Origin of the sequence: Actinoplanes sp. NPDC089786 (assembly GCF_040684855.1) — a bacterium.
Taxonomy (GTDB): domain Bacteria; phylum Actinomycetota; class Actinomycetes; order Mycobacteriales; family Micromonosporaceae; genus Actinoplanes.
In genome coordinates this window covers 56,657-167,366 of record NZ_JBFBGU010000002.1, presented here as the reverse complement: position 1 = coordinate 167,366, position 110,710 = coordinate 56,657, and the positions used below count along the sequence as shown (strand labels likewise).

Below are 110,710 nucleotides of genomic sequence, written 5' to 3'. Positions count from 1 at the left end.
GCACCTCCAGGACGACCTGGAGCACGCCAACCAGCAGCTCGAGACCGCGTACGAGGAACTGCAGTCGACCAACGAGGAGCTGGAGACCACCAACGAGGAACTGCAGTCGACCGTGGAGGAGCTGGAGACCACCAACGAGGAGCTCCAGTCGACCAACGAGGAGCTGGAGACCATGAACGAGGAGCTCCAGTCCACCAACGACGAGCTGCAGACCATCAATGACCAGCTCCGGTTCAGCACCGACCAGCTGGACGAGACCAACGCGTTCCTCGATGCCGTGCTGACCAGCCTGCGCGCGGGCGTCGCCGTGGTCGACCAGGACCTGCGGATCCGGACGTGGAACCGGCAGGCCGTGGAGCTCTGGGGCCTGCGTCCCAACGAGGTGATCGGCCAGCACTTCCTCAACCTGGACATCGGCCTGCCGTTCGAGCGGCTGCGGCCGATGCTGCGCGGGGCGCTGGCCGGGGAGCCGGGGGAGGCCCAGATCGAGGCCGTCAACCGGCGCGGCCGCGCGGTTCTCGTCCGCGTGTCGTGCGTTCCGCTGGGACCGGCCAACGCCTCGGAGGGCAAGGACGGTGCGATCATCGCGATGGAGTCCACCGAGGCGAGAAGCGTTTGACCGGGACAACCCGGGGAACGCGATCTCGGTAGGGAAGGCGGGCACATATGGCGGTCACCTGCGTGGTCACGGACCACGAGGCCGGTCTTCAGGTCGCGCTGAGCGGCTCGCTGACCATGTCCGACGTGGGCTCGTTGCGGCTGCGCCTGTTCAAGTGCCTGGCCGAGCAGCCGCACGCCCTGTTCGTGGAGTTGTCCGAGCTGACCGTGGCGGAACCGCTGGCGCTGACGGTGCTCGCCGCGGTGTCCCGGCAGGCCGCCCGCTGGCCCGGCATCCCGGTGCTGCTGTGTGCTCCGGCGGCGCTGGTCGGCGCGATGCTGGCCCGGCCGGCGTACCGCCGGCTCCCGGTGTTCCCGACCATCGAGAGGGCGGCGGCCCAGGTGGACGACTATCGGCACAGCCTGCCCTCGATCTCTGATCAGCTGCTGCCGATCGCGGGCGCGGTGCGGGAGGCGCGCGGCCTCGCCACCGAGGCCTGCCTCCGCTGGGAGCTGCCCGGCCTGGTCGGCCCGGCCAGCCTGATCGTGGACGAGATGGTCAGCAACGTCGCCGATCATGCGAACACGATGGCGACGTTGCGTCTGACCCTGCGTCCGAACTTCCTGATGATGGCCGTCGAGGACGGCTCGTCCGAGCCGCCGGTGCCGTCGGACGACCCGCGTGCCGTGCGCGGCCGGGGCCTGCTGCTGATTCAGGCCATGGCGCACAGCTGGGGCTGGCTGCCCACCGAGGGCGGCAAGGTGGTCTGGGCGACGCTCGCCGTCACGGCTTGAGCACGACCTTGACGCAGCCGTCCTGCTTGTTCTTGAAGATGTCGTACGCGTGCGGCGCCTCGTCCAGCGGCAGCCGGTGGGTGACCAGGTCGTCCACGCCCAGCGGGTCGTCGTCGCCGGTCAGCAGCGGCATGATGTCGTCGACCCAGCGCTTGACGTGGGCCTGGCCCATGCGCATGGTCACGCCCTTGTCGAACAGGTCCATCATCGGGAACGGGTCGGCCTCACCGCCGTAGACGCCGATGATCGAGATCGTGCCGGCCCGCCGTACGCTCGCGAAAGCGGTCCGCAGCGCGGCCATCCGGTCGACGCCGAACGTCTCGGTGGCCTTGCGCGCCAGCGGGTCCGGCAGCAGGCCGGCCGCCTTCATCGCGGCCGACTGGAACGGCGTGCCGTGCGCCTCCATGCCGACCGCCTCGATCACGCCGTCGGCGCCGCGCCCGTCGGTGAGGTCGAGCACGGCGACCGGGATGTCGTCGATCGAGTCGAAGTTCAGCACCTCGATGCCGTGCCTTTCGGCCATGGTGATCCGCTCGCGGACGTTGTCCACCGCGATGACCCGCCCGGCGCCCAGGTGGCGGGCGATGCGGGCGCACATCTGGCCGATCGGGCCGAGCCCGGTGACCAGCACGGTGTCGCCCGGCTGGACGTCGGCGAACTTGACCGCCTGCCACGAGGTGGTCAGCACGTCGGAGAGGAACAGGTAGCGCTCGTCCGGGTGCCCGTCCGGCACCTTGATCGGGCCGAACTGCGCCTGCGGAACCCGCAGGTACTCGGCCTGGCCGCCGGGCACCTGCCCGTACAGCTTGGTGTAGCCGAACAGCGAGGCGCCCTTGTGCTGGTCCTTGACCTGGGTGGTCTCGCACTGGGCGTAGAAGCCGCGGGAGCACATCCAGCAGTGCCCGCAGGAGATGTTGAACGGGATCACCACCCGGTCGCCGGGTTTGATGTGGGTGACCCCGGCGCCGACCTCCTCGACGATGCCCATCGGCTCGTGCCCGAGGACATCACCCTTGTCCAGGTACATCCCGAGCACGTCGTACAGGTGCAGGTCGGACCCGCAGATCGCCGTGGAGGTGATGCGTACGACCGCGTCGGTCGGCTCCTGGATCTTCGGGTCGGGGACGGTTTCGACGGCGACCTTGCCGGTGCCTTGCCAGGTGAGTGCTCGCATGTCTGGCGGATGCCCGGACGCCGACGCGTTAATCATGGCCCGCGCGGGGGATGCAGTCAGCATGACAACACCAGACACACGAGAGTTCGCCGTGATCACCGGCGCGTCCAGCGGCATCGGGTACGAGCTGGCCAAGCAGTTCGCCCAGCACGACTACGACCTGCTCGTCGTGGCCGAGGACGCGGGAATCCACGAGAAGGCGGCCGAGCTGGGCGCGACCGCCGTGCAGGCCGACCTGGCCACCTACGAGGGTTGTGAGGAGGTCTATCGCGCGGTGATCGGCACCGGGCGGCGGCTGGACGCCCTGGCGCTCAACGCCGGTCGCGGCCTCGGCGGCGACTTCGTCCGCGAGACCGACCTGATCGAGGAGATCAACATCATCGACGTGAACGTGACGTCGACCGTCCACCTGGCCAAGCGCCTGCTCCCGGAGATGCTGGAGCACGGCGGCCAGGTGCTGTTCACGTCGTCGATCGCGTCCATGATGCCGGGCACCTACCAGGCGGTCTACAACGCGTCCAAGTCGTTCGTGCAGTCGTTCGCCGAGGCGTTGCGGGACGAGCTGCGGGACACCGACGTCTCGGTGACCGCGCTGATGCCCGGGCCGACCGACACCAACTTCTTCCACCGCGCCGAGATGGACGACACCCCGGTCGGCGCCGGCTCGAAGGACGACCCGGCGCTGGTCGCCAAGCAGGGCTTCGAGGCGATGCGGAAGGGCAAGGAGAAGGTGGTCGCGGGCTCGGTGAAGACCAAGGTGCAGGGTACGGCGTCCAAGGTGATGCCGGACAGCGCCAAGGCGGCCATGCACCGGAAGATGGCCGAGCCGGGCGGCGCCACCGACGGAGAGCAATTGCAAGGATGAGTTATCGTCTTCGACCTGATGACGAAACGGTTGCGTATCATCGTGGTCGCGATGCTGGTGATGCTGGCGGGGGCGTGGGTCGGCGCCTTCGCCGGCAGCCGCCTGGCCTGGGAGTTCGCCCCTGACCTGCCCTCCGGGGCGGCGGCCGGGCGGCTCAAGGAGACGGCGTTCCCGGGGCTTCAGGTCTACGGGGGCGGGAACGCGAAGATCATCGAGCCGTACGGCGACGGTGAGGGCATCCGCTACGGCTCGGTCGGCTACTGGGTCAAGCACACCACCGCGACCCAGGACGTGGCGGCGTACAGCGCCGGCGTCCGGCAGCGGCTCACCGCGGCGGGCTGGACGGTGCACGACTACGACGTGGCCACCCCCGAGGCCCTGGTCGACGGCGGCAACGCGTACGACGCCACGTTCTGGGCCACCCGCCCCGGCCTGGTCCTGAGCTTCTCCGACCACTTCTGGACCGGGCGCCCGGCGTACGACTCGACCGGCGCCGCCGCCTTCGACCTGTGGCGCCAGGAACCGTCGTGGATGCCCGCGGCGGCCTGGGGCGGCGCGATCGGCGGCGCGGCGATCGTCCTGCTGCTGACCATGTGGGTCTACCGCCGGGCCCGACCCGCCGCCCGGGGCCCGCTCACCGTCGGCGCCCTGGTCTCGGTGGCCCTGATGCTGCCGAGCACCCTGACCCCCGGTCAGGAGACCCCGATGGACGGTCCCTGGTGGGGCGGCTTCTACTACTTCGGGCTCGGCCCGGCCGTCCTGGCCGCGATCATCTGCGGCGCGATCCTGCTGTACGCGCTGACCCGCGAACCGGCCGTCCGCGCGACCGTCCGATTCCTGGGCCGCCGGCCGCGCGTCGTCGGGGCGGTGGCCCTGGTCGCGCTGCTCGCCGCCGTGCTGCCGTGGGGGCTGCGGATGGCCGGTGTTCCGCCGTGCGAACCCAGCGGGCTGCCGGCCGAGGCCCGGGACAGCACCCACGTGAAGATCTTCGTGAGCAACACGTCCACCCCGCAGGAGCGGGCGCTGATCGACGCGGCGATCTTCCGCAGCCGCGCCGGCAGCCTGGGCGAGCTGGTCTGGGAGCCGAGCTCGTCCGGGTTCCGGGAGACCTACTGCGGCGGCGGGCCGGTGCCCGACGAAGCGGTCGCCACGCTGCCGTACTACTTCGATGTGGACCTGTCGAACACGGCCACCTTCCCGGCCCTGACCGACGAGGTGGCCGGCCTGGCCGGGGTGGTGGCCGTGCGGCGTACGGCCGACTAGCCGGCGCTCGGCTTGCCGAGGTCCTGCCAGCGCGTCTCGGTCATCTCGACGCCGTGCTTCTTGGCCGCCCGCTTGATCCGGCGGAACGCTTCCTCGCGCTCGGCGTCACTCACGTCGCGCACCTGATCGAACCGCGCGATGGCGTTCCGGACGTGCCGGGCGTCGTTGAGCGGCTCCTTGCGAACCCGCGGGAACGCGAAGGTGCTGTCCGGCATCGCGTTCCGTTCGGCCGCGTCCAGTTCGTTGCTCTTCGTCTTTCCAGCCATGTCGGTGACATACCCAGTCCCGAGCCGGGTACGCACGGACGATGGCTGTGCTGGAGAAGACCGTCATTGATTGCCCCGACCCTCGTGAGCTGGCCGCCTTCTACGCCGCGGTGCTCGGCATGCGGGTCAACGAGGACAGCCCCGACTGGGTGGTGATCGGCGTCGAGCCGGGCGCCCGGCAGCTGGCGTTCCAGCGCGCCGAGAAGTGGGTGCCGCCGAGCTGGCCCGACCCGGACCACCCGCAGCAGCTGCACCTCGACATCCGGGTCGACGACGTCGAGGCGGCTCAGGAGCGGGTGCTCGCCCTGGGCGCGACGCTGCTCGACGACACTCCCGACCGAGGATTCCGGGTGTACGCCGACCCGGCCGGTCACCCGTTCTGCCTGGTCTTCTGAACGGGCCGCGGTGGCCGTTCAGCGCAATGTGGACCTGAGGGCGTCGAGCACCGCTCGCACCGTCGGCTGCACGCCGGCGAGCCGCAGGTCCACCCCGGCCATCCCGGCGGCCCGGGCGGCGTCGGCCAGCACCGCCACGCCGGCCGCGTCCATCAGCGGCACCCCGGTCAGGTCGAGCACGACGGTGTCGCCCCGCCCGGCCGCGCCGACGACCCGGATCAGGCAGGTCCGGAGCGACCCGGCGGTGTCCCGGTCGACCTCGCCCCGCACCCGCACGGTGGGCACCCCGGCGGCCCGCCGGACCGTGAGGTCCCACGCCGTCCCCTCGACACCCGGCCAGGTCGGGGCCGCGTCGCTCAGCATCGACTCCCGTAGCCAGGTCAGGGCCCGGGCGAGCAGCCGCGACACGTGCATCTGGGAGACCCCGAACTCGGCGGCGATCTCCTGCTGGGTGCGGTTGCCGTGGAAGCGCAGGGCGAGCATGCGCTGCTCGCGGGCGGGCAGGCGGCGGAGCAGGACGTCCAGCGTCAGCCGATCGTCGGCCGAGGCGAGATCCGGGTCGGCGCCGCCGTACAGGTCGCCCAGCTCGTCCGCCTCGCCTTCCCGGATCGGGGCGTTGAGCGAGGCGGTGGTGTGCCCGGCGGACGAGAGGAGCGCCTCGTCGACCGCGGCCACGGTCGCACCGACCCGGTCGGCGATCTCGGCCGTCGTGGGCGGCCGGGACAGCTCGCCGGTCAGGTCGCGGGCGGCCCGGCCGACGGCCAGGCCGAGATCCTGGACCCGGCGGGTGACGTGCACGCCCCAGGTCCGGTCGCGGAAGTGCTTCTTGAGCTCGCCGTGCATGGTGAGGGCGGCGTACGCGGTGAACGACCCGCGGCCGGGCTCGTACCGGTCGATGGCCTTGACCAGCGCCATCCGCGACACCTGTTCGAGGTCGTCGAGCGGCTCGCCGCGCCCGGCGTAGCGGTGCGCGAGCCGGTCGGCGAAGGGCAGGCAGTAGTAGATGAAGTCGTCGCGAAGGGCGGCACGCTCGCCGGCGGCGTATTCTGCCGCGGCGAGATCGAGATCGTCATCCCGGGCCGCTGCGATGCGAAGATTTACCACGCACCACCGTGTGCCCGCGCGCGTGCCCCTTAAACACCGTTCTATCCTTCGATCCCGGTAGCGGTGTGCGGGGTGCCGACCGGCTTCGACTCGGGGGAGCCGCGCTGGCGCAGGTAGATCGCCAGGATGGCGAAGGAGGCGACCGCGAGCAGCTCGGACTGCCAGTTCTGCAGCGTGCGGTTCCAGAAGTCCGGTTCGGTCAGGTAGCGCGCCCACGAGACCGGGTCGTGCTGGTCACCGAGGCGCTCCTCGTTGAAGGCGGCCGCCCCGGCGATCGACTGGGCCAGCCACGAGCCCAGGAAGATCACACCCATCGCGAAGCCGAGCGAGTTGCTGTAGAGCCGGGTGCGCCAGCCGCCGGTGCGGGCCCAGCGGGGCGACTGCTCCTCGGCGTACGCGCCGATCTTCTGCTCCTTGTCCGACTCGAGGCCGGACTGGCCGGGCGCCTTGGACTCGGGCGACCCCTTCTGGATCAGGAACACGGTCAGCACCACGTAGAGGAAGAACTGGAGGTATTCGGACTGCCAGTTCTCGGCCACGTCGGCGCCGAAGCTGGCCGAGGTCACGTAACGGCCCAGGCTGATCGGTGGCAGGCCCTCGGTGAGCTGCCGCTGGTTGAAGTCGGCGTGCCCGGCCAGCGCCTGCAGACCGAGCACGAGCAGGAACAGGCCGCCGAAGACCAGCCCGAGCGAGTTGTCCCGCAGCCGCCGCCTCATCGGTGCAGCACCCCCAGCGCGGTGAAGTACACCAGTCCGACCACGACGACCACGAGAGTCAGCACGAACAACGCGCGCATCGCGTCACCCCTCCAACTCGCAGTCGTAGGGCCGGCCACCGCCGCGTGCGGTGCACCCGGCGGCGACGACCCGCCAGCCACCGGGGAAGGCGGCCAGGAACACGGTGTCGCCGGCGAGCTTGACCTGCGCCTGCTGGCCGTACACCGCGGTGCGGGTGACCCGGCCCGGCTGATCGGGGAGATCCTCGTCCAGGATCGCCTCGGCGCACGGCTGATCGTCCGCGACCGACGCCGCGGTGTCCGGGGCCAGCAGGTCACAGGCGGCGCGGCCGTCACTCGCGCCGAGCGCGGCGTACAGCCGCTCGGCGACCTCGTCCGCGGCCTGCTCCCGGCCACCGGCCGGGGAGCAGGCGGTCAGCAGGGCCAGCGCGGCGACGCCGGCCAGGACAGATCTGATCACGAGCCGACATTAGTCCCCGGCACGATTGGGGCGGCGCATCGGGGGAATGTGTGTGTCATGCAGATCCTCCGCCGCGTGGAAGAAGCCCGGTTCCTGGACGCTCCCGGTGACAAGCTGCAGAGCGCGGTCACGGCCGCGACGAAGCCGCAGCGTCTGAAGGACTTCCTGCACGGCGCCTGGCTGGGCCATCCGCTGCATCCGGTGCTCGTGCAGTTCCCGGTCGGCTCGTTCGCGTCGGCCGCCCTGCTCGACCTGCTCCCGGGCCGGGGGAGCGGGCGGGCGGCCACCACGCTGATCGCGGCCGGGCTGGCGGGCTCGGCGCCGGCGATCGCGGCCGGGCTGCAGGACTGGTCGCAGATGGGCCCGGAGCGCCGCCGCGTCGGCCTGGTGCACGCGGCGGTCAACAGCGTCGCGCTCGGGCTCTACGCCGGGTCGCTGGTCGCGCGCCTCCGGGGCCGTGCGGGGCTGGGCAAACTCCTCGGGTTCGCCGGGCTGTCCACCGCCGGCCTCGGCGCCTACCTCGGCGGCCACCTGGCGTACGCGCAGGCCGGCGGCACCAACCAGGCCGCGCCGGAGACCATCCGGGTGCCCGAGGAGTGGACCCTGATCGGCTCCCTGGCCGACCTGCCGGACGGCAAGCCGGTGGTCCGGACGGTGGCCGACGTGCCCCTGCTCGTCTACCGGCTGGGCGACCGGGTCACCGCGATGATCGAGCGGTGCAGCCACGAGACCGGCCCGCTGGGCGACGGCGAGGTGCGTGGCCAGGGCCGCGACGCCTGCGTGGTCTGCCCGTGGCACGGCAGCACGTTCCGGCTGATCGACGGCAAGGTGGTGCACGGGCCGGCCGCGAACGACCAGCCGCTGCTGCGGACCCGGGTCACCGGCGGCTCGGTCGAGGTCAGCTCGCGCTGACATGTGTTACAGACCTGTGTAGCCCATTGCCATTAAGTCCATCGGCAACATAGGAATTGGGGGTGACCACCACCCTCACGGCGCCCGCGCCGGCCGACACCGGCCCCCGACCCGGCGCCCTGGCCCCGCGCGGTGGCCGGCGACGCCGCGTCCTGTTGCGGCTGCTGTCGCTGGCCGTCCTCTATACCCTGTGGGAGATCACCGCGCGGGTCATGCGGAACCCGACGTTCATCCCGGCGCCCGCGGCCGTCTGGCACCAGCTGATCGAGACCTCGACCGTCCATGACGGCGTCCGCGGCTACAGCGGTCACCTGCTGATCGAGCACCTCGGGGTCAGCCTGCGCCGGATCCTGATCGGCTCGGTCGTCGGCGTCGGGGCCGGCCTGGTCGCCGGGGTGGTGATGGGCACGGTCAGCTGGATCCGGGTGGTCGCCGAGCCGGTGGTCACCTTCGTCCGGGCGCTGCCGCCGCTGGCGTACTTCAGCCTCTTCATCATCTGGTTCGGCATCGACGAGACGCCCAAGCTGTGGCTGCTGGCGATCGCCGCCATGCCGCCGGTGGCGGTGGCGACCGCCTCGGCGGTCTACTCGGCGCCGACCGGCCTGGTCGAGGCGGCCCGCGCGCTGGGCGCCGGCCGGGGGCAGGTGATCCGGGACGTGGTGCTGCCCAGCGCCCTGCCCGAGATCTTCACCGGCATCCGGCTGGCGGTCGGCATCGCGTACTCGTCGGTGGTCGCGGCCGAGACCATCAACGGCATCCCCGGCATCGGCGGCATGGTCCGCGACGCCCAGCGTTACTCACAGACCGACGTGGTCGTCCTCGGCCTCTTCGCCATCGGCCTCTCCGGCCTGCTGATCGACGCCCTGCTGCGGACGGCCGAGAACCGGCTGATCCCGTGGCGGGGCCGTGCATAGAAACGGAACCTCCCGTGCGTAAAGCCCTCGCTCTTCTGACGGTCCTGTTCCTGGCCGCCTGCGGCAACGGCGCCGCCAGTGGCGGCCCGGCCGCCGACGCGAAGACCATCCGGATCGCCTACCAGGCCTTCCCCAGCGGTGACCTGGTCGTGAAGAACCAGGGGCTGCTCGAGAAGGCACTGCCCGACTACAAGATCACCTGGACCAAGTTCGACTCCGGGGCCAGCATCAACACGGCGTTCGTGGCCGGCAGCGTGGACATCGCCGCGATCGGGTCCAGCCCGGTCGCCCGCGGGCTGTCCGCCCCGTTGAACATCCCGTACCAGGTGGCCTTCGTCCTCGACGTTGCGGGCGACAACGAGGCGCTGGTCGCCCGCAACGGCAGCGGCGTCACCGACGTCGCCGGGCTGCGCGGCAAGAAGGTGGCCACGCCGTTCGCCTCGACCTCGCACTACAGCCTGCTCGCCGCGCTCGACCAGGCCGGGGTCAAGGAGTCCGAGCTCACGATCGTCGACCTGGAGCCGCAGGACATCCTGGCCGCCTGGACCCGGGGCGACATCGACGCGGCGTACTCGTGGCTGCCGTCCCTGGACGAGCTCAAGAAGACCGGCAAGGTGCTGATCAGCAGCCGCCAGCTCGCCACCGCGGGCAAGCCGACGCTCGACCTGGGCGTGGTGTCGACCGCGTTCATCCAGGCCCACCCGGAGGCGGTGGACGCGTGGCGCAAGGCCGAGGCCCAGGCGCTGAACCTGATCGGGAGCGACCCGGCGGCCGCGTCGAAGTCGATCGGGGCCGAGCTCAACCTCAGCCCCGAGGAGGCGCAGAAGCAGCTCAGCCAGGGCGTCTACCTCAAGCCGGCCGACCTGGCGAGCGCCGAGTGGCTGGGCACCGACGCCAAGGTCGGCAAGCTGGCCGACAACCTGGTCAGCGCGGCCCAGTTCCTCAAGGACCAGCAGAAGATCGACGCGGTGCCGACGCTCGAAACCGTCCAGAAGGCCGTGTACGTGAAGGGGCTGCCCGATGTCCTCGGCTGACCCGGCCGTCGCGATCACCGGCGTCGAGCACTCCTACGGCGACGTCACCGCGGTCGGCCCGGTCGACCTGACCGTGCCCGAGGGCGAGTTCCTGGTCCTGGTCGGGGCGTCGGGCTGCGGCAAGAGCACGCTGCTGCGGCTGATCGCCGGCTTCGAGCAGCCGACCCGGGGAACCGTGGTGACCGCCGGGAAGCCGCCGGTGCCCGGGCGCGGGGCCGGGATCGTGTTCCAGCAGCCGCGGCTGTTCCCCTGGAAGACCGTGGGCGGCAACGTGGCCCTGGCGTTGCGCTACGCCGGCCTCTCCTCCGGGAGTTCCCAGGTCGACGAGCTGTTGACCAGGGTCGGCCTGCACGACGTGGCCCACCGGCGGGTCTGGGAGATCTCCGGCGGGCAGCAGCAGCGGGTGGCGATCGCCCGGGCCATCGCGGTGGAGAACCCGCTGCTGCTGCTTGACGAGCCGTTCGCGGCGCTGGACGCGCTCACCCGCGAGCGTCTCCAGGAAGATCTGCGCAACGTCAGCGGGGCCACCGGCCGGACGTCCGTCTTCGTCACCCACAGCGTGGACGAGGCGGTGTTCCTGGGCAGCCGGGTCGTGGTGCTCAGCGCCCGGCCCGGCCGGGTCGTCCTCGACCTGCCGATCGAGCTGCCCCGCAGCGGGGTCGCCCCGGACGAACTGCGCGGCCTGCCGGCCTATGCCGCCCTGCGATCCGAGATCGGCCACGCCGTGCGTGCCGCCGCCCGTCTGGAAGGAACCTCGGTATGAGCGACCTCGAACCGCTGAGCCCGCACTTCGGTGCGATCGTCCACGGGCTCGACCTGCTGACCGCGTCCGACGACGACGTCAAGGCGCTGCGGGCCGCCCTGGTCGACCGCAAGGTGCTGTTCCTGCGCGACCAGAAGCTGGACGACGACGCCCAGGTCGACCTGGGCCGTCGGATCGGCGAGCTGACCGCCTCGCACCCGGTGGTCGGCGGCGTCGACGCGGCCCACCCCGAGGTGTACGCCCTGGACAGCACCGACAACGGCTTCGCCGACGTGTGGCACACCGACGTCACGTTCATGAAGCGTCCGCCGCTCGGCTCGATCCTGCGCTCGGTGATCCTCCCGCCGACCGGCGGCGACACCAACTGGGCCGACGCCCAGCTGGCCTACGACTCGCTGGCCGCGCCCGTGCGGCGGCTGGCCGATCAGCTCACCGCCGTGCACGACGGCACCCGCGAGTTCGGCTACTACCTGGCCCAGCGCCGCGGCGGCCAGGGCAACGAGTGGGACGGCGAGATCGTCACCAAGCTCGACCCGGTCGAACATCCGGTGGTGCGGGTGCATCCCGAGACCGGCCGCAAGGGCATCTTCGTCAACCCGGGCTTCACGTCGCACATCGTCGGTGTGTCCGAGTTCGAGAGCCGCGCCATCCTCGACCTGCTCTACGCCCACCTGACCAAGCCCGAGCACATCGTCCGGCACCGCTGGCGCCTCGGCGACGTGGCCCTGTGGGACAACCGCAGCACGTCCCACTACGCCAACCGCGACTACGGCACCGAGCGCCGGGTCATGCACCGGATCACCCTCCGCGGCGACATCCCGAAGGGTCCCACCGGCTAACCTGGCGGCGTGAATCGCCGTACCCCACGCCCGGGGCCGCCGAAACGGCCCCAGGCGCCCGCCGATCTCCGGCTCGCCGAGGGCGTCCAGCTCGATCTCGCCGACGAGCAGACGGTCAAGCAGGTCGCCTACGACGAGAGCGACCTCTCCGGCGTGCGGGCCGAGGGGGTCGAGTTCCTCCAGTGCCGGTTCCGCAAGGCGCGCCTCGCCGGGTCGGAGCTCGACCGGTTGCGGATGGCCGACTGCTTGGTCGAGACGTCCGACCTGTCGAACCTGCGGGCGAAACGCAGCGCGATGGAGCGGGTGCGGGTGACCGGCGCCCGACTGACCGGGCTGGCCTGGAACGACGGCGTGGTCATCGACGCGACCTTCACCGACTGCAAGATCGACCTGGCCAACTGGCGGTTCACCCGCTTCGCCGCGGTGACCTTCGAGACGTGCAACCTGTCCAGGGCCGACTTCGGCCAGGCCGACCTGCGCGGCGCGACCTTCGTCGACTGTGACCTGTCGGGGGCCCAGTTCGACCAGGCGCGGATGGCGGGTTGCCGGTTCCGGCACTGTGAGCTGGACGGGGTCGGCGGCATCACGAGCTGGGCCGGCGCGATCGTGCACCCGGACGACCTGCCGGCGTTGTCCCGCGCTCTGGCCGGCGCGCTGGGCATCGCCATCTCAGCCGAGTGAGGCCAGGCAGCTGATCAGGCGGTCCACGCTCCTCGACCCGGTGCAGCCCGGCCAGCGCCGACCGGAACAGGCTGACCAGGGCGTTCTCGCCGCTGCGGTCGGCGCCGGCGAGGGCCCGGCAGGCGGCGGCCAGGGCGGCCGCGCCGATTCCGTAGGGTCAGCATGGACTAACCCTATCGAGTAGATAGGGATTGTGGGTAGGGTGAGGTATGGACTTCCACTGGTTTCTCCCGACCAACGGCGACAGCCGGGACATCGTCGGCGGCGGCCACGGCACGCCGGTCGGTTCGGCCGGCGGCGTCCGGCCGCTGACCGTCGGTTACCTCGGCCAGATCGCCCGCAGCGCCGAGCAGCTCGGCTTCACCGGGGCGCTCACGCCGACCGGGGCCTGGTGCGAGGACGCGTGGCTGGCCACGGCCATGCTGACCGAGGTCACCGAGCGCCTGAAGTTCCTGGTCGCCTTCCGCCCCGGACTGATCTCGCCGACCCTGGCCGCCCAGATGGCGTCCACCTTCCAGCGGCTGTCCGGCGGGCGGCTCCTGCTCAACGTGGTCACCGGGGGCGAGGCGGCCGAGCAGCGCTCGTACGGCGACTTCCTCAGCAAGGACGAGCGGTACGCCCGCACCGACGAGTTCCTCAGCATCATCCGGGCCCTGTGGCAGGGCCAGACCGTCACCCACGAGGGCAAACACCTGCACGTCGAGGGCGCCCGGCTCAGCCGCCTACCCGACCCGATCCCTTCCATCTACTTCGGCGGTTCCTCGGCGGCCGCCGGCCCGGTGGCCGTGAATCATGCGGGCGTTTATCTGACGTGGGGAGAACCACCGGCCCAGGTGGCCGAGAAGCTGGCCTGGATCCGCGGCCTCGGCGGCGACCACCTGCGCTTCGGCATCCGCCTGCACGTGATCACCCGGGACACCGCCGAGCAGGCCTGGGCCGAGGCCGACCGCCTGCTCCAGGGCATCTCGCCGGACGCGATCGCGGCGGTGCAGGCCGGGCTGCGCCGCAGCGAGTCGGTCGGGCAACAGCGCATGCTCGCCCTGCACGGCGGCTCCCGCGACGGCCTGCTGGTCTCGCCGAACCTGTGGGCCGGCGTCGGCCTGGTCCGCGGCGGCGCGGGAACCGCCCTGGTCGGCAGCCACACCGAGGTCGCCGACCGGATCGAGGAGTACGCGGCGCTCGGCATCGACGAGTTCATCCTCTCCGGCTACCCGCATCTCGAGGAGGCGTACTGGTTCGGCGAGGGTGTGCTCCCCGAACTGACCCGCCGCGGTCTCTGGCGCCATCCGGACAGAACCGAGACCCTGACGTCCGTGCCGTTCGCGGGCATCGCGCAGCCCGAACCCACGGCGGCCTCATGAACGTGACCGTGGTGGAGACCTCGTCCCTGGGCGACCGGACGTACCTGCTGCATCACGGTGACGTCGCGGTCGTGATCGACCCCCAGCGCGACATCGACCGGGTGCTCGCGGCCGCGGGCCGGCTGGGCGTACGCATCACCCACGTCGCCGAGACCCACCTGCACAACGACTACGTGTCCGGCGGTCTGGCCCTGGCCCGGGTCACCGGCGCGGCCTACCTGGTCGGCGCGGGCGCCAGCCTGCTGCTGCGCGCCGGCCACCACGTGGTCCACGTCGACGACCAGTGGGACAACGCCGTGGCGGCCGGCCTCACGTCATGAGCGAGTGGGGCGAGTCCGACTACCGAGGCTGCGGCCAGCTCTTCCTGGCCGCGGCCCTGATGCTCGTCAGTTGCTTCGGCGGTCTTCTGTGGCTGCTGATCCGCTGACTACGAGCCGGCCCGCGACCTGCTCGACCTTCCCGGACCGGTGCTCCACCACCTCGGCAACCACGACATGAGCGGCCCCGGCTCGCCGCCCTGGTCGCGGCCGCTCCTGGCGGAGTCAGCAGTCATCAGGCGGGGGCCAGATCGTCATGATCGACCGCGCGGTCGCCTCGAGCTCGTTCCGGTCGGCGCCGTCGCGGGACCGCATGGACATGCCCAGCACGGTGGTCCAGATCACCGCGGCCAGCGCATCCGGGTCCATGTCTCGTGGCAGTTCACCGGCGTCGGCCGCCGCGCGCATCTCGCGTCGCAGGCGTTCCTGCACCGATGACCGCAACTCGGCGAGCCGTGCGAGCAGCGTAGGTTCCCCGGTCGGCACCGCCATGGTGTTCACCATGCAGCCCTTCGGCAGTCCCGGCGTCGAGTAGAACCGCGCGATGCCCAGCAGCATCGCGGCGATCGCGTCCCGCCTGGCACCCGGCGCCTCGAGCGTCAGGTCGAGGAACCGGACGAAGCGGTCGTAGTAGAGGTCCAGAACCTCGAGAAACAGGGCGCGTTTGTCCCCGAATGCCGCGTACAGGCTCGGCGGTCTGATGCCCAGGCGGCGGGTCAGATCGGCGATCGAGGTCGACTCGAACCCCTGCTCCCAGAACGCCTGCAGCGCATCCTCGAGTGCGACGGTGCGGTCGAATCCACGTGGTCGCCCCAACGCTGCCATGCGCCGATTCTATAACACCGAATACAGATCTCTGGTAGCGTCCTTCTGTAGTCACCGCTACAGATCGGAGCACCTCCATGAAGCAGGCGCACATCGCGTCCAACGGCATCACGCTGAACGTCGTCGAGGAAGGCGAAGGCCCCGCAGTGCTGTTCGTGCACGGCTTCCCCGACGGTTGGCGGGGCTGGCGCCGGCAGATGTCAGCGGTCGCGGCCGCGGGTTACCGCGCGATATCGCTTGATACGCGAGGCTACGGCGGCACATCCAAGCCCGAGGATCCCGCGCTCTACACGGTCTTCTACCACGTCGGGGACCTCGTCGGCGTTCTCGCGGAACTCGGGATCGAGCGCGCCACCCTGGTCGGGCACGACTTCGGGGCGACGGTGAGCTGGAGCGCGGCGATGATGCGGCCGGATCTGTTCGACGCGGTCTTCTGTCTCAGCGTCCCGCCGGTGCTACCGGGTGGTCCCAGCATGCTCGAGCGGCTGAGGTCCGCTGGCAAGGAGGACGACTTCTACATGTTCAGGCAGATGCGGCCGGAGGCCGACAGGGAGTGGGCGGACGCCGCCACGACCCTGCCCGGCATGCTCTACTGGACATCGGGCCTGCCCGATGCTTCCGAGGCATGGGATCCGATGGACCCGAAGAAGAGCCTCAACCGGCCGTCGCCGATCGGCATTCCGCCCTTCGCCAACCGGGAGGACGTCGAGGCGGCGATCGCCGGCTTCGAACGCGACGGCTTCCACGGCCCGCTCAACATCTACCGCGCCATGCAGCCCTACTTCGACGAGGCAAAAGCCTTCGCCGGGGCGACAATCCAACAGCCCGCCTTCTTCGCGTTCGGCACAGCGGACGGCACAGTAAAGATGCGAGCGTTCAAGGAGGAGGATGTCGCCAGGACCGTGCCGAACCTCAAGGGGTTCCTGCCGATAGCGGGTGTGGGTCACTGGCCACAGCTCGAGGCGTCGGAGATCGTGAACGAGGCGCTGGTCGGCTTTCTCGGCAGCAGGAAAGCCTGAGGAGCATCGTTGAGGTGAGCCGGGGGCCTTGCGGGTAACCGGGTAAAGGTTCTTTGACGTCGACCGCACCTGAGCCGAGGAGGAGCAATGGCCGACAACACCATGCGGGCCGTCACCCAGCGCGAGTTCGGTGGACCCGAGGTGCTGACCGTGGAACGGGCGCCGCGGCCGGAGCCGTTGCCCACCGAGGTGCTGGTGCGCGTGACCGCGGCGGGGATCAACCCGGTCGACTGGAAGACGCGCGCCGGCACGAGTGGCTCGCGAGCCTCGGCGCCGACGAGATGATCGACTACCACGCCACCCGGTTCGAAGACGTGGCCGAGGATGTCGACGTCGTGCTCGATCTGGTGGGCGGGGAGACCGGCGTACGGTCGCTGCGAACTCTGCGGCCCGGGGGGCTCGTCATCGCCGTACCCCAGCGGGGTCTCGGCCGAGCTGGCGACGGCCGCGCAGCAGGCCGGTAAGCGCGCCACCGGCATCCTGGTCGAGCCCGACGGCGCGGCCCTGACCACCATCGCGCGCCTGATCGACGCGGGCGCGGTGGCCGCCGAGGTCGACGAGGTGTTCCCGCTGGCCGACGCGGCCGAGGCACACCGGCGCGGCGAGACCGGGCGCACCCGGGGCAAGCTGGTCCTCAGGGTCGCGGAGGACTGAGCGCGTTGATGTTCCGCTCGACCCGCCGGGTGCGCTGGAGATCGCCGAACCGCCGGGCGCCGACCACTTGTCGGCCGGCCGGTCGAGGACCGCGCGGCACCGGCGTCGGGAGCGCGGCCGAGGGGATGAGGAACCGCCGCAGGTCAGGCGCGGTCGGAGGCCTGCCGCGTGTCCGCGGCCGGGGCGGCCCAGTTGGCCAGCAGGTTCAGCGCGTCGCGGTCGGCCGATCCCGGTTCGGCGCTGTATGTCCAGCCGGCCGTTGCGTACGTAGGCCGGGGCCGCCGTCATCGAGTCGAGCAGGTGCTGCACGCCGGGCCGGATCCGCTGGGCCGGTCGGCGCCGGGCCTCCCGTGCCGTGCGGCCGGGACCGGCGTTGGCCAGCCGGGCCAGGTCGTACAGGTGCTCGCGTTCGGCCTCGTCCAGGCGCAGGGCCCGGGCCAGCGAGTCCAGCACGCTCTCGGAGACGCCGGCGAGGTTGCCGCGTTCGAGACGCGTGTAGTAGTCGACGCTGACCCCGGCGAGCATGGCGACTTCCTCGCGGCGCAGCCCGGCGACGCGACGGTTCCCGCCGTAGAACGGCAGCCCGGCCTGCTCCGGGGTGATCCGGGCGCGGCGGGTGGTGAGGAAGTCGCGGGTCTCGCTGCGGTGGTCCATGCGTTCGACGGTACGTCCGCGGACCTTGATGCTGGGAGGTTCTGTCCGTACCCCGCTCGGGCTCGCCGAGACCTACTCGCGTCCGGTGCCGAACCGCAGGCTCTACAACGGATTCCCGTCGGGGCTCGGGCCTGCGGCCGGCCCGGAAGGGAGCGGGCCCGCTGAGGCTGGTTCCCGCGGGGCCGGGCGCAGGCGGACACCCAGGTTGGTGGGCAACAGTGCGAACGTCTCGCGTTCACCCACCGGTCCGGCGGACGAGTCGGGCTCGATGGTGTACGCGTGGCAGGTCATCGCCACGATCAAGGTCGCCTCCAGGAGCCCGAGCTGGCGGCCCGGGCAGAAGCGGGGACCGCTGCCGAACGGCACATACGGCTGGGCGTTCGACTCTGCGTCGGGATTCGGGGCGAGCCACCGCTGCGGACGGAAGGCGCCGGGTTCAGGGTACCGGGCGGCGTCGGTGGCCGAGCCGTACGTCTGCAGCACGAAGATCGGGGTGCCGCGCTCGAGATGCAACCGGGTGTCGCCGTCGCCGACCGTGGTGTCGGCCAGCGGTTGCATGATGACGAACGGCGACGGCGGCCGCAGCCGAATCGCCTCATGCACCACCGCCTCGGCGAAGGGCAGGCGGGCCAGCATCGAGAAGTCGCCGGGGGCGCCGTCGGGTCCGAACACCGCGGCGGTTTCGGCGCGTACCCGCTGCTGCGCCTCGGGATGGGTAGCAAGGTAGTGAAGCGCCCACGCGGCGGCGGCCGCGGTGGGTTCCTCACCGGCCACGATCATGGTGAGCACGCTGCCCACCACGTCGTCCTCGCCGAGCGGGTCCTCGCCGTCGCCGTCGGCCTTGGCGAGGGCGGTGAGGTAGTCGTGGGGTTCACCGCCGGCCGCCATCAGGTCCCTGGCCTCGGCGTAGCGGTCCAGGATCAGGGCGCGGGCCTGGGCGATGGCCGCGTCGGCCCGGCGGTCGGCCGGCAGCCGTACGTACCGCCAGTACGGCACCGGGCTGTTCAACCGGCGCCGCAGTGTCTCGAACACCAGCGGCAGGCGCAGGTCGCCATCGGCTCCGCCGGAGGCGCCGAGGTCGTGATTCATGGTGACACCGACGGCCACCTCGAGCGTGTAGCGGGTCAGGTCCTCGAGGGCATCGATCCGTTCGCCGCGAGCGGCAGCGGCGCCCCACCGGTCCGTCAGCCGCCCGGCCGACCGCAGGATCGTCCCGAACGACTGCCGCAGGTAGCGGGTGGACAGGCCACGGGTGGCTACCCGGCGCAACCGTCGCCAGTCCTCGCCCTCGGCGCTGAACAGGCCGTAGCCGCCGAGCTCGTCGATCAGGTCGGACACGAACTGACCCCGGCGGAACATTTCCGGCCGGTCCCGCAGCACCGTCCGGATGATCGCCGGCGCGGACGTGACGACGGCCGTCACCCCGGGCAGGCGCATCCGGTACGTCGGGCCGTACCGCTCGTGCCATCGGTACAGCGCCCGGTGCGGCGTGCCGCCCCGGGCGAAACCGAGCAGGTTGCCCAGTCCAGGCAGGCCGCGCGGCCCGTCCAGGTCGACGACGGTCGATGGATCGGTGTGCATGCCGACAGTCAACAGTGGTCAGCCGGCCGTTGCCCGGACCGCCTGGACGATCGGGTATGAAGGTTCAACCGAAGTGTCCGGCTGTACACCCTCGCCGCTGAGCAGGGCCGGCGACACGGCGTTCCTGCTCACCGGCCGGCAAGGCGATGAGGGTCGTCCACATCGTGTCGCGGACGGTTAGCTCAGCCGCCCCGAGGGTGGGGCCGGGCACCGGGTGGCTGCCGTAGAGCCAGGCGGCCGTCACGGCGCGGGCGCGCACCACGTCGAGGTAGGTGCTGTTCTCGTTCCGGACGCACAGCGTCTAGGTCGTCGCGAGGGCTTGGGTGGGGGTGAGACGGGCCGCGTGGACTGCCGGGTAGACCCCGGCGACCGCGCCGACCACGAGCGCCCCGCCGAGGCCCGCCGCCATGGTGGGAAGCGGAACGACGATCGGCCACCCCTGGTAGAGGGCGTAGCCGGCCGTCGCCGCGGCACCCAGTAGCGTCCCGGCCACCCCGCCGAGCCCGGACAGGGCGACGGACTCGGTGAGGAACTGACCACGGATCTGTCCCCGGTTGGCGCCGAGGGCGCGGCGCAGGCCGATGTCACGGCGCCGCTCCAGGACCGAGACGATCATGGTGTTCGCGACTCCGACGCCGCCGACCAGCAGGGCGATCGCGGCCAGACCCAGCAGCAGCGAGGAGAACACCTGGTGGGTGGCGCGTTTGGCGGCCAGCGCGTCCGAGGGGCGGCTGACCTGGGCTCGGCCGGGCAACTGGGGGTTCAGCGTGGCGGGCAGCACGTCGCGTACGGCGTCGATCTCCGACTCTTGCGCGCGGACGTAGACGACGGTGGACCGGCCGTCGAAGGCGAGCTTCGCCCGCGCGGCGTCCCAGCCGACGAACGCGGCCCGATCCAGTTCGGGGGTCAGCGGCGTCGGGTTGAGGACGCCGATGACGGCGAACCAGTGACGTCCTATATAGACCAGCGGGGACGGCGCGCCGCGGTCGATGCGGGTGATGCCGAGCCGGGTCGCGGCGACCGAGCCGAGGACCACGGTGGGCTGCTTGTCCATGGCGGGGTCGAGGAACCGGCCGGAGCTCAGTCCGGCGTTGACGGCGTCGAGGAGATTGTCGGTGCTCGCGAGCACGGCGACGCCGGAATAGTCGGCGTCGCCGTTGCGGTCGTTGCGCGAGACGGTGCTGTGGGTGTTGGCGACGCCTGCGGCGGCTTCCACCGGCCTGATCCGGGCCGCCATGCTGACCGCTTCCGGGGGGAATGAGGCGTCCTCGGCATCGGCGGCGGTCGCACTCACCTCCAGCAGGTTCGGGCCCAGCCTTTCCAGCTCAGCATCGAGCGCGCGCTGGCTCGCGGCCGGAATTCCCGTGACGACGACCAGCGTGGCGATGCCGAGCGCGATGCCGAGCGCGGACAACACCGCGCGCATCGGGCGGGTACGGATGCCGAGCAGCCCGAGGCTCACCAGCTCCAGCGGGTGCAGCCGCACCGGCCGCACATCGACCGTCCGGTATGTCGTAGCGCTCATCTCGGCATCCTGACCGTTTCGTCGAGACTCGCGGCGCCGCCCCCGGTGAGCCGGCTGTCGGAGACGACCCGACCGTCGCGCAGTTCGATCCGGCGGGGCAGGCTCGCGGCGATGTCACGGTCGTGAGTGATGACGGCGATGGTGGTGCCCTCCTCGTTCAGCCGGCGCAGCAATGCCAGCACCGCCTGCCCGGTGACGGTGTCCAGGGCGCCCGTCGGTTCGTCGGCCAGGACGAGAGCGGGGCCGTTGGCGAGAGCCCGGGCGATCGCGACGCGCTGCCGTTCCCCGCCGGACAGTTCGTGGGGCCGATGTTCGACCCGGTGTCCGAGCCCGACCCGCTCCAGCGCCGCCACGGCGAGCCGGCGCCGCTCCCGCCGGGTGACGCCGGCGTAGATCAGGCCGGTGGCCACGTTCTCCGCGGCGGTGAGCCCGTCGGCGAGGTGGAACTGCTGGAAGATGAAGCCGAGCCACCGGCTGCGTACGGCGGAGAGCTGCCGGTCGGACAGGGCGGTGACGTCGCGACCACCGAGCTCCACCCGGCCGCTGGTCGGCCGGTCGAGGGTGCCCATGACGTTGAGCAGGGTCGACTTCCCGGAGCCGGACGGGCCGACGATCGCGATGAGTTCGCCGGGCCGGATCGTGACCGAGACCCCGTCGAGCGCGCGGACGCCACCGGAGTACGCCATGATCGCGTCGGAGACGACGAGGACCGGATCGGCCAGGCCGGTCGTCATGATGCGGTCACCACGGTCATGCCTTCGCGCACGCCGGCCCCGCTGACCTCGACGTCGCCGCCGGCGAACAGGCCCGTCCGGACGGCGATGAGCCGGCCGTCCGGCAGTTGCAGGCAGTAGCCGCCCTCGTGGAGCGCCAGTAGCGCGCCGACGGGGACGGTGAGCACGCCCTTGCGAACCTCGGCCGTGAATCCGACCTGGATGCTGCTGCCGTCGGCGGCTTTCACCGCGTTCGGGTCGTCCGCGGTGACGGTCACGGTCACCTTCGCGTCGGAGCCCTGATCGGCGCCGTCCTCCGGGGGCGGTGGCTGGGTCACCGTGCGTACCGTGCCGCGAGCCGACCTACTGTCCGAGGTGGTCAGATTGACCTTCTGGCCGGCCTTGACGCCGGCGGCGGCGGCCGGGTCCATCGACACGTTGATCACGCGCTCGGTGGAGGCGAGGGTGAGCAGGCTGCCGCTGGCCGGGTCGCCGACGCGGGCCGTCACGGCGGCGACGCGGACCTTGCGGGGCTCGACGACCACGTCGGCCGGCCCCACCGTTCCGGTCGCGGGCAGGCCCACATCCAGCTGCCACCGCTTCACGGCCTGCACCAGGGCCAACGTCAACTCGGCGGCGCCTTTCCGGAGGACCACGGCTGCCCCGGGGCCGCCCCGAGATCCGGACGCGTCACTCGACTTCGCCGGCGGCCCACCCTGGCCGCTGCCCTTGGACCCGGCGGCGTCCTTGCTGCCCTGGTCGATAGCATCGGCGGAGCCGTCCGCCGAGGTCGCAGGGTCACCGGCCGGCGGGTGCAGCGTGGTGCCGACCTCCGGCTGGTGGCCCGTACGGTAGCCGAGGGCCGACAGATTGTCCCGGAGAACCTTGACGTCCGCGCCCACCAGGCCGACCTGGTCCAGGGAGCGGAACAGCGGGGTCGAGCCGTACAGGAGGATGACCGGCCGGTCACCGACCCGGAGCAGCTGCTGGCCTCGGCCGATGGTGGCGCCCACCGGGGGCAGCCCGGTGACCCGGCCGTCGCTCAGGTCTTTCACCACGTGCGGCGCCGCATAGCCGACCGTGCCGTGCTGTCCGACGCTCGTCGACAGGTCGGCCTTGGTCACCTTGGTGGTGGCGGCCGCGACGACGGCCACCGGCCCGGACGATGAGTGGTGTCGTCCCCGCCACCCCACGACCACCGCGGCCGATGCCACCAGCACTGTCGCGGTGGCCGCCGCCACGATCAGGCGGCGGCCGCGTCGATGGCTCATTTGGCGAAGGCCTTCATTTCGCACTGCTTGTAGGTGTTGTCGAAGGCCTGGTCCGTGGTCTTTCCGTCGGCGGGGCTGACCGTCAGATTGATCTCACCACCGTCCAGATTCTCCACCGTCACCTTCATCCCGGCATCGCGCAGGCAGTCGGCCCAGGCCTTCATGCCGTCCGCGTAGTGCGGATTCCGCTTCGGGTCTTCCTCCGGCGGCCCGAGCGGCTCCTTGTCGGCGCATTTCTTCTTCGGCTCGGCGAAACGTGGGTCCGGTTTGTGATCCCGGGTGGAAGAGTCCGGAAGGATGTCGCCGGGCTGCCAGCCCGGCTCGTCCTTGGCCTTCGTCGCCTCGTACATCGGCGCTCCGGCATCTTTCAAGCAGTGATACCAGACCTGGTTTATCCGCCACCGCTCGGCGTCGCTCGTGTCAAGCCGTAGCTGCGGGCGACCACCGGCCGCATCCGCCGCGGCCGACGTCTGGACCGTCGGACTTCCGCTGGCGAGAGTGGCCACCGACGTGTCGGCGGTCTTGTCCTTGCCGCAGCCGCCCACGGCCAACGCAACGGCGACCGAGAACGCGGCGCCCAGGAGCAGGTGTTTTCGCATGCCGGGCACTGTGCTCGACCGATGTCAAGATCGGGTTAACGCCCGCCCTCGACGTCGCGGGCGGCGGCCGGCGGGTAGGGCAGAGACAGAACGAAGCGGCTGCCCTGGCCCGGTGTGCTCGTCACGCTGACCTGTCCGCCGTGCAGCCGGGCGATCTGCTGCACGATCGCCAGGCCCAGCCCGCTGCCGCCGGTGTCCCGGCTGCGCGAGGAGTCCGCCCGCCAGAACCGGTCGAAGACATGAGGCAGGTCGTCCGCGGCGATGCCGGTTCCGGTGTCGGCCACCTCCAGCGACAACCAGTCACCAGTCACGGCGCCCCGAAGGGTGACAATTCCCCCGGCTGGGGTGTGCCGCAGCGCGTTGGACAGCAGATTGCCCAGTGCCTGCCGCAGCCGCACCGGGTCGACGGGAAGCAGCGGGCTCCCCACCACCCGCACGCGCAGCGTGACGCCGGCCGCCCCGGCGATTCCCTCGTGAGCCGTCACCACCTGGTCGAGAAGTGCGGCGACCGGCACCGGCTCGGGCCGCAACATCAGCTCACCCGCATCCCCGGCGGCCAGGTCGCGAAGGTCCTCGATGATGTGCTGGAGTTGTCGGGTCTCGTTCAGCAGGGCGGAGGCGAGCGCCGGATCGGACAGCGGATTGGCGAGCCCGTCCTCGATCGCCTCCAGCCAGCCGCGAATGTTGGTCACCGGGGTGCGCAGTTCGTGGGCGACATCTCGAACCACGGCCTGCCGCTGCTCGTCGGCTCGACGCCGCCGCTGCGACAGCTCGTTGAACGCCCCGGCGAGGATGCCGATCTCGTCCTTCCTTCGAACCGCGACGGCGGGAGCGTCGCCGTTCGGGCTGCTCGCCGCGGCGGTCAGTGCGCGCAGCGGCCGCACCAGCCGTGCGGCGAGGAGCATCGTCACGGCGATGGAAACGGCCAGCACGGCCGCGGTCACCTCGGCGATCCGTTCCACATTGCCTCGTGACAGCCGAAATGAGCTGGTGCTGTGGCCGTCGGGATCGGTCACGAACAAGAGAGCCGGGGGAGCGACGTACGGTCGCAGCTGTTCACGCCGGGCCAACGCGACACAGGTCTGGGCAGCGCCGTCGACAGAGCTGCGGCGGTCGCCGGCCTCCCAGGTGAAGTCGAGATAAACCCTGACCGTCTCGGTCACCCCGTGCTCGCCGAGGCACCGGTTGACCATGGTCTGCAGCGCTTCCAGGGCCTTGGTCTCCGTCGGCGTCACGGGGATCGAGTTGTCGTCGGCCCGACATCGGCTGGCGAGATCGGCTTGGAACGGCGACGGATCGGCCCAGGCCGCGACCACGCGGCCGTTCGGCTCGTTGTTCAGCGGCGGAGGGTCGGATCCTCGGGCACCGATACAGGCCTGCACGTCCAGCGCGCGTTTGCGGGTCACCTCCTTCTCCGCGTCGGTCAAGGCGAAGGGGCCGACGGCGCGGGAGTCGATACCGGAGCGGCCGGGATCCAGGGTGGGATCCGTCTGCAGCGGGTCGAGCCGGACCGAAGGCTCGGCGGGCAGGATGCTCTCGCCCGTACCGGAGCGAAGGAGGACCTTGCGGCGCAGGTCGGTCACCGTCAGTTGCCGACCGGAACGCCCGGCCAGCTCCGCGACCAGATTCTCGGCCCCGTTCCAGGTGTGATTCGTCGCCGCGTAGTACATCAGCGAGTCGTAGATCGTGGCGCCGTCCCCCAGCGCCCGGCCCTGCGCCTGCTGGATGGCTGTCGTGGTCCGGCCGACCGCCAACCAGGTGGCCGCCACGATCGACCCGATGGAGATCAACACCGAGATGGCCACCAGACGGACGAACAGGCTGTGCCGCCACGACATCCGCGCCGGCGCCGTCCTAGCCGGCACTGTCCCGCTCTCGCAACTTGTATCCCACTCCGATCACCGTCAGGAGATGCACCGGGCGATCGGACCTCGGCTCGATCTTCTTGCGCAGATTCCGTACATGTACGTCGATGGTGCGGGTGGTGCTCTCCCGTTCCGCGCCGCTCGTCCGATTCAGAAGCTCCTGCCGGGTGAACACGCGCCCCGGCCGGCCGGCCAGCGCCGCCAGAATCTCGAATTCCGCCCCGGTGCAGGTGACGGGTTGCCCGTCCATCCACACCTCCCGGCGGCCCAGGTCCAGCCGGAGCGGGCCGGCCGTCAGCACCGCGTCCGGCTCGCTCGCGGGTCGTGCCCGGCGTAGCAGCGTGCGGACCCGGGCGGTCAGTTCCCGAGCGCTGTACGGCTTGGTCATGTAGTCGTCGGCACCCATGTCGAGCCCGCGCAGCAGGTCGGCCTCCGCCGACCGGGCCGTCAGCATCAGCACCAGGACCGCGGACTCCCGGCGCAGCATCTGACACGCCGACATGCCGTCCAGGCCGGGCATCATCACATCCAGCACGATCAGATCGGGATGGTGCTGGCGGGCGGCGTCGACCGCCGCCCAGCCGTCCCGGGCCAGCATCGTGGTGTGACCGTCGTGCTCCAGGTAACGGCGCACCAGCTCGGCCTGCATCGGATGGTCTTCGGCGATGAGGACGTGAGCGCACACGGCGACAGGGTAGCTCGGGCCCGCACTCGGTCTCGCCGATGTCCGGCCGGTCGCCGATTTCCGAAAATTGGCCCTGAACGATCAGGTCATGGCCGTTGACACTCGACCCCAGCGTCCTCGCCAGTCAGCCCGCCTGCCGCGTCTTGAGGGTGCAGCACGATGCGCCCGTGGAGTTTGCGGTCGGCCAAGGCACGGTAGGCGTCTTGAACGGCGGTGAGCGGGTAGGCGGCGGCGATGGGGATGTGCAGGTCGCCGGCGGCGGCGAGGGCGGCCAGGTCGGCCAGGGCCGGGTTGCCGCCGGCATCGGTCGTGCCGAGGGCTTTGACGCCTTTCTCCTTCGCTCCCCGATAGTCGACGACGGTGTCGATGCGATCCTTCGGAACGCCGAGGTCGAGGGCGAGGTCGAGGTAGCCGCCACCGACGGCGTCGATGAACGCATCCACTCGGTCGGCGGCGGTGCGGATCCGCTCGTGTTCGCCGTCGCCGTACCGGACGGGTTCGATGCCATGGCGCCGGAGCAGGTCGAAATGCGCGGCGCTGGTCAGGCCGATGACCGTCGCCCCGGCACGAACCGCGAGCTGGGCGGCGGTGAATCCGACTCCACCTGACGCACCCGAGATCACCACGGTCTCGCCCGGCCGGGGTTCCACCGCCCGGATGGCGCCGAGGCCGGCCATGGGTGTGGTGGCGAGCGAACCGGCCACGTCCCAGGGCAGAGCGGCCGGCTTGCTGATGAGCTGGGTCACGGGGATGGCGACGAGCTGAGCGTGGGCGTCCCAGCTCTGAAGCCTCCCGAGGACGGCGTCACCGGCGGCGAAGCCGTGCACGTCGGCGCCGGCCGCGACGATCACTCCGGCGAGATCGCGGCCCGGTGTGTACGAGCTGCCGTGCAGCGCCGGCAGCGCCCCGGGGTTGAGCGCGCCGGCCTCGACCCGCACGACCACCTCGCCCGGGCCGGGCACGGGTTCGGGTAGGCCGGCGAGGTAGATGCCGTCGATGCCCGCAAAACGGTCATAGCGTACTACCTTCATACTTCTCCTCTGGTGTGAGTGGTTCCTCGCCTCGGGCTCAGGTATTGCGCATCAGCGGGAGGAGGATGTCGTCGACCAGATGCGCGACGAAGGCAGCGTCGCAGGGCTTGCCCGCTACGACGATGCGGTGCAGGATCACCGCCGGGGCGACCTCGGCGAACAGCGCTGCCGCCCCGGGCGCCAGTGGTTCGGCCGCTTGCCGAAGAAGCCCGTCAGTCATCGCGGTCTCGTCCCGCCGCAGGATCTGCCGCATCTCCTGGGCGAGCCGCGCGTCGTTGCGCATGCCGGCGAACAAGGCCCCGAGCAGACCGACCTCCTGTTCGGCGATGCTCCGCGCGAGCCACTTCACCAGGGAAAGAAGGTCCTCCCGCAGACTCTTGCCTGCGGGCTGGGCCGGTGTGGCGGGCGAGCGGTGCCGCACCGCGGCGGCGACCAGTGCCGCCTTGTCGCGGTACCGGCGGTAGATCGTCGTCTTGGCCACCTCGGAGCGCCCGGCCACCGCCTCCATCGATAGCTGCTCGTACCCCGCCTCCGTCAGAAGGGACAGCGTCGCGTCGAGGATGGCCTGGTCACGTCGGGAATCCCGAGGCCGGCCCATCGCCGGGTACCGAATCATGTCGCTGCTTTCCGGGGCTTGCGCCGCGTCCGCCATGCCGACCCACTTCCGCTACGCTACCGTTGCGTATCGAAAGTAGCTCAGATTCGGACCACCTTCAACCCGAACCTGTAAGGACGGGCCCCTGCGACCGCCGACGCCGGCCCAGTCGCTTTTTCGAGGCCTTCACACAGTCGGCCGAGTCGAGGCGTCGAGCGGATGGGTCGCACGCGCAACGTCGGACGTCTCCCGCAGACTGACGGGCATGACCGTGTCACTGCACCACATCGTCATCGACGCGATTGATCTGCCGGCTCAGGCTCGGTTCTGGTCGCGTGTGCTCGACTGGCCGATCCTCTCCGAGCGCGAGCGCGAAGTTGTCATCGGGCCCGAGGAGAACGCGCCGGTCGGAATCTGCTTCATGCCGACGGACGGCCCCAAGGTGGTGAAGAACCGCCTCCACCTCGACCTTGCGCCCGGCCCGGACGGCCGGGACGCCGAGGTTGACCGGATCGTCGGGCTGGGCGCGCGCCGGGTCGAGATCGGGCAGACCGGTGACGAGTCCTGGGTGGTGCTCGCCGACCCCGAAGGCAACGAGTTCTGCGTTCTCCGGCCTAAGAAGACCCTGATCACCTGAGAGGTCGGCGGGGACCGGGCTGCCCGACCCGCCGGGTGATCATCTGGTCTGGTACCTCAACGCCACCGCGCCCGAGCGGAATTCGTGGCGGCCCACCAGCGTCAGGTCGACGTACTTGGACAGGCCCGCGAATGGCGTCGGTCCGTGGCCCGCCAGCCTGGGCTGGACCAGGAACTCGTACTCGTCGATCAGGCCCAGCTCGGCCAGCGCCAGCGGGAGCGTCACGCCTCCGACGTAGATCCCCTTGCCCGGCTCCTGCTTGAGCCGCTGAACGGCCGTCGCCAGGTCGCCGCGCACCAGTTCGGCGTTCCAGTCGACCTGGTCCAGGGTGCTCGACACGACGTACTTCCTGGTGGCGTTGATCGTCCGGGCGAACGGCTCCATCCAGTCGGGCCGGGTTCCGGGCTCCGCCGGTTGCCGCCAGCCCGCCTCCATCATCTCGTAGGTCACCCGGCCGAACAGGAGAGCATCGGCCCGGCCCAGGATCTCGGCGGTGTAGCGATGCAGTTCCTCGTCCGGCGTGCCGGCCCGGTGATCGCAGCACCCGTCGAGGGTGACGTTGATGGAATAGCGGAGCGGTCGCATGGCGGGAGAATACCGCTGGGTCCAGCCGTCGCACAGCGTTCTGCTGGTCGGCCGGGATCAGGCCCTGAGGTACGGGCCGGTGACGCTGGCCGGGTCGGCGGCCACCTCGGACGGCGTGCCCTGGGCGACGATGCGACCGCCGGCCGGGCCGCCGCCCGGGCCCATGTCGATCACCAGGTCGGCCGCCGCCAGCACGTCCAGGTCGTGGTCGATCACGACGATCGTGGCGCCGTCGGCCAGCAGCCGATCGAAGACCTCGACCAGGGTACGGATGTCCACCGGATGCAGGCCGGTCGACGGCTCGTCGAGCACGTAGAGCACGTCCCGCTGGCTGGACCGGAGGCGGGCGGCGATCCGCAGGCGCTGCGACTCCCCGCCGGACAGGGCGGGCGTGGGCTCGCCGAGGCGCAGGTAGCCGAGCCCGACGTCGAGGATGGGGCGCAGCGGGCGGGCGATCGCGGCCACGTCGGCGAACCGGTCGAGCGCCTCCCGCACGGTCAGGCCGAGCACGTCGGCGATGGTCGCGCCGTCCACCCGTACGCCGAGAATCTCGTCCTTGAACCTGGCTCCTTGGCAGGTGGGGCAGGTGACGTTGATGTCGGGCAGGTATTGCACGTCGAGGTCGACGGAGCCGAGGCCGCGGCAGGTCGGGCACTGGCCCTGCCTGGTGTTGAAGGAGAAGTGGCCGGCCGTCATCCCGGAGGCGACGGCGAAGTGGGCGCGGATCGCGTCGAAGGCGCCCGAGTAGGTGCTGGGCGTGGACCGGGCGTTGAGACCGATCGGGGTCGCGTCGATCTCGACCACCTGGCGGATCGAGCCCAGTTCGAGCGTCCGGACGTGGCCGGGCAGGGGCCGGCCGGCGAGGCGGGCGCGGGCGGCCGGGACCAGGCTGTCGAGCACGAGCGCGGTCTTGCCGGCGCCGGACGGGCCGGCCAGCGCGGTGAGCCGGTTGATCGGGATGCTCGCCGTCACGTCGCGCACGTTGTAGAGGCTGGTCACCTCAATCGTCGCGTGCTGGTTCGGGCTTCCGGTCGAAGCCCTTTCCACCGCGGGCCGGCCGGCCAGGTAGGGCCCGATGATCGATTTCTTGTTCTTGGCGATCTGGGCCGGCGTGCCCTGGGCGATGACCGTGCCGCCGAGCCGCCCGGCGCCGGGGCCCATCTCGATGATCCAGTCGGCGGTGCGGATCACGTCCAGGTCGTGCTCGACGATCACCACCGAGTTGCCGTTGGCGGCCAGCGCGTCGATCGTCCGGCGCAGTCCCTCGACATTGCTGGGATGCAGGCCGACCGACGGCTCGTCGAGCACGTAGAGCATGCCGGTGGTGTTCGCGCGTACGGTCGAGGTCAGCTCGATCCGCTGCCGCTCGCCGGTCGACAGGGTGGCGCCCGCCCGGTCCAGGCCCAGGTAGCCGAGCCCGAGGTCGAGCAGCGGGGCGATCGCCCCGGTCAGCTCGCCGATCAGGCCCTTGGTCATCCGGTCCAGCTCGGCCGGCATCAGCGGCGGCAGGCCGTCGGCGAACGCGGCCAGGCGATCGAGGTCGAGCGCGCTGATCTCGGCCAGGTTCCGCCCGTCCAGCCGGGAGGCGAGCGCCTCCGGGCGCAGCCGGGCCCCGTGGCAGACCGAGCAGGTGTGCGCGTTCAGGTACTTGGCGCTCTCGGACTTCTCGGCGGCGGTGATCGCGTTGTCGTAGGTGACGTTCAGCTCGACCGCCCGCCCGTTGCGCCCCGACACGGTGACCGGCTGCTTCACCGGCCTGCCGTGCATGACCAGCTTCTTCTCCTTGGCCGACAGCTTCCGGTACGGCACGTCGAGGCGGACACCGAGCTCACCGGCGGCGTACATGCTGAGTCGCCGGCCGCCGACGTTCCACGGCAGCACCGCGCCGTCGGCGATCGACTTGTCCGGGTCGGGGACGAGCGTGTCCGGGTCGACCTCGAACCGGGTGCCGATGCCGTTGCAGGCCGGGCAGGCGCCCGTCGAGTTGAACGCGAACGACTCGGCGCCGGGCATCTCGAACCGTACGCCGCAGACCGGGCAAGCGATCTCCATGGCCTGCGTGGTGATCGACGGGGGGACGTCGTGGCCGTTGGGGCAGCGATGCGTCCCGAGCCTCGACATGATCAGCCGGAGCACGTTCAGGACCTCGCTCATCGTGCCGACCGTGCTGCGCGGCCCCGGGACCGGCGGGCGCTGCCGCAGCGCGAGCGCCGGCGGCAGGTGGTCGATGCGGTCGGCGTCGGGGCGTTCGGCCTGGGTGAGCCTGCGGCGGCTGTACGTGCTGAGGCCGGCCAGGAACCGGTGCAGACCCTCGGCGTACAGCGTGCCCATCGCCAGTGACGTCTTGCCCGACCCGGACACCCCCGCCACCACGACAACCTGCCAGAGCGGCACGTCAACATCGAGATCACGAAGCGTGTTGTGCCGTACGCCGCGAGCCTCGATGGCCCGCGGAAGATCCTTCAGCGCCATCCCCTCAGTCAAGCGGACCCGCAGGTCATCGTCTCGTCGATTCCGTCACACGGGCGCCCGTGTGACGGCGCGGCGGAAGCGGGGGTTGGTCAGGCCGCGCTGATCTGGACCGGGTGGCGGACGACGGCGTCGAAGAGGTAGCCGAGGGTGTTGTGGACCGTGGTCTCGGGCTGGGTGTTGCCGCGGGCGTCGGTGGCGCGGGCGCGTAGCTCGGCGGGACCGGCGGTGGCCGGGCGCCAGTCGAACTCCCAGCGCTGCCAGGCCGTGGACGGGCCGACTTTGCGGACGTGGCGCCAGGACACGCCGCCGTCGGTGCTGACCTCGACGCGGCGGATGGGGGCGTGCGCCGACCACGAGCGGCCTCGCAGGCGGGTGGTGCGGCCGGCCGGCAGGGTGGCGTTCTCGTCGAGTTCGAAGGCGCTCTTGATGGTCTGCTCGTCGAACGGGCGGCCCTCGGCGGGGTAGGCGTCGCCGAACAGGCGGTAGAACTGGGTGTTCCACGGGGTGAGGACGGGCGTGTCGGAGACCTCGATGCGGCCCAGCCACTTGATCGACGCGATGCCGATCCAGCCGGGGACGATCACCCGCACGGGATGGCCGTGGTCGGGTGGCAGGGGCTCGCCGTTCATCTCGTAGGCCAGGATGACGTCGCGCAGCGCCTTGCCGACGGGCAGCGGGCGCCGCACCGGGCCCAGGTCGACGCCGCCGGTCACGAAGTTGGGGTCGAGGCCGATCGGCAGCACGTCGACCGCCCGGTTGCTCAGGCCGGCCAGCCGCAGGACGGTGGACAGCCGCACCCCGCGCCACCGGGCCACGCCGACGGCGCCCAGGTGCCACGCCGTGCCGGAGACCGCCTGGCCCTGCTGGCCGGTGAAGTAGCCGCGGCCGTTGCCGGCGCACTCGACCGCCGCGGTGATCGTCTCGGACGGCAGTTTCCGCAGCTGGTCGTACGTGAAGGAGACCGGACCACCGCGCAGGCCGGAACCGGTCACGTCGAGCCGCCAGGTCGCGGCGTCGATGATCGGCGTGCTGGTGTGGTTGCGGACGAAGAACCGGTCGATCGGCACCAGGTGGCCCTGGCCCCGCATGGCCGGCCAGCGCATCTCCGCGTTGGTGCCGAGCACGGTGAAGAACTCGGGCGGCAGCGGCTTGATGATCGGCCCGGCGGCCGCGGCGGGGGAGGCGGTGGCGGCCACGCCGCCGAAGGCGCCCACGGCGGCGGCCAGCTTGATCAGGTCTCGCCGGGGGAGGCGCGGGAAGTCGAGCGACATGCGTCGAAATCTATCGCACCCATAGGAGATGACGGAACGAAAACATTCTCTTATCAATGCCTTGTTAGCGTCCGGACATGGAGCAGACGCTGGACATCGTGGCCCTGAGGAGCCTGGTCGGCGTGGCCGACTACGGCGGCTTCCATCGCGCCGCCGACGTGTTGCGGGTCAGCCAGTCGGCGATCAGCCCGCACGTCCGCCGGCTGGAGAAGGTCGTCGGCCGGCCGCTGGTCGAGCGCCGGGCGCGGCACGCCGCGTTCACCACCGACGGGCAGGCGCGCCGGGGCGCTGATCCGGCCCTGGGCGCCGCCGTCGCCAAGGCGCTGCGCGGCACCCTGGCCACCCCGTTGCGCGCCGCGTCCTGAGCCGGCCGACGCATGATCAGACCGATCAGCAATTAGCATCGATCAAATCCCCATCTCTCCCATAGGAGATCGGGGTAGAAGCACTGAGGAGGGCCATCGTGACCATCGCTCCGATCCGTCAGGACCCCGCTGTGGACGCTGATCTGTTCCGCGCGCTGCTGCGCCGCCACGCCGCCGCTGTCGTCGTCGTGACCGCCCCGGGGACGCCGCCGGCCGGGTTCACCGCCACCTCGTTCACGTCCGTCTCGCTCGACCCGCCGCTGGTGTCGTTCTGCCTGGCGCACTACGCGTCCTCCTGGCCGGCCGTCGCGTCCGCCGGCACCGTCGCCGTGCACGTGCTCGGCCAGGATCAGGAGAAGGTCGCCCGGACCTTCGCGACCAGCGGCATCGACCGGTTCGCCACGCACGGCGACTGGCAGGCCGGGCCGGACGGCGTGCCGCTGCTCAACGGCGTGCTGGCCCGCATGGTCTGCCGCGTGGTCCAGCGGGTCGAGGCCGGCGACCACTCGATCGTGCTGGCCACCCCGGAGACCGGTCACCACGTGGTCGACGAGGACGCGACCCCGCTGGTCTACCACGCCGGCCGCTACGCCCAGCTCGACCCGAAAGCCGCCTGATGCTGCGCAAAGGCATCGCGACAACGGCCTCGGTCCTGATGCTGGCGGCCTGCTCAGCCGGCCAAAATGTCCGGACGGACGCGGGATCCACCTGGGAGGCGCACGAGTTCGCCGCCCGGGCCGCCGACATCGTGCTCGTGACACCGACGCCGGGCACGTTCGACCTTCCCGGTCACGTCGACCTGGTCTACTCGCCCGGCAACCCGGTGGAATCCGACGCGTACGTGCACACCGGGTCGGTGACCGAGCTGGCCGACCTGCTCGCCGACTGGCACGCCCTCGGCGTCCCGGGCTTCCGGCTGCGCGGCGAGCTCGACCCGGTCACCCGCGAGCTGGTGCCGCTGCTGCGCCGGCGAGGACTGTTCGAGCTGAAGGCCGGGACGCTCCGGGAACGCCTCGGTCTCGCACCCGCGATCAACCGCTACGAACAGGGGCCCACGTTGCCTAAACAGGTGATCCTCGCCGCGCACTTCCCGGGCGTGAACAACACGACCGTGTGGAGCGACCCCGACGCCGGCAGCCAGATCGAGTTCCCCAGCTTCGAACACCTGGCCCGCACCGCCGAGCGCGGGAAGTTCGACTTCTTCTTCCTGGCCGAGGGGCTGGCGCTGCGGGAACAGCGCGGCCGGATCCACGATCTGGACGTGGTCGGACGGCCGGACACGCTGACCGTGCTGGCCGCGCTGGCCGGCGTCACCACCCGTCTCGGGCTGGCCGGCACGCTCAACGCCACCTTCCACGAGCCGTACGAGCTGGCCCGTCAGCTGGCCACCCTCGACCACCTCTGCGGCGGCCGGGCGGCCTGGAACGTGGTCACCTCGTCGGGCCCGTTCTTCGGCGCCAACTTCCGCCGCGGCGGCTTCCTGCCCTACGAGCAGCGGTACGAGCGGGCCGGCGAGTTCATCCGGACCGCCAAGGAGCTGTGGGACACCGGCGGCGGCGAGTTCCGCCACCGCGGCGACCAGTTCGACATCATCGAGGTGACCGGCCGGCAGAACTTCATCGGCACCCCCGCCCGGGTCGCCGAGCTGCTCAACGAGTACGTGCAGACCGACGCCTGCGACGGCTTCATCCTGGTGCCGCACCTGACGCCGACCGGCCTGGACGAATTCGTCGACACCGTGGTGCCGCTGCTCCAGGAGCGCGGCGTCTTCCGCACCGAGTACACCTCGTCGACCCTGCGCGGACACCTGGGGCTGTCATGAAGTTCCTGCTGCTCACGCTGATCACGCACACCGACCCGGCGCAGTCGCCGGAACAGCGGTTCCGCGAGGTGGTCGACAACGCGGTCCTGGGCGAAGAGCTGGGATTCGACGGGTACGCCGTGGGCGAGCGTCACGAGCGCCCGTTCATCTCGTCCTCGCGGCCGGTCGTGCTCAGCCACATCGCCGCCCGGACCTCGCGCATCGAACTGTGGACCGGGGTCACCACGCTCAGCCTGCTCGACCCGGTGCGCGCCTTCGAGGACTACTCCACCCTGGACAACCTCTCGGGCGGGCGCCTGACGTACCGGCCGATCTACCAGAAGCGGCTGGCCATGTTCCGGCGGCTCGGCCTGGAACCGGTCTTCCCGACGCTGGAGGACGCCATCGACCGCAGGTCCATCCTGGTCGGCAGCCCGCATGCCCGTACCCCTGTCGATCCTCGATCTGGCCCCGCTGGTGTCCGGCGGGACCGCCGGGGACGCGCTGCGCCGGACCATCGACCTCGCGCAACGGGCCGAGGCCTTCGGGTACGCCCGCTACTGGGTGGCCGAGCACCACTTCACGCCCGGGGTGGCCTCGTCCCAGCCGGCCCTGCTGCTCGGCCAGATCGCGGCGCACACCTCGCGGATCCGGCTCGGGCCCGGGGCGGTGCAGGCCGGGCATCAGACGCCGCTGACCATCGTCGAACAGTTCGGGCTGCTCGACGCCCTTCATCCCGGCCGGTTCGACCTGGGTCTGGGGCGGTCCGGTCAGCGGCGAACGTCGTCGTCGTCGCCGGCTTCGTCGCCGCCGGCCTCGGCGGCCGAGCCGGAGCCGGCGCGGACCGTCGACGGCCTGCTGATCCCCGCCCCGTTCTCGTTCGCGCCGCTGCTGGCCTCGGCGCGGTTCGCGCTCTTCGCCCGCCTGCTGCAGCAGCCCGGCGCCGAGTCGCCCGACCTGCCCGAGGTCCTGGCCGACATCCAGGCGCTGCTGGCCGGCCCGATCACCGACGACGAGGGCAACCAGGCACGGGCCGTTCCCGGCCTCGGCGCCGACGTCGAGATCTGGATCCTCGGCTCCAGCGGTGGCCTCAGCGCCCAGTGGCGGGGGAGCGCGGCCTGCCGTTCGCGGCCAACTACCACGTGGCCCCGGCCGCCGTGCTGGAGGCGGTCGAGGCCTACCGGGCCGCGTTCAAGCCGTCCGGCGTGCTGGCCGAGCCGAAGGTGATGGTCTCGGCCGACGTGGTGGTGGCCGACGACGACGAGACCGCCCGCCGCCTGGCTTCGCCGTATCGCCACTGGGTCCGCAGCATCCGCACCGGCCAGGGCGCGATCCCGTTCCCGTCGGAGTCGGATGCCGCCGCGCTGGACTGGACCGACGACGTCGCGCTGACGATCAGTCGTCGTCGTCGTCCTTCTTCTTCTCCTCCTCCTTCTTCTCCTGGCGTTCCAGGGCCAGGTCGAGGGCGAGCACGCTGCCGATGATCAGCAGCGGGTCCTCGCCCGGGGTGACCTGGACGGCGTAGGTGTCACGGATGGTCAGCCACCGCTTGGAGACCGCGGCCACCTCGGCCCCGCCGCGCTCGATGACGTACTCGTGGTCGAGCAGGTCGCCCTTCATCTCCAGGTCGTCCGGCCCGGGCACGTCGATGGTGAACCTGTCCCGGAACGGGGTGAACAGTTTCTTGCGGACCTCGGCCGCCTTCTCGCCGCCGATCCGGATCTCGTAGGTCGGCCGCATCGCGACCAGGTGGCGGTGCACCGTGGCCAGTTCGTTGCCGGCCGGATCCTCGATCACCACCTTGTTGCGTACGCTTAGTACCTTTCCATCGACCCGGTAGACCTTCTGGCCGTTCTCGTCGAGAACGTCGAAGTCGTCACCGATCGAGAAAAACTTCTCCCTGATCACCAACATGATTCGATTCTCCGCCGGCCGCGGCGGCTGGGCACACACAGACCCGACCCTGTACGCTCCGCGGCTGAGTTGTTGACCATGTCGCCGATTCACTGGGGTCGCATCGATGGCTAAAAAGCCACGCAAGTCGCCGGTCTGGGCGGTTGTCACCATCGTGTTCGGTGGGTTGCTGACCGTGGTCGGCGGGGGCGGTGCCATCGCGAGCCAGACGCTGGCCGCGCGGTACGCCGGCGCGGTGCAGACCGAGGACCTGTTCGGTGACGCCGGCGGGGTCAGCGAGGAAGAGGCCAAGAGCGACATCAAGGGCCCGCTGAACATGCTGCTGGTCGGCATCGACCCGCGGAAGCCGGAGACCCCGCCGCTGGCCGACTCGATCATGGTCGTGCATGTCCCGGCGACGCTCGACAAGGCGTACATCTTCTCGGTCCCACGAGACACCTACGTCACGATCCCGGCCTTCGCCAAGTCCGGCACCGGCGAGCAGCGCGGCAAGATCAACGGCGCCATGTCGATCGGCAGCCACGTGCCCGGCAAGCCGCTGCCCAGCGCGACCCAGGGCTTCGAGCTGCTCAGCAAGACGGTGTCGAAGCTCACCGGCATCAAGAAGTTCGACGCCGGCGCGATCATCAACTTCGACGGCTTCAAGAAGGTCGTCGACGCGATGGGCGGCATCGACATCTACGTCGACGAGCGCACCGAGTCCGAACACCTCCAGCCCAACGGCAAGGGCCGCCCGTTCCGGCCGTCGTCCCGGGGCGACGAGCACCCGTACGTCGGTCCGAAGAAGGTCTACGAGGTCGGCAACCAGCACCTCGTCGGCTGGCAGGCGCTCGACTTCGCCCGGCAGCGCTACGGCCTCAAGGGCACCGACTACGCCCGCCAGCGGCACCAGCAGCAGGTCCTCAAGGCGATCGCCAAGAAGGCGGCCAGCGGCGACGTGGTGACGAACCCGGTCAAGCTGGACAAGGTGCTCACCGCGGCCGGAAAGTCCCTGACCTTCAACGGCCGCGGCAAGTCGGTGCTCGACTACGCCCTCGCCCTCAAGGGCATGCGCCCCGACAACATCACCACGATCAAGCTGATCGGCGGCACCTACTCCGGTGGCGGCAGTCAGTACCTGGGCGAGCAACTGGTGCCGGCCACCGACGACCTGTTCGCGGCGATCCGCGCCGAGAAGATCGACGAGTTCCTGCTGAGCCACCCCGAGTTCGTGAACACCACCACGGCCGTCAAGTAGCGGCCGGGCTCAGGGCCGGCCCTGGTCGGCACCACCGCCTACGTGACCGGCGCCGCCCTGCGGTCGACGCCGTCCGCGGTGGGCAGCGCGATGGGCTCGGTGGTCCAGCGCGCCGACGAGCTCGCCCCGGGCCAGGGCGCGCTGGTCCAAGATGCGGGTACCCCGATCAGCTCCTGGCCGACCCGCGGGAGGTCTGACGGCCGAAGGAGTGGGCCAGGATCCTAGGATGGCCTAGGCGTGGTGCGGGGCAGCACAGAAGATCATCAGCACCTAGGGTAGGTCGCCGTGACCAACCCCGCTCAGCCCGTCCGCAAACGCCGGACCTGGCTCATCGTCGTCATCGCGGTGCCCCTGGTGCTCGCCGCGGTGTGTGTGTTCGGCATGATCCGGCTCTACCTCGGCGTCAAGGGCGTGACCGACAAGGAGAGCGCGGCGAAGCAGGCCACCACCGACTACATCGAGGCGGCCAAGAACGGGATCGACCAGGCCGAGTACGACACCTTCTGCGCCGAGGCGAAGGAGGAGTACCGGCTCCAGGACGTCGCGGCGCCGCAGCCGGTGGCCGGCTACCGGATCCTCGACGCCGCCATGGAGTACGAGCGGGGGCAGGCCACGGTCAGCGTCGAGATCAAGCACCCGGACGGCGCGACCAGCGTCGAGTCGTACATCGTGAACGAGGACAAGCAGGAACAGTGGCGGATCTGCGGGTTTCCCAACCTGGCTAAGTGATCGCGATGGCGTTGGGCGGGGAGCCGACGCCGCCCGGAATGTTCAGCGGCTTGCAGGTCAGGAAGAAGTCGTAGCGGCCGGTGGCGGCGCAGTGGGCGGCCAGCTCGTCGAGCTTCCACAGTTCCCCCATGGCCATGCCCAGCAGGGCGATCAGCGGGCGGTGGAGCATGCCGCTGTGGTCGACGCCGCGGTCGGGCGGGCGTTCGCCGGGCGTCCGGAAGTCGGAGTCGATGACCGGGTCGGCCTCGACCGCGGGAGTGTCGCCGGCGACCAGGGCGATCTCGTGGTCCCAGAGCCAGCGGAGCGTGGCCGTGCGCTGGGCCAGGCCCGGCGATCGGTTGCGCCGGTTGAACTCGGCCCGGGAGGCGGGGCTCTTGGCCACATAGTTCTCGGCCCATCCGGTACGGAGCAGAAGGATGTCGCCGCCATGGAAGCCGACGCCCTGGGCCGCGGCGATCTCGTCGAGCAGGGGAGCGTCGAGCACGACCGTGGTCTCGACGTCGTACTCGAGGTGGGAACGAACGTCCAGCAGCACCCCGCGGCCCGCGATCCCGTCCGCGGCCCAGTGGTGGATGCCGAGGTCGGTGGAGTCGGGGGACTGTCGGTTGTAGAAGCCGTGCGTGGGGTGGCCGATGTGCCGCAGCGAGTCGAGCTGTGAGGTGGACTGGAGGTAGAACGAGTCGAGCCAGTCGTCGCGGTGGAACTCGTTGTTGGCGAACACGTGGTGCCGCGTCGGCGGGCGGGTGCCGGTGGGGTAGGGCTCGAACGCGTTGACCGGATAGTCCAGCCCGAACCGCGTGCCGGTGCGGATGAGGGCCGCGGCCGCCGCCACCCGCGACGGGGTCAGGAAGTTGATCGTGCCGCGCCGGTCGTCGGGGCCGAAGAACGACCAGCTGGAGTACGGCGGGGACGCCGATGCGAGGGAATCAAACAACGCTGCCTCCCAGTTCGGTGCTCAGGGCGCCGGTGGTGGCGAGCAGGTGCTCGACGGCCGGGGTCAGGTCGGGCACGTCGCCGGCGCCCAGGATGCCGACGGTCGCGGCCAGGCCGCCCTCGTCGAAGACCGGCGCGCCGACCACGAACGGGCCGCCGTGCGGGCGGACGAAGCTGAAGCCCCGCTGCCGCGCGGTCACGATGTCGGACTCGAGCTGGGCGCGGTCGGCCGGTGACAGCTCGGCGGTCATCTCGGCCATCATCGAGCTGTCGTCGGCGTACGCCAGGAAGAACCGGGTCTGCGCCGCGGTGACGTCGAGTTTCGTGCCGGGGTGCACGGTGACGACGACCATCCGGCTGGTGTCCTCCTCGGTCAGGGCGACGATCGGGCCGTGGGTGCCCATCACGCTGAGGACCGCCGTCATGCGGACGGCGGCGCTCAGCTTGCGAAGGTACGGTCCGGCGATCTCGACGACCCGCTGCCGGCCCAGGGCGAGCGTGCCGAGTTCGAGCATGAGCGGGCCGAGGGCGAACGCGCCGCGGCGGGCGCCGCGCCGGAGGATGCCCGCGGCGACCATCGACGCGCAGTACCGGTAGGCGGTGGTGCGGTTCAGGCCGGTGCGCTCGGCGATGTCGGCCGCGCTCAGCTCCAGGACGCGCGGGCCGAACAGCTCGCAGATCTGGCCGACGCGCGCGACCGCCCGGATGTCGCTGGTGAGGGCGTCGCTGGGCTCATTGTTCGCCATGACGGAATCCTAGTTCACCTGGTGGAGCACCAACCGAAGTGGAGCCACTACCTACCAACTAGTCGGTAAGTGGCGGGCGCTAAGTGACCAACTAGTTGGTAAGTGGCGGGGCGCTTAGTGACCAACTAGTCGGTAAGCGGCGGGGCGCTTACCGACCAACTAGTTGGTAAGTGGGGGCGTCATCCGACCAGCCAGTTGGTGAGCTTGGTGCTGGCGGCGTCGAAGTTCTCGGCGTACCAGTTGATGTCCTGCATCAGCACCTCGCCGGTGTTGACCGGTCCGAACGCCTCGACCTTCTTGGCGTTGGCCGAGAGCGCCGGCTTGGCCGCCTTGTTCACCGGCTGGGTGCCCAGCGCCTCGGAGATGCCGGCCACCTGCTCGGGCCCGCACAAAGTCTTGGCGAAGGCGAGGGCGGCGGCCTTGTGCGGCGAGCCCTTGGGGATGGCGAAGCCGTTCATGGCGGCCACGGTGACGTCCCAGACGACGGTGATGTCGGTGCCGTCGTTCATCAGGGGCACCAGCCGCGAGTCGGGCAGGATGAACATGTCCACCTGCTTGGCCCCGACGGCCTGCTGGAGGGCGCCGACGTTGGGCGCGAAGGTGGTCTTGTCGCGGATGGTGTCGAGCTTCTTCAGCGACCGGTCGACGTCCAGCGGGTACATGTCCTTGGGCGCGACGCCGTCGGCGAGCAGCGGGAACTCGAGGATGCCGTTCTGGATGTTGCTGAGGATGCCGCGCCGGCCGGGGAACTTCTTCAGGTCGAAGAAGTCGTCGACGCTCTTGGGCGCCTTGGCCGGGTCGGGGAAGGCCTCGGTGCGGTAGGCGATCGGGTTGGCGTTGATGAAGTTGCCGATGTAGCACTTGCCGATGGTGCCCTCGACCAGGGTCGACGTGTCGATGCCGGTGGCGTCGACCGGTTCGAAGAGTTTGTCGCACTGCTGGGTGGCGACGCCGGGGGCGACCGACACCAGGTCCCACTTCACCGAGCGGCTCATCACCTGGGCCTTGACCTGGGAGACGTCCGGCGGCGAGGTGTTCACGAAGGTGACGTTGGGGTGGGCCGCGGTGTAGGGCTTCTGGTACGAGTCGATCATGGCCTGCTGGCCGGCGCCGCCGTACGCGGTGAAGGTCAGGGTGACCTTGGCGTTCGGGTCGTCGGCGGCGGCCTCGCCACCGCCACAGCCGGCGAGCAGGGATAAGGCGAGGACGGCGGGGAGGACAAGCTTCCTGATCATGTGAGTTCCTTACGACGACGTGAGGACGAGGCGTTGCTGGGCGACCGGCCACCACGCGGTGACCGGCTGCCCGGGGGCGAGGGAGCTTGCGGTGGCGTCGAGCCGGGCGCGGCCCAGCACGCCGGTGTGGCCGAGGGAGAGCAGGGCGGTGCGGTAGGCGCCCATGTACTCGACCGCGCGGACGGTCGCGTTCACCGAGTTGGCGCCGGCGGGTGGTTCGCCGAGGTGGACGTCCTCGGGCCGGACGACCATGGCGACGCCCTCGGACGCGGGCGGGGGCGCGGCGATCGGCCAGATGCGGTCGTCCCAGATCACCTTGCCGTCGTCGACCGCGATCGGGGCGAAGACGTTGGAGTCGCCCAGGAATCGGGCGGTGAACAGGGTCGACGGGTTCTGGTAGAGATCCTCCGGGGTGCCGATCTGCTCGATCCGGCCGTTGTTGAACAGCGCGATCCGGTCGGAGAGGTTCATCGCCTCCTCCTGGTCGTGCGTCACGAAGACGAACGTGGTGCCGACCTCGGAGTGGATGCGGTGGATCTCGGCCTGGAGGGTGCCGCGCAGGTTGCGGTCGAGCGCGCCCAGCGGCTCGTCGAGCAGCAGCGCGGTCGGGCCGAAGACGATGGCCCGGGCCAGCGCGACCCGCTGTTGCTGGCCGCCGGAGAGCTGGGCCGGATAGTGGTCGTCGCGGCCGGTGAGCTGCACCAGTTCGAGTACCGAGGCGACCTTGCGGGTGATCTCGGCCTTGGCCAGCCTGCGTTCCCGCAGCGGGTAGGCGACGTTCTGGGCCACGGTCATGTGCGGGAAGAGCGCGTAGTTCTGGAACAGCATGCCCAGGTTGCGCTTGTGCGGTGGCAGGGCGCCGACGTCCCGGCCGTCGAACGCGATGGTGCCGGCGGTCAGCGTCTCGAACCCGGCGATCAGGTTGAGCGTGGTCGTCTTGCCGGAGCCGCTCGGGCCCAGCAGGGTCATGAACTCGCCCGGCTCGATGGTCAGCGACACGTCGTCGACGGCCGGGGCGGCCAGCCCGTAGTCCTTGGTGACCTCGGCGAGCCGGATCTGGGTGCCGGTGGCTGCCATGCGTACCCCTAACGGCCTTTGCGGACGAACTGCAGAACGAGGCAGATGGTGGTGACCGCGGTGACCACCACGCTGGACGACGCGGCGATGGTCGGGTCGATCTCGACGGTGACGCTGTTGTACATCTGCACCGGCAGCGTCTGGAGGGTCGGCGAGCGCAGGAACAGCGCGATGACGACCTCGTCGAACGAGGTGACGAAGGCGAACACGGCGCCGGTCACGATGCCGCGGGCGATCAGCGGCACGGTGACGTTGACGAAGGTGCGCAGCGGCGGCGCGCCCAGCGAGGCCGAGGCGCGCAGCAGTTTGGGGTCGAAGCCGCCGAGGGCGCTGGTCACCGACACGAGCACGAACGGCACGCCGATCGCCGCGTGCGCCAGCACGAACCCGCCGAACGTGCCGACCAGCCGCCACTGGAGGAAGGAGATGTAGATCGCGACCGCGATGACGATCGCCGGGGTGACGATCGAGATCATCAGCAGGGTACGGGCGAAGCGCGCCGGCCTCCCGCGCAGACTGTGCAGGCCCAGCGCCGCGGCGGTGCCGGCGACCGTGGCCAGCACCGACGCCAGCAGCGCGACCAGCACCGAGTTCTTCAGCGCGTCCAGCCACACCGGGTTGGTGAAGAAGTTCTGGTACAGCCGCAGCGAGAAGCCGCGGGGCGGGAACTGGAAGGTGGTCGCCTCGCTGAAGCTCATCGGGATGACGAACAGCGTCGGCAGGATGAAGTAGACGGCGACGACGGCGCCGATCAGCTTGAGCCACCACGGGATCGGGTCGACCTTGGCCGTGGCCTTGGCGGGTCGTTCCAGGACAGCGGTCATGGCCGCTCCTCCGGGGTCGCCGCCACCGCGCCGATCGCCGAGATGGTGCCGCCGACCCGGTTGGCCCAGGCCACCAGCACCAGCGTGATGACGAGCACGAGCAGCCCGAGGGCGCCGGCGCTCTCGAAGTCGAGCAGCTGGGTGGTGCGCTGGCCGAGCAGCTGGGCGACCAGGCTCTGCTGGGGCGAGCCGAGCAGCGCCGGCGTGACGTAGAAGCCGAGGCTGAGCGTGAAGACCAGGATCAGCCCGGAGACCACGCCGCCACGCGACAGCGGCCAGTAGATCTTCCAGAAGGCCGCCACCGGGTGTGAGCCGAGCCCGCGGGCGGCCAGCAGCAGCCGTCGGTCGATGCCGCCGAGCGCGCTGTACAGCGGCAGCACCATGAACGGCAGCAGGACCTGGCTCATGGCCACGGTCACGCCGGCCGTCGACTGGTAGAGCACCACGTCGAGGCCGAAGAGCTTGAAGAACGAGTTCACCGGCCCCTCGCGCTGCAGGATGATGATCCACGCGAAGTTGCGGGCCATCACCGAGGTCCAGAACGGGACCAGCACGACGACCAGCAGGATCCCGCGCATCCGCGGTCCGGTCCGGGTCATCAGGTACGCGTACGGGTAGCCGAGCAGGAACGCGATCACGGTCACCGCGAGCGCGGTCACCGCCGTGCGCCCGAGCACCCGCAGCGTCACGCCGTCGGTGAACAGCTCGCGGAAGTGGTCGAGGGTCAGGTCCGGCGAGCCGAGGCTCATGGCGATGCTCCGGCCCAGCGGCACCAGCAGGACGGCGACCAGCAGCGCCAGTGCCGGGAGCACCAGCAGCCAGTGCTTTCGAGGGGCCATGGTGCAGAAGTAGAGCAGCCGAAAGTTCATATTGCAACCGCGCCGGTCACATCGCGAACATATGACGGCAACAAACGGGCCTTCGAGTCTGGACAGGTGCGATCCTGCGTCCATATGGTGAACGACACGTGCGACATGCGAACAAGTGGAGGCGCTGGATGACCACCCCCGAGCTCCTGAAGGTCCTGGACGGCACGGTGGACCTCCACTGCCACTCCGGCCCGAGCCCGTTCCCGCGGCGGATCGACCACGTGGAGGCGTCCTACGACGGCGCCCGGATCAACATGCGCGCGATCCTGGTCAAGTCGCATCACCACAACACCGTGATGGACCTGCTGGCCATGAAGACCCCGCTGAAGGACGCGCCCACCCCGATGTACGGGGGCGTCGCGCTGAACTCCGAGGTCGGCGGGATCAACCCGTCGGCCGTCGCGGTCGCCATCACCATGGGCGGGCGATGTGTGTGGGGACCGACGGTCTCGGCCGGTCAGCACATCCGCGCGCACACCCACGACGACGGCTTCCCGAGCGCCACCGGCAACCTGTACGAGAAGGAGGAGTCGATCTTCGACGAGCACGGCGACGTCTCGGCCGACACCGACACCGTGACCCGCCTGGTCGCCGAGGCCGGCATCCTGCTCACCGGTGGCCACCTGCACGGCGAGGCGATGAAGGCGCTGTTCAAGAACGCAAGCGGCAACGGGGTCAAGCGGCTGCTGCTGCACCACCCGGACTACATCGTGAACGCCGCCGAGACCGACATCGAGGAGATGCTCTCCTACGGCGCCTTCGTCGAGCACGAGCTGGCCATGTACCACCCGGACGTCAAGGCGACCGGCTGGAAGATCGAGCGGCTGGTCGATTGGATCACCCGGATCGGGCCCGAGCGCACGGTGATCAACTCCGACCTCGGCCAGCAGGGCAACCCGCTGCCGGTCGACGGCTACCTGCTGATCGTCGAGCAGCTGCTCGGCCACGGGATCAAGGCGGCCGACATCCGGCAGATGATCTGCCGCAACACCGCCTACCTGCTCGGGCTGGAAGAGACCAACTGATGCGCCGCGCCGAGAAGGTCATCATCACGACCGCGGTCACCGGCTCGGTCAACGTACCCTCGCAGAGCCCTTATCTGCCGTTGACCGTCGACGAGGTGGCCACGGCGGCGATCGAGGCGGTGGCGGCCGGGTCGGCGATCGTCCACCTGCACGCGCGACATCCGGACGGTCGGCCGGCCTTCGAACCGGACCTGTTCGAGGAGATCGTCGAGAAGGTCACCGCGGGCACCGACGACGTGGTCGTCAACATCACCACCGGCGGCTCCTCGGCCATGACCATGGACGAACGGCTGGCCGGCGCGCTGCGGATCCGGCCCGAGATCGCCTCGCTGAACATGGGCTCGATGAACTTCGTGTACGCCGGGATCGCCGACCGGGTCACCGAGTGGAAGCACGACTGGGAGAAGCAGTACGTGCTCAACACGTACGCGCATCCCTTCGTCAACTCGTTCGACCAGATCGAGCACACCCTGCGGGCGCTGGGCGAGCACGGCACGCGGTTCGAGTACGAGTGCTACGACATCGGGCACCTCTACTCGCTGGCCCATTTCGTGGACCGCGGCCTCGCCCCGGCGCCGCTGCTGATCCAGGGCGTCTTCGGGATCCTCGGCGGGATCGGGGCCGACCACGAGAACCTCGAACACATGGTGCGGATCGCCGACAAGCTGTTCGGGGACGACTACCGGTTCTCCGCGTTCGCCGCCGGGCGCGACCAGATGCAGTTCGGCACGCACAGCGCCTGGCTCGGCGGCCACGTGCGGGTCGGGCTGGAGGACAGCCTGTGGCTCGGCAAGGGCCGCCTGGCCACCACCAACGCCGAGCAGGTCACCAAGATCCGCGAGGTGATCGAGGACCTGGGCAAGGAGATCGCCACCCCGGCCGACGCCCGCGCGATGCTCGCCCTGCGCGGCGCCTCTTCTGATCGGAGCACACCGGCATGACCACGTACGCGGCCGACGACATCCGCTCGCGCCTGGCCCCCGCGACCAGACCCGACCCGGGCACCCCGATCCGGAAGTCGCAGTGGATCGAGTTCCTCGCTCACGAGCCGACCCAGACGGGTACGCACGGCAGCCGCACGTGGATCGCCCGCGCGGCCAACCTGGTGCTCGCCTACACCGAGGCCAAGGCCGGCGACCTGTTCGAGCGGACCGGCCAGCCCGACGAGTACGCGATCCTCCAGTACTCCGGCAGCGCCCCGATCACGGTCACCGCCTCCGGGACGACCGAGACGGTGGCGGAGGAAGCCTTCGTGGTCGTGCCGCCGGGCGACAGCTCGGTGAAAGTGGACGCTGACGGCGTACTCATCCGGCTCTTCTCGGCCGTGGCCGGCGACCTCACCGCCGTGGCGCTCAACGCGGAGTCGTACGCGGAGCCCGACGAACGAGCCGCGCCCCTGATTCCCTGGCCCGACCCGGTCGGCGGGTTCCGCCTGCGCGTCTACCGCCTGGCCGACACCCCGATCACCGAGGGCCGCTTCGGCCGCATCTTCCGCACGACCAACCTGATGGTGAACTTCCTGGCCGAGGAGACGCGACCACGCGACCCGCTGAAGCTGTCGCCGCACCACCACGACGACTTCGAGCAGATCTCGCTGGCCGTGAAGGGCCGCTTCCAGCACCACATCCGCTACCCGTGGGGGCCCGACTCGACGCGCTGGCGCGAGGACGAGCACGCCGAGATCGCCACGCCGTCGATCTGCGTGATCCCGCCGCCGACCGTGCACACCACCCAGGGCGTCGGCGACCACCAGCAGCTGATCGACATCTTCGGCCCGCCCCGGGCGGACTTCAGCGCCCAGGGCTGGGTCCTCAACGCCGCCGACTATCCGGCCCCTTCGTCATCCGAGGAAACTGATGCTGACTGACAAGGTGGTGCTCGTCGTCGGGGCGAGCACCGGGATCGGGGCCGACGCCGCGCGGGTGTTCGCCGCCCACGGCGCCCGGCTCATGCTCGTCGCCCGCAGCGAGGAGCCGCTGGCCAAGCTGGCCGCCGAGCTGGACGCCGCCTACTGCGCCGGCGACATCGCCTCGGCCGCGGACGTCGCCCGGTTCGTGGACGCCTGCCTGGCGAGGTTCGGCCGGCTCGACGGCGCCTTCAACAACGCCGCGATGACCCAGGGCGGGCGCGTCGACCAGGTGCCCGAGGCCGACTTCGACCGGATCCTCCAGGTCAACATCAAGGGCACCTGGCTCTGCCTGCGCGAGGAGATCCGCGCCATGGAGCCGGCCGGCCGGGGCTCGATCGTCAACGTGAGCAGCATCGGCGGGTTGCGGGGCAGCTCCGGGATGGGCGCCTACCAGGCCACCAAGCACGCGGTCATCGGGCTCACCCGCACCGCGGCGCACGACGTCGGCCCGCTCGGCATCCGGGTCAACGTGATCGCCCCCGGCCCGACCGAGTCGCCGATGCTCGACCAGACCCGGATCAACATCCCCGGCGGCGTGGAGGCGCGGATCGCGGCGACCCCGCTGCGGAAGGCGGGCACTGGGGCCGAGGTCGGCGAGGTGGTGTCGTTCCTGCTCAGCGACCTCTCGAGCCACCTCAGCGGCGTGATCCTGCCGGTCGACGGTGGTTTCGTTGCGTGACGCCGGCACGCTCCGGGTCGCCCCGAGGGTGCACTTCGGATTCGGCGCCCGGTCGCAGCTGCCGGTGCTGCTGAGCGGCCGCGTCCTCGCCGTGGTGGACCCGTTCCTGCTGGGTCACCCGGTCCTCGACCTGCTGGGCGACGCCCGGATCCACTCCGACGTGACACCGGAGCTGCCGGTCGGGACGCTCGACGAGGCCGGGTCGCTCGCGCGGACCTTCGCTCCGGACGTCATCGTGGCCATCGGCGGGGGCAGCGCCCTCGACGCGGCCAAGCTCATCGCGCTGCTCGCCACCCACGACGGGCCGCTCAGCCGCTACTACGGCGAGAACCTGGTGCCCGGCCCGGTCGTGCCGGTCATCGCCCTGCCGACCACGGCCGGAACCGGCTCGGAGGTGACGCCGGTCGCGGTCGTCTCCGACCCGGACCGTGAGCTCAAGGTCGGCATCTCCAGCCCGTTCCTGGTGCCGGCCGTCGCCATCGTCGACCCGGAACTCACCATGGGCGCGCCCACGACCGTCACCGCGTACTCCGGGATCGACGCCCTGGTCCACGCGGCCGAATCCTTCACCGCCCGCCGTCTCGACCTGGACTGGTCGGCCGAGCTGCCGGTCTTCACCGGGCGCAACGCGCTCGCCGAGCCGCTCGCGCTGCGGGCGGCCGCGCACCTCGGGCCGTGGCTGCCGGTGGCCGTGCGCGCGCCGGGGGACCGCCGGGCCCGGGAGGAGGTGGCGAAGGGGTCCCTGCTGGCCGGCCTGGCCTTCGGCTCCACCGGCACGCACCTCTGCCACGCCCTGCAATATCCGATCGGCGCCCTGACCAAGACCCCGCACGGCCTGGGTACGGGTCTGCTGCTGCCGTACGTCCTGCCGTTGCTGGACCCGGACCGGGTGAGCGAGTTCGGCGTGGCGCTCGGCACCGACGACGCCGTCGGCCGGATCGCCGAGATCAACCGGGCCATCGGCGTGCCCGCGTCGCTGTCCGACATCGGTGTACGGCGTGACCAGCTGCCACGCATCGCCGACCTGGCCCTCGGCTCGGCCCGGCTGCTCGCCATCGCCCCGATCGACCCGACCCGCGAGGTGCTGCTCGACATCCTCGAGCGCGCCCTCCGCGGATGACTGCTTAGACCTCGATCGACTGATTTGCGCGCATCGATTAGAACTGGGCGATGCGTAGAGTTTTGACGGCCGCCGCCGCCGCGGTGGCCCTGCTGATCGGGACCGGCGGTGCGGCGTGGGCCGACCCGCCGACGTCACCGGTTCCGGACCGCCTGCCCTCGGGCTGGTCCCTCGACGACGACAAGCTGGTCTGGACCGCGCCCCGGCCCGTTCCCATGGGGGACGCCGCGGTCGAGTTCTGGTCCGGCGACCGCCTGCTGGGCCGGGCCCGGGGGGCCGCCGACCAGCGCACGTTCCGGATGCCGGTGCCGGACGACACCGACGATCTCTCGGTACGCGCCGCGGGGAAGCGCCTCGACGCCGCCGCCCCGCCGCAGCGCCGGAAGGGGGCCGCACCCGCCGCCCGGCCCGCGCCCTCGCCGGCCGGTGAGCTCGACCCGGGCGCCCCCGGGCCGTACGCGACCACCACCGGCGAGTACGACCTGCCCTCGGCGAAGCTGCCCGACTTCCCGGCCGACGTCGAGATGCGGGGCGTCGTCGTCGCGCCCACCAACGCGCCCGGCCCCCGGCCGCTGGCGTTGTTCCTGCACGGCCGGCACTACACCTGCTACCAGGGCGACGACCCGGACAAGATCACCGGCGACTGGCCCTGCCCCGAAGGCCTGGCCGAGGTGCCCAGCTACCGCGGCTATCTCCAGTCGCAGCAACTGCTCGCCTCGCAGGGCTACGTCACCGTGTCGATCTCGGCCAATGGCATCAACGGGCAGGACTTCGCGGCCGACGACGGCGGCGCCCAGGCCCGGTCGTCGCTGGTCCGGCTGCACCTCGCGCAGTGGGCCGCGCGCAACCCGGCCATCGCCCGGGTCGCGCCCCAGGCCGACCTGTCCAAGGTCTTCCTCGTCGGCCACTCGCGTGGTGGCGAGGGCGTCAACCGGGCCGCCATGGACACGCTGAACCCGCCGCCCGCCGCGGTGGACGGTTACCACGGCAAGGTCGGCTGGACGATCCGCGGCACGCTGCTGATCGGGCCGACGATCTTCGGGCACGACCCGGTGCCGGACGTCCCGTCGGCGACCATCCTGCCCGGCTGCGACGGCGACGTGTCCGACCTCCAGGGCCAGATCTTCGTCGACGGCACCCGTGGCGTCGGCAACGGCAAGGCCCTGCACAGCGCGCTGCTGTTTGTCGGGGCCAACCACAACTACTTCAACACCGAGTGGACACCCGGCCAGTCGGCGGCGCCGTCCTTCGACGACTTCTTCACCGATCCCGGCGCGCCCGACCCGCTCTGTTCGCCCGGCACGCCGACCCGGCTCACCGAGCGTCAGCAGCAGACCGCCGGGGCGACCTACATCGCCACCGCCGCGCGGCTGTTCGTGGCCGGGGACGACCGGGCCCGGCCGCTGCTCGACGGCACCGGGGTCCGGGCGCCGTCGGCCGACCCGGCGCGCGTGCTGAGCCACGCCGTCGGCGCCGGGCGTACCCCCGCGATCCTGCCCGACGCCCGTCCCGCGGTGACCGGCGGCAAGCTCTGCCTCCAGGTCGCGGCCGATCCGGCCGACGCGTGCCTGGTCAACGAGGACTTCTCCGGCGGGTCACCGCACTTCACGCCGTTCTTCGTGGTCTCCCCCGAGGAGGGGCGGTACGCCGTACGCGTGGACGGGCCGGCCACCATCCGCCCGGCCAAGCCCGCGTCCCTGGCCGGGGCGTCCGACCTGGCCGTGCGCCTGATCGTGCCGCCGAACACCACCGGCCGGTTCGGGCTCTCGGCGTCGTCGCCCGGCGGCAAGACCTTCGACCTCGGCGACGTGACCGTGGAGGGGGCCCCGGGCAGCGAGTCCACCTCGTCGTACTGGGCCCGCGAGGTGCGGGTCGAGCGGCCGAAGGGCCTGACGTCGCTGGCCTCGCTGTCGGTGACCCCGCGCCAGGCCGGGCCGTCCTGGCTGATCGACGCCTGGGGCTTCCGGCCCGGCACCCCGGCGCCGTCCGCGACCGCCCTGTCCCGCATCGACGTCGGCGAGATCGAGGCCACCGAGGGTGACTCGGGCACGGCGACCTACCAGGTGCCGGTCGCGGTCAAGGGCAAGGCCGGCGGCAAGGTCCGGCTGTTCCTGGTCGACCCCGACACCTTCTCGGCCCGGTCGTGGGTCGCCGACGTGCGGCCCGGATCGTCGCGCATCGACGTCCCGGTGGAGGTCACCGGCAACGACACGTACGGCGGTTCGGAACGCTGGTATGTGCTGGCCAAGGCCGTCCGCAACACGATGGTGGGTGACTACGAGGGCGGGGTCGACGTACGCGAGGACGACCCGCGCCCCGACATCACCGTGACGCCGGCGTCGGTCACGGCGGCCGAGGGCGGCTCGCTGACCTGGACGATCAACCTGTCGGCGGCCGCCGAGGTGCCGATCTACCTGATCTTCCTCCCGCAGCCCACCGAGGCCGAACTGTCCAGCACCGACGTCGACCCGGAATGGTTCACCGGCAACAGCGGCGAGAGCTATGAGCCGTCGCGGGCCCTCTCGTCGACCGGCCTCCAGCCGTTCGTCGAGGTCGAGGCGGGCACGACCACGGCCCAGCTGATCATGCCCACGGTGACCGACGACGCGGCCGAGGGCGCCGAGAACGTCCGCTGGCAGGCCACGGTCTACAACTTCGACACCGGGGAGCTGGAACCCCTGAGCGTGGTCAACGGAACCCTGACCGACTGACGATCCCCAGCTCGACGGCGGCGCCCCGGTTCGTCCGGGGCGCCGCCTTGCTACATCGCGGCGAGCTCGGCCTCCAGCGCACGCATGATCTTCGTCCGCCAGCCGCCGCCCATGATCTGCATCGCCTGCTGCTGGAAGGGGTCGTCCGGGTCGAAGCCGTCGTGTCGCAGGAACAGCCGGGTGCCGTGCCCCTCGCCGGTCAGCGTCCAGGTCACGGTGCTGTCCAGGGCACCGTTCTGCCATGACCACCGCAGCAGGCGCTCCGGCTCCAGGTCGAGCACCCGGCAGTGCACGAGGCCGTCGAAACCGGGCCGCGGCTCGGTGCGGAAGGTGAAGCCGTGCCCGACGACCGGGGCGAAGTCGCTGGGCATCAGCCACCGGGCCAGCCGTTCCGGATCGGTCAGCGCCCGCCACACCTTGGCCGGCGGATGGGGCAGGTACTGGTCGACCTCGATCGAGGTACGTTCAGTCGTCATCGTCGGCCTCGTTCTCGTCGTCGGTGTCCAGGAAGTCGTCGGTGTCCAGGAAGGTGGCCAGGTCGCGCAGGCGGTCCTGCCAGAAGCGCTCGTACGGCGCCAGCCACCCGGCGAGCTCGTGCAACGGCTCGGCCCGCAGGGAGTAGAGCCGCTGGCGGCCGGCCCGGCGCTCGGTGACCAGGCCGGCGTCCTTGAGCAGGCGCAGATGTTCCGACAGGCTCGGCCGGCTCATCTCGAACCGCTCGGCCAGCCGCGCCACCGGGTGGGGGCCACCCTCGCGCAGCACCCGGAGCACCTCGCGGCGGGCCGGGTTGGCGATCGCGGTGAAGACGTCGACCTCAGGCACGCGGCGCGCCCTGCAGCACCAGGCGGTTGCCGTTCGGATCGGCGAACACCGCGTACCGCCCCCACGGCGCGTCCTGCACACCCTCCGGAATCGCCACACCCTTGCCGGTCAGCGCCGCGACCTCGGCGTCGATGTCGTCGGCCCGCAGCACCAGACCCTGGAGCGACCCGGCCGGCATCGTGTCGAACCAGGTGACCAGCGTGATCGAGGTGTGACCGCCCGGGGGCGCGACCTGGATCCACTGCTGGGCCGGCCCCATCGGGGTCTGGCGCACCAGCTCGAAGCCGAGCGTGCCGACGTAGAAGTCGCGGGCCCGCTCCGGGTCGCCGACCGGCAGGGACACCACGTCGATGTGAGTGATCGTCATGCCGCCCACAATAGGTAGGAGATTTCCTACCGGTCAAGCCCCGGACATCTCCCACGGGGCCTGCGGCAGCTCGGCGCCGGTCTCGAGCAGGGACTTCAGGTTGGAGAGCACGGCCGGCCAGCCGCCCGAGATGTCGCGGTAGTCGTCCATGGTGGCCAGCCGTTCGTGGGTCACGGTCAGGCGCACGATGTCCTGGTAGGGCTCGATCAGGAAGGTGACGACCGACGGTTCCCGGTCCGCCGGCGCGCTGTCCCCGAAGGTGATGACCAGCCGGGTCGGCGGCTGGGCGGTGATCACGGTGCCGGCCGCGTCGGCGATGCCGGAGCCGTCGACGCGGCGGTGTTCCCATGAGGAGCCGGGCTGCCAGTCGGAGACGTTGGCGTGGCCCCAGAACCGCGCCGTCAGGTCGGCGTCGGTGAGGGCCCGCCAGACCTGCTCGGCGCCGGCCTGGATGTAGGTGACGTAGACGTACGTGGGCACGGAGGTCATGGCTTCCCTTTCTGCCTGGCGCTTGATCGCGCTGAGCGCCCCGAGGCGGGGCCGGTCGAAGGCGGAGATCCAGCGCTCCTCGATCTCGTGGATGGGCGCCGGATTCAGGTAGTGCAGCCGCTCGCGTCCGCGCCGGACGACGGTCACCAGGTTGACCCGCACGAGGATGTCGAGGTGCTGCGTGGCCGACTGCCGCGCCATGGCCAGGTGCTCGCAGAGCTCGCGCAGCGTCTGGCCGTTGCGTTCACGCAGGCGGTCGAGCAGGAGCAGTCTCGTCGGATCGGCGAGAGCCTTGAACAGCTGCTCCATCTCGTTCACCGCGCCATTATGCAGGCAAACACCTGCCTAATGTCAACGCGCCGCGCTCAGGCGGTACTCCCACAGGCGGTTGAGGGTGACGTCCACGGTGTCCAGCAGGGTGTTGGTGATCGTCAGGTTGGCCAGCTGAAGGTCGGTGCTCTGCGCCCAGACGACCGTGGCGCACAGGCCGGCGGTGGTGCTGGTCCGGGTCGCGCAGGACTGGAACATCGGCCACGCCGGGTCGCCGGGGGCGTAGCGGCGGCCGTCCGGATTGACCAGCGCGGCCCACGCCGCCGGGGTGAGCGTGGCGTCGACCGTGAACTCCAGCCGGGCGTCGCCGACGCCGACGATGGTCAGCGGAGGAGAGCCGGCCGGGATGAAAACCGTGCCCGTGTACGTGCCGGCGCGGACCGCGATCCACCGCCGGTCGGCGCCGCCGGATCGGAACGCCGCGTCGACCACCTCCTGCACGGTGGCGAAACCGCCCCGCCCGACCACGAAGTCGGCCTGGCGCATCCGGATCGGCGCCGGCCGCCACGGGTCGGCCACCGGCGCGTCATAGGGGCCGGACCAGGCCAGGTACGCCGCCGGCGTGAACCGGGCGGCCTCGTCGGACGACAACACCGGCCGCGGTGGGAGTGCCCGGCGCCGTCACGAACAGAACGGCCGCCACCAACCAGGAGAACATGACCGGGAATCGTAGGATTCGAAGGACATCAATGGCCAGACAAGTCGGTCATTGCAAATTTCCTGCACATTCCCAGCCATTGACGTACGTCGAAAATCGGGCGCATCTTCGTACCCATGTCGTCCTTTGTCGTGGCCCTCCTGACCGCAACCGCCCTCGCCGTGCCGGCACCGCAGACGGCCCGGGCGACGGCCGCGCCGGACGACGGCTGGGGCGGCGGGACCACCGGTGGGGCCACCGCCGACGCCACGCATGTGACCACCGTGCGGAACCGCGCCGAGCTCCTCGCGGCCGTCGCCGGCGACACCCCGAAGATCGTTGTCGTCGCCGGTCGGATCGACCTGAATGAGGGCCGGAACTGCGCGTCCTACGCCGATCCGGAATACGACCTGGACGCCTTTCTCGCCGCCTATGACCCGGCGGTCTGGGGCCGGGCGACCAAGCCGGCCGGCCCGCTCGAGGACGCCCGCGTGCGGTCCGCCCGGACCCAGGGCGAGCAGATCCGGGTCAACGTCGGCTCCAACACCACGATCGTCGGCGGCCGCGGCGCCCGCATCGACCACGGCAGCCTGGCGCTCACCAACGTCAGCAACGTGATCGTGCGGGGCATCGAGTTCACCGACGCCGCCGACTGCTTCCCGGCCTGGGACCCGACCGACGGCGCCGGCGGCAACTGGAACTCGCTCTACGACCTGATCTCGCTCAGCGGCGCCACGCGCGTCTGGATCGACCACAACACCTTCGGCGACGGCGACAACCCGGACGCGGACCAGCCCGAGCGCTTCGGGCGGCCGTACCAGGTGCACGACGGCGCCACCGACATCATCCGCGGATCCGACCTGGTCACGGTCTCCTACAACGACTACGGCAACCACGACAAGACGATGCTGATCGGCTCGACCGACTCGCCGGGCGTGGACGTGGGCCGGCTGCGCGTGACCGTGCACCACAACCGCTTCGGCAACGTGCTGCAGCGGGCGCCGCGCGTCCGGTTCGGACAGGTGGACGTGTTCAACAACCTGTTCGTCGCCACCGACGACGACTACCAGTACTCGCTGGGGGTGGGCGTCGAGTCGGCCATCTATGCCGAGAACAACTTCTTCGTGCTCGGCCTGGAGACTCCCGCCGCCGACGTCATCCACTACTGGAAGGGCACGCGGATCACCGCGATCGGATCGCTGGTCGCGACGCCCGGCCGGCTGCCGCGGCGGGTGGATCTGGTCGCGGCCTACAACGCGGCGTACGACCCGGACCTGGCGCCCGACGCCGGTTGGCGGCCCACGCTGCGGACCCGGCTGGACCCGGCCGTGGCGGTGCCGCTGATCGTGGCGGCCACGGCCGGGTCGCGCCGGCTCAGCCCATCGGCGGCTTCCAGTCGGTAGGTTGCGAGCACGGGTAGAACTCGGCGTCCTCGGCCATCCGGATGATCTCCGCCTCGGTCATGCCCGGGCTGGTGAGGAACTCGATGTCGCACGTGGGCGTGCGGACGACGAGGGAATCACGGCGCACCGACGGGTGCCCGAAATAGCCGGGGAACCCGTTGATGTCGGCGGTCTCGCGGAACATCTTCGTGCCCGCCCGCTTCGTGACGTTCACGTCGACCTGGCGCTTGTCGTGGGCGGCGCTGGTCGGGAACGTGAGGGTCATGTTGATGTAGCTGCCGGACGTGAACTTGCCCGGCTCGCCCCGGCTGGTGATGCCGGTGAACGTGAGACCCGGCGGCAGCCAGCCGAACCGGATCGGCGCCGGCACCGGGCGGGGCTTACCGATCTGGATCGCCTCGGCCACGCTGAGCAACAAGGCTCGGTCGTTCTCGGCCAACGGGTTGAGCGGCAGCCTGGCCATTGACTCGGCGGACGGACTCTTGCGCGCCGTGAAGCGGACGGCGATCAGGGTTCCGTCGGTGAAGCGCCAGTTCAGGGTCTGGAAGAACCCGTCGTCCTGGAGGGACGCCTCGCGTCCCCGCACGCTCATCGCCTGCTTCGGGGAACCAACGATGCTGCCGTACCGGTCGGGGCTGCCCGGTGGATAGGCGTAGACGTCGAAGAAGTACTCCGCGCCCGCCGCCTTGACCGACAAGGACTGGAACTGGCCGCTGGCGCTCGTCCCGAAGTCGCCCAGGACCAGGCCCTCGACCGGGCCCACCTCCAGCGTCATGTCCTGGGCGGTGCGGGCCCGGTCGGGCACGGCGGGAATCACCCGGGCGGCCTGCATCCGCAAGCCGGTCGGCACGCCCACGGCGACCACGGCGACGACCGCCGCCGCCGCGGCCAGCCGGATGACCCGGCGGCGCTTGCGGATGCGGGTCGCCCCACGCTGGGCCGCCTCGATCAGGCCGAGGCCGTCCGGCGCCTGGGCGGCGCGATCGTCCAGGGTACGCAGCAAGTCGGCGAGCTTCGTCATGACCTCACCCCTTCGGCGGCTCGGTGGTCGGTGATCTCGATGCGGAGGGTGGCAAGCGCCCGGCTGGCGTACCCGCGGACCGTGCCCGGCCGGCAACGCAGCGTCTCGGCGATCTCGTCGTCGGTCAGGCCCTCGTAGTAGCGGAGCACGAGCACCGCCCGCTGCTGACGGGGCAGGTCGCCGAGCAGGTGCCAGAGCCGGTCACCGTGCTCGGGGTCGGGGTCCGGCGGCGGGGCCGGCTCGTGGCCCGGTCCGAGCGGGACGGTCTGGAACTTCCGGCGGCGCCGCCAGCTGAGGAACTGGTTCGTCAGGATCTTGCGGACGTACGCGTACGGCTCTTCGACCTTGACGATCCGGTCCCACTTGACGAGGGCCCGCGTGAGCGACTCCTGGACCAGGTCCTGGGCCTCCTCCCGGTCGGTGCACAGCAGCGTGGCACACCGCATCAGCGCGGGCAATCGAGCAGCGGCGAACTCCTCGAACCGCATCGAATAGGACCCCTTCCCCGTATGTCCCGACCCTATTCAAACGCGGTGCCGCGCCGATCTGTTGTGCCGCCGGGCAACAAAAAACGCGACCGCGGGCCGGGGCCCGCGGTCGCGTCGAGGAGCGTCGGTCACGCCTGGCCGGCAGGCGGGGCCTGAGCGGCGGGAACGGCCTCGGCGGCCGCCGCCTCACGCTGGGCCTTGCGCGCCCGGAAGACCTGGACGATCGCGAGGATCGGCACGATGAAGGCGTAGTACGAGATGATCACGGTGCCGCCGTCGAACACGAACAGCAGGTAACCGGCGTAGACCACGAACGCGGCCGCGAACACGCCGTCGAGGATGCGGGCGCCCTTCGACTGGCCGAAGCCGCCGAGGCCGAGCACGGCGAGGATCGCGCCGCTGACGAAGAGAAGGGCGATATAGGCGAAGAAGGTGCCGTCGGACACGAGAACTCCAAGGTGGATACGCGGTGGATAGGCGGCAGACCTTAGGGCCGGGGGTACGGGCTCCGCTGCCCCGTTTCAGCTTCTAGTGAGCTGGCTCACAGGAAATCTTCAGCTTCGCGGCCGCTCACCAATGGCTGAACGCCTCGCGGTGGCGTCGCGGCGCCTTCGCGGCCGGCCACCGCCCGGCCGCGGAACCGTGCCGCGGGATCAGCGCAGCCACAGCAGCAGGATGATCAGGCCGGACAGGGCGGCCGCGCCGCCCAGGAAGGCGAGCACCTCGATCAGGGTGTGCCGGCCCAGGGCGGCCACCTCGGCGGTGGCGGTGCCGGTCACCCAGCGGCCCGGTTCGAGCCGGTCGCGGCCGGGGCCGACCCGGCCCGCGGCCGTGATCGGGAGGTCCGCCTCGGTGATGTACTCGCGGTCGTAGTATTCGTCGCCGCCGTAGCGCTGGGCGGATTCCTGGTTGACGTGGTTGAGGGTCACCGTGAAACGCATCATCGGGTCGCGCGTGTCGAAGAGCTTCCGTCGCCCGTTCAGCCGGGTGTCCCGCCGGTCAGCAGAGCCGACCCGAGTGGGTCATCGTGTGCAGAACCGCCTTGCCGGCCCGGCTGGTGTGGATCAGCCGGGCCTCGCGCAGCACCGCGGTGTGCTGACTGACGGAGGCCGCGCTCACCCCGATCCGCCGGGCCAGTTCCGTCGTGGTCCGCCCGTCACCGATGCATTCCAGCACCGCCGTCCGGGTGCGGCCGATGAGCGCCTCCGTCGGGCCGCCCGGGCCGGACCACGGGCTCTGGCTCAGGTCGTGCTCGATCGGATAGACGAGCACCGGCGGCAGCGTCGTGTCGTGCAGCACATCGGGCGTGCCCCAGGACAGGTAGGACGGGATCAGCCGCAGCCCACGGCCGTCGAGCCACACCGACTGATCGAAGGGGATGTCCACCTCGAGCACCGGCCGGTTCCATCGCATCATCGGCCGGAAACTGTCCAGCAGCGCTTCGGTGCCCCGGTCCAGCAGAATGCGGGCGCGCCGGGCCCGTTCGGCATCGATCTGCGCCTGCGCCTTCGGCCAGAACGGCGCGACCACCGCCTCGTACTGCGAACGGACCGCCGCCGCGACCCGGCCCAGGGTCTCCGGGTCGCCGTCGGCGAGGCCTCGCATCCAGGACGGGGTCGGCTTCCCGAGCCCGGCGAGTTCGGTCATCTCGGCCCGCAGGCGGGTCACCGGCGTGGTCATCAGCGCCTCGAGGGCCTGCGACAGGCCCTGGCCGGCCTCGGCCGGTGTGAGGAAGTCGGGGTAGTACCTCGGCTGCACGAGCGGCAGCAACAGGTCGAGATCGGGTCGCCGGACCGCCCGGAGCGCGTGCTCCCGCCACTGCCCGAAGATCAGTCCCGGTCCCGGCTGACGCAGCCGGAACACGCTGAACACGGTCTCCCACATCGGATCGGGCGCACCGGCCATCCGTACCCGGCCCATGTCGTCCGGTGTGAAATGAATCCGCAACACGCCGACCCCCGTTGACGTCCCAATGATGACCGTCACTCTAGGGGCCGTCGTTTCAGGTGTGCCTGAAAGGTCTTGTTGGTCCATTCGGTACGCCGTTAGACAGAGATCCATGACCATTCGACGTACCACTCTCCGAGCGACGGCCTCGCGGGCCCTCGCGGCTGCCGCCTTCGTCGCCGTGGCGCTCACCGCACCGGGCGCGGCGCTGGCCCAGGACAAGCCGGCCCCCACCGTGGCGTCCCGCGACACCGATGCCGAACGAGCCATCGCCCAGCGGGCCGCGGCCGAGCGCCGGAAGTCGGGTGACGCGCCGGCCGAGCAGGTTGCCCGCGGCATCGCGCTGTTCCACCGCAACCATCCCGGCTACGTCGCGCCCCGGCCCGGCCCGGACGGCGTGGCGCCGATCGATGCGGTGATCAAGGCGGCGGACCGGTCCCGCGCCCCCGCCTCGGCCCGGGCGGCGGGCACCGAGTGCACCCCGAGCTGGGGCACGATCCAGTGGGGCGACACCGGCCGCATGATGGTGCCGCGCCACTACCCGGAAACCAACTCGTATCCGGTCTGGACCAACGGCAACCCGCAGACCGAGCCCTGGAACACGTGGGTGTTGTTGTGCCGGGACAACGCCTGGAGCGCGGGCGACTACGCCATCTACTTCAACGCCACCGGTCACTACCTGCGGGTCGGCTGGGGCGATGTGCTGTACGGCGACGCCACGTCGATCAGCGGGACCGGAAATCTGCTGCGCATCCGCCAGTACGACGGCAACTGGCAGACCCTGTGGTCGCCGTTGGTCTACGGCTGGGTGACCGGCCAGACCGACAGCTGGATCGGCGCCGGCGCGGTCGGGCTCAACGGCAACACCCTGTTCAAGGTCCGGCCCATGCCGTCCGGCCTGCCGTGTGACCCGTACGGCATCTGCTGACCGAACCGATGACAGGGGCCCCTCCGAGGCGGAGGGGCCCCTGCTTTCCTGGATACCGGGCCTCAGCGATAGCGGACCTCAGCGCCGCCGGACCCCTTCCGGGCCGGCCACCACGCCGGCGGTCGGCCTGCGCCGCCCGGTCCGGGTGGGCCGGCTGGTGTCGAGGCGGGCCGCCACCCGGGCCAGCGTCGCGTCGTGGGCCGGCACGGCCAGGTGGAAGTGCGACGCCTTGACCGGCTGGAGATCTCCGCCCCAGGACACGGTGCCCTCGCAGTTGAGCAGGATGTCCCGGACGACCGTCTCGTGGTGCGGTGCGAGGGGCTCGATGCCGCCCAGCGGATAGGCCCGCGGGTACAGCGCGATGGCCGTGCCGGACAGGTGGTTGGACTCGAATGCGGCGGCCGACGCGCGGTCGGTCCGGTGCCCGGTGATGCCGCCCTCGCCGGTGTCGAGCGGGGCGATCTCGTAGTGCCAGCGGCGGGCGATGTGCAGCAGGACCGCGGCGGCCGCCCCGGTGCGCAGCACGACGGAGGCGGCCGAGCCGGCCACGCGGAACGTGGCCACGGCGTCCGGGTCGATCGGCCAGCGGTTGGCCGAGGTGCGGGTCGCCGCTTCCGCACCGGTGAAGGGCACGAGGCTGACCGCACCGGCGCCGGCCACGGCGCCGAGCAGAGTACGTCGGGTAACCATGGTGATCTCCTCAGCTGACCAGGAACGAGACGCCGGGGTCGCCACCGTCGCGCCACACGTTGTGGTCGAGGCCCCATCCCGGCTGGAAGTCGAACTCGCGGATCTGATTGAGCGACCAGTTCTCCGGCAGCGGGAACCCGAGGTTGCCGGAGAAGCCCCAGGACATGCCCGAGACCAGCGACCAGCGGGCGCCGACCTCCCGGCTCACCCGCGTGCACACGTTGCGCGAGCCGTAGACGCCGTACGCGTACCGGTTGCCCGATGACGCCAGGCCGTCGGCCACGCCCCGGAAGTAGGGCTTGACGCTGCTGTCGATGTCGACGTCCAGCGCGTCGTAGTCGACCGCGAAGTAGATGCAGGTGTTGGGCGGGATGCCGTGCTCGACGGACTTCTCGTGGGCCTTCAGCGCCTGCTGGTAGCCCTTGTCGTAGGTGAAGTTGGCGAGCTGGGTGCCGTTCCACTGGAAGATCGGCAGGAGCCGGAGCCCGGCGTTCAGGATCGTCCGCGGTTCCCCGGGCTTCAGCGCCTTGCCGAGGTAGGAGGGGTCGCCCGGCGCGATGTGCTCGTCGAGGTAGCGCCCCACGATCCGGTAACCGGCCGCGTACAGCGCCTGACCGCGAGCCGCCGTGATCTCGGTGATGCCGTCGCAGCCGGCGGCCGGCCTGGCCGTGTCGCCGCACGAGACCAGCAGCTGCGCCCAGGTGGTGAAGTCGTTGGTCACGGTCGGCGGGATCTGCGAGAAGCCCTGGAACGCGCGCAGCCAGGCGGTGTGGGAGGGGGTCGGCGCGTCGGTGTCGATGTCACCGGCCGCGTACGAGATCGAGACCGGGCTGGGGCTGCCCGCCATCAGCGTCGGCGAGTTGAAATAGCAGGCCGACCGGAACAGGTACCGCAACTCGCCGCTGAGCGCCTGCGAGCCACGGCCCCTGAGCGCCGCTTGGGTGCCCGGGCCGAAGTTGCCGTTGATGACGCCCGGGTCCAGGCCGAGCTCGTACTGCAGGGCCATCATGAAGCCCTGCTGGACGTCGCGCGAGTAGTAGCCGTCGCACGGCACCAGGCTCATGGCGGGCACGCCGACCTCGCCCACCCAGCGCTGGTTGAGGTGCTGCTGCACCCGCCGGATGGTGGTGTCGCCGCCCGGCACCATCTTGAACTGGTCCATCCGCATCAGGCCGCGGCAGATGTGCGGCCACATCCGCCGGGCGACGACCCCGTAGTCGAAGCCGGCGTCACTGTAGAGCCGTACGAGTGCGGTCCGCGAGTCGATGTTCCACTCGGACAGGTCGGTCGCCGTCCAGTAGCCCTTGCACCACAGAGCCGCGTTGTAGAGTCGGATCAGATTGGTGTTGGTCTCGTCCTCGGGCAGCTTGCCGCGGTTCTTCACCGCGGTGAACGTGGCCGGCCCGAAACTCTGCACAGTGGGCGAGATGCCGTGCTCGTACTGCAGGCCCTGGGTCAGGGCGTACACGGTGGACCAGCCGGTGCGGCCGTTCTCGGGGCAGCTGAGATAGCCCGGTGCGTAGCCGGCGTAGGTGGCGTTGACCCACTTCTGCGCGGCGTAGACGTAGATGTCGGCCGGGCCGCTCCACGGCACGGCCGGATCGATGGTCGAGCCGGGCTGGGCGTACATGTGCAGGTGGCCCGGGCAGTCGGTGGCGTAGCCGTGCGAGTGCGGAAAGATCAGACCACCGGTCCGCCTCGGCGCCTCGTCCCGCAGATGGGCGATGAGCGACCGGTACGACCGCAGCATCGCCTCGGTGGGGAGGTTGCCCGCCCGGAGCAGGCCGCAGATCGAGTAGAAGGCGGCGTTGCGGCCGTAACCGCTGCCCGGGATGTAGCCGGGCGCGTTGGCCTCGCCCCGCTCGTAGCCGCGGCCCTGGTAGATGTTGCCGTGCGGGCAGATCAGGAAGTTGTAGCCGATGTCCCAGTTGTAGTCGTCGTTGCGGGTGTGCCGGTCGTAGACCTCGGCGATGTCGCGCTTGCAGTCGGTCTCATCGAAATACTCGTTGGATCCGGGCAGGGGGAAGTCCGCGCCACGGTAGTGGATGAACACCCCACCGACCGGATCCCAGGCCGGGTTGTCGCTCGGCGCCGGCGGCGCCGCCGCGTGGGCCCGCTTGCCCTCCACGACGAACTCCGCCCAGACGGAGCGGGGAATGATGGTGAATTCCATCCGCCGGACGATCCCTGCTCCGTTCCCGGCGCCACAAGACTGTTCAGTCCCGCCTTAAAAGCTTTGAGGAGCGGGCCGGAGGCTCACTCGCAGCGCCACACCACCGCCTGGATGACCTCGTCCTTGTTGTCGGACTGGCCGGCGATGAACCGCCCGTCGTCACTGATCGTGGTGGCGATGGTGGTCACCCCGTCGCCGGGGTTCTTGCCGAGGTCGGGCAGCCGGACCGCCGTGCCGCCGGCGACCAGCGTGGCGTACCCCTTGGCGTCGGTGCCGACCATCCAGCCCAGCGCGTTGACCTCGTCGGCGGGATCCTTGAGCTGCTTGACGACCTGGGCCTGACCGGTGCGCAGGTTCCACCGCACGGCGAAGATCGGGGCGCTCGCGCTCTTGGCGCCACCACCGGAGCCGGGCGCGATCTTCTCCGTGCTCGCCATGCCGGTCGCCCAGCCGTCACTGACGTCGAACGCCTGCGCGACCGCGGCCGGCCGGCCGTCGATCTCGGGCATCGGCAGTTCGCGCATCTCGCCGTCCGCCGTCCACATCACCGGCGTCTCGAAGTTCAGGCCACCGACGATCGTCCCGTCCTCGGCGATGTCCATCGGCCGGGTCGACGTCGTGCCCGCCGGCACCGGCAGCGGCACCGGCTCGGCGGTCGGCGACGGCCACCTCAGCCCGGCGCCGGCCGACAGGTTCGCGCCGTTCGCGACGCCGACGACCACGCCGGCGTTGTTGATCGCGCGCGGTTCCGCGTACTTCGGGCCGCGCATCTTGATCACCTTGCCACCCGCGTACGCGTACGGGACCGGCCCGACGGCCTCGCCCTGGTAGCTCCAGCCGACCGCGTCGCCGGCCGAGTTGACGTCCTGGAGCGACTCCTCCGAGTCGCCGGGCAGCATGACCTTCTTGCCCTTGCCGTCGTTCCAGATCACCGCCTGGTAGCCGCCGGCCTTCGGGTAGGAGCGCCCGACGACGTACTTCCCGGTCGGGTCGGCCCCGCTGACCAGGGCCATCGGCGCGTTGTCGGGCGGCTTGAGCCGGTGGATCACGCAGCCGGCGGGTGCCTTCGCGGTCGGCGCCACGGCGGGCGCCGACGCGGACGGCTTGGGCTTTCCGCCGGCCGCGGCCTCGGGCGCCGGGGGTGCCGCCTGGTCGCCGGCGGCCAGGTTGATCGCGACCGAGGTGCCGGTCACCGCGATCGCGGTCAGCGCGGCGGCGCCCGCGTACCCGGCGCTCCGGCGTACCCGGCGCCGGCGACCGACGTCCATCGCCTTGCGGATGTTCACGGTCGAGGGGGTGTCCGGCTCGTCGCTCAGTGACCGCAGCAGGTCCACTTCGGAAGGCATCTGTCTGCTCCTAGATGATCGGGGTACGGCCGGCGAGCTCGCGGAGTCCGAGCTGGCCCCGCAGCGTGGTCAGCCCGCGGGAGGTGTGGCTCTTGACGGTTCCGGCGGCTGCCACTTCACGTACAGCGTGGTGATGGTCTGCTGGACCAGGTCGTCGGCGCGGTGTCCGTCGCCGGTCAGGACGTACGCCAGCCGCCGCAGCGCGGGCACCCGCGCCGTGACGTATTCGACATACTCGTCGTCCGAACCATCCCGCATCGCCCATCCCTCCGACCGCCGTCGCGACATGGACGAGATCGGGAACCCATCCGGTTGGCATCGAATTCTGACCGAACGGGGCAGCACGACCTCCGCTGTCTCGTATATAACCATTCGGCAGGCTTGCACCTGCGTCGATGATCCATTTCGTAGTGTCCTATGTAGATCGGGTGGTGGCGGCGTGGCCGTCGGTTCATGGACCGGTAAGAGAGTTCGGCGATGGGTGGTGGGCGCGTTCGCGGGCCTGCTCGTCCTGGGCGGGGGCGGCTATCTGACCGTCGTGTCCCAGGACGCCGACGCGATCCCGGTGATCCCGGGCGACGCGGCGCCGAGACCGGTGTTCAAGCCGAAGGAGTACCAGGAGCCCCAGGACCCGGCCTGGCCGAACGCGCCCGGCGCCGACCTCGGCCCGTCCGACAGCGACCCGCTGCTCAAGGCGCCGCAGATCCCGACCGAGGAACAGCGCCCGGGCACGGCCGACGAGATGAACCTGCTCCGTACGGTCAAGGAGCCGTTCAACCTGACCACCCTGCCGTGGAACCGGCGGTACGTGTCGGCCAGCGTGATCACCTCGTTCCCGAACGAGACCAGCGGCGGCGTGTGCATGGACAAGCGCACCAACCCGCCCCGGCCCCACCCGGTCGCCGCCGCGCACTGCGGCCAGATGATGTGGAACAACTACCGGCTGACCAATGATCCGGCCTGGCTGACCAAGGCGAAGCTGCAGGCCCGGTGGCTGATCAACTTCAAGCAGGTGTATTCCGGGGCCTGGTTCTACCCCTACCTGTGGGACCACACGCTGCCCGCCTCGTCGACCAAGCCGACCGTCGTGCTGAAGAAGCCGTGGTACTCGGCGATGGCGCAGGGTGAGTCGCTGAGCCTGTTCGTCCGGCTGTACGAGACCACCAAGCAGGCGGAGTTCAAGCAGGCCGCCGACATGACGCTGAACTCGCTGATCATCGCGCCCAAGGCGGGCAAGCCGTGGGCCACCTGGACCTGGTACGACTACATGTGGTTCGAGGAGACGACGTTCACCTCGGCCACCGGCGACCGGATCCTCAACGGGCACATGTTCGCGGCCTTCGGCGTCTACGACTACTGGGTCCTCACCCAGGACCGGCGGGCGCGTGAGCTGCTCAAGGCCTCGCTGGCGACGGCCCTGACCTACGGCGGCCGGCTGCGGAACGTGAACTGGCGGTCGTACTACGACGACTACCGGCGCGGCGACTCGCGGGGTTACCACTTCACCCACACGTCGCAGCTGCGCTACCTGGCCGAGATGACCGGTGACCAGCGCTTCAACCGGGCCGCCCTGATGCTGTGGCTCGACTACCCGGAAGAGATCACCAACAACGCGATGTACATCGCCAAGGGCACCGTGGCGACGTACAAGCTGGTCAACGGCAAGCCGGTGTTCCACAAGAACGTCGCCGTGCCGAGCAACCAGCTGACCGTGATGAGCTGGCGTGGCCGGGTCAAGGGCTACAGCGGCTTCTACCAGCTGGCCGGCGCGGGCGTCCTCAAGGGCCTGTACGTGCAGCAGAAGGCCTTCACCGCGTACGTCAACAAGCCGTCCGACCTGTTCGTGTTCCGCATCCCGTTCAAGCCGACCACGAAGGCGGCGTCGGTCAAGTACCGCACCTTCGACAAGGATGGCAACGCGGGCGCCACCATCACCGCCGAGCCGGGCACGGGCGAACCGGTGCAGATCGGCATGTACGGCGTGATCAAGGGCACGCAGTACTACCAGGTCTTCGGCGGCGAGTACGACGGCATGTGGGTGGCCGGCAGCGAACTCAACATCTGAGCCGGACCGGGCCCGGCCGCCTCACCGGCGGCCGGGCCCCGGGCCAGTTCTACTGGTTCGTGATCGCCACGTTGTCGAAGGCGGCGGCCGCGTTGAACACCCGGACCCCGGACGCCCCGGCGGCGAAGGTGGCGTCGGTGACGGTGATCCTGGGCGTGGTCAGGTTGTCCACGTACACCTTGATCGTCGAACCGGTGGCCGTCACGCGCAGGTGGTAGCGCTGCCCGGCGACGACCGGCAGCGCCGCCGCGCCGAGCTGGGTCCAGTTGTTGTCGGCCCGGCCCAGCACGACCCGGCCGGCCGGGGTGATGCCGGCGTAGTAGCCGCGGTAGGCGTCGGTGCCGGTCCCCAGGCCGGTCGCCCGGAACACCAGCCCGGCGTCGCCCACGCCCGAGGTGACCGTGACGTCGAGGTCGTAGGTCGCGTTCACGTGGTTGTCGTCGAGCAGGGACTTCCCGCCGTACGAGGCGGTGGTGCGGTACTGCCCGCCGCTGACCGACCAGGCGCCGCCGAAGGTTCGCCAGCCGACCGCGTTGCCGTCCGCGAAGTTGTCCTTGACCAGCATCGTCACCCGCTGGATGGTGCCGTCCGGGTTGAAGTTCATCCGGTCGTAGGCGAGCTGCCGCGCGTTGCCGTCGGTCTCCGACAGCGGCCGCCGGTGGTAGAAGATGTACCAGGTGTCGGTGCCCGGGATGTTCAGCACCGAGTTGTGCCCGGCGCCGCGTGCCACCGCGGAGTCCTGCGCGAGGACCCGGTCCAGGCGGGTGAAGGGCCCGGTCGGTGAGTCGGCGATCGCGTACGCCACCGAGTAGTTCGGGCCGGTCCAGCCGCCCTCCGACCACATCAGGTAGTACTTGCCGTTCTTCTTGAACATCTGCGGGCCCTCGACGTACCCGCTCGGCGTGATCTCCTTGAACGTGGAGCCGTCGGCGAACGTACCGAGGCTGGTCATGTCCGCGTTCAGCTTGGCCACGTTGGCGTGCCCCCAGCCGCCGTAGTAGATGTACGCCTGCCCGTCGTCGTCGATGAACACGTCCTGGTCGATCGGCTGGGCGCCGTTCACGAACTGCGCGATCAGCGGCCGCCCGATCGCGTCGGTGTAGGGGCCCTCGGGCCGGTCGGCCACGGCCACCCCGATGCCGCCGAGCTCGCTGTTGCTCTGGATGTCGTTGGCCCCGAAGTACAGGTAGTACTTGCCGTTGCGGGTGATCGGGGCGGGCGCCCAGACCGCGCGGCGGGCCCAGCTCACGTTCGCGGTGGTCAGGACGTTCGGGTGCTTGGTCCAGGTGATCAGGTCGGTCGAGGAGAAGGCGTCGAGATAGGTCTGTTCCGCGTACGGGCGGGAAGACGTCGGGAACACGTAGTAGCGGTTGTTGTAGATGGCCACGTCCGGGTCGGCGTACCACCCGGCGACGAACGGGTTGCCCGCCTCGGCGGTGGTGTAGTCGGGCAGCGCCGCGGACGCCGGGGCGCTCGCCATGGTGGCGGCGAGCACTCCCGCGACGGCGGCGACCTTCCGCGCGGTTCCTCCAAGTATCGACATTCAACGATGTTTGCTGTTGTTGGTTCGTGTCGTCAAGCGTTCACTCGCCGCCGCCGCGGCGGGCCGGAGGCGGGAGAACATCCAAAGTGGAAGCGACGATCTGCCGCCGAGACCGCCCGCTCACACTAATGTCGGATACATGCCGATCAGCCGACGGAACCTTCTGGCCGGTGTGGCCGCCACGACCGCCGCCGGGGTGGTGGTCGCCGATCCGGCCGCGGCCGTCTCCGCCGGACGGCGGATCGAAGCGGGCACCGGGACCGACTTCAGCGCGCGACTCTCGCCGGACCGGCGGTTGATCGCGATCGACCTGGTCGGGGTGCTCTGGGTGCTGCCGTCGTCGGGCGGCCCGGCCCGCCGGCTCACCGGTGACCTCTTCGACATCGCACAGCCCGACTGGTCGCCGGACAGCCGCACGATCGCCTTCCAGTCGTACCGCGAGGGGTCCTTCGGCATCTGGATCATCCGGCCGGACGGCGGTGGGCTGCGCCGGCTCACCGAGGGGCCGTACGACTACCGCGAGCCCCGCTGGGCCCCGGACGGGCGCCGGCTGGTCGTCTCCAGCGACCGCGGCGGCAGCTACGGGCTGCACCTGCTCGACCCGGGCGACGGCACGCTCACGCCACTGGTCGAGGGGCCGGGGCAGGAGTACGAGCCGGCCTGGTCGCCGGACGGCTCGAAGGTCGCGTTCGTGGTGGACAACACCCGCATCGACGTGGTGACCCTCGCTTCCGGCGTACGCGAAACCGCCGTGACCGTGCCGACCGGCCGCATCATCCACGCCCCGGAATGGACCCCGGACGGCCGCGACCTGACCCACAACGTCAGCGGCCTCGGCGTCAGCGAGCTGTGGCGCGGCACCACGCCCGTGGTGACCGGGCGGGACGTCTTCCCGTTCCGGGTGTCCTGGAGATCCGCGACCGAGTTCCTCTACACGGCCGACGGCGAGATCCGGCGTTCCGCGGGTGGCCGCATCGGCTTCGTGGCGCCGCTGAGCGTCACCCGGCCCAGCTACCGCCGCCGGCAGCGCGACTTCGACTCGCCCCGGCCCCGGCCCGTCCGCGGCATCGGCAGCCCCGCGCTCTCGGCCGACGGGACCACGCTGGCGTTCCGCGCGCTGAACGACATCTACCTGATGCCGATCGGCCGGCCGCCCCGGCCGCTGACCCGCGACCAGTGGTGGAAGAGCGACCCGGCGTTCTCGCCGGACGGGAGATACCTGTCGTACTCCACCGACCGCGGCGGCAAGCTCGACATCTGGCTGCGTGACCTGGCCACGGGGGAGGACCGGCAGCTCACCCGCCGGCCGAACGCGGCCGCGGTCTCCGGCACCTGGTCACGGGACAGCCGGTGGCTCGCGTTCCTCGACCAGACCGGCGCGCTGTGGACGGTCGAGGTGGCCACCGGCACGACGCGGCCGCTGTTCACCGCGACCTTCGAGCCGGGCAAGCCGACCTGGTCGGCCGACGGCCGGACCATCGCGCTGGCCGCGATCGTGCCGTACTCGGCCCGGTACCGCGAGGGGCTGAGCAAGATCCTGCTGGTCGACGTGGCCACCGGCGCCGGGCGGTACGTCGACCCGCTGCCCGCCCGGTCGATCCAGACCCGCGGCGACGACGGGCCGGTGTGGTCGCCGGACGGAACCCATCTGGCGTTCGTGGTGGCCAGCGTCCTCTGGGTGGTACCGGTGCGGCCGGACGGCACCTTCGCCGGGCCGGCGCGGCAAATCACCAGCGAGGTCACCGACGCGCCGGTGTGGACGGCCGACTCACGCGGGCTGATCTACCTGCACAACGGCACGTTCCGGCGGGTGTCCGCGTCGGGCGGCCGCCCCGCTCCCGTGCCGATGCCGCTGACCTGGACCAATTCACAATCCCGGGGCCGTACGGTGATCCGCGCCGGCCGCCTCTGGGACGGTACGTCACGCCGGCTGGACCAGGACGTGGCCGTGGTCGTCGAGGGGCACCGCGTCGTCGAGGTGACGCCCTGGCGGGAGGGGCTCGACGGCCGGCTGATCGACGGCCGTGACGCGGTGGTCATCCCCGGGCTGATCGACATGCACCACCACCGGGAGATGCAGGGCTACTCGTACGGCGCCCGGCAGGGCCGGCTCTGGCTGTCGCTGGGCGTCACCACCACGCGGTCGCCGGGCAGCCCGGCCTACCACATGGTCGAGGAGCGGGAATCGATCCAGTCCGGCGCGCGGCTCGGGCCACGGTACTTCGGCACCGGCGAGGCGGTCGACGGGCCCCGCATCTACTACAACTTCATGCGGCCGACGTTCGACCCGGCGCAGCTCGCGCTCGAGCTGGAACGCGCCGGCGCCCTGGACTACGACCTGATGAAGGCGTACGTACGGCTCCCACCGGTCTGGCAGAAGCGGGTGATCGACTGGGCCCACCGGCACGGCGTCCCCGCCACCTCGCACTACCACTACCCGGCGCTGAACTTCGGCGGCGACCAGATGGAGCACGTGGGCGCGACGAGCCGCTTCGGCTACTCGCGGACCGTCACCACGCTGGGCGCGGCCTACCCCGAGGTGCGGCAGCTGTTCGTGGCGGCCGGCGCCCGGCTCACCCCGACCCTGTTCAACGCGGCCGTCCTGCTGATCGAGGACGACGCGCTGGCCACCGACCCGCGGGTGCGGGCGCTCTACCCGCCGTGGGAGTACACCGCCCTGCAGGCCCAGATCGCGGCCGGCCGGGTCACCGACCAGACGCCGGCCCGGCAGAACCTGGCCCGCCAGGTCGCCCACCTGACCGAGCTGATCCGGGCGGGAGGTCACGTGGTCAACGGGACCGACTCGCCGATCGCGTCCAACGGGATCAGCACCCACCTCAACCTCCGCGCGATGGTCCGCTACGGGATGACCACGCACGAGGCGCTGACCACCGCGACCCGGGCCGCGGGGGAGTTCCTGGCCGAGCCGCTCGGCCGGATCGCGCCCGGCTACTACGCCGACCTGACGATTCTCAACGGTGATCCGCTCACCGACATCGAGGCGGCCGCCGACGTCCGCGCGGTGGTGGCGAACGGCGTGCTGCACGACGTGCCGTCGCTCATCGAGCCCTTCGCTTCCGCCCCTCTGACCGAAAAGTCCGTTCCGGCGCCCGTGCGGCGCGTCGACGACCCGCACTGGTGGCATGACCCGCACTGGGTTGTCTCGGGGCGGGACGCCTGTTGCGCCCAAAGTTCTTAGGTCTACCGCGCGGGGGGCGAACAGCATTTCATGAGACGCGTGCCCGCCCCGCTCGTACCGGCTTTCGCCGCGCTGTGCGGGCTGCCGTCGGCGAGATGTACGCGGAGAAGACCTCGAACCGGGACCGCCGTTCCGGGGACGGCCGCCACCGCACCCCGGTCGCCGCGCCCTAGGTTCGGACCATGCCGTGCGGGTCGAGCACGTACTTCTTCGCGGCGCCCTGATCGAAGTCCTGGTAGCCCTGCGGGGCCTGGTCCAGGGGGATGGCCGTCGCGTTGACGTTCTTCGCGATCTGCACCCGGTCGTGCAGGATCGCCATCATCAGGTTCCGGTTGTAGCGCATCACCGGGCACTGGCCGGTGACGAACGACAGCGACTTGGCCCAGCCCAGGCCCAGCCGCAGCGACAGCGAGCCGACCTTGGCCGCGTCGTCCACCCCGCCCGGGTCGCCGGTGACGTACAGCCCCGGAATGCCGACCGCGCCGCCGGCCCGGGTGACCTCCATCAGCGAGTTCAGCACCGTCGCGGGCTGCTCGGTCGCCGCGTCCTCGCCGTGCCCGCGCGCCTCGAAGCCGACCGCGTCGACCGCGGAGTCGACCAGCGGCTCGCCGATCGCCGGCGCCGCCTTGCCGAGGATCTGGCGCACCTGATCGACCGGGTCGCCCTTGGACACGTCGACCGTCTCGCACCCGAAGCTCCGGGCCTGCGCCAGCCGCTCCTCGTTGAGGTCGCCGACGATCACCACCGCCGCGCCGAGCAGCCAGGCCGAGCTCGCCGCGGCCAGGCCCACCGGGCCCGCGCCGGCCACGTACACCGTGGAGCCGGTGGTCACGCCGGCGCTCACACAACCGTGGTAGCCGGTCGGGAAGATGTCGGTCAGCATGGCCAGGTCGAGGATCTTCTCCAGGGCCTGGTCGCGGTCGGGGAACCGGAGCAGGTTCCAGTCCGCGTACGGGACCAGCACGTACTCGGCCTGGCCGCCGACCCAGCCGCCCATGTCGACGTAGCCGTACGCCGAGCCCGGCCGGTCCGGGTTCACGTTCAGGCAGATCCCGGTCTTGCCCTCCTTGCAGTTGCGGCACCGTCCACACGCGATGTTGAACGGCACCGAGCAGATGTCGCCGACCTTCGCGAACTCGACGTCCGGCCCGACGTCGACGATCTCCCCGGTGATCTCATGCCCGAGCACAAGACCTTCCGGCGCGGTTGTGCGCCCGCGCACCATGTGCTGGTCGCTGCCGCAGATGTTGCTGGCCACGGTCTTCAGGATCGCCCCGTGCGGCACCCGGCGGCCGATGTTCTCCTTGTTGACGCCGGGACCGTCCCTCATCTCGTACGTCGGGTAGTCGATGTCCCGGACCTCGACCTGTCCCGGCCCCTGATAGACCACCGCTCGATTGGCTGGCATCGTCGCCTCCATTGGCGTTGTCGTATGAACGCCATGTTTCCCGCGAGGCGGCGGCCAACCCCAGGCTGGTTTCAGACTGCGCTACGCATGCTCATCGCGCAGGGTGCGGGCGACGGGAGCCGGCCGGCCGCGTACCGGCCCGGTGAGACGCCCATCAGCGAGCGGAAGTCCGAGATCAGATGAGCCTGGTCGAAGAAGCCGGCCTCGTCCGCCACCGTGGCCCAGTCCCGGCCCCGGTGACCGAGCACCCGCCGCAGCCGGACCACTCGGGCCACCTGCTTCGGTGACAGCCCGACCTCCTGGGCGAAGACGTTGCGGAGCTGACGCTCGCCGACGCCGAGCCGGTCGGCCGCCGCCCCGACCGGACGGCCCGCCGCCAGCTCGCCGAGGGCGGCGTCGAGCGCCGTGGGCCGGGTGGGCGGCCCGGGTCGCCGCGTGCCGGCCAGGGCGGCGACATCGTCGATGAGGCGCCCGGCGGCCCGGCCCCACAGGTCGGTGGCCAGCACCGGGCGGTCGGCGAGCTCGGTCAGCGGGACGCCGAGCAGCCGGCGTGCGTGCCCGGGGCGGATCCGCAGGCGCAGGCAGGCGCCCGGGGCGGAGGCCGGGTGGTAGCGGGCGCGGCTGCGCGGGCCGGTCACCACGAGCACGTTCTCGCAGCCGTCGCCCAGGCCGTAGATGAGCGTGGCGGCCACGTCGGGCGGGTGCACACCGTCGCCGGACAGCAGCTCGGACGACTCCACCATCCGGGTCAGATCGCTCACGCCACCACCGTAGCGGGGCGGGCCGGCGGCGGCCGCTTCCGGTTTCTCCAATCCTCCGGGCCGGTGGCGGCGCGACAGTGGCGGTCATGATTCTTGTTACCGGTGCCACGGGCACCATCGGGCGGCGGCTCGTCGCGGAGCTGCGTGAGCGGGGCGTGCGGGTGCGGGCGATGACCCGGGACCCGGCCGCCGCCCGGATCGAGGCGGACGAGGTGGTGTCCGGTGACCTGGACCGGCCCGATCCGGCGCTGTTCGCGGGGGTGGACGCGCTGTTCCTGCTGTCGCCGCCCGGGCCGGAGACGGCGGCGCGGGAGCCGGCCGTGCTGCGGGCGGCGGCCGGAGTGCGCCGGGTGGTGAAGCTGTCGGCGATCGCGGCCGACGACCCGGCCACCCTCACCAGCGCCTGGCACCGGCCGGGCGAGCAGGCGCTGCGGGACGGCTTCGCGGACTGGACGATCCTGCGCCCGTCCACCTTCGCGTCCAACACGCTGGCCTGGGCGCCGGCGATCCGGGCCGGCGAGGCGATTCCCAACCCGTTCGGCGACGGCGCGCAGGGTGTCGTCGACCCCGCCGACGTGGCCGAGGTGGCGGCGGTCGTTCTCACCGAGGACGGGCACGCCGGGCGGACGTACACGCTGACCGGCCCGGAGCTGATCACGGTGCCGTCGCAGGTCGCGGTGATCGGCAAGGTGCTGGACCGGGCGATCGCGACGGTCGACCTCGACCCGGCGGCCCTGCCGGAACCGGTGGCGGCGGGCGTCCGCTTCGTCCGCGACGGGGGCAACGCCGTGGTCACCGACGATGTCGCGGCTGTTCTCGGCCGTCCGGCCCGGAGCTTCGAGCAGTGGGCGTTGACCGCGTGGTGATCGGGACGGCCGTGTAGGCGCGGAGGACGAAGGTCGGGCGCTGGATCGGCTCGGCGGCCAGGGCGAGCTCGGGGGCGTGGTCGAGCAGAGCGGACAGGCCGGCCTGGAGTTCGATGCGGGCCAGCGGAGCGCCCAGGCAGAAGTGCAGCCCGGCGCCGAAACCCAGATGCGGGTTGGGGGTACGGCCGGCGTCGAACCTGTCGGGGTCGGCGAACACCGCGGGGTCGCGGTTGGCCGCGCCCAGCAGCGCCGCGACCTCGCCGCCCGCGGGGATCGTCACGTCGCCGAGCCGGACCTCGGCCGCCGCCGTGCGGATGAACATGTGCAGCGGCGGGTCGTAGCGGATCATCTCCTCGGCCGCCGCCGGCAGCAGCGTGCGGTCGGCGCGCAAGCGGGCCAGCTGGTCCGGGTGCCGCAGCAGGGCCACCACGCCGCCGCCGAAGGCGTTGACCGACGCCTCGTGGCCGGCGTTGAGCAGCAGGATGGCCGAGGCCACCAGCTCGTCGCCGGTGAGGTCGGGCACGGCGACCAGATGGGAGATCAGGTCGTCGTGCGGCGCGGTTTCGCGCTTCGCGGCCAGGCGACGCAGGTAGTCGGCGAACTCCTGGCAGGCGGTGAGCGCCGCGGACTCCACCTCGGGGTTGCGCTCGACCTCGTACATGCGCACGATCGCCGCCGACCACGGCCGCAGGCGGTGCCGGTCGGCCTCGGGCACCCCGAGCAGCTCGGCGATGACCGTGACGGCCAGCGGCTCGGCCACGTCGGCCAGCAGGTCGAACTCGTCGCCGGCCGCGTTCAGCAGCTCGGCCGCCGTGGTCGCGACCGCGGGCCGGAGCCGGGCCACGTGACCCCGCCCGAACGCCGACGCCACGAGGGAGCGCAGCCGGGTGTGCACGGGCGGCTCGTTCTCCATCATCTGGTTGCGGTGCAGCAGGTTGAACGGCTCGTAGACGTCGGCCGGCTCCCGATCGCGCCACAGCCGCCCGAGCTTCCGGTCGCGCAGCACCGCGTCGGCCGTCGCGTGCCGGGCCGCCAGCCACCGGCCGGTGCCCTCATGCCAGCTCAGCGCGGGTAGCTGCCGCAGGGCCGGATACGGGTCCCGGATGAACTCCGGATCCGAGAAGTCAATCTCCACAACCGGACGCTACCGGGATTCTGGCTCGTCTCCGGCGAGGAGCTCTGACCGCCGCGCCGGCTAGCCGGCCCAGACGTAGGTTCGCGCGGGAACCGTGGCGAGGGTGCGGAAGTTGGCGTTGACCTGGGCCGTCTCCTGGGTGTTGGGGTTCGGGTTGGTGCACGAGACGGGGGCGCTGCTGCCCGACATCAGGTCGGCGCACAGGCCGGTACGCCGGTCGGGCAGGCCGAGGATGTGGCCGAACTCGTGGGCGGCGATGCGCGGCACGTAGTAGCCGTCGTCGACCGCCTCGCGGCCCATGTACCAGCGGCCGTTGCCGAGCGACGTGGTGTAGGTGCGCGGCCAGCCGTTGTCGGCGTACACCCGGATGTTGGGGGTCCGCCCGGCGGGGACGGGCTCCAGCCGGACGTTGGTGGCCCGGCTGTTCCAGATCTGGGCGCCCTGGTTGACGGCGGCGACGAACTCCTGGGCCTGGGACGCGTCGTAGTACAGGACGCGGGGCGCGGCCGATGCGGGGGATCCGCCGGCGACCTGTAGGCCGGCGGTGACGAACACGGCGGCGAGGAGTGTTGCCGCGAGTCTGCGTAGCAGCATGGTTCCTCCAGAGGGTCGGGGGAGCCCGACCGTATCAATCCAACGAAGATCATCGATACCGGGCGGCCATACCGGCTGGATCGCAAGACCGTGGGATGGAAACCGTCAGACCGCGCGGGCGCCTGCCGATCGAGTCTTCGTGAGGTCCACGCGCTCGCCGCTGCGCGATCCGGTCGTGCGGGGCCTGCTGGTGTTCTGGTGCGCCGGCGGTCTGTTGCTGCTGGGGCTGGACGGTGACCAGGTGCGCCTGGGCCAGGTGTTCTGGATGTTCCAGGTGCCGCTGGACGCCGCGTTCGGCCTGCTGGCCTGGCGGGCCGGCCAGGCGTCCGCGGCCCGGTTCCGCCGGTTCTGGCGGGTGCTGGCGTTCAGCGGGCTGGCGTACACCATCGGTGACACGTACCAGAGCGTCTGCGCCTGGATCGTGCCCGGCTCGGCCTCGCTGACCGGCAACGCGGTGCAGACCGGCTGCTTCGCGGTCGGCATGAGCGCGACGGTGATCGCCTGCCTGCTCTTCCCGCAGGGCCGGCGGACCCGGCGTGAGCAACTCGTCTACTGGCTCGACGCGACCACGGTGCTGATCTGCAGCGCCGTGCTGGCCTGGTGTTTCGGCGTGGCCGGGGCCGATGACGTGGTCAACACCAGCGTCTCGGTCTCGCTGGTGCTGCTGGCCGCGTTCGCGTCGACCCGGGTGGCGCTCGCCGCGCATCCGCCGATGACCCGGGCCGCGGCCTGGACGATGATCGGCGCGGCGCTCATCCAGGGGGCCGGGTCGTTCCTGCCGGTCGGGGCGGATGGGGTGGCCGACGGGTACGTGTGGGCCGTACGCCTGCTGCCGTCCCTGCTCGTCGCGCTCGGCCCACGCGTGCAGGAGCTGCAGATCCCGATCCACGCCGCCCGGGCCCAGCGCAAGCGCAAGCCGTACAGCATCCTCCCGTACTTCGTGGTGGTCCTGATCCTGGCCGCGTTCTTCCGGCTGCTGGCTACCGACCAGTCGGTAAGACTGTGGGTGGCGGCGATCGGGCTGGCCGCGATCACCGTGCTGGTGGCCGCGCGGCAGCTGGTCGCCTTCCACGAGAACGCCTCGCTGATCCGGCGGCTGGACGGCGCCCTGGCCGAGCTGCGCGTGCAGGAGGCGCGGCTGTGGGAGCAGGCCAGCTACGACGGGCTGACCCGGCTGGCCAACCGGTCCCACTTCGGCGAGCTGCTGGACGACGCGCTGGCCGCGCCGGGCCCGCCGCCGATGCTGATGCTGATCGACCTGGACGACTTCAAGACCGTCAACGACACCCTGGGTCATGCCGCCGGCGACGTGCTGCTGACCACGGTGGCGGAGCGGCTGCGCGAGATGACCCGGGGGAGCGACGTGGTGGCCCGGCTGGGCGGCGACGAGTTCGCGGTGCTGCTGCCGGGCACCACCCCGGCCGAGGCCGACGCGCTGGCCCGGCGGGTGATCGACCGGCTGGCCGACCCGGTCGAGATCGAGCAGCACCCGATCGCCACGAAGGCCAGCATCGGGCTGGCCGTGTCCGAGCCCGGCGCCCCGGCCGCGCTGCTGCTGCGCAACGCGGACATCGCGATGTACGAGGCGAAGGACCGCGGCAAGGGCACCGTGGTGCTGTACAGCGCCGACATGGGCACCCGGATCGGCCGGGACGCCGAGCTGGCCCAAGACCTCCGGCGGGCCGTGCGGGCCGGCGAGTTCGTGGTCGAGTACCAGCCGGTGGTGCTGATCGACACCGGCCGGGTGACCGGTGTCGAGGCGCTGGTCCGGTGGCAGCACCCCGTGCGCGGCCGGGTGTCGCCGGGCGAGTTCATCCCGATGGCCGAGCGCACCGGGCTGATCGTGCCGATCGGCCTCTGGGTGCTCCGCGAGGCGTGCCGCCAGGCGGCCTCCTGGCAGCGCCAGTACCCCGCGGCGGCCGAGCTGACCGTCAACGTGAACGTGGCGGCCGAGCAGCTGCGGACCCCGTCGTTCCCGGCGGACGTGGCCGGCGCGCTGGCCGACGCCGGCCTGGCCCCGCGTTCGCTGACCGTCGAGGTCACCGAGACGGTGGTCGTCGACGACGACGAGTCGATCGCGGCGCTGCACCGGCTGCGGGCGATGGGCGTCAGCATCGCGCTGGACGACTTCGGCACCGCGGCGTCCTCGCTCAGCCTGTTGCTGACCTGCCCGGTGTCCACGCTGAAGCTGGACCGGTCGTTCGTCGAGCAGGTCACCACGGCCACCCGGCAGGCCGCGGTGGCCACCGCGGTCAGCCAGATCGCCGAGGTGCTCCAGCTCGGGTTGGTGGCCGAGGGCGTGGAGACGCCGGAGCAGGCGGAGCTGCTGTGGAGCCTGGGCTACCGGCACGCGCAGGGTTTCCTCTACTCGCGCCCGGTGCCGGCCGAGGCCGCGGCGGCCTGGTGGCTACCGGATCGCGTTGAGGAGCGGCCAGGTCTTCGGGCCGGCCACGCCTAGACCCTTGAGCCCGCGCCGGATCTGGAACTCCTTGAGCACCTTCTCGGTGAGCGGACCGAACTCGCCGTCCACGGTCAGCCGCGGCTTGCCGGCCCACATGTTGAGCCGGGCCTGGATCCAGCGCACCGGCCCGCGCTCGCGGCTGCCACGGCCGATCGAGTGGCCGGGGTAGCGCAGGTCGGCCGACCCGGGCGCGGGCTTCCTGGTGGCCGCGACGGTGCCGTAGCGGGGCCGGCCGATCGCCACGATGCGGCCGGAGCGCACCTTGCGCAGCACGCCACCGCCGGAGCGCGACCCCTTGCCGTTGGTGTTGCCCTCGATGGTCTGCAGCCGCCCGCCGCCGAGGTTCTTCTCCACGATGCCGACGTGCGAGACCGGCTTGAGTTTGCCGCTGAAGTCGAACCACACCACGTCGCCGGGCTTCGCGTCGCGCACCCGGACCAGACCGCGGTGCCGCCGGTACCAGGGGTACGCCACGCGCGTCACGGCCGTCTTGGGCATCTCGCCACCGGCCCCGGCCTGGCGGAACACCCACCAGACGAACTGCTGACACCAGAAGACATGATTCATGCCGTACGCCCGGCCGTACTTGTTGTCGTTGTTGTGCCCCTCCTGGTAGCCGATCTGCGATCGCGCGATCCGGAGGACGTCCACCGCGGTCCGGGCCATCTCAGCCCACCCCCTTGTCGGTTCCGGTCTCGGCGCGTTCCTCGTCGCCGACCTCGGGATCGCCGTCGTCGTCCGGGAACTCGTCGGGCTCCTCGGGCCGCAGCGGGAAGGCCTCGACCTCGAGCTCCTCGTCGTCGGCCTTGAGCTCGTCGACCAGCCCGTCCACCTCGTGCGCGGGCAGGAACTGATCATCGGCCTCGACCGGGGCCGCCTCCGGCGCGGGCTCGGGCGCGGCCGGCACTTCCGGGGGCGTGGTCTGCACCGGCGGCATCACGACCGGTGGCTCGGCCGACTTCGCCTCCGGGTCCTTGCTGGGGATGTTGTCCATCAGCTGCTGCGCCCGGTTGTCGGCGACCCGGGTGACCAGGTGCTGGGCGATGCCGAAGAGCAGCGCGTAGGCCAGGATCTGCCGCTGGCTGTCCAGGTTGGTCAGACCGGGCACGAAGCCGCCGGCCAGCAGGACCATGCCGATGATGGCGCTGAGCGCGCCGGACGGGACCTTGAGGACGGCCAGGGCGGTGGAGACCGAGTACGGGGTGGAGGTGCCGCGCAGCCGCCGGATGGCGAGCAGCGCGCCGAGCGCCCCGCCGAGCGCGCCCAGCCCGGCGATGATCAGGATGTCGTCGCCGCTCGGAGCGCGCGGGGCGCCGCGCGGGCACACGTTCGGGGCGACGGCCGCCGCGGTCGACCCGGGGTCGGGCGGCCCGGTGACGGCCGGGTCGAAGCACATCGGGATGGCGTCCGGGGTCCGCGCCACGAAGAAGATCAGCAGGCCGGTCAGCAGGGTGATCGCGGCGGCGGCGAGCACGATGATGTTCCGGAAGTCGCGCAGCCGGGTGTATTCCTCGTCGGACGCGTCGTACGCGATCTCCATGGCCTGTTTCACCGCGGCCCGGCGCGCGGGCCCGGTCGTGGTCTGCAGCGCCCGCTCACCCTCGACCCGGCGCGGGTCGTTGCGGTCGAGCGCCTGGCCCAGCCGGGTCGACACCTCGGGGATGAGCGCGGTGAACTCGGGCTCCGGCAGCACCTCGACCAGGAAGATCTTCGCCGTGTGCAGGTGCAGGTAGGCGCGTTCGACCGAGGTGCCGCGCCACTGGTTGAGCAGGCCACGGTTGCCGAACCGGCCGCGCGAACGGCAGGCCGTGCGCGCCTCGGTCACATGGTGTTCGACGGCGGCCTGGGCCTCGGTCTCGGCCGGCGTGAGCTCGCGGGCGGTCGCGACGTTGAGCCGGTGCTGGACCCGATCGGCCTCGAGGTCGGCCTGCACCGCCCAGTGCTCGGGCCACAGCCGCACTCCGGGTGGCACGGACATCGTCGGCCTCCTGTCTCCGTCGGTTCAGGATGCGGCCGCGCCGGGCTCCTGTCTGTCCGTCCCCCGGTCAGCCCGGTCTTACGATCAGCCCACTCCACTCAGTACGAACAACGGACCACCTACGTAGGGAAGGGGATCCCGAACAAGCACAGGACGGCGACGATCATCATGACGAGGCAGATCGCGAGGAACAGGATTCCTTGGCGTAGCCCCCATTGAAACTTCCGCGGCTCCCAGCGGTCAGGCATGCACCCACAGTAGGAGCGAGAATCCACTGAGGATGTCAGGCAACCGTCCGGCGATCCGGCGCATTACCCATACGGCGAGCGAAAGGGGAGCCGATGCGCGCCGAGTGGGAACGCGAGTACGTCGACTATGCGATGGCCGGCATGGAGCGGCTGAAACGCCTGGCCTACACGTTGTGCGGGGACGTGCATCACGCCTCCGACCTGGTGCAGGGCACCCTGGTCCGGCTCTACGAGCGGTGGCCCAGGGTGCGGGGCGTCGAGCACGTCGACGCGTACGTGCACAAGATGTTGCTCCGGCAGTTCCTGGCCGAGCGACGGCGGCCGTGGTCGCGGATCCGGCTGGGCGCGACGGTGCCCGAGACGCCGGCGCCCGAGCGGGCCGACGACGACCGCCCGATCCTGGTCGCCGCGCTGCGCCGGCTGCCACCCCGGCAGCGCGCCGTGCTGGTGCTGCGCTTCCTCTACGACCTGCCGGTCGGTGAGGTGGCCGCGATGCTGGGCTGCGGCGAGGGCACGGTCAAGAGTCAGACCTCGCGCGGGCTCGCCACGATGCGCCGGCTGATGGATGCCGACCAGCCGATTCTGAGGAGCTGACATGAACACTGACGAGATCTTCGCCCCGCTGCGCGAGCGGCCGGTTCCCCCGCTCGACGTCGACCTCGGCCGGGCCATGGCCACCGGCCGGCGCCGTGTGCGGGTCCGCCGGACCGTGGCCGTCGCGGGCACCGCCGCGTTCACCACGCTCGCGGTGGCCGTCGGCGTCATGGCCGGCACCCGCGAGAAGCCCGCTCCACCGTCGCTCGGCGCGCCCCCGGGGTTGTCGTGTCGGGTGTCCGCGCTTCCGCTCCCGCCGGGCGAGACCCAGGGCGGCGCGCTCGCGGTCGACCCGTCCGGGCGGTACGCCGTGGGCGCGGTGGCCGGCTCGGAGGAGACCGGGGAACAGGGCAAGGCGCTGCTCTGGGACAACGGCAGGCTGCGGGTGCTGGACGTGCCCGGGTTCGCGCCGACCCCGCTCGCGGTCAGCTCGACCGGCGTGGTGGTCGGCGGCGTGACCCGTGATCATCGGCTGCACGCCTGGGCCTACGTCGGCGGGAAGGTGGTGAACCTGGCCGACGATGGCGAGGGCGCGACGGCGAACGGGGTGAACGGCCGCGGCGACATGGTCGGCGTGGTGAACCGGCCCGGTGACATCTCCCACGCGGTGATGTGGCCGGCCGGGCGGCCGGAAGCGGTGCACTCGCTGAGCGCGCCGGGCGTGGCCGGGGCGACGGCAATCTCCGAGGCCGGCGTCGTGGTCGGGTTCGCCGACTCCCGTCCGTACGTGTGGGACAGCGCCTTCAAGGCCGGCCGGCCGTTGCCCGCTCTGAGCGGGGGGTCCGAGGGCGGCGTTCTCGGCCTGGCCGGCGGCTGGGTGGTCGGCACCAGCGGGCCCGGTGACCGCCCGGTCGTCTGGAACCTGGCCCGCGACCGGGTCGAGCCGGTGACCGCGATCAAGCCGGCCGCCGTCACCACGACCGGGACGCTGGTCGGCACCTCGGCCGCGGCCGGGTCCGCGCCGCCGTACCGTGACGCGTCGATCCTGGTCGGTGGCAAGGCGCGCGAGCTGCCCCATCTGACCGAGCGCCGGGACACCGACGAGGCGGCCGGGGTGAGCGCCGACGGCCGGGTCATCGTCGGCCGCCAAGCCACCGGAGCGGGCGCGGAGACCCCGTTGCTGTGGCGTTGCTGACGAGGCCGCAGGTGGCCGCGCTGGTCTGCACGGTGGCGCTGGTCAACGCGGCCAACCGCCTGGCCGTGATCACACACCAGAAGGGCGGCTCGTACCAGCCCGGCATGGTCGCCGCCGCCCTGGCCGGCTAGCTCTCTGTCCGCCGCCGCCCTCGGAGGTCAGAAGGGCGGCGGCGCCGGGGCCATCGGCTGCGGGCCGACGGACCGCAGGTAGTGCTGGAACTCCGCCTTGGCCGCGACGATCTGCCGGAGGAAGTCAGGGTCGGGGTTGCGGAACTCGACCGTCATCCCGTTCTCGGCGACGTACCCGTTGGCGACCCGGCTCGGGGTGGCCAGCGTGATGCCCTGGACCGCGAAGATGAGCAGCAGCACGCTGAACACGAACCCGGCGACGAAGGCACCCGGCCGCTCGTCGCGGGTGCTGACCCAGCCGATCACGCTGAGGGCCGCACACAGCAGCAGGGTCACGAAGACGGCCACGATCACGATCCGCCGGACGGTCAGCGACCGGACGCAGCGGGGGCAGAACGGCCAGGCCGGCGTAGGCACCTTGCGCTGGATCAGCACCGCGATGATCAGCGCCGGCAGCCCGATGAACAGGGTCAGCAGGAGCAGCCAGAACGGCACCCGCGAGCGGAACGTGAGGTCGTGATGTTCGGTGGCGGGCTCGCCGTGCCGGCAGCAGACGCGCGGAACCCCGTGGCCGCTCGCCACGATCGGGGCCGGGACGACAACGACGCGCATGGGCATACATGTTGACGTACGCCGCTGGATCGCGGTGCCCCATGATCACAAATCGGGCGTAGGGTGGGTCTCCGGTCGACCACGGGGGTGCATCGATGTCCGTTACCCGCCGCAATCTCCTTCGCGCCGGCGCCGCCGGGGCCCTGATCACCACGCTGCCCACGACCCGGCCCGCCGTCCCGCGGGCGGTCGGCGAGCTCGACGACAAGATCCGGGCCGCGATGGAGCGGTACGACATCCCCGGCGTCTCCTACGCGCTGCGCTATCGCGGGCGCGACTACCACCGCGGCTTCGGCGTGACGAATCTGTCCGATCCGCGCCCGGTCGACGCCGATACGGTCTTCCGGGTCGCGTCGACGACCAAGACCTTCACCGGTACGGCGATCATGCGCCTGGTCGAGGCCGGAAAGCTCGATCTCGACCGTACGGTGAAGAGCTATCTCCCGGCCTTCCGCACCGCCGACCCGGCGCAGTCCGCCCGGGTGACCCTCCGCCAGCTGCTCAACCACAGCCCCGGCTGGCTGGGCGACTACTTCAAGGACACCGGCCCCGGTGACGACGCGCTGGCCCGGTTCGTCGCGTCGATGACGGTGACGCCCCAGCTCAACCCGCCGGGCCGGACGTTCGCCTACAACAACGCCGCGATCTCGGTGGCCGGGCGGATCCTCGAGGTCAAGACCGGCCGCACGTACGAGGACGTGGTGCGCGACCTGCTCCTGCGCCCGCTGCGGCTGCGCCACAGCGCCTTCTTCCTCGACGAGATCCCGCGGGCCGAGGTCGCCATGTCGCACGTGCCCGACCCGGCGACCGGCGAGCTGGTCGCGTCGCCCGAGGCGTTCGCCATGCCGCGGTCGGTGCACGCCGCCGGCGGCCTGATCTCCAGCGCCCACGACCAGCTGGCCTGGGCCAAGTTTCACCTGGGCGACGGCGGCCGGCTGCTCAGCCGGCGAGGGCTGCGCGAGATGCAGACCCGGCCCGGCCCCGGCGGCACGCTGCTGGTCGAACTCGACGGCATGGGCGTGACCTGGCAGATCCGGCCGACCGCCGAGGGCCCGAAGGTGATCGAGCACGGCGGCGACTGGGCCGGCCAGCACTCCGGCTTCCTCATGGTTCCGGCCCGCGACATGGCGCTGACCGTGCTGACCAACTCCGAGGGCGGTCCCGGCCTGATCGCCGAGCTGTACGGCGACGACTGGGCACTGTCGCGCTTCGCCGGCCTGCACAACCTGCCGGCCCGGCCCCGGGTGCTGACGCCGGCCCAGCTCGCGCCGTACGCGGGCCCGTACACGATCACCCAGACCGACCTCGACGGCAACTTCCTGAGCACGGTCGTCGATCTGGTGCCCGACGCCGGCCGGCTCAGCATGCGGGTCGAGGGCCAGGTGCTGGCGATCCTCGAGTTCTACCGCCGCGATTACGTGCGGATCCTGGAGCCGTCCGGCGCCGACACGTTCTTCCGGGCCGACTTCGACCGCGGCCCCGACGGCCGGGTCACCTGGTTCCGCTACAGCGGCCGCATCCTCAAGGCGGGCGCGACGCCGGCCGCGGCCCGACCGTTCAAGATCAACAAGCTGTCGTGGCTTCTGTCCTGACCAGGTGTCGATCGGGCCCGGGGTCACTCGTCATCACGGTGTAGGCGAACACCGAGGTGAGAGGATCACGACCATGCGTTACACGCTGCTTCTGCACTACGCCGAGATGTCCCCGTCCGAGCTGGGCGAGGAGATGCTGGCCGAGGGCCGGCGCGCGTTCGCCAGCTACGCGTCCACCCTCCACCAGGCCGGCGTGCTGATCTCCGGCGAGGTGCTCCAGCCGTCGGCCAACTCGACCACGGTCACCACGGTCGATGGTCAGGTCAAGATCCAGGACGGCCCGTACGCCGACACGAAGGAACAGCTCGGCGGCACCTTCGTGATCGACGTGCCCGACCTGGACGCCGCGATCGGCTACGCCAAGCAGGCGCCTCCGGTTGCCTGGGGCACGGTCGAGATCCGCCCCGGCGCGGTCCACGTCGTCGACGGCACGTGGCATCCCAACAAGTGACACCCGACGCGGTGCGGCCGGCGGCCATGGACAAGGCCGCCGCCGCCGCGGCGGACCAGGCGAACCGGGCGGCTGAGCGGGTGGCCCGCGGCGCGTACGGCCGGCTCGTGGCTCTCCTGGCCGCACCCGCCGGCGATCTCGCCCTGGCCGAGGATGCCCTGGCCGCGGCCTTCGAGCGTGCCCTCACGACCTGGCCCGAGGCGGGTGTGCCCGACAACCCCGAAGGGTGGCTGCTCACCGTGGCCCGCAACCGCCTGCGCGACATCTGGAAGTCCGCCGCCCACCGCACCAGCGCCCCGCTGGAGGCGGCCGCGGACACCGGCGCCGACGCGTACGCCCCGTTCGACGCCCTCGACCCCGACGCGATCCCGGACCAGCGGCTCGGCCTGCTCTTCGTCTGCGCCCACCCCGGCATCGACGCCGCGATCCGCACCCCGCTGATGCTCCAGACCGTGCTGGGCTTCGAGGCGGCGCGGATCGCCACGGCGCTGGCCGTCCCGCCGAAGGCCATGGCGCAACGCCTGGTCCGGGCCAAACGCAAGATCAAGGACGCGCGCATCCCGTTCGTGGTGCCCGACCGGCAGGCGATGCCGGAGCGCCTGCCGCCGGTGCTGGAGGCGGTCTACGGCGCCTATGCGATCGACCGGTGTGACGAGGCGCAATACCTGGCGGTCACGCTCGCGGCGCTGCTGGGCGAGGAGCCGGAGGCCTGGGGGCTGGCCGCCCTGGTCACGCTGTCGCTGTCGAGAAAGAACGAACGTTCTTTCTCTCCACCCGGCGGCGAAGGCGCCGTTTTTGTGCCGCTGGACGAGCAGGATCCGGCGAGCTGGAACGCCGAGATGATCGCCGAGGGCGAGTCCTACCTGGCCCGCGCCCAGAAGGCCGCCACACCGGGCCGGTTCCAGCTGGAGGCGGCCATCCAGGCGGTGCACTGCGACCGCGCCCGCACCGGCCGCACCGACTGGCCGGCCCTGCGCATCCTCTACACGGCGTTGAACCTGATCGAGCCCAGTCTCGGCAGCCGGGTGGCGCTGGCCGCGGTCACCGGCCGGATCGACGGCCCGGACGCCGGTCTGGCCCTGCTCGACGAGGTCGCCGCCGAGGACTTCCAGCCGTACCACGCGACCCGCGCCGACCTGCTCGCCCGCGCCGGGAGGAAGGCCGAGGCCAGGCCGGCGTACGGCCGGGCCGCCGCGTTGAGCGACGACCCGGCCGTTGCCCGCTACCTGCGGACGAGGGAACGTGCGGTCAGCTGACCCGGAACGTGGTGACGGTCCAGGTCGACCTGTTGTCGACCATGAGTTGCCAGGCCGGCTCCCGCGTCTGGAACTTCGGGAAGTGCCAGCCGTACGGGCCGCGTGTGTCGTTGCTGCCGCGCAGTGCGCTGACGATGGTGCCGGTGGTGGTGATGGTCAGCATCCGCCCGGTCGGCGGGTGCCGGAAGACCATCGTGCCGCCGCCGACCGAACCGGATGACTTCACCCAGTCCGGGTCGAGGTGCCAGTGCTGCCGCCACTTGGACGCGCCGGTGAACTGGTCGGAGACGACCAGCCGGGGCGAGTCCGAGTTGGCGGTGACCCCGCGGCTGTGCCGGAGGCCGTACACCGTGTCGCTGACCGTGAAGACGTGGCTGGTGGCCGCGTACTTCGCGGTCAGGGTGGAGGTACCCCCCTTGACCGTGCCGCCGTTCGGGACCGCGACGTTCTGTCCGTCCGGGCGGGTCTGGTAGCGCGAGTACATGTTGTCCTTGTCGTAGCTGTAGCGGCCCGGGCCGACCAGCACCCGTACCCCCTTGATCGACCAGGTCACGCCGCCCGCCCGGTCCTCGTGCCCGTGCGCGCGACGCGCCGGGCCGAAGCGGATGGTGTAGTGCGGCGAGTTCTTGTCGGTCCAGCTCCACCGGCCGATCGCCCAGCCGGTCTGCGGGTCGACCAGCCCGCGGTTCGACTTCAGGTCGAGCGGACGCCCGTTGATCTCGTCCGAATCGCCGACCTGGGAGATCTTCCCGTCGGGCTCGGTCATGAAGCTGTAGTTACGCCAGGCCATGTCGACCGTGGCGCGGATCTTCCGCGCGTTGGCCGCCTGGCCCGAGGTGTTCTCCAGCGCGACGGCGGCCTGCTCCCACAGGCTCGCGTTGCCGCCCTGGTAGGCCGACGACTGCTCGTAGGAGATCCCCTCCCTGGAGAACGCCTGCGGAGCATCGTTGACGATCCGGGTGATCGCCACGCTTCGCCAGCCCGTGCGGCCACCGAGGATCTCGGCGGCCCGGAGCAACTGCAGGTTGGCCATCAGGCCGTGGTTGTGCACCGGGTAGTTCGGCGGGCCGTAGTAACGCTTTCCGAGCAGCACGGCGGCATTCATGTCCATGCTGATCCGGAGGTTGTCGTTACGGGTGAGGGCGTAGAGACAGTTGAGCGTCTCCAGCCTGCGCAGCGCGGTGCCCTCGTCCCAGCCGTACGCGTTGGTGCCCGGGTCGGGGTTGTAGCGGTGGAAGGCGATCGCCTGCAGCACGAGTGCGTTCAGCGACTTGAGCTGCCCGTCCTGGGCGGCCCGCCGTGCGAGCGGCTTCATCCACATCAGACCCTCGTAGTTCATCCGCCAGGTCGGGTCGCTGACCGGCGGATTGCGCCACGTCGAGTTGTTGATCTTTCCGACGGTGAACGCGGGGGCAGGCGGCATCTGGACCACGATCGGCTGGCCGTCCGGCACCGCGGCCGGTGCGGGGTTCCCGCACCGGGCGTCGGCGGTCGGATCGGCCGCACGGGCGGACCGGGCCGGTGGGGCGTAGACGGCCTGGATGGCTGCCGGGTCGTCGTAGGACAGTGGATCGATGCCGATCACGTGCGGCGTGGCCGGTTCAGCCTGCTTGGCCACCGCAGCGGTCGGCATAGCCACGGCGAGCGCGGAAAATCCCGCGATGGCCGCGACTGCGGTTTTTCTGAACTTTTCCCCCATGCCGTACAGGAAAGCGAAGCACCCGCATGGTCACCAGAGCCGATCGGACAGAAATTGCGATCGCAGGAGCGGTTCGGCGGCCGCCGCGGTGCCGAGCGCGTCGACCGCGAGCAGCGCCGCGCCGACCACCGGCGGGGACTCCAGCACGCTGATCTCCACCCGGGGCGCCTGGGCCCGGGCGCCCGCCACGACCTGGTCGTGCAGTTGCGGGTGCCGGGCCTGGAGCACGCCGCCACCCAGCACCAGGGCGTGCGGGGCGTCGAGCAGCCCGAGCCGCCCGGCCGCCACCCGGTGCTGGGCCAGGATCTCCCCGGCCTGGCGGCGGACGAGGCCACCGGCCACCTCGTCGCCGGTGGCGGCCACCTCGAACAGCAGCGGGGACAGCTCGTGGATCGCGGTCATCGGCAGCTCGCCCAGGTGCAGAGCGATGCTCACCGCCTCGACGGTGGGCCGGTCGAAGTGGGCCGCCACGGCCGCGGACAGGTCCGTCGGGTCGCCCCGGCCGTCCTCGCCGCGGACGGCCAGCCGCAGCGTGTGTTCGGCCAGGTCGTGGCCGCCGCCCCAGTCGCCGGAGATCGGGCCGAGGGCCGGGAACCGGGCGGTCCGGCCGTCCGCCGCCCGGCCCACACAGTTGGTGCCGGCGCCGCAGACCACGGCCACCGCGTCGGGCAACGATGTCCCCGCCCGCATCAGCGCGAAGCAGTCGTTGTCCACGATCGACCGGGTGGCCCAGTTCCGGGCGGCGACCGCCTCCTCGAGGAGAAGAACCTCGGCGGGCAGGTCGGCGCCGGCCAGGTAGGCGGCGATCACGTCGACCGGGGTTCCGCCGGTCAGCGAGACGATCAGGTCACCGAGGGTGTCCATGGCCCGGGGCAGGCCCACCACATGCGGGGAGATGCTCGGCCCGCGGACCCGGCCGAGGATCTGTCCGTCCGCCGTACCCAGCACGACGTCGGTCTTGGAATTGCCCCCGTCGGCCGCGAGGAAGGTCTCACTCATCGAGCCCAGGCCAGGTGCCGGCGCCCGGCCGCGATGAGCTTGTCGGTGAGCGCGTCGGCGATCTCGTGCTGGGCGACCAGCGGGTGCGCCAGCAGCGACCGATAGACCCGGTGCTGGCCGCCGCGCAGGGCCGCCTGGAGCGCGAGGTCCTCGTACCCGGAGACGTGGCTGATGAGCCCGGCCATCCCGGGCGGGACCGCGCCGGTCGGCAGCGGTGTGAAGCCGTCCGGCCCGACCCGCGCCGACACCTCGATGACCGCCCGGTCGGGCAGGAACGGGAAGAACCCGTCGTTGCGTACGTTCACCGAGTGCACCCCGTCGGGGTCGTGCCCGTGCAGGGCGGCGAGCAGGCCGACCGCCGCCTCCGAGTAGTACGCGCCGCCGCGCTCGCCGAGCAGCGCCGGCTTCTCCACCAGCGCCGGGTCCCGGTACATCGCCAGCAGCGTCGCCTCGATCTCGGCCACCCGCTCGCCCCGGGTCGGCGCGTCCCGCGACGCCCGCACCACCCGGTCGTGGTGGTAGTAGTAGCTCAGGTAGTACGACGGCACGTTGTTCAGCGTCCGCAGCACCTCCTCGTCGATCTCCACCTCGGCCGCCAGCTCGGGCAGGCGCTGGGCGAGCAGCTGCGGCAGCCGGTCGACGCCGTCCACGTGGGCGGCTCGTTCCCAGGTCAGATGGTTGAGGCCGACGTGATCGAGCAGAACCTTCTCCGGGGGTACGCCGAGCAGCCCGGCGAAGCGCCGCTGGAACCCGATGGCCACGTTGCACAGGCCGACCGCCCGGTGGCCGGCGTCGAGCAGGGCCCGGGTGACGATGCCGACCGGGTTGGTGAAGTCGACGATCCAGGCCCCCGGCCGGGCCCGCCGCCGGATGCGCTCGGCCACGTCGAGCACCACGGGCACCGTACGCAACGCCTTGGCCAGCCCGCCCGCGCCGGTGGTCTCCTGGCCGACACACCCGCAGGACAGCGGGAACGTCTCGTCGCTGATCCGGGCCGCCTGCCCGCCGACCCGCAGCTGGATCACCGCGGCGTCGGCGTCGGTCACGCCCGCGTCCAGGTCGCTGGTCCAGACCACCCGGCCGGGGTGCCCGTGCTGCCGGAAGATCCGCCGCGCGAACTTTCCGACCACCTCCAGGCGGTCGGCGGCCGGGTCGATCAGCACCAGCTCGGACACCATCGACCCGAGCCGGGCGAAGCCGTCGACCAGCTCCGGCGTGTACGTCGACCCGCCACCCACGACGGCGATCCTCACTGAGTTGGTCCCTTCACTGCGGTCAGCCCTTCACTCCGGTCAAGGTCACTCCTTGGACGAACGCCCGCTGCGCGAAGAAGAACACGATGATGATGGGCGCCATGGTCAACACTGTGGCCGCGGTCACCAGGTTCCAGTCCACGTGGTGCACGCTGTGGAACGACGCCAGCCCCAGCGACAGCGTCCAGGCGTTCTCGTTCTCGCTGGTGTAGAGCAGCGGGCCGTAGTAGTCGTTCCAGGCGTAGAAGAACTGGAACAGGCCGGCCGCCGCGATCCCCGGCCGGGCCATCGGCAGCACCACGCGCAGCAGCACCCGCCACTCGCCACAACCGTCCACCCGGGCCGCGTCCAGGTACTCCGCCGGGATGGTGAGAAGGAACTGGCGCAGCAGGAAGATGCTGAACGCGTCGCCGAACAGCATCGGGACGATCAGCGGCCAGAGCGTGCCGGTCAGGCCGTACCGCGCCCACATCAGGTAGAGCGGGACGGTCACCACCTGCGGCGGCAGCATCATCACGCAGATGACCGTCAGGAACAGCGCGTTGCGGCCGCGGAACCTCAGCTTGGCCAGCGCGTACGCCGCCGGGATGCTCGAGATCAGCATGAAGGCGGTGGCCGCGACCGCGTAGATGACCGTGTTCAGCAGATAGTGCGGCAGCGGGGTCACCTGGAACACCCGCAGGTAGTTCTCCGGGTGCCACGTGTTCGGCCAGTAGTCGCTGGTCAGCGCCTGGCTGCTGGTCATCAGCGAGAGCAGGATCAGGTAGACCACCGGCGCCAGGAACATGATCGACAGGGCGATCGCGATGCTGTGCCGGGCGACCCACGCCAGCCGGTTCTGCCTGCGTACCCGTCGATGCTCCTTGGTTGTCGGCAGCACCGGCGGCCGTTCCGCGACGACGGTCACGCCATCTCCTCTCCCGCGAAGGCTTTCGATCGGCGCAGCAGGAAGACCGTTACGCCGAGCGCCACCACAAACAGGGCGATGGCCATCGCGTTCGCGTAGCCCAGGGCGCCGTACTGGAAGCCCACCGTGTAGAGCCACAGCGGATAGGTGAACGTGGAGCCCTCCGGATAGCCGAGCGTCGACGAGAGGCCGCCGCCGGTGGTGGCGCTGCCGCTGGCGATCGCGCCGGCCACCGCCGCCTGGTCGAAGTACTGCAGCGTGTAGATGACGCCGGTGACCGCCGCGAACAAGAACACCGGCCGGATCGTCGGCAGCGTGACGTAGCGGAACCGGTGCCACGCGTTGGCCCCGTCCAGCGCCGCCGCCTCGTACAGGCTCTCCGGCACGCCGAGCACCGCGGCCAGGAAGATGACCATGATGTCGCCGATGCCCCACAGGCCCAGCAGCACCAGCGACGGCTTGGCCCAGGCGGGGGAGTTGAACCACAGCGGGCCGTCGATCCCGATGTGTTCCAGGAACGTGTTCACCGGCCCGGTGCCGGGCTTGAGCAGGTAGACGAACGCGATGGTGGCGGCCACCGGCGGGGCCAGGGCGGGCAGGTAGAACACCGTACGGAAGAAGCCCGCACCCCGCTTGAGCCGCGCCAGCAACATGGACAGCCCGATCGCGCTGATGATCCGCAGCGGCACGAAGATCAACACCATCCAGAGCGTGTTGCGTACGGACTGGAGCAGGAACGGGTCGTCGGCCATCTTCTGGTAGTTGTCCAGCCCGACCCACTCGGGCACCGACAGCAGGTCGAACTTCGTGAACGAGAAGTAGACCGCGGACACCAGCGGGTAGAGGAAGAACACGGCGATGCCGATCAGCATCGGGGCCAGGAACGACAGCGTGGTCAGGTTCCTCCGGAGCCGCATCGGTCTAGCCGCCGAGCTGCATGACGCCGTTGACCTTCTGGTCGGCGCCGGCCAGGCCGGCGTCCAGGTCGGCCACCTTGCCCGACTGCCACTCGGTCATGAACTGCGCGAAGGTCTCCTGGTACGCCGGACCGGACGACGACGGCGGCGTGGTCGACGAGTTCGGGTTGGCGAAGATGTCCAGGAACACCTTGAAGTTCGGGTCGGCGGTCAGCTTCGGGTCGGCCAGCGTGGCCGTGGTCGTCGGCACGTTCTTGATCAGCTCGGCAAGCTTGGCGATGGCCGCGTCGTCGGTGGTCAGGTACTTGATCAGCTCCCAGGCGGCCTCGGGGTTCTTGGCGTTCTTGGAGATGCCGAGGATATTGCCGGTGACGTAGCCGCCGCCGTACCGGGCCGGGTCGCTGACCGGCAGGGGAGCGACCCCGAAATTCAGGTTCTTGGCCTGGTCGGCGAGGAACGCGAGGCGGAACTCGGCGTCGATGTTGATCGCCACCTGGCCCTTCTGGAACGCGTTGTCGGCGCTGAACTCGTCACCCAGGCTGGCCTTGAACTTGACCAGGTTGGCGTACCCGTAGAAGTCGACCAGCTGCTTCTGCCAGGTCAGCAGCGTCTTCCAGGTCGGGTCGGCGCCGATCGCCGACTTGCCGTCCGCGGTCAGCCACTTGGCGCCGACCATCGGCGCCAGGTGCGCGGCCGAGTTCTCGTAGAAGTCGGACAGCGGCAGGAAACCGACCGTCTTGAGCGAGCCGTCGGCGTTCCGGACGGTCAGCTTCTTGGCGTCCTCGGTCAGCTCGTCCAGGGTCTTCGGCGGCCCGGCGATGCCGGCCTTGGCGAACAGGTCCTTGTTGTAGAAGATGCCGTACGCGTCGGCCAGGAACGGCATCGCGCAGCGCTTGCCGGCGTACTCGGTGTACTGCCGGGTGGTCGCGTTGAGCTTGGTCAGGTCGATCTTGTCCCGCCGGAGGTACTGGTTCAGGTCGACCCAGGCGCCGGACGAGCAGAACTTCCCGACGATGTCGGTGGAGTACGAGAGGCCGACGTCCGGGCCGCTGCCGGCGCCGACCGCCTGGGTGACCTTGCCGTCGTCCTGCCCCGACTTGACGTTCACGGTGATCTTCGGGTGCGACGCGGTGAAGTCCTTGATCACGGTGTCGATCGCGGCGGCCTCCCGGTCGGTGAAGAAGTGCCACAGCTCGACCGAGCCGCTCACCTCCGTACCCGGATCGGCGATCTTGTTCTCCTTGGGGGCCGGGGTGCAGGCGGCCGCGAGCATCACTGCGGCGGCGCCCAGGGCCAGGGCTGCTCTACGCATGTCGGGGGTCCAATCAGCTGTCGCGGATGTCGGAGATGAGGGCTTCGCGTACGGTGCCGAGCCCGGCGTCCAGCGCGCCGAGCAGCACCGCGTCGTCGTCGATGGAGGTGACCTCGATGGCGCTCTCGAGCGGGGCGGCCCGCAGCATCGCCTGGTCGACCGCGTCGCGGAGTGGGCGTCCGCCCGCCTGGGCCACCTGTCCCGCCAGCACGACCAGGGAGGGGTCGAGCACGGCGATCACCGCGGCCAGCCCGACCGCGACCCGGTCGGCCAGCTCGGTGAAGAAGGCGCCGCCGGCGTTCGAGACCACTTCACCGGGAGTACGCCCGGAGATGCCGTGCTCGTGGCCCAGCGCGAGGACCGCCGGGCCGCCGACCAGATCCTGCAGGTCCCGCCGGCCGTCGGCGGCGAACAGCGGCATGTAGCCGATCTCGCCGGCCCCGCCCCGGGCGCCGCGCAGCAGGGTGCCGCCGATGTCGATGGCGAGGCCGAGCCCCTCGTCGCCGAGCCACAGCAGCGCGAAACCGTCGGAGTTCCTGGCCACGCCGTGCCGTCGCTCGGCGATGGCGGCCAGGTTGACGTCGTTGTCCACCCCGATCGGCACGCCGAGCTCCTTGATCAGCTCAGGGAGGAGCCCCGGCTTCTGGAAGCCCGGCACCTCGGTGTGGCCGATGGTCTCGGTGCGGCGGTCGTACGAGCCGGAGATGCCGAGCTGGACGTACCTCAGTCGTTCCTGGTCTCCCTGGAGCCGTTTCAGCACCCCGGCCAGAGCGGTTCCCGGATCGGTGTTCCGGAAGTCCACGTCGCACTCGAAGCGGGCCCGGGTCTCGCCGGCGAGATCGCAGAGGGCCGCCGACACGGACGGGCCATCGCCCGAGCCGACGTCCCGGATCGACACCGCCGCGGCGTAGGCGGCGTCCGGGTTGGCCGCGTAGATCTCGGCGTTGGGTCCCGGCCGGCGCCGGGGCTGATGGGCGACCACCCCGACGAGCCCCGCGTCGGTGAGCCGGCGGAGCACCTCGGAGATGGTCGGCGTGCTCAGGGCGGTGAGCCGGCGAAGATCGGCGCGGGTCAGCCTGCCCGGGTCGATGAGGTGCGCCAGCGCGGCGCTCTCGTTCATCGCCCGCAGCAGCTTCGACGAGCCGGCCGGCCGAGCCACCCACCGCTCCCTAATTATTTGACAGACTGACTAACAATTAGCGAGCAACGTAGGCCCGCCCCTCGTCGCCTGTCAAGGACGCTCGTCAGGAAGCGCGGGCCTGCTGCGCCGGCTCTGCGCCTTGGCCGGCTCCAGGCCGGCCGCCGTCCGGAGCTCCGCGTACGGCTACAGGAGGTCGGCCAGGAGCTTCGACGGGTTGAGGGCGTCGTAGGTGTGGCCGGCGGTCGTGCCGAAGGTGATGGTCGCCTGGGCCGGGTCGGTGACCAGCGCCGCGCCCCGGACCCGGACGTGGCGGCGGGCCAGGGCGGCCACGCTGAGCTTGGTGTTGCGGCGGGCGGCGACCGCGGACACCAGCGTGGCGATGTCGTGGCCCTCGCGCTCGACGTGGGCCCGCGGGGCGCCGTTGAGGTGGACGTCGACGTAGAGGATCTCGTGCGTGTCCAGGTCGAGCAGCATCGGCACCACGTAGCGCTTGCGGCCGGTGAGCGCGAACGCGTTGACCACCGTGGCCGGGTCGAACGCGGCGTGCTTGCTGGTGGCGTCGTCGCGCAGCATCCAGCCGGTGTACGCCTCGGCCAGCGCGTCGAACTCCGGCCCGGCGTACCGCAGGCCACGACCGAGCAGGCCGGGCGATTCGGCCGCGGCCAGCCGGACGGCGGCCGGGTAGTCGGTGGCGAGCAGCCGCTCGAAGCGGGACGGGAACGACGACCGGTCGTGCCGGGTCTCGCGCAGCCGGGCGAAGGTCTCACGCACCCGGGGCGCGCGGAACTCGCCGACGTGCAGCCCGCGGTCGATCGCCAGCCACAGCCCGCGCCGCCGGAAGACGTCGCCGAGCCGCTCGCTCGCCTCGAGCGTGTTCACCACGACGCGGCGGTCGGACCGGGACAGCCGCGGGTAGCGGATCGGCTCGAACAGGCTGGCGTCGCCACCGGTCAGCGCGGCGAACAGGCGCAGCAGGTCGTCGGGGGTGGCGCCGGTCGACGGCAGCCGCCCGCGCTCGAACGCCCAGATCAGCTCGAACAGCAGCGTGCGGTTCTCACGGAAGCGGACCTCGGCCGGGTCCAGGCCGTCCACCCCGAGGCGCTTGACGAGTACGCCGAGATCGGCGCGCACGTCCTCACGCAGCGACGCCGCGCTGCCGAAGCAGTCCCGCATCCACTCGCGCAGCCCCGCCTCCAGCTCGGCCGGGCTCACCAGCCGAACGGTGAGCCACTCGACGCGGCGGTCGCGGGGGAGCGCCGCCTGCGCCCGGCGCGCCGCGTCGGCCCGCTCCTGGTCCTGCGGGATCGACGACGCCGGCCACCAGCCGAGGTCGCTGAAGTCGAGGGCCCGGCGCCAGCGCTCGTCGGTGTGCTCCTCGCCGGCCATCCGCGCCCGGGCGACGACGAACCGAAAGGAGGCGTCGTCGAACTCGGGCAGCCGGTCGGGGAAGCCGGCGAACAGCGGCGCGTACCGGCCCTTCTCGCCCCGCTTCTCGCGGACATGCGCGATCAGGGCGTGGTGCGGCCCGGCGAGCCCGTCGGTGACCGCGCCGGGGTTGGCGAACCGCACCCCGGCGTGCGCGAACTCGGCGAGCAGCGGCGCGGCCACCGCCGGGGTGGCCGGCCCGGCCGGCGTCACGACCAGTCCCAGCCGGTCGAATGCGATGCGCTCCAGCGCGTCCACGTGTCTGCACCCCCGACGAACCGAGAAACCCCCGACGAAACGAGAACGGCGCCGCGACGCGGCGCCGATCGTGAGGAGAGTGCCCGGGCGGTTCACCCAAAGAAGTTTGTCGAAGTATGCCCGGGCTAGGCCTCTGCGAAGGAGCGTACGGGCAACGATCACGCCGGGACACCCGAATATCGAACGAACCGGCCCCGGCAACGTCGTCCGCACCATGACCAACGCACCCACCCTGCCCGACGGCGTCGGCTGGACCGCCGTGCTCGTGGCCGCGCAGCGGGCCGCCGAGTCGCTGTCCGGCGCCCCGGCCTTCCGCGACCCGCTGGCCGAGGCGATCGTCGTCCACCTGGGCCTGGCCGGGCCCGGTGAGCAGCCGCGCTTCGACGCCATGCCCGGCGACATGGCCGGCCTGACCACGATGATGGGCGACCTGGTGGTCCTGCGGACGCTGCACAACGACCGGGTGATCACCGAGTCCGGGGTGGAGCAGGTGGTGCTGCTGGGCGCCGGGCTGGACGGCCGGGCCTACCGGCTGCCGGGGGCCGGGCGGATCTTCGAGCTCGACCTGGCGCCGGGCCTGGCGCTCAAGGAGGAGGCGGCCCGGGCGGCCGGTCTGCAAACCCTGATGCGGCGTACGGCGGTGCCGGCCGACCTGGCCGGGGAGTGGGCGTCCGCGCTGCTCGCCGCCGGTTTCGACCCGTCCCGGCCGACCGCGTGGATCGGCGAGGGGCTGACCATCTACCTCGACCGCTCCGAGCTGGACGGCCTGCTGACCCGGGTCCGCGACCTGTCCGCGCCGGGCAGCCGCCTCTGCCTGGAGATCGCCTCCCGTTTCGACGCCGGCCTGGCCGACGAGGAGGTGGCCGACAACGGCACCCGCCGCCTGGAGACCCTGCTGCGGGAGGGCCCGCCGATCCCGCCGCACGACTGGCTGATCGACCACGGTTGGTCCGCTCGCCACCACACCCTGGTCGAGCTGGGCGAGCGCCACGGTCGCGAGGTGACCCGCTGGTTCGACGCGGACCGCGGCGGCGCGACCCTGTGGATGTTCACCTCGTCGCCGCTGCCGCGGCCAGGATCCTGACCGCCCGGACCAGTCCGGCGCGGGGCGTCTCGCGCCAGTCCGGGTCGAGCGGCGGCAGGCTGGTCGACAGCGGGTAACGATCGCGCAGGTCGGGGATGAGCCGCGCGGTGGCCCGGGCCCGCTCCAGCCACCCCTCGGCGTCGTCCGTGCCCATCCGCCGGTAGGCCGCCGCCGTGGCCGCGGTGGCCCGGACGGTCGCGTACAGCATCGTGACGATCGCGGGCTCCGGCCGGTCACCCAGGATGCCGAGCAGCCGCTCCAGCCAGTCCTGCTCGTTCGGCCCCTGCCCGCTCTGCGCCCACGAGAGGTCGGTCAGCCACGGGTGCGCCAGGTGGACGTCGAACAGCGCCGTGGCCCAGGCGAGCAGGTCGTCGCCGAGCCCGGTGCCCGGGTCGTCCCAGGCCGGCATGGCCACCGCGTGGTCCTGCATGAGGGCGATCAGGTTCTCCTTGGCGCCCACGTACGGGTAGAGGGCCATCGCGGTCTTGTCGAACCGGGCGGCGACGGCCCGGGTGGACACCGCCGCGAGCCCGGACGCGTCGGCGATCTCGATCCCCGCGGCCAGGATCTCGTCGAGGCCGAGTTGCTGCCGCGGGCCGCGTCGCGGGGTGGGCAGCGTGGTGCCGCGGCCCCGCCAGAGCCGGCGGACATGCTCTTCTGCGCTCATAGTCCTTACAGTGTATAGTGTTAGTCATGACGACGACGGCGAAGCTACACGACGGTTCCGATCTCGAAGTCACGGTCCTCGGCGAGGGCCCCGCGGTGCTGCTGCCGGTCAGCCTGGCCGTGGTCGACGAGGCCACGGCCGAGCAGATGCGGGCCTGGGGCGCCCAGCCCGACCTCGGGCCGGCCCTGGCGCACGGTCTGGCCGACGCCGGCCACCGGGTGATCGTGGCCGACTACGAGGGCCACCGCGCCGCCCACCCGGCGGGCCCGACGCTGACCGCCGACGCGGTGGCCACCGACCTGCTGGCGATCGCCGACGCGGCCGGGGCGCACGAGTTCGCCTACTACGGCTACTCGTGGCTGGCCCTGTCCGGCCTCCAGCTGGCGATCCGCACCGACCGGCTGACCGGCCTGGCCATGGGCGGTTTCCCGCCGCTCGGCGGCCCGTACGGCCCGATGCTCGCGGTCACCCGGGCCGCACACCGGATGGCGACCGAGAACGCCGGCCGGGTGCGGCCCGACCAGTCCGAGATCGAGCCCGGCGACTGGGACGCGGCCGTGGTCACCCAGACCCCGGAGCAGACCCGGCAGTACGTGACCCTCTACGAGTCCTTGCGGGACTTCGACGAGCGCGCCGCCCTCGACGGCCTGAAGATTCCGCGGCTGGCCTTCGCCGGCCAGGACGACGCGATCGACTACGGCCCGCAGTGGGGCAACGTCCGGGTCGAGCTCGGCCCGCCCCTGGCCCACCATCGCGCCGAGCTGGAGCAACAGGGCTGGACCGTCGAGGTGGTGCCGGGCGACCACATGACCGCCATGCGGACCACTACGGCCCTGCCGATCCTGACCACGTGGTTGACGACCCTTGGTCCGGGTCGGTAGTCATCAGCCCGTCGCCTTCTCACCACGACGATCGAGAGCCAGGTCGTCCCGGAGGTTGTAGGCCGCGGCCCCGGCGACCCCGCCGCTGACCCCCAGCGCGAGAACCACATAGAGGACCATCCGGCCTCGTACGCTCATCGGCCCTCCCCGTGGCCGCTCCGGGCGTCGCGGACCAGTTCCGGGTCGCGCGGGTCGTAGATGACCCGGAACGTGTCGCCCACGGCCGGCTTCGGGTCGGCGGGCGGCTGCCAGAGTTTGGTGCGGAAGGGCTCACCCTCGGCGGTGGTGAACTGGACGATGTAGAGGTCGGGGCGTTTGCCGTTGTCGCGGATCTCGACCAGCGTCGCGTCGGCGCCGCGGCCACGCCGGTCGAGCGCGGAGTCGGACCGCCACTCGCTGACCACCAGCCAGGCCATGCCGGCCCCCAGCACGACGAAGATGGCGATGCCCATGCCGAGCCGGCGATTCATGGTCCCTCCCCGTTGGTGGCGCGGCTCCAGGGTAGGAACCGGCCACCAACGGGAGTCTGATCAAGGGATGCGTACGGTCACGTTGTGGAAGGCGGCGTGCCCGATCGACGACGTTGGACTCCACGGGTTCGTATATGCGAACGCCATTTACATCTCGGGTTCGCAGGGTGAATATCCACGTATGGAGCTACGCGTGTCAATAGGCGTTCATCGATGAGTGAAGGTGTGCGGATCGCCCTCGTCGGCTGTGGGGCGATCGGTGAGCTGGTGGCCCGCCGGGTGTACGCGTCGCCCCCGCCGGGCGCCCGGGTGGTGGCCGTCGTGGACCGTGTCGCCCACCGTGCCGCCGAGGTCGGGGCGCTCCTCGGGGTGCCCGCCTTCACCGACCTCGCCGAGGTCCCGGCGGTCGACGCGGTGGACATCCGGCTGCCGCACGACGCCCACGCCGCGGCCGTTCTCCACGCGCTCGACGCGGGCCTGCACGTGCTCGTGGAGAAGCCGCTGGCCACCACCGAGGCCGACGGCCGCGCCCTGGTCGAGGCGGCCGGCGCGTCGGACCGGGTGGTCGCCGTGGCCGAGAACTACCCGCACCTGGCGACCGTCCAGGCCGCCGCCCGGGCGATCGAGGCCGGGCGGATCGGCGAGCTGGTCGCGGTGCGGACCACGCGGGCCTACCGGCTGGACGGCGTGTGGCTGCGGGACGGCTGGCGCCAGGACGGCGGGCCGGCCGCGGGCATCCTGCTCGACCAGGGCACCCACCACACCAGCCTGCTGCGGCACCTCGCCGGGCCGATCGCGGCGGTGACCGCGTCCGGCGGAGCGGACACCGTGGGGCTCACCCTGCGGTTCGCCTCCGGCGTCATCGGCCAGTCGCTCTACACCTGGGTCACCCCGGCGTTCGGGCCGGAGATCGAGGCCACCGCGTACGGGACCGGCGGGCGCATCGACATCCGGGTCGACTACGAGGGAACGGGCGGATCGGCCGTGCTCAGGTCTGGCGAGGTCCTCGTCGAGGGCGAGGACTACTACGACAGCCACCGCGCGATCGTCGCCGACTGGGTCGGAGCGATCCGCGAAGGGCGCACGCCGCTGGTCGACGCCGCTTCCGCCTTCGCCGATCTGCGCGTCGTGCTCGCCGCGGCCGAGGAGGTTGACCGGTGGACGCTCTGATCTGGGGCGGTGCCGGCACCGCGGTGGCCGGCCGCTCCGTGACGAAGGCGCTCCTCAGGCCCAGAGGTGGGCCAGTACGGCCGCGCCCGGCGGTGCTGGTGCACGCCCGGTAGCCTTGGGCCCCATGCATCCAGGCCTGCAGATGCCGGCGCCGCCGCCGCTGACCATGCGGCTCTCGACCGGCCTGCTGTTCGGCACGGCCGGGCTCCTGTTGCTGAACGCCCTCGTCGAGCTGGTCTTCACCAACACCGACCTGAGCGTCTACAAGGACGCGTACACCGGCGACACCGGTTCGGCCTTCGGCAGCCTCGCGTGGGCCACCTTCGTCCTGCTGATCGGGGCCGGCGTCTGCATCCTGGCCATCCTCAACAGCCACGGCAACGAGAAGTCCCGGGTCACCACCCTGGTGCTGGGCGGCCTCTTCATGGTCTGCGGCGGCGTCGGCAGCCTGGCCGGCGGCTTCCACAACCCCACCGGTTCCGCCGGCAGCGGCGCCGCCGCCCGGGTCCTGCCCGCCACCTACGGCCTGACCGTCACCATCCTCGACGGCCTGGTCCTGCTCTCCACCCTGATCGCCCTGGTCCTGCTGGTCCTGCCCCCGTCGACCCGCTTCTTCCACAGCCGCAAGAAGGTCGAGTTCACGGTCACCTGGGTCCCCGCCGCCCCCGCCCCGCCGCCACCACCCCCACCGTTCGGCGGTCCCGCCTTCGGCCCCCCGGTGGTCGACCAGACCCCTCACTCGGCGAACATCCCGATGGCCGACCCGTGGAGCGAGTCCGAGAAGCCGACCGACTACCACCCTCGTCACCACGGCGAGTCGCCCGTTTAAGCTGGCCGGATGGCATCGGTCAAGCAGTTCCAGGTCACCTTCGACTGTGCCGAGCCCGAGCGCGTCGCCCGGTTCTGGTGCGAAGTGCTCGGGTACGAGGTGCCGCCGCCCCCGCCGGGCTTCACGAGCTGGGCCGGGTGGGACCGCGCATTGCCACCCGAGCGCCAGGGTTCGGCCTTCGCCTGCGTCGACCCCACGGGCGTGGGCCCGCGCCTGTACTTCCAGCGCGTCCCCGAGGGCAAGGTCGCCAAGAACCGCGTCCATCTCGACGTGCGGGCCGGCACCGGCCTGGTCGGCGAGGAACGCCTGGCCACCCTCCAGGCGGAGTGCGCCCGCCTGATCGCCCTGGGTGCGACCCACGTGCAGACCCTGCTCGCCGACGAGGAGAACGAGTCCTGCATCGTGATGCAGGACCTCGAGGGCAACGAGTTCTGCCTCGACTGAGCCGACGCCTGGCCACCCGCGGCTTCAGACCCGCGATGCCCGGCCATTGCCGCGCTCCTGGATGGACACACCCGGCGGTGCCGAGAGCCAGAGGCTTGGATCGTCGATCGCGAGTTTGACCAACTCGACGTGCCGCTCTCGAACCGTCATGATCTGGGTCAGCCGAACTACTTTTCGATGGGTGCGTCGGCGGCAGGGTCAGGCGGGGATGCGGAATTCTTGGAGGCGGGCCGCCAATGTGTCGGCCGCCGCCCGGACGTCGGCGCCCAGCTCGGCGATGCGGTCGTCGGCGGCGCGCTGCAACGGGACCGCGAGGCTGATGCCCGTCGCGGGCCAGCCGGGGACGGCCACCGCGGCGGCCGCGCAGCGTACGCCGGGGGTGGATTCCTCGTTGTCGATCGCCCAGCCCCGGCGGCGGGTCTCGGTCAGGTCGCGGAGCAGGGTGGGCACGGCCGTCAGGGTCGACGGGGTCAGGGACGGCAGGCCGGTGGGGTAGAGGGCGGCCACCTCGGCGTCGGGGCGCAGGGCCAGCAGGGCCTTGCCGATGCCGGTGGCGTGGGCGGGGACGCGGCGGCCGGTGGCCGTGGTCAGGCGGACCGGCTGGGTCGACTCCAGGCGCTCGACGTAGAGGACGTCGGAGCCGTCGAGGATGCCCAGGTGGCACGTCTCGTTGTGGCGGCGGACCAGGTCGCGCAGGATCGGCTCGGCCAGGCGGAGCAGGCCGGTACGGACCTGGTGGGCCGAACCCACCTCGAACGCGGCCAGGCCCACGCTGTAGCGGCCGTTCCCGTCGCGGACCACGAAGCCGGTCTCCTCGAGCGTGGCCAGCAGGTTGTGCACGCTCGCCCTGGGCAGGTCGGAGACCTTGTGCAGCTCGCCGAAGGTCATCGGGGCCGGGGTCGCGGCGATGGTCCGGAGCAGCCAGAGGGCGCGTTCGACCGTCCGGACCGTACGCATGATCGCGAGTTCAGCCCCAGACCTCCTGGGCGGTTTCGGCGATCAGCCGCAGCTTGGCGACCTCTTGATCGTAGGAGAGCACGTTGCCCTCGACGGTCGACGAGAACCCGCACTGGGGCGAGAGGCAGAGCTGTTCGAGCGGGACGTACTTGGCGGCCTCGTCGATGCGGCGCTTCAGCGTGTCCTTCGACTCGAGCTCGCCCCGCTTGGTGGTGACCAGGCCGAGCACGACCATCTTGCCGGGCGGCACGAACCGCAGCGGGGCGAAGCCGCCGGAGCGGTCGTCGTCGTACTCGAGGAAGAAGCCGTCCACCGCCAGCTCGCTGAACAGCGCCTCGGCGACGAAGTCGTAACCGCCCTCGGCCGCCCACGACGACCGGAAGTTGCCCCGGCACATGTGGGTGGTCACGGCCAGGCCGGCCGGGCGGTCCTGGATCGCCGCGTTGATCTGCTTGATGTAACGCAGGTGCTGGTGCTCGGCGTCGTCACCACGGGAGGTGAGCAGGGCGCGCTGGGCCGGGTCGTTCAGGTAGGCCAGGCTGGTGTCGTCGAGCTGGAGGTAACGGCAACCCAGATCAAAAACCCGGCGGACCTGCTCGGCGTACGCGGAACTGAGGTCGGCCCAGAACTGGTTCTCGTCGGGGTAGACCGCCGGATCGATGGCCGCCCGCCCGCCGCGGTAGTGGACCATGCTCGGCGACGGGATGGTCAGCTTGGCCGTCACGCCCTCGCCGACCGTCGAAGCCAGGAACGAGAAGGCGTCCCCGAAGATCGTCTCGGTGAGCCGGACCGGCGCGTCCACGGTCAGCGCGGCCGACTCGAAGTCGAGTTCGCCCTCGGCGTTGCGGAAGTGCACCTGGATCTTCTCGTCGGTGCGGCTGATGCCACCGAGCTGATAGATGAAGTCCATGTGCCAGGACGTACGCCGGAACTCGCCGTCGGTCGCCGACCGCAGCCCGACGTCGCGCTGCATGGCGACCACCTCGCGGATCGCGTCGTCCTCGACCGCGCGCAGTTCGTCGTCCTTGATGGTTCCGGCGGCGTGCTCCTCGCGGGCCCGGAGCAGGCGCGCGGGCCGGAGCAGACTGCCGACGTGATCCGCCCGGAAGGGCGGGGTGTCGCGGAGCGTCATCGTCGATACCCCCTCGGTGCGACAGCCTACGTCCGAGCGCCGCGGTCGTGCATCTCCAGTTCCTCCGGCCGCTCCTTCTGTGGCAGTCGCGGCCACTTGTCCTCCCAGGGGTAGGACTCGCCGAGGCTCTTGGTGGCCAGGCCGGCGGTCTGGAAGCCGTACCCGACGCTCCTGGCCGTGTCGTTGTTCCCGGCCACGCCGACGGTGAGCGCCACCGCGCCGACCGCGCCGAACAGCCCGCCGACCATCTTCGGCACGTTCACCTTGCGGTCGCGGACCATCTTGAGGAACTCGCTGCCGAAGTCGCCGGCCGCGGTGCCGCCGGAGAGGATGGCCGCCGCGATCGCATAGCTCGAGACCGGGATGTCACCCTTGTGCCGGCCCTGCTCGACGAGCTGTTCGAAGTGCCTTTGATGCTTGATCGCGTACGCCTGGAGGGCCGGCGCCGCGGCCGCGGCGAACGCGCCGATCGCCTTGTTCCAGTCGCCGTCCGGGAACATCCGGAAGCCGGTCTCCGACTTCCAGCCCTCGCCGTAGATCTTGACCGCGAGCCCGGCGGTCTGCGCGTAGAGGCCGCCGAACCGGGCCGCGTCGCCCGCCGGTCCCTTGGTCTGGGCGACCGAGTTGGTGATCAGCCCGCCGGTGATCGCCACCCCGGCGATGAACTTGCCGGTGTTGAAGCCCCGGCCCTGACAGAACTTGATGACCTCGCTGAGCGCGTCGCCGGTGGAACTGGCCGCGGCCATGCCGGTGGCGCCGGAGCTGAGGTTGGGCGCGGTCGGCGCCCCGGGCAGCAGGCCGTAGTTCTGGGCGGGGAAGGCGATCGCGCCGGCCGCGCCGAGGGTCTTGGGGTAGTCGCCCTTGGTCGGCGGCACGTGCCACCACCTCGGCTGTCTCTCGACGGCGTCGTGGAACTCTTCCTCACGGCCCGAGGAGGCCCGCGAGCTCGGACGGGTGGTCGGCGGCGACGGGACCGGGTTCTCGCCCGTGTGGGCGTCGGTGAACCGCGTCGAGGCCGGGCTGGGCGGCTGGGGGATCTCCGCCTCGCTCACCTCGGTCTCGGGCAGGCTGTCCAGCGACGGGACCGGAGAAGCGGGCCGGGAGGGCGCCTCGACCTCGTCCGGGAAGGCGCCGGGCATGGATCGTGTCGGGTCGCCGAGAACCCGGGAGACGGCCGTGTTCCCGGCCGCACGCTGCAGGGCGAGGATCGCGGCGGCCCCGGGCGGGAGGTGAACGCCGCCCCGGAACGCGCCGGGCCGGCGTTCCGGCTCGCTGTCCTCGGACCGGGCCTGCGAATGCCGTGCCACCGGAACTCCTAGCGTCGGGATCGCCGTGCGCGATTCGTGACCCTACGGATCCAAAATGGACGGCAACCGACCCGGAGGTGAACGGACCGGCGCTCGTCCGGGCCGACAACCAGACCAGGGGAGTGTTGTCGGTCACGCCAAAGACATTGTTCGGCGAGATCGGCAGTCTTTGCCTTCACGTAGCACGTGGAGGGCGCGATGAAGGCTCTACGATCGGCGGCCGCGCTCGGCGCGGTGGCACTGCTGACCGCCGCTTGCGGCAATGACTCGGCCGGGGGCGCGGGCGGTGGGCAGCCGGTGAACGGTAAGACGTTCACCATGTCCGTGCCCTCCGACCCGGGGAACCTGGACCCACATTTCACCTCGCTGACGATCGCCGGCCAGGTGGACCGCTTCCTCTACGACTCCCTGCTCGGCTTCTCGGCGGACGGCAAGATGCTGCCCGGCCTGGCCGAGAAGTGGGAAGCCACCACCACCGAGGCCAAGTTCACCCTTCGCAAGGGCGTGACCTGCGCGAACGGCACCCCGCTGACCGCTAAGACGGTGGCCGGCAACATCAGTTTCGTGGGCGACGTGAAGAACGCGTCGACCCGGGTCGGCACCTACGTCCCGGCCGGCGCCAAGGCCACCGCGGACGAGGCCACGGGCGTCATCACGGTCACCTCACCCGCCCCGGACGCCTTCCTCGACCGCAACCTGGGCGGTCTGCCGATCGTCTGTGACCAGGGCATGAAGGACCGGACGAAGCTCAAGCAGAGCTCCGACGGCACCGGCATGTTCACGGTGACCGAGGCGGTGCCGGACGACCACTACACGCTGACCCGGCGCAAGGAGTACGCGTGGGGCCCGGGCGACGTCAAGGCCGACACGGTCGGACTGCCCGACAAGGTGATCATCCGGGTGGTCGCGAACGAGGCCACCGCGGCCAACCTGATGCTCACCGGCGAGCTCAACGCCGCCCGGTTCAGCGGCCCGGACAGCCAGCGGCTGACCGGCGACGGCTACCTCAAACGGGACATCCTGGCGCCCACCGGCGAGCTGTGGTTCAACCAGAAGCCGGGCCTGCCCACCGCCGACGAGGCGGTTCGCAAGGCGCTGGTCCAGTCGGTCGACCTCAAGCAGATCCAGCAGGTCTTCACCTCGGGCCGGGGCGCCGACCCGACCGGGCTGGTGGCGCCGGCGATGACCCCGTGCAAGGGGAACACGATCTCCGGTAACCAGCCGCCGTTCGACGCCGCCGCGGGCAAGGCCGCCCTGGCCGCCAAGCCGCTCTCGCTGACTGTGGCCTTCGCCGCGTCGGCCAGCCCGGGCGCCCAGCCCGCGGCCGAGCTGCTCCAGCAGCAGTGGACCGCGGCCGGCGTCAAGGTGACGCTGAAGAACGTGACGGCCGTGCAGGTCGGCCAGATCGCGGCCGGCGAGCTGTCCTGGGACGTGGCGATGTTCCCGATCGGCGTCACCCTGCCCAGCCAGCTGGTCGCCTACCTCTCCGGGCCGACCCCGCCGAACGGCACCAACTTCGCCAGCATCGACAACAAGGCCTACCAGGCCGCGGTGACCGAGGCCCAGAAGACGGCCGGCGAGGGCGGCTGCGCCCAGTGGCTGGCGGCCGAGACCGAGCTGATCAAGCGGCTCGACCTGGTTCCGTTCGCCAGCTCCAACAACCCGTACTTCGTCAAGGGCGCGACGCTCGACCTCTCCGATGGTGATGTCGGGCCGGCCACCATCCGGATGCTCGGCTGACCGGGCCGGCCGATGAACGTCTGGGTCAGGTTCGCGACGCGCAGGACCGGACGGCTGGTGCTGTCGCTGTGGGTGTTGGTGACCGCCGCGTTCGCGATGATGCACGCGCTGCCCGGCGACCCGGTCCGGGCGGCGCTCGGCCCGACCGCGCCGCTCGAGCTGGTCCAGGCCCGCCGCGCCGCGATGGGCCTGGACGACCCGCTCTGGCAGCAGTACCTGCACTACCTGGCCGGCCTGTTCACCGGCGACCTGGGCACCTCGATGACGTCCGGCCTGCCGGTGTCGGACGTCATCTCGGCCCGGCTCGGCTCCACCGTGCAGATGGCGGGGCTCGCGTTCGTGGTGGCCGTGGTGGTGTCGGTGCCGGTGGGCACGCTGATGGCGGTGCTCGTGCGGCACGGCCGCCGGCGCGGTGGTGACCTGGCGTTCACCTCGGCCAGCGTGGTGCTCGCGACGATCCCCGAGTTCCTGATGGCGGTCGGGCTGGTCTTCGTGTTCAGCGTCCAGCTCGGCTGGCTGCCGGTCGCGGGCAAGGCCGGCCCCGACTCGTACGTGCTGCCGGTACTCGCCCTGGCCATCGGCCCGGCGTTCGTGCTGGCCCGGATCGTCCGGGTGGAGATGCTGGCCGTGCTGCAGACCGACTACCTGCGTACCGCCCGGGCCAAGCGCCTCCCGGAGCGGGTGGTCTACCTGCGGCACGCCCTGCCGAACGCCCTGACCACCACGCTCACCCTCGGTGGCCTGCTGCTCGGCTCGCTGGTCGCCGGGACGGTGCTGGTCGAGAACGTGTTCGCCTGGCCCGGCCTGGGCGGCACGATCGTCGGCTCGATCCTGGCCAAGGACTACCCGACCGTGCAGGGTGTGGTGCTGGTCTACGGCATCGGTGTGCTGCTGGCGAACCTGGCCGTCGACGTCGCCCTGGCCGTGGTCGACCCCCGTTCGACGATCCGGGAGAGCTGATGCGCCGCTTCGGTCCGCTGGGGGTCAGCGCGTTCGCTCTGCTCGTCCTCGTCCTGGCCCTGGCTCTGTTCGCCCCGTTCATCTGGCAGGAGCGCGCCGACGCGGTCAACCCGGCCGACATCCTGCGGGGCCCGTCGGCGGCGCACCTGGCCGGCACCGATCCGCTCGGCCGCGACGTCCTGGCCCGGGTGCTGGTGGCGACCCGGCTGTCGGTCGGCCTGGCGCTGCTGGCGACCGGCCTCGGCGTGCTCGCCGGCCTGGTGCTGGGCACGTCGACCGCGGTGCTCGGCCGGCGCGTCGGCCGCTGGATCGGCACCCTGATCAACATCGCCGTGGCCTTCCCGAGCCTGCTGCTCGCCCTGTTCTTCGCGGTCATCTTCGGTGTCGGCGCGAAGGGCGCGGTGCTGGCCATCGGCCTGGCCACCGCGCCGAACTTCGCCCGCATCGCCCAGACGCTGTCGGCCACGATCGCCGGCCGGGACTTCATCTCCGCCGCCCGCATCGCCGGCGTCGGACGGTTCCGCATCCTGGTCCGCCACGTGCTGCCCAACATCGCCGACTCCATGGTGATCACGGCCACCATCGCCGCCGGCAACGCGACGCTGGCCTTCGCCAGCCTGTCCTTCCTCGGCCTCGGCGTGCAGGCGCCCAGCTACGACTGGGGCCGGCTGCTCGGCGAGGGCCTCCAGCAGATCTACATCCACCCGGCGGGCGCGCTGGTCGCGGGTCTCGCGGTGGTGCTCGCGGCGATGGCGTTCAACCTGAGCGGAGAGGTGGTCGCGCGGGCGATCGGCTTGCGCTCCACCCAGACGGGTACGCTCGGCGGCCCGCCGCCTCCCGCGCTCGAGTCACCGATGCCGGAGGTGCCGGACGCTCTGCTCGCCGTGCACAACCTCCAGGTGTCGTTCCCCGGGGTACGCCCGGTCCGGGGCGTCAGCCTGTCGCTGCGGCGCGGTGAGGCGGTCGGCATCGTCGGCGAGTCCGGGTCGGGCAAGAGCCTGACCGCGCTGGCCATCGCCCGGCTGATCGAGCCGCCCGGCGAGGTCACCGCCGACCGGCTGTCCTTCCTGGGCCAGGACCTCCGAGGCGACGACGTTCGAGCGCACCGCCGCCTGCTGGGCACCTCGCTCGCCATGGTCTTCCAGGACCCGATGACCTCGCTGAACCCGGTCCAGCGGGTCGGCCGCCAGCTCGCCGAGGTCGTGCGTACCCACAGCGGCGCCAGCAGGCGTACGGCCTGGGAACGGGCCGTCGACCGGCTGAGCGCGGTGCGCATCCCGGACGCCGCCCGCCGCGCCGCCCAGCTGCCGCACGAGTTCTCCGGCGGCATGCGCCAGCGGGCCATGATCGGCATGGGCGTGATGGCCAGCCCGTCGCTGATCATCGCCGACGAGCCGACCACCGCGCTCGACGTCACCGTGCAGAAGCAGGTGCTCCAGCTCCTGCAGAACATCCGGGCCGCCGAGGACGTCGGGCTGCTCTTCATCAGCCACGACGTCACGGTGGTCGGGCAGATGTGCTCGCGGGTGCTGGTCATGTACGCCGGGCGGATCGTCGAGGACCTGCCGGCCACGGCGTTGCGGTCGGACGCCCGGCACCCGTACACCCGGGCCCTGGTGGCCGCCGTGCCCGACATGGAGACCGACCGGTCGCAGCCGCTCGCGGTGATCCCCGGCCGGCCGCCGGACCCACGCGACCTGCCGCCGGGGTGTGCTTTCGCCCCGCGCTGCCCGCTCGCCACCGACCGGTGCCGCACCGAGGACCCGCCGCTGGCCACCCACGACGGCCGGCGCGTCGCCTGCTGGCACTCCGACCTCGCACCCGCCGTGGTCCCCGCGCTCCTGAAAGGAGAACAGTCATGAGTCTGGACACTGCACATTGGGGGCGACGACTGGCTGAGCTGGCCGCGCTCCACCACGTCCCCGGCGCCGCCCTCGGCATCCTCAAGGACGGCGAGGTGGCCGAGGCCGCGTACGGCGTCACCAACCTCCGCACCGACGTCCCGGTCACCACGGACACGCTGTTCCAGCTCGGCTCGATCAGCAAGGTGTGGACCGCGACCCTGGTCATGCAGCTGGTCGACGAGGGCAAGCTGACCCTGGACGCGCCGCTGATCGAGGTGCTGCCCGAGCTGAAGCTGGCCGACCCCGAGGTCACCAAGCGGCTGACCATGCGCCACCTGCTGACCCACACCAGCGGCATCGACGGCGACATCTTCACCGACACCGGCCGGGGCGACGACTGCCTGGAGAAGTACGCCGCCCTGCTGGCCGAGGCCCGGCAGAACCATCCGCTCGAGGCGACCTGGTCCTACTGCAACTCCGGCTACTCGCTGGCCGGGCGGGTGATCGAGAAGCTGACCGGCGACACGTGGGATGCGGCCGTACGCTCGCGCCTGGTCGGACCGCTGGGTCTGACCCGCACGGTCACGCTGGCCGAGGAGGCCATCATGCACCGGGCCGCGGTCGGGCACCTCTACGAGGACGGCAAGAACACCGTGGCGCCGGTCTGGGGCATCCCGCGCTCGGCCGGACCGGCCGGCGCGATCACCGCGACCGTCGCCGACCTGCTGACCTTCGCCAAGCTGCACCTGGACGGCGGCGAGACCCTGTCCGACGCCGGCCGTTCGCAGATGGCCGAGTTCCAGGTCGAGCTGCCCGACAAGCACACCCTCGGCGACTCCTGGGGCCTCGGCTTCGAGCGGATGGAGTGGGACGGCGAGCGGGTCATCGGCCACGACGGCAACACGATCGGCCAGGCGGCGTTCTGGCGCGTGCTCCCCTCTTCGTCATTGTCGGTCGCGCTGCTCACGAACGGCGGCAACGGCGCCAAGCTGTACGAGGAGCTGTACCGGGA

112 protein-coding genes and 3 pseudogenes (2 of these 115 cut by a window edge) are annotated in these 110,710 nt (G+C 71.3%); 53 read left to right on the top strand and 62 right to left on the bottom strand.

The window, feature by feature from the left end; translation table 11 throughout:
- A protein-coding gene (locus AB0O15_RS11675) for a CheR family methyltransferase (RefSeq protein WP_364317446.1) crosses the window boundary here: on the top strand, positions 1-619 show its end. Its footprint begins 1,226 nt before the window's first position; only the last 619 of its 1,845 coding nucleotides appear in the window; its start codon lies off the left edge, out of view; it ends in the stop codon at positions 617-619.
- 47 nt (positions 620-666) lie between these two features.
- Positions 667-1,392 carry an ATP-binding protein gene (locus AB0O15_RS11670; protein ID WP_364317444.1) on the top strand — a complete coding sequence of 242 codons (726 nt, stop codon included), beginning with the start codon at positions 667-669 and terminating at the stop codon, positions 1,390-1,392.
- Here AB0O15_RS11670 and AB0O15_RS11665 read toward each other — a convergent pair.
- Positions 1,382-2,566: a zinc-dependent alcohol dehydrogenase gene (locus tag AB0O15_RS11665; RefSeq protein ID WP_364317442.1), complete on the bottom strand. Its 1,185-nt coding sequence runs from the start codon at positions 2,564-2,566 to the stop codon at positions 1,382-1,384. The two genes, AB0O15_RS11670 and AB0O15_RS11665, sit on opposite strands and share 11 nt — an antisense overlap.
- A 61-nt stretch (positions 2,567-2,627) precedes the next feature.
- Here AB0O15_RS11665 and AB0O15_RS11660 point away from each other — a divergent pair, with 61 nt between their 5' ends.
- Positions 2,628-3,431: an SDR family NAD(P)-dependent oxidoreductase gene (locus tag AB0O15_RS11660; RefSeq protein ID WP_364317440.1), complete on the top strand. Its 804-nt coding sequence runs from the start codon at positions 2,628-2,630 to the stop codon at positions 3,429-3,431.
- Between the two features lie 18 nt (positions 3,432-3,449).
- Complete coding sequence (locus AB0O15_RS11655; RefSeq protein ID WP_364317439.1) at positions 3,450-4,694, top strand: hypothetical protein; 1,245 nt, start codon at positions 3,450-3,452, stop codon at positions 4,692-4,694.
- On the opposite strand, the gene AB0O15_RS11650 is transcribed toward AB0O15_RS11655, so the two are convergent.
- Positions 4,691-4,960, bottom strand: a complete 270-nt coding sequence (locus AB0O15_RS11650; protein WP_364317437.1) for a DUF6582 domain-containing protein — start codon at positions 4,958-4,960, stop codon at positions 4,691-4,693. The genes AB0O15_RS11655 and AB0O15_RS11650 overlap by 4 nt on opposite strands.
- Positions 4,961-5,001: 41 nt before the next feature.
- On the opposite strand from AB0O15_RS11650, the gene AB0O15_RS11645 reads away from it, so the two are divergent.
- Positions 5,002-5,355, top strand: a complete 354-nt coding sequence (locus tag AB0O15_RS11645; RefSeq protein WP_364317436.1) for a VOC family protein — start codon at positions 5,002-5,004, stop codon at positions 5,353-5,355.
- Positions 5,356-5,373: 18 nt separating this feature from the next.
- Here the strand turns inward: AB0O15_RS11645 and AB0O15_RS11640 are convergent, their stop codons facing one another.
- The 3 genes from AB0O15_RS11640 to AB0O15_RS11630 all read right to left on the bottom strand — a co-directional run bounded on the left by AB0O15_RS11640 (position 5,374) and on the right by AB0O15_RS11630 (position 7,655).
- Positions 5,374-6,459 (bottom strand): sigma-70 family RNA polymerase sigma factor, encoded by a 1,086-nt coding sequence (locus AB0O15_RS11640; protein WP_364317434.1) that lies wholly within the window; start codon positions 6,457-6,459, stop codon positions 5,374-5,376.
- Between the two features lie 41 nt (positions 6,460-6,500).
- A complete protein-coding gene (locus tag AB0O15_RS11635) occupies positions 6,501-7,175 on the bottom strand; it encodes a DUF6766 family protein (protein ID WP_364317432.1) in 675 nt (224 codons plus the stop codon).
- Positions 7,176-7,259: 84 nt separating this feature from the next.
- The gene (locus AB0O15_RS11630; RefSeq protein ID WP_364317430.1) at positions 7,260-7,655 is read right to left on the bottom strand and encodes a hypothetical protein; all 396 of its coding nucleotides are present in this window, start codon (positions 7,653-7,655) and stop codon (positions 7,260-7,262) included.
- Positions 7,656-7,712: 57 nt separating this feature from the next.
- Here AB0O15_RS11630 and AB0O15_RS11625 point away from each other — a divergent pair, with 57 nt between their 5' ends.
- The 8 genes and pseudogenes from AB0O15_RS11625 to AB0O15_RS11590 form a co-directional block, all read left to right on the top strand.
- Positions 7,713-8,567: a Rieske 2Fe-2S domain-containing protein gene (locus AB0O15_RS11625; RefSeq protein ID WP_364317428.1), complete on the top strand. Its 855-nt coding sequence runs from the start codon at positions 7,713-7,715 to the stop codon at positions 8,565-8,567.
- Between the two features lie 62 nt (positions 8,568-8,629).
- Positions 8,630-9,481, top strand: coding sequence for an ABC transporter permease (locus tag AB0O15_RS11620; RefSeq protein WP_364317427.1), 852 nt, complete (start codon positions 8,630-8,632; stop codon positions 9,479-9,481).
- Positions 9,482-9,495: 14 nt separating this feature from the next.
- Positions 9,496-10,515 carry an ABC transporter substrate-binding protein gene (locus AB0O15_RS11615; RefSeq protein WP_364317425.1) on the top strand — a complete coding sequence of 340 codons (1,020 nt, stop codon included), beginning with the start codon at positions 9,496-9,498 and terminating at the stop codon, positions 10,513-10,515.
- Positions 10,502-11,278: an ABC transporter ATP-binding protein gene (locus tag AB0O15_RS11610; protein ID WP_364317423.1), complete on the top strand. Its 777-nt coding sequence runs from the start codon at positions 10,502-10,504 to the stop codon at positions 11,276-11,278. Before AB0O15_RS11615 ends, AB0O15_RS11610 begins: the two co-directional genes overlap by 14 nt.
- Positions 11,275-12,117, top strand: a complete 843-nt coding sequence (locus tag AB0O15_RS11605) for a TauD/TfdA family dioxygenase (RefSeq protein ID WP_364317422.1) — start codon at positions 11,275-11,277, stop codon at positions 12,115-12,117. Before AB0O15_RS11610 ends, AB0O15_RS11605 begins: the two co-directional genes overlap by 4 nt.
- A gap of 9 nt (positions 12,118-12,126) precedes the next feature.
- The gene (locus AB0O15_RS11600) at positions 12,127-12,798 is read left to right on the top strand and encodes a pentapeptide repeat-containing protein (protein ID WP_364317420.1); all 672 of its coding nucleotides are present in this window, start codon (positions 12,127-12,129) and stop codon (positions 12,796-12,798) included.
- Between the two features lie 209 nt (positions 12,799-13,007).
- Positions 13,008-14,159, top strand: a complete 1,152-nt coding sequence (locus AB0O15_RS11595; RefSeq protein ID WP_364317419.1) for an LLM class flavin-dependent oxidoreductase — start codon at positions 13,008-13,010, stop codon at positions 14,157-14,159.
- Positions 14,156-14,389 (top strand): annotated as a pseudogene (locus AB0O15_RS11590) (MBL fold metallo-hydrolase); the annotation flags it as partial. The gene AB0O15_RS11595 and the pseudogene AB0O15_RS11590, both read left to right, overlap by 4 nt.
- 312 nt (positions 14,390-14,701) lie before the next feature.
- Here the strand turns inward: AB0O15_RS11590 and AB0O15_RS11585 are convergent.
- Positions 14,702-15,301, bottom strand: a complete 600-nt coding sequence (locus AB0O15_RS11585; RefSeq protein WP_364317417.1) for a TetR/AcrR family transcriptional regulator — start codon at positions 15,299-15,301, stop codon at positions 14,702-14,704.
- 77 nt (positions 15,302-15,378) lie between these two features.
- Here AB0O15_RS11585 and AB0O15_RS11580 point away from each other — a divergent pair, with 77 nt between their 5' ends.
- From AB0O15_RS11580 to AB0O15_RS11565, 4 genes are all read left to right on the top strand, one after another.
- Positions 15,379-16,320 carry an alpha/beta hydrolase gene (locus tag AB0O15_RS11580; protein ID WP_364317415.1) on the top strand — a complete coding sequence of 314 codons (942 nt, stop codon included), beginning with the start codon at positions 15,379-15,381 and terminating at the stop codon, positions 16,318-16,320.
- A gap of 87 nt (positions 16,321-16,407) precedes the next feature.
- Positions 16,408-16,605, top strand: coding sequence for a hypothetical protein (locus AB0O15_RS11575; protein ID WP_364317413.1), 198 nt, complete (start codon positions 16,408-16,410; stop codon positions 16,603-16,605).
- Positions 16,602-16,784, top strand: a complete 183-nt coding sequence (locus tag AB0O15_RS11570; protein WP_364317411.1) for a zinc-binding dehydrogenase — start codon at positions 16,602-16,604, stop codon at positions 16,782-16,784. Before AB0O15_RS11575 ends, AB0O15_RS11570 begins: the two co-directional genes overlap by 4 nt.
- Positions 16,756-16,974, top strand: a complete 219-nt coding sequence (locus tag AB0O15_RS11565) for a zinc-binding dehydrogenase (protein WP_364318118.1) — start codon at positions 16,756-16,758, stop codon at positions 16,972-16,974. The genes AB0O15_RS11570 and AB0O15_RS11565 overlap by 29 nt, the downstream gene beginning before the upstream one ends.
- A gap of 243 nt (positions 16,975-17,217) precedes the next feature.
- Here AB0O15_RS11565 and AB0O15_RS11560 read toward each other — a convergent pair.
- The 10 genes and pseudogenes from AB0O15_RS11560 to AB0O15_RS11515 form a co-directional block, all read right to left on the bottom strand.
- Positions 17,218-17,628, bottom strand: a pseudogene (locus tag AB0O15_RS11560) (helix-turn-helix domain-containing protein); the annotation flags it as partial.
- 102 nt (positions 17,629-17,730) lie between these two features.
- On the bottom strand, positions 17,731-19,209 hold the full coding sequence (locus AB0O15_RS11555; protein WP_364317409.1) for a cytochrome P450: 1,479 nt from the start codon (positions 19,207-19,209) through the stop codon (positions 17,731-17,733).
- 301 nt (positions 19,210-19,510) lie between these two features.
- Complete coding sequence (locus tag AB0O15_RS11550) at positions 19,511-20,734, bottom strand: ABC transporter permease (RefSeq protein ID WP_364317408.1); 1,224 nt, start codon at positions 20,732-20,734, stop codon at positions 19,511-19,513.
- Positions 20,731-21,468, bottom strand: coding sequence for an ABC transporter ATP-binding protein (locus AB0O15_RS11545; protein WP_364317407.1), 738 nt, complete (start codon positions 21,466-21,468; stop codon positions 20,731-20,733). Before AB0O15_RS11545 ends, AB0O15_RS11550 begins: the two co-directional genes overlap by 4 nt.
- Entirely contained in the window at positions 21,465-22,718 is a 1,254-nt protein-coding gene (locus AB0O15_RS11540; RefSeq protein WP_364317405.1) for an efflux RND transporter periplasmic adaptor subunit, read from the bottom strand. The genes AB0O15_RS11545 and AB0O15_RS11540 overlap by 4 nt, the downstream gene beginning before the upstream one ends.
- Positions 22,715-23,317 carry a hypothetical protein gene (locus tag AB0O15_RS11535; RefSeq protein WP_364317404.1) on the bottom strand — a complete coding sequence of 201 codons (603 nt, stop codon included), beginning with the start codon at positions 23,315-23,317 and terminating at the stop codon, positions 22,715-22,717. Before AB0O15_RS11535 ends, AB0O15_RS11540 begins: the two co-directional genes overlap by 4 nt.
- A gap of 35 nt (positions 23,318-23,352) precedes the next feature.
- Positions 23,353-25,182, bottom strand: coding sequence for a HAMP domain-containing sensor histidine kinase (locus AB0O15_RS11530; protein ID WP_364317402.1), 1,830 nt, complete (start codon positions 25,180-25,182; stop codon positions 23,353-23,355).
- Positions 25,172-25,867 carry a response regulator transcription factor gene (locus AB0O15_RS11525; protein WP_364317401.1) on the bottom strand — a complete coding sequence of 232 codons (696 nt, stop codon included), beginning with the start codon at positions 25,865-25,867 and terminating at the stop codon, positions 25,172-25,174. Before AB0O15_RS11525 ends, AB0O15_RS11530 begins: the two co-directional genes overlap by 11 nt.
- Positions 25,868-25,953: 86 nt before the next feature.
- Positions 25,954-26,898, bottom strand: a complete 945-nt coding sequence (locus AB0O15_RS11520; protein ID WP_364317399.1) for an NADP-dependent oxidoreductase — start codon at positions 26,896-26,898, stop codon at positions 25,954-25,956.
- Between the two features lie 37 nt (positions 26,899-26,935).
- A complete protein-coding gene (locus tag AB0O15_RS11515) occupies positions 26,936-27,550 on the bottom strand; it encodes a TetR/AcrR family transcriptional regulator (RefSeq protein ID WP_364317398.1) in 615 nt (204 codons plus the stop codon).
- Positions 27,551-27,758: 208 nt separating this feature from the next.
- Here AB0O15_RS11515 and AB0O15_RS11510 point away from each other — a divergent pair, with 208 nt between their 5' ends.
- Positions 27,759-28,130: a VOC family protein gene (locus AB0O15_RS11510; RefSeq protein WP_364317397.1), complete on the top strand. Its 372-nt coding sequence runs from the start codon at positions 27,759-27,761 to the stop codon at positions 28,128-28,130.
- A 39-nt stretch (positions 28,131-28,169) separates the two neighbouring features.
- Here the strand turns inward: AB0O15_RS11510 and AB0O15_RS11505 are convergent, their stop codons facing one another.
- From AB0O15_RS11505 to AB0O15_RS11495, 3 genes are all read right to left on the bottom strand, one after another.
- Positions 28,170-28,715, bottom strand: a complete 546-nt coding sequence (locus AB0O15_RS11505; RefSeq protein ID WP_364317395.1) for a dihydrofolate reductase family protein — start codon at positions 28,713-28,715, stop codon at positions 28,170-28,172.
- 57 nt (positions 28,716-28,772) lie between these two features.
- On the bottom strand, positions 28,773-31,187 hold the full coding sequence (locus tag AB0O15_RS11500) for an excinuclease ABC subunit UvrA (RefSeq protein ID WP_364317393.1): 2,415 nt from the start codon (positions 31,185-31,187) through the stop codon (positions 28,773-28,775).
- Positions 31,188-31,276: 89 nt separating this feature from the next.
- Complete coding sequence (locus AB0O15_RS11495; protein ID WP_364317391.1) at positions 31,277-32,458, bottom strand: sulfite oxidase; 1,182 nt, start codon at positions 32,456-32,458, stop codon at positions 31,277-31,279.
- A gap of 77 nt (positions 32,459-32,535) precedes the next feature.
- Between AB0O15_RS11495 and AB0O15_RS11490 the strand changes: the two genes are divergently transcribed.
- The 6 genes and pseudogenes from AB0O15_RS11490 to AB0O15_RS11465 all read left to right on the top strand — a co-directional run bounded on the left by AB0O15_RS11490 (position 32,536) and on the right by AB0O15_RS11465 (position 36,108).
- Positions 32,536-32,823: a LysR family transcriptional regulator gene (locus AB0O15_RS11490; protein ID WP_364317389.1), complete on the top strand. Its 288-nt coding sequence runs from the start codon at positions 32,536-32,538 to the stop codon at positions 32,821-32,823.
- Positions 32,824-32,921: 98 nt separating this feature from the next.
- Positions 32,922-33,440 (top strand): flavin reductase family protein, encoded by a 519-nt coding sequence (locus tag AB0O15_RS11485; RefSeq protein WP_364317388.1) that lies wholly within the window; start codon positions 32,922-32,924, stop codon positions 33,438-33,440.
- A complete protein-coding gene (locus AB0O15_RS11480; protein WP_364317386.1) occupies positions 33,440-34,645 on the top strand; it encodes an LLM class flavin-dependent oxidoreductase in 1,206 nt (401 codons plus the stop codon). The genes AB0O15_RS11485 and AB0O15_RS11480 overlap by 1 nt, the downstream gene beginning before the upstream one ends.
- Positions 34,642-34,893: pseudogene (locus AB0O15_RS11475) on the top strand (LLM class flavin-dependent oxidoreductase); the annotation flags it as partial. The gene AB0O15_RS11480 and the pseudogene AB0O15_RS11475, both read left to right, overlap by 4 nt.
- Before the next feature lie 169 nt (positions 34,894-35,062).
- The gene (locus AB0O15_RS11470; protein WP_364317384.1) at positions 35,063-35,851 is read left to right on the top strand and encodes an LLM class flavin-dependent oxidoreductase; all 789 of its coding nucleotides are present in this window, start codon (positions 35,063-35,065) and stop codon (positions 35,849-35,851) included.
- Positions 35,767-36,108 carry a hypothetical protein gene (locus tag AB0O15_RS11465; RefSeq protein ID WP_364318116.1) on the top strand — a complete coding sequence of 114 codons (342 nt, stop codon included), beginning with the start codon at positions 35,767-35,769 and terminating at the stop codon, positions 36,106-36,108. Before AB0O15_RS11470 ends, AB0O15_RS11465 begins: the two co-directional genes overlap by 85 nt.
- Here the strand turns inward: AB0O15_RS11465 and AB0O15_RS11460 are convergent.
- A complete protein-coding gene (locus AB0O15_RS11460; protein WP_364317382.1) occupies positions 36,020-36,538 on the bottom strand; it encodes an LURP-one-related family protein in 519 nt (172 codons plus the stop codon). The two genes, AB0O15_RS11465 and AB0O15_RS11460, sit on opposite strands and share 89 nt — an antisense overlap.
- Positions 36,539-36,644: 106 nt before the next feature.
- On the opposite strand from AB0O15_RS11460, the gene AB0O15_RS11455 reads away from it, so the two are divergent.
- Together AB0O15_RS11455 and AB0O15_RS11450 are read left to right on the top strand one after the other, a co-directional pair.
- On the top strand, positions 36,645-37,775 hold the full coding sequence (locus AB0O15_RS11455) for an LCP family protein (protein ID WP_364317381.1): 1,131 nt from the start codon (positions 36,645-36,647) through the stop codon (positions 37,773-37,775).
- Positions 37,776-38,060: 285 nt separating this feature from the next.
- Positions 38,061-38,504: a hypothetical protein gene (locus AB0O15_RS11450; RefSeq protein ID WP_364317379.1), complete on the top strand. Its 444-nt coding sequence runs from the start codon at positions 38,061-38,063 to the stop codon at positions 38,502-38,504.
- On the opposite strand, the gene AB0O15_RS11445 is transcribed toward AB0O15_RS11450, so the two are convergent.
- From AB0O15_RS11445 to AB0O15_RS11420, 6 genes are all read right to left on the bottom strand, one after another.
- Entirely contained in the window at positions 38,497-39,438 is a 942-nt protein-coding gene (locus AB0O15_RS11445; RefSeq protein ID WP_364317377.1) for a cyclase family protein, read from the bottom strand. The genes AB0O15_RS11450 and AB0O15_RS11445 overlap by 8 nt on opposite strands.
- A complete protein-coding gene (locus AB0O15_RS11440) occupies positions 39,431-40,183 on the bottom strand; it encodes a helix-turn-helix domain-containing protein (protein ID WP_364317375.1) in 753 nt (250 codons plus the stop codon). Before AB0O15_RS11440 ends, AB0O15_RS11445 begins: the two co-directional genes overlap by 8 nt.
- 179 nt (positions 40,184-40,362) lie before the next feature.
- Complete coding sequence (locus tag AB0O15_RS11435; protein ID WP_364317373.1) at positions 40,363-41,418, bottom strand: extracellular solute-binding protein; 1,056 nt, start codon at positions 41,416-41,418, stop codon at positions 40,363-40,365.
- A gap of 9 nt (positions 41,419-41,427) precedes the next feature.
- Complete coding sequence (locus AB0O15_RS11430; protein WP_364317371.1) at positions 41,428-42,495, bottom strand: ABC transporter ATP-binding protein; 1,068 nt, start codon at positions 42,493-42,495, stop codon at positions 41,428-41,430.
- Positions 42,496-42,503: 8 nt separating this feature from the next.
- Entirely contained in the window at positions 42,504-43,319 is an 816-nt protein-coding gene (locus tag AB0O15_RS11425; RefSeq protein WP_364317370.1) for an ABC transporter permease, read from the bottom strand.
- Entirely contained in the window at positions 43,316-44,188 is an 873-nt protein-coding gene (locus tag AB0O15_RS11420) for an ABC transporter permease (RefSeq protein ID WP_364317368.1), read from the bottom strand. Before AB0O15_RS11420 ends, AB0O15_RS11425 begins: the two co-directional genes overlap by 4 nt.
- Positions 44,189-44,316: 128 nt before the next feature.
- Here AB0O15_RS11420 and AB0O15_RS11415 point away from each other — a divergent pair, with 128 nt between their 5' ends.
- From AB0O15_RS11415 to AB0O15_RS11390, 6 genes are read left to right on the top strand one after another with little or no spacing between them, the layout of a single operon-like run.
- Positions 44,317-45,213, top strand: a complete 897-nt coding sequence (locus AB0O15_RS11415; protein ID WP_364317366.1) for a DUF6282 family protein — start codon at positions 44,317-44,319, stop codon at positions 45,211-45,213.
- Positions 45,213-46,154 carry a 3-keto-5-aminohexanoate cleavage protein gene (locus AB0O15_RS11410; protein ID WP_364317365.1) on the top strand — a complete coding sequence of 314 codons (942 nt, stop codon included), beginning with the start codon at positions 45,213-45,215 and terminating at the stop codon, positions 46,152-46,154. Before AB0O15_RS11415 ends, AB0O15_RS11410 begins: the two co-directional genes overlap by 1 nt.
- Positions 46,151-47,080 carry a hypothetical protein gene (locus tag AB0O15_RS11405; protein WP_364317363.1) on the top strand — a complete coding sequence of 310 codons (930 nt, stop codon included), beginning with the start codon at positions 46,151-46,153 and terminating at the stop codon, positions 47,078-47,080. The genes AB0O15_RS11410 and AB0O15_RS11405 overlap by 4 nt, the downstream gene beginning before the upstream one ends.
- Positions 47,070-47,801 (top strand): SDR family NAD(P)-dependent oxidoreductase, encoded by a 732-nt coding sequence (locus tag AB0O15_RS11400; RefSeq protein WP_364317361.1) that lies wholly within the window; start codon positions 47,070-47,072, stop codon positions 47,799-47,801. Before AB0O15_RS11405 ends, AB0O15_RS11400 begins: the two co-directional genes overlap by 11 nt.
- Positions 47,794-48,921 (top strand): iron-containing alcohol dehydrogenase, encoded by a 1,128-nt coding sequence (locus AB0O15_RS11395; RefSeq protein WP_364317359.1) that lies wholly within the window; start codon positions 47,794-47,796, stop codon positions 48,919-48,921. Before AB0O15_RS11400 ends, AB0O15_RS11395 begins: the two co-directional genes overlap by 8 nt.
- Before the next feature lie 50 nt (positions 48,922-48,971).
- Positions 48,972-51,632: a hypothetical protein gene (locus AB0O15_RS11390; protein ID WP_364317358.1), complete on the top strand. Its 2,661-nt coding sequence runs from the start codon at positions 48,972-48,974 to the stop codon at positions 51,630-51,632.
- Between the two features lie 50 nt (positions 51,633-51,682).
- Here AB0O15_RS11390 and AB0O15_RS11385 read toward each other — a convergent pair whose 3' ends face one another.
- The 5 genes from AB0O15_RS11385 to AB0O15_RS11365 are packed head-to-tail and all read right to left on the bottom strand — an operon-like array spanning position 51,683 to position 54,231.
- Complete coding sequence (locus AB0O15_RS11385) at positions 51,683-52,108, bottom strand: SRPBCC domain-containing protein (protein ID WP_364317357.1); 426 nt, start codon at positions 52,106-52,108, stop codon at positions 51,683-51,685.
- Positions 52,098-52,454, bottom strand: a complete 357-nt coding sequence (locus AB0O15_RS11380; protein WP_364317355.1) for a metalloregulator ArsR/SmtB family transcription factor — start codon at positions 52,452-52,454, stop codon at positions 52,098-52,100. The genes AB0O15_RS11385 and AB0O15_RS11380 overlap by 11 nt, the downstream gene beginning before the upstream one ends.
- Positions 52,447-52,821: a VOC family protein gene (locus AB0O15_RS11375; protein ID WP_364317353.1), complete on the bottom strand. Its 375-nt coding sequence runs from the start codon at positions 52,819-52,821 to the stop codon at positions 52,447-52,449. Before AB0O15_RS11375 ends, AB0O15_RS11380 begins: the two co-directional genes overlap by 8 nt.
- Before the next feature lie 33 nt (positions 52,822-52,854).
- On the bottom strand, positions 52,855-53,619 hold the full coding sequence (locus tag AB0O15_RS11370; protein WP_364318114.1) for a metalloregulator ArsR/SmtB family transcription factor: 765 nt from the start codon (positions 53,617-53,619) through the stop codon (positions 52,855-52,857).
- A 42-nt stretch (positions 53,620-53,661) separates the two neighbouring features.
- Entirely contained in the window at positions 53,662-54,231 is a 570-nt protein-coding gene (locus tag AB0O15_RS11365; protein ID WP_364317352.1) for a hypothetical protein, read from the bottom strand.
- Between the two features lie 183 nt (positions 54,232-54,414).
- Between AB0O15_RS11365 and AB0O15_RS11360 the strand changes: the two genes are divergently transcribed.
- Positions 54,415-55,680, top strand: coding sequence for a polysaccharide lyase family 1 protein (locus AB0O15_RS11360; RefSeq protein ID WP_364317350.1), 1,266 nt, complete (start codon positions 54,415-54,417; stop codon positions 55,678-55,680).
- On the opposite strand, the gene AB0O15_RS11355 is transcribed toward AB0O15_RS11360, so the two are convergent.
- The 5 genes from AB0O15_RS11355 to AB0O15_RS11335 form a co-directional block, all read right to left on the bottom strand.
- Positions 55,652-56,701: a hypothetical protein gene (locus AB0O15_RS11355; protein WP_364317348.1), complete on the bottom strand. Its 1,050-nt coding sequence runs from the start codon at positions 56,699-56,701 to the stop codon at positions 55,652-55,654. The genes AB0O15_RS11360 and AB0O15_RS11355 overlap by 29 nt on opposite strands.
- On the bottom strand, positions 56,698-57,189 hold the full coding sequence (locus tag AB0O15_RS11350; RefSeq protein ID WP_364317347.1) for a SigE family RNA polymerase sigma factor: 492 nt from the start codon (positions 57,187-57,189) through the stop codon (positions 56,698-56,700). The genes AB0O15_RS11355 and AB0O15_RS11350 overlap by 4 nt, the downstream gene beginning before the upstream one ends.
- 128 nt (positions 57,190-57,317) lie before the next feature.
- The gene (locus AB0O15_RS11345; protein ID WP_364317345.1) at positions 57,318-57,635 is read right to left on the bottom strand and encodes a hypothetical protein; all 318 of its coding nucleotides are present in this window, start codon (positions 57,633-57,635) and stop codon (positions 57,318-57,320) included.
- 207 nt (positions 57,636-57,842) lie between these two features.
- Positions 57,843-58,133 carry a hypothetical protein gene (locus AB0O15_RS11340; RefSeq protein ID WP_364317343.1) on the bottom strand — a complete coding sequence of 97 codons (291 nt, stop codon included), beginning with the start codon at positions 58,131-58,133 and terminating at the stop codon, positions 57,843-57,845.
- A gap of 55 nt (positions 58,134-58,188) precedes the next feature.
- Positions 58,189-59,139, bottom strand: a complete 951-nt coding sequence (locus AB0O15_RS11335; protein WP_364317341.1) for a helix-turn-helix domain-containing protein — start codon at positions 59,137-59,139, stop codon at positions 58,189-58,191.
- A gap of 109 nt (positions 59,140-59,248) precedes the next feature.
- On the opposite strand from AB0O15_RS11335, the gene AB0O15_RS11330 reads away from it, so the two are divergent.
- On the top strand, positions 59,249-60,064 hold the full coding sequence (locus tag AB0O15_RS11330) for a hypothetical protein (RefSeq protein WP_364317340.1): 816 nt from the start codon (positions 59,249-59,251) through the stop codon (positions 60,062-60,064).
- A gap of 78 nt (positions 60,065-60,142) precedes the next feature.
- Here AB0O15_RS11330 and AB0O15_RS11325 read toward each other — a convergent pair whose 3' ends face one another.
- From AB0O15_RS11325 to AB0O15_RS11310, 4 genes are all read right to left on the bottom strand, one after another.
- Positions 60,143-60,754, bottom strand: a complete 612-nt coding sequence (locus AB0O15_RS11325) for a hypothetical protein (RefSeq protein ID WP_364317338.1) — start codon at positions 60,752-60,754, stop codon at positions 60,143-60,145.
- Between the two features lie 10 nt (positions 60,755-60,764).
- Complete coding sequence (locus AB0O15_RS11320) at positions 60,765-62,927, bottom strand: glycoside hydrolase domain-containing protein (RefSeq protein WP_364317337.1); 2,163 nt, start codon at positions 62,925-62,927, stop codon at positions 60,765-60,767.
- Between the two features lie 83 nt (positions 62,928-63,010).
- A complete protein-coding gene (locus AB0O15_RS11315; RefSeq protein WP_364317335.1) occupies positions 63,011-64,273 on the bottom strand; it encodes a hypothetical protein in 1,263 nt (420 codons plus the stop codon).
- 69 nt (positions 64,274-64,342) lie between these two features.
- Positions 64,343-64,531, bottom strand: coding sequence for a sigma factor (locus tag AB0O15_RS11310; protein WP_364317334.1), 189 nt, complete (start codon positions 64,529-64,531; stop codon positions 64,343-64,345).
- 226 nt (positions 64,532-64,757) lie between these two features.
- Here AB0O15_RS11310 and AB0O15_RS11305 point away from each other — a divergent pair, with 226 nt between their 5' ends.
- Positions 64,758-66,338, top strand: a complete 1,581-nt coding sequence (locus AB0O15_RS11305; protein WP_364317332.1) for a D-glucuronyl C5-epimerase family protein — start codon at positions 64,758-64,760, stop codon at positions 66,336-66,338.
- Between the two features lie 49 nt (positions 66,339-66,387).
- Here AB0O15_RS11305 and AB0O15_RS11300 read toward each other — a convergent pair whose 3' ends face one another.
- Positions 66,388-67,881, bottom strand: coding sequence for a family 43 glycosylhydrolase (locus tag AB0O15_RS11300; RefSeq protein ID WP_364317330.1), 1,494 nt, complete (start codon positions 67,879-67,881; stop codon positions 66,388-66,390).
- Between the two features lie 139 nt (positions 67,882-68,020).
- On the opposite strand from AB0O15_RS11300, the gene AB0O15_RS11295 reads away from it, so the two are divergent.
- Complete coding sequence (locus AB0O15_RS11295) at positions 68,021-71,080, top strand: amidohydrolase family protein (protein WP_364317329.1); 3,060 nt, start codon at positions 68,021-68,023, stop codon at positions 71,078-71,080.
- A 169-nt stretch (positions 71,081-71,249) separates the two neighbouring features.
- Here the strand turns inward: AB0O15_RS11295 and fdhA are convergent, their stop codons facing one another.
- Positions 71,250-72,488: a formaldehyde dehydrogenase, glutathione-independent gene (gene fdhA / locus AB0O15_RS11290; RefSeq protein ID WP_364317327.1), complete on the bottom strand. Its 1,239-nt coding sequence runs from the start codon at positions 72,486-72,488 to the stop codon at positions 71,250-71,252.
- A 71-nt stretch (positions 72,489-72,559) separates the two neighbouring features.
- Complete coding sequence (locus AB0O15_RS11285) at positions 72,560-73,249, bottom strand: helix-turn-helix domain-containing protein (protein ID WP_364317325.1); 690 nt, start codon at positions 73,247-73,249, stop codon at positions 72,560-72,562.
- 86 nt (positions 73,250-73,335) lie between these two features.
- On the opposite strand from AB0O15_RS11285, the gene AB0O15_RS11280 reads away from it, so the two are divergent.
- Positions 73,336-74,115 (top strand): NAD(P)H-binding protein, encoded by a 780-nt coding sequence (locus AB0O15_RS11280; protein WP_364317323.1) that lies wholly within the window; start codon positions 73,336-73,338, stop codon positions 74,113-74,115.
- Here the strand turns inward: AB0O15_RS11280 and AB0O15_RS11275 are convergent.
- Together AB0O15_RS11275 and AB0O15_RS11270 are read right to left on the bottom strand one after the other, a co-directional pair.
- Entirely contained in the window at positions 74,042-75,250 is a 1,209-nt protein-coding gene (locus AB0O15_RS11275) for a cytochrome P450 (protein ID WP_364317322.1), read from the bottom strand. The two genes, AB0O15_RS11280 and AB0O15_RS11275, sit on opposite strands and share 74 nt — an antisense overlap.
- Positions 75,251-75,310: 60 nt before the next feature.
- A complete protein-coding gene (locus tag AB0O15_RS11270) occupies positions 75,311-75,844 on the bottom strand; it encodes a snapalysin family zinc-dependent metalloprotease (RefSeq protein ID WP_364317320.1) in 534 nt (177 codons plus the stop codon).
- A gap of 139 nt (positions 75,845-75,983) precedes the next feature.
- Here AB0O15_RS11270 and AB0O15_RS11265 point away from each other — a divergent pair, with 139 nt between their 5' ends.
- A complete protein-coding gene (locus tag AB0O15_RS11265) occupies positions 75,984-78,302 on the top strand; it encodes an EAL domain-containing protein (RefSeq protein ID WP_364317319.1) in 2,319 nt (772 codons plus the stop codon).
- Here the strand turns inward: AB0O15_RS11265 and AB0O15_RS11260 are convergent.
- Together AB0O15_RS11260 and AB0O15_RS11255 are read right to left on the bottom strand one after the other, a co-directional pair.
- Positions 78,252-78,971: a CHAP domain-containing protein gene (locus tag AB0O15_RS11260; RefSeq protein ID WP_364317317.1), complete on the bottom strand. Its 720-nt coding sequence runs from the start codon at positions 78,969-78,971 to the stop codon at positions 78,252-78,254. The genes AB0O15_RS11265 and AB0O15_RS11260 overlap by 51 nt on opposite strands.
- Before the next feature lies 1 nt (position 78,972).
- Positions 78,973-80,283 carry a hypothetical protein gene (locus AB0O15_RS11255; RefSeq protein WP_364317315.1) on the bottom strand — a complete coding sequence of 437 codons (1,311 nt, stop codon included), beginning with the start codon at positions 80,281-80,283 and terminating at the stop codon, positions 78,973-78,975.
- 341 nt (positions 80,284-80,624) lie between these two features.
- Here AB0O15_RS11255 and AB0O15_RS11250 point away from each other — a divergent pair, with 341 nt between their 5' ends.
- From AB0O15_RS11250 to AB0O15_RS11240, 3 genes are read left to right on the top strand one after another with little or no spacing between them, the layout of a single operon-like run.
- Entirely contained in the window at positions 80,625-81,125 is a 501-nt protein-coding gene (locus AB0O15_RS11250; RefSeq protein WP_364317313.1) for a SigE family RNA polymerase sigma factor, read from the top strand.
- Position 81,126: 1 nt separating this feature from the next.
- Positions 81,127-82,260, top strand: a complete 1,134-nt coding sequence (locus AB0O15_RS11245; protein WP_364317312.1) for a hypothetical protein — start codon at positions 81,127-81,129, stop codon at positions 82,258-82,260.
- A complete protein-coding gene (locus AB0O15_RS11240; RefSeq protein WP_364317311.1) occupies positions 82,248-82,391 on the top strand; it encodes a hypothetical protein in 144 nt (47 codons plus the stop codon). The genes AB0O15_RS11245 and AB0O15_RS11240 overlap by 13 nt, the downstream gene beginning before the upstream one ends.
- A 27-nt stretch (positions 82,392-82,418) precedes the next feature.
- On the opposite strand, the gene AB0O15_RS11235 is transcribed toward AB0O15_RS11240, so the two are convergent.
- Positions 82,419-83,003, bottom strand: coding sequence for a hypothetical protein (locus AB0O15_RS11235; RefSeq protein ID WP_364317309.1), 585 nt, complete (start codon positions 83,001-83,003; stop codon positions 82,419-82,421).
- A 95-nt stretch (positions 83,004-83,098) separates the two neighbouring features.
- On the opposite strand from AB0O15_RS11235, the gene AB0O15_RS11230 reads away from it, so the two are divergent.
- The 3 genes from AB0O15_RS11230 (at position 83,099) to AB0O15_RS11220 (ending at position 86,302) form a co-directional block, all read left to right on the top strand.
- The gene (locus AB0O15_RS11230; RefSeq protein WP_364317307.1) at positions 83,099-84,595 is read left to right on the top strand and encodes a serine hydrolase domain-containing protein; all 1,497 of its coding nucleotides are present in this window, start codon (positions 83,099-83,101) and stop codon (positions 84,593-84,595) included.
- Positions 84,596-84,668: 73 nt separating this feature from the next.
- Entirely contained in the window at positions 84,669-85,046 is a 378-nt protein-coding gene (locus AB0O15_RS11225; protein WP_364317306.1) for a YciI family protein, read from the top strand.
- On the top strand, positions 85,043-86,302 hold the full coding sequence (locus tag AB0O15_RS11220; RefSeq protein WP_364317304.1) for a DUF6596 domain-containing protein: 1,260 nt from the start codon (positions 85,043-85,045) through the stop codon (positions 86,300-86,302). Before AB0O15_RS11225 ends, AB0O15_RS11220 begins: the two co-directional genes overlap by 4 nt.
- On the opposite strand, the gene AB0O15_RS11215 is transcribed toward AB0O15_RS11220, so the two are convergent.
- The 8 genes from AB0O15_RS11215 to AB0O15_RS11180 form a co-directional block, all read right to left on the bottom strand.
- Positions 86,295-88,001, bottom strand: a complete 1,707-nt coding sequence (locus tag AB0O15_RS11215; RefSeq protein WP_364317302.1) for a hypothetical protein — start codon at positions 87,999-88,001, stop codon at positions 86,295-86,297. The two genes, AB0O15_RS11220 and AB0O15_RS11215, sit on opposite strands and share 8 nt — an antisense overlap.
- Positions 88,002-88,031: 30 nt before the next feature.
- Positions 88,032-89,000: a BadF/BadG/BcrA/BcrD ATPase family protein gene (locus AB0O15_RS11210; protein ID WP_364317301.1), complete on the bottom strand. Its 969-nt coding sequence runs from the start codon at positions 88,998-89,000 to the stop codon at positions 88,032-88,034.
- On the bottom strand, positions 88,997-90,253 hold the full coding sequence (locus AB0O15_RS11205; protein ID WP_364317299.1) for a 6-phospho-beta-glucosidase: 1,257 nt from the start codon (positions 90,251-90,253) through the stop codon (positions 88,997-88,999). Before AB0O15_RS11205 ends, AB0O15_RS11210 begins: the two co-directional genes overlap by 4 nt.
- Before the next feature lie 22 nt (positions 90,254-90,275).
- Complete coding sequence (locus AB0O15_RS11200) at positions 90,276-91,160, bottom strand: carbohydrate ABC transporter permease (protein ID WP_364317297.1); 885 nt, start codon at positions 91,158-91,160, stop codon at positions 90,276-90,278.
- Complete coding sequence (locus tag AB0O15_RS11195) at positions 91,157-92,077, bottom strand: sugar ABC transporter permease (RefSeq protein WP_364317296.1); 921 nt, start codon at positions 92,075-92,077, stop codon at positions 91,157-91,159. The genes AB0O15_RS11200 and AB0O15_RS11195 overlap by 4 nt, the downstream gene beginning before the upstream one ends.
- A 4-nt stretch (positions 92,078-92,081) precedes the next feature.
- Positions 92,082-93,389 (bottom strand): ABC transporter substrate-binding protein, encoded by a 1,308-nt coding sequence (locus tag AB0O15_RS11190; protein WP_364317294.1) that lies wholly within the window; start codon positions 93,387-93,389, stop codon positions 92,082-92,084.
- A 13-nt stretch (positions 93,390-93,402) separates the two neighbouring features.
- The gene (locus tag AB0O15_RS11185) at positions 93,403-94,548 is read right to left on the bottom strand and encodes an ROK family transcriptional regulator (protein WP_364317293.1); all 1,146 of its coding nucleotides are present in this window, start codon (positions 94,546-94,548) and stop codon (positions 93,403-93,405) included.
- Positions 94,549-94,713: 165 nt separating this feature from the next.
- The gene (locus AB0O15_RS11180; protein ID WP_364317291.1) at positions 94,714-96,213 is read right to left on the bottom strand and encodes a hypothetical protein; all 1,500 of its coding nucleotides are present in this window, start codon (positions 96,211-96,213) and stop codon (positions 94,714-94,716) included.
- A gap of 214 nt (positions 96,214-96,427) precedes the next feature.
- On the opposite strand from AB0O15_RS11180, the gene AB0O15_RS11175 reads away from it, so the two are divergent.
- On the top strand, positions 96,428-97,297 hold the full coding sequence (locus AB0O15_RS11175) for an SAM-dependent methyltransferase (RefSeq protein WP_364317289.1): 870 nt from the start codon (positions 96,428-96,430) through the stop codon (positions 97,295-97,297).
- Here the strand turns inward: AB0O15_RS11175 and AB0O15_RS11170 are convergent.
- Positions 97,263-97,964 carry a hypothetical protein gene (locus AB0O15_RS11170; protein ID WP_364317288.1) on the bottom strand — a complete coding sequence of 234 codons (702 nt, stop codon included), beginning with the start codon at positions 97,962-97,964 and terminating at the stop codon, positions 97,263-97,265. The two genes, AB0O15_RS11175 and AB0O15_RS11170, sit on opposite strands and share 35 nt — an antisense overlap.
- A 26-nt stretch (positions 97,965-97,990) precedes the next feature.
- On the opposite strand from AB0O15_RS11170, the gene AB0O15_RS11165 reads away from it, so the two are divergent.
- Positions 97,991-98,845 (top strand): alpha/beta hydrolase, encoded by an 855-nt coding sequence (locus tag AB0O15_RS11165; protein ID WP_364317286.1) that lies wholly within the window; start codon positions 97,991-97,993, stop codon positions 98,843-98,845.
- 3 nt (positions 98,846-98,848) lie between these two features.
- Here AB0O15_RS11165 and AB0O15_RS11160 read toward each other — a convergent pair whose 3' ends face one another.
- Together AB0O15_RS11160 and AB0O15_RS11155 are read right to left on the bottom strand one after the other, a co-directional pair.
- On the bottom strand, positions 98,849-98,983 hold the full coding sequence (locus tag AB0O15_RS11160; RefSeq protein WP_364317285.1) for a hypothetical protein: 135 nt from the start codon (positions 98,981-98,983) through the stop codon (positions 98,849-98,851).
- Positions 98,980-99,315 (bottom strand): DUF3592 domain-containing protein, encoded by a 336-nt coding sequence (locus tag AB0O15_RS11155; protein WP_364317283.1) that lies wholly within the window; start codon positions 99,313-99,315, stop codon positions 98,980-98,982. Before AB0O15_RS11155 ends, AB0O15_RS11160 begins: the two co-directional genes overlap by 4 nt.
- A gap of 213 nt (positions 99,316-99,528) precedes the next feature.
- Between AB0O15_RS11155 and AB0O15_RS11150 the strand changes: the two genes are divergently transcribed.
- From AB0O15_RS11150 to AB0O15_RS11140, 3 genes are all read left to right on the top strand, one after another.
- On the top strand, positions 99,529-100,485 hold the full coding sequence (locus AB0O15_RS11150; protein ID WP_364317282.1) for a Gfo/Idh/MocA family oxidoreductase: 957 nt from the start codon (positions 99,529-99,531) through the stop codon (positions 100,483-100,485).
- A 124-nt stretch (positions 100,486-100,609) separates the two neighbouring features.
- A complete protein-coding gene (locus AB0O15_RS11145; RefSeq protein WP_364317280.1) occupies positions 100,610-101,314 on the top strand; it encodes a hypothetical protein in 705 nt (234 codons plus the stop codon).
- Positions 101,315-101,323: 9 nt separating this feature from the next.
- A complete protein-coding gene (locus AB0O15_RS11140; protein WP_364317278.1) occupies positions 101,324-101,758 on the top strand; it encodes a VOC family protein in 435 nt (144 codons plus the stop codon).
- Positions 101,759-101,956: 198 nt separating this feature from the next.
- Here the strand turns inward: AB0O15_RS11140 and AB0O15_RS11135 are convergent, their stop codons facing one another.
- Genes AB0O15_RS11135 through AB0O15_RS11125 form a run of 3 tightly spaced genes read right to left on the bottom strand, consistent with a single transcriptional unit; the run spans position 101,957 to position 105,154 of the window.
- On the bottom strand, positions 101,957-102,715 hold the full coding sequence (locus AB0O15_RS11135; protein ID WP_364317276.1) for an IclR family transcriptional regulator: 759 nt from the start codon (positions 102,713-102,715) through the stop codon (positions 101,957-101,959).
- Between the two features lie 10 nt (positions 102,716-102,725).
- Positions 102,726-103,847 carry a 5-methyltetrahydropteroyltriglutamate--homocysteine S-methyltransferase gene (locus tag AB0O15_RS11130; RefSeq protein WP_364317274.1) on the bottom strand — a complete coding sequence of 374 codons (1,122 nt, stop codon included), beginning with the start codon at positions 103,845-103,847 and terminating at the stop codon, positions 102,726-102,728.
- A gap of 26 nt (positions 103,848-103,873) precedes the next feature.
- Positions 103,874-105,154, bottom strand: a complete 1,281-nt coding sequence (locus tag AB0O15_RS11125) for a hypothetical protein (RefSeq protein WP_364317272.1) — start codon at positions 105,152-105,154, stop codon at positions 103,874-103,876.
- A gap of 198 nt (positions 105,155-105,352) precedes the next feature.
- On the opposite strand from AB0O15_RS11125, the gene AB0O15_RS11120 reads away from it, so the two are divergent.
- The 4 genes in view from AB0O15_RS11120 to AB0O15_RS11105 are tightly spaced (at most 12 nt apart) and all read left to right on the top strand, a layout consistent with a single transcriptional unit that may run on beyond the window.
- Positions 105,353-106,894 carry an ABC transporter substrate-binding protein gene (locus AB0O15_RS11120; RefSeq protein WP_364317271.1) on the top strand — a complete coding sequence of 514 codons (1,542 nt, stop codon included), beginning with the start codon at positions 105,353-105,355 and terminating at the stop codon, positions 106,892-106,894.
- 12 nt (positions 106,895-106,906) lie between these two features.
- The gene (locus AB0O15_RS11115; protein ID WP_364317268.1) at positions 106,907-107,854 is read left to right on the top strand and encodes an ABC transporter permease; all 948 of its coding nucleotides are present in this window, start codon (positions 106,907-106,909) and stop codon (positions 107,852-107,854) included.
- A complete protein-coding gene (locus tag AB0O15_RS11110) occupies positions 107,854-109,716 on the top strand; it encodes a dipeptide/oligopeptide/nickel ABC transporter permease/ATP-binding protein (RefSeq protein WP_364317266.1) in 1,863 nt (620 codons plus the stop codon). Before AB0O15_RS11115 ends, AB0O15_RS11110 begins: the two co-directional genes overlap by 1 nt.
- Positions 109,713-110,710, top strand: the 5' portion of a protein-coding gene (locus AB0O15_RS11105; RefSeq protein ID WP_364317264.1) for a serine hydrolase domain-containing protein. It continues 346 nt past the right edge of the window; only the first 998 of its 1,344 coding nucleotides appear in the window; the start codon lies at positions 109,713-109,715; its stop codon lies beyond the right edge, outside the window. The genes AB0O15_RS11110 and AB0O15_RS11105 overlap by 4 nt, the downstream gene beginning before the upstream one ends.

Coding starts and splice junctions, on each gene's coding strand:
- AB0O15_RS11670 (WP_364317444.1), top strand. CDS start 667: ATGGCGGTCACCTGCGTGGTCACGGACCACGAGGCCGGTCTTCAGGTC.
- AB0O15_RS11665 (WP_364317442.1), bottom strand. CDS start 2,566: ATGCGAGCACTCACCTGGCAAGGCACCGGCAAGGTCGCCGTCGAAACC.
- AB0O15_RS11660 (WP_364317440.1), top strand. CDS start 2,628: ATGACAACACCAGACACACGAGAGTTCGCCGTGATCACCGGCGCGTCC.
- AB0O15_RS11655 (WP_364317439.1), top strand. CDS start 3,450: ATGACGAAACGGTTGCGTATCATCGTGGTCGCGATGCTGGTGATGCTG.
- AB0O15_RS11650 (WP_364317437.1), bottom strand. CDS start 4,960: ATGGCTGGAAAGACGAAGAGCAACGAACTGGACGCGGCCGAACGGAAC.
- AB0O15_RS11645 (WP_364317436.1), top strand. CDS start 5,002: ATGGCTGTGCTGGAGAAGACCGTCATTGATTGCCCCGACCCTCGTGAG.
- AB0O15_RS11635 (WP_364317432.1), bottom strand. CDS start 7,175: ATGAGGCGGCGGCTGCGGGACAACTCGCTCGGGCTGGTCTTCGGCGGC.
- AB0O15_RS11625 (WP_364317428.1), top strand. CDS start 7,713: ATGCAGATCCTCCGCCGCGTGGAAGAAGCCCGGTTCCTGGACGCTCCC.
- AB0O15_RS11610 (WP_364317423.1), top strand. CDS start 10,502: ATGTCCTCGGCTGACCCGGCCGTCGCGATCACCGGCGTCGAGCACTCC.
- AB0O15_RS11605 (WP_364317422.1), top strand. CDS start 11,275: ATGAGCGACCTCGAACCGCTGAGCCCGCACTTCGGTGCGATCGTCCAC.
- AB0O15_RS11595 (WP_364317419.1), top strand. CDS start 13,008: ATGGACTTCCACTGGTTTCTCCCGACCAACGGCGACAGCCGGGACATC.
- AB0O15_RS11585 (WP_364317417.1), bottom strand. CDS start 15,301: ATGGCAGCGTTGGGGCGACCACGTGGATTCGACCGCACCGTCGCACTC.
- AB0O15_RS11580 (WP_364317415.1), top strand. CDS start 15,379: ATGAAGCAGGCGCACATCGCGTCCAACGGCATCACGCTGAACGTCGTC.
- AB0O15_RS11575 (WP_364317413.1), top strand. CDS start 16,408: ATGGCCGACAACACCATGCGGGCCGTCACCCAGCGCGAGTTCGGTGGA.
- AB0O15_RS11570 (WP_364317411.1), top strand. CDS start 16,602: ATGATCGACTACCACGCCACCCGGTTCGAAGACGTGGCCGAGGATGTC.
- AB0O15_RS11555 (WP_364317409.1), bottom strand. CDS start 19,209: ATGCACACCGATCCATCGACCGTCGTCGACCTGGACGGGCCGCGCGGC.
- AB0O15_RS11550 (WP_364317408.1), bottom strand. CDS start 20,734: ATGAGCGCTACGACATACCGGACGGTCGATGTGCGGCCGGTGCGGCTG.
- AB0O15_RS11545 (WP_364317407.1), bottom strand. CDS start 21,468: ATGACGACCGGCCTGGCCGATCCGGTCCTCGTCGTCTCCGACGCGATC.
- AB0O15_RS11540 (WP_364317405.1), bottom strand. CDS start 22,718: ATGAGCCATCGACGCGGCCGCCGCCTGATCGTGGCGGCGGCCACCGCG.
- AB0O15_RS11535 (WP_364317404.1), bottom strand. CDS start 23,317: ATGCGAAAACACCTGCTCCTGGGCGCCGCGTTCTCGGTCGCCGTTGCG.
- AB0O15_RS11520 (WP_364317399.1), bottom strand. CDS start 26,898: ATGAAGGTAGTACGCTATGACCGTTTTGCGGGCATCGACGGCATCTAC.
- AB0O15_RS11515 (WP_364317398.1), bottom strand. CDS start 27,550: ATGGCGGACGCGGCGCAAGCCCCGGAAAGCAGCGACATGATTCGGTAC.
- AB0O15_RS11510 (WP_364317397.1), top strand. CDS start 27,759: ATGACCGTGTCACTGCACCACATCGTCATCGACGCGATTGATCTGCCG.
- AB0O15_RS11505 (WP_364317395.1), bottom strand. CDS start 28,715: ATGCGACCGCTCCGCTATTCCATCAACGTCACCCTCGACGGGTGCTGC.
- AB0O15_RS11500 (WP_364317393.1), bottom strand. CDS start 31,187: ATGGCGCTGAAGGATCTTCCGCGGGCCATCGAGGCTCGCGGCGTACGG.
- AB0O15_RS11495 (WP_364317391.1), bottom strand. CDS start 32,458: ATGTCGCTCGACTTCCCGCGCCTCCCCCGGCGAGACCTGATCAAGCTG.
- AB0O15_RS11490 (WP_364317389.1), top strand. CDS start 32,536: ATGGAGCAGACGCTGGACATCGTGGCCCTGAGGAGCCTGGTCGGCGTG.
- AB0O15_RS11480 (WP_364317386.1), top strand. CDS start 33,440: ATGCTGCGCAAAGGCATCGCGACAACGGCCTCGGTCCTGATGCTGGCG.
- AB0O15_RS11470 (WP_364317384.1), top strand. CDS start 35,063: ATGCCCGTACCCCTGTCGATCCTCGATCTGGCCCCGCTGGTGTCCGGC.
- AB0O15_RS11460 (WP_364317382.1), bottom strand. CDS start 36,538: ATGTTGGTGATCAGGGAGAAGTTTTTCTCGATCGGTGACGACTTCGAC.
- AB0O15_RS11455 (WP_364317381.1), top strand. CDS start 36,645: ATGGCTAAAAAGCCACGCAAGTCGCCGGTCTGGGCGGTTGTCACCATC.
- AB0O15_RS11440 (WP_364317375.1), bottom strand. CDS start 40,183: ATGGCGAACAATGAGCCCAGCGACGCCCTCACCAGCGACATCCGGGCG.
- AB0O15_RS11435 (WP_364317373.1), bottom strand. CDS start 41,418: ATGATCAGGAAGCTTGTCCTCCCCGCCGTCCTCGCCTTATCCCTGCTC.
- AB0O15_RS11430 (WP_364317371.1), bottom strand. CDS start 42,495: ATGGCAGCCACCGGCACCCAGATCCGGCTCGCCGAGGTCACCAAGGAC.
- AB0O15_RS11425 (WP_364317370.1), bottom strand. CDS start 43,319: ATGACCGCTGTCCTGGAACGACCCGCCAAGGCCACGGCCAAGGTCGAC.
- AB0O15_RS11420 (WP_364317368.1), bottom strand. CDS start 44,188: ATGAACTTTCGGCTGCTCTACTTCTGCACCATGGCCCCTCGAAAGCAC.
- AB0O15_RS11415 (WP_364317366.1), top strand. CDS start 44,317: ATGACCACCCCCGAGCTCCTGAAGGTCCTGGACGGCACGGTGGACCTC.
- AB0O15_RS11410 (WP_364317365.1), top strand. CDS start 45,213: ATGCGCCGCGCCGAGAAGGTCATCATCACGACCGCGGTCACCGGCTCG.
- AB0O15_RS11405 (WP_364317363.1), top strand. CDS start 46,151: ATGACCACGTACGCGGCCGACGACATCCGCTCGCGCCTGGCCCCCGCG.
- AB0O15_RS11400 (WP_364317361.1), top strand. CDS start 47,070: ATGCTGACTGACAAGGTGGTGCTCGTCGTCGGGGCGAGCACCGGGATC.
- AB0O15_RS11390 (WP_364317358.1), top strand. CDS start 48,972: ATGCGTAGAGTTTTGACGGCCGCCGCCGCCGCGGTGGCCCTGCTGATC.
- AB0O15_RS11385 (WP_364317357.1), bottom strand. CDS start 52,108: ATGACGACTGAACGTACCTCGATCGAGGTCGACCAGTACCTGCCCCAT.
- AB0O15_RS11375 (WP_364317353.1), bottom strand. CDS start 52,821: ATGACGATCACTCACATCGACGTGGTGTCCCTGCCGGTCGGCGACCCG.
- AB0O15_RS11370 (WP_364318114.1), bottom strand. CDS start 53,619: ATGGAGCAGCTGTTCAAGGCTCTCGCCGATCCGACGAGACTGCTCCTG.
- AB0O15_RS11360 (WP_364317350.1), top strand. CDS start 54,415: ATGTCGTCCTTTGTCGTGGCCCTCCTGACCGCAACCGCCCTCGCCGTG.
- AB0O15_RS11355 (WP_364317348.1), bottom strand. CDS start 56,701: ATGACGAAGCTCGCCGACTTGCTGCGTACCCTGGACGATCGCGCCGCC.
- AB0O15_RS11350 (WP_364317347.1), bottom strand. CDS start 57,189: ATGCGGTTCGAGGAGTTCGCCGCTGCTCGATTGCCCGCGCTGATGCGG.
- AB0O15_RS11340 (WP_364317343.1), bottom strand. CDS start 58,133: ATGATGCGTTTCACGGTGACCCTCAACCACGTCAACCAGGAATCCGCC.
- AB0O15_RS11330 (WP_364317340.1), top strand. CDS start 59,249: ATGACCATTCGACGTACCACTCTCCGAGCGACGGCCTCGCGGGCCCTC.
- AB0O15_RS11325 (WP_364317338.1), bottom strand. CDS start 60,754: ATGGTTACCCGACGTACTCTGCTCGGCGCCGTGGCCGGCGCCGGTGCG.
- AB0O15_RS11320 (WP_364317337.1), bottom strand. CDS start 62,927: ATGGAATTCACCATCATTCCCCGCTCCGTCTGGGCGGAGTTCGTCGTG.
- AB0O15_RS11315 (WP_364317335.1), bottom strand. CDS start 64,273: ATGCCTTCCGAAGTGGACCTGCTGCGGTCACTGAGCGACGAGCCGGAC.
- AB0O15_RS11310 (WP_364317334.1), bottom strand. CDS start 64,531: ATGCGGGATGGTTCGGACGACGAGTATGTCGAATACGTCACGGCGCGG.
- AB0O15_RS11300 (WP_364317330.1), bottom strand. CDS start 67,881: ATGTCGATACTTGGAGGAACCGCGCGGAAGGTCGCCGCCGTCGCGGGA.
- AB0O15_RS11295 (WP_364317329.1), top strand. CDS start 68,021: ATGCCGATCAGCCGACGGAACCTTCTGGCCGGTGTGGCCGCCACGACC.
- fdhA (WP_364317327.1), bottom strand. CDS start 72,488: ATGCCAGCCAATCGAGCGGTGGTCTATCAGGGGCCGGGACAGGTCGAG.
- AB0O15_RS11280 (WP_364317323.1), top strand. CDS start 73,336: ATGATTCTTGTTACCGGTGCCACGGGCACCATCGGGCGGCGGCTCGTC.
- AB0O15_RS11270 (WP_364317320.1), bottom strand. CDS start 75,844: ATGCTGCTACGCAGACTCGCGGCAACACTCCTCGCCGCCGTGTTCGTC.
- AB0O15_RS11260 (WP_364317317.1), bottom strand. CDS start 78,971: ATGGCCCGGACCGCGGTGGACGTCCTCCGGATCGCGCGATCGCAGATC.
- AB0O15_RS11255 (WP_364317315.1), bottom strand. CDS start 80,283: ATGTCCGTGCCACCCGGAGTGCGGCTGTGGCCCGAGCACTGGGCGGTG.
- AB0O15_RS11250 (WP_364317313.1), top strand. CDS start 80,625: ATGCGCGCCGAGTGGGAACGCGAGTACGTCGACTATGCGATGGCCGGC.
- AB0O15_RS11245 (WP_364317312.1), top strand. CDS start 81,127: ATGAACACTGACGAGATCTTCGCCCCGCTGCGCGAGCGGCCGGTTCCC.
- AB0O15_RS11235 (WP_364317309.1), bottom strand. CDS start 83,003: ATGCGCGTCGTTGTCGTCCCGGCCCCGATCGTGGCGAGCGGCCACGGG.
- AB0O15_RS11230 (WP_364317307.1), top strand. CDS start 83,099: ATGTCCGTTACCCGCCGCAATCTCCTTCGCGCCGGCGCCGCCGGGGCC.
- AB0O15_RS11225 (WP_364317306.1), top strand. CDS start 84,669: ATGCGTTACACGCTGCTTCTGCACTACGCCGAGATGTCCCCGTCCGAG.
- AB0O15_RS11215 (WP_364317302.1), bottom strand. CDS start 88,001: ATGGGGGAAAAGTTCAGAAAAACCGCAGTCGCGGCCATCGCGGGATTT.
- AB0O15_RS11210 (WP_364317301.1), bottom strand. CDS start 89,000: ATGAGTGAGACCTTCCTCGCGGCCGACGGGGGCAATTCCAAGACCGAC.
- AB0O15_RS11195 (WP_364317296.1), bottom strand. CDS start 92,077: ATGCGGCTCCGGAGGAACCTGACCACGCTGTCGTTCCTGGCCCCGATG.
- AB0O15_RS11190 (WP_364317294.1), bottom strand. CDS start 93,389: ATGCGTAGAGCAGCCCTGGCCCTGGGCGCCGCCGCAGTGATGCTCGCG.
- AB0O15_RS11175 (WP_364317289.1), top strand. CDS start 96,428: ATGACCAACGCACCCACCCTGCCCGACGGCGTCGGCTGGACCGCCGTG.
- AB0O15_RS11170 (WP_364317288.1), bottom strand. CDS start 97,964: ATGAGCGCAGAAGAGCATGTCCGCCGGCTCTGGCGGGGCCGCGGCACC.
- AB0O15_RS11165 (WP_364317286.1), top strand. CDS start 97,991: ATGACGACGACGGCGAAGCTACACGACGGTTCCGATCTCGAAGTCACG.
- AB0O15_RS11160 (WP_364317285.1), bottom strand. CDS start 98,983: ATGAGCGTACGAGGCCGGATGGTCCTCTATGTGGTTCTCGCGCTGGGG.
- AB0O15_RS11155 (WP_364317283.1), bottom strand. CDS start 99,315: ATGAATCGCCGGCTCGGCATGGGCATCGCCATCTTCGTCGTGCTGGGG.
- AB0O15_RS11150 (WP_364317282.1), top strand. CDS start 99,529: ATGAGTGAAGGTGTGCGGATCGCCCTCGTCGGCTGTGGGGCGATCGGT.
- AB0O15_RS11145 (WP_364317280.1), top strand. CDS start 100,610: ATGCATCCAGGCCTGCAGATGCCGGCGCCGCCGCCGCTGACCATGCGG.
- AB0O15_RS11140 (WP_364317278.1), top strand. CDS start 101,324: ATGGCATCGGTCAAGCAGTTCCAGGTCACCTTCGACTGTGCCGAGCCC.
- AB0O15_RS11135 (WP_364317276.1), bottom strand. CDS start 102,715: ATGCGTACGGTCCGGACGGTCGAACGCGCCCTCTGGCTGCTCCGGACC.
- AB0O15_RS11130 (WP_364317274.1), bottom strand. CDS start 103,847: ATGACGCTCCGCGACACCCCGCCCTTCCGGGCGGATCACGTCGGCAGT.
- AB0O15_RS11120 (WP_364317271.1), top strand. CDS start 105,353: ATGAAGGCTCTACGATCGGCGGCCGCGCTCGGCGCGGTGGCACTGCTG.
- AB0O15_RS11115 (WP_364317268.1), top strand. CDS start 106,907: ATGAACGTCTGGGTCAGGTTCGCGACGCGCAGGACCGGACGGCTGGTG.
- AB0O15_RS11110 (WP_364317266.1), top strand. CDS start 107,854: ATGCGCCGCTTCGGTCCGCTGGGGGTCAGCGCGTTCGCTCTGCTCGTC.